The sequence below is a fragment of the Aliikangiella aequoris genome (assembly GCF_053709105.1).
This window is the reverse complement of the sequence record NZ_CM132298.1, coordinates 3600434-3715776: the sequence shown is the minus strand read 5'-3', so window position 1 is coordinate 3715776 and position 115343 is coordinate 3600434. Positions and strand designations below refer to the sequence as shown.

Sequence of the window (115343 nt, the reverse complement as noted above, 5' to 3'; positions counted from 1 at the left end):
GTATTTTAGGGGTAAGCTTTACAGTGCCATTCGGTAACTGATTGGTTTTCGTGATTCTTGGCTGCCCATCTATGTAAACTAAAGCAATAATGTCGCCAGGAAAGATTAAGTGTGGATTATCAACTTGGTCGTTAACATGCCAAATTTCTGGCCATAGCCAAGGCGACTGTAAAAAGGTTTGTGATATATCCCAAAGTGTATCCCCTGGTTGAACCACGTGAAATTCTGGATGGTTTTGTCTTAGTTCAGCCGCACTGCTAAACAGCGCAGATATCATTAAGATGCTAGACAAAAGGCCAATGGTGAGTTTTTTCATTGCGTTATCCCTTGGTATATTCTCAGGCATTATTTTCAACTGGTTAATTTATTAAGCTATATTATTGCTAGTGAACGATATAAATATTCATTTGGCAATTCAGCGTTTAAACGACAGGTTTAAAAAAAAGCCCCATTTAAACCATTTTAGCCTAAAATTTGTGTAAAAACCCAGTGTATTAACAACAAATTTTCCAGTATGATCATTAGTTTAGCAGTATTACTTATGATTTTACTAGAACTTACGTCACAGAGTTGTCAGCAACATGTCCTTATTAAAGATTTTAGAGTACCCAGATAAGCGTCTTAGAATAGAAGCAAAGCCCGTAACAGACTTTGGGGAAACGCTGCAAACGCAAATCGATAACATGTTTGAAACCATGTACGCAGCGCCGGGAATTGGTTTGGCTGCGACCCAGGTAGATATTCACAAGCAGCTATTTGTGATTGATGTATCTGAAAACAATGATAGCCCATTAGTTTTTATCAACCCAGAAATTATCGAGCTACGTGGGGTTGAAGAAATGGAAGAAGGCTGTTTGTCGTTCCCTGGGGTTTATGCCAAGGTGGAGCGGGCGGATGAGGTAACGATAAAAGCGCTCGATCGTCACGGAAAACCTTTTCAGTTAGATGCAGATGGGCTATTAGCTGTGTGTATTCAACATGAACTCGATCATACCCAAGGAAAGCTATTTGTAGATTATTTATCTAGCTTAAAGCGTGAAAGAATTCGTAAAAAACTTGAGAAAGAGCATAAAGCCCGCAATAAAATGTAACTCATTTAACCTATGGCTGGATCTAAATTGAAAATTGTATTTGCGGGTACGCCCGACTTTGCCGCTAGTGCGCTCCAAGCCCTGCTAGATGCCGGCCATCAAATTTGTGCGGTTTACTGCCAGCCAGACAGGCCCAAAGGCCGCGGTAAAAAACTCCAACCAGGGCCAGTTAAGCAGCTAGCATTAGCGCAACAAATTCCAGTTGAGCAGCCGCTAAACTTTAAGTCGCAAGAGAGTGTGGCACAGTTAGCAAGTTACCAGCCAGATCTAATGATTGTGGTGGCTTATGGATTGTTGCTTCCAGAAAGTGTATTAAAAGTGCCGCGTTTTGGTTGTATTAACATTCATGGTTCTTTGCTGCCTAGGTGGCGCGGCGCGGCGCCAATTCAACGGGCAATTGAAAGCGGTGATAATGAAACCGGCATTACCATTATGCAAATGGACAAAGGGCTAGATACTGGGGACATGTTGTTAAAACTGAGTTGCCCTATTACCGCGACAGAAACCGGCAGTAGTTTGCACGATAAACTTGCTTTGTTAGGTGGTAAAGCAATTAATCAGCTTTTGGCCGAAAAGCAACCGCCCTATTCTGGCGAGGCTCAAGATAATAACTTAGCTAATTATGCCCATAAACTATCGAAACATGAGGCTGAGATTGACTGGCAAGCTTCAGCACAAAATATTCATAGAAAGATAAGAGCATTTAACGCTTGGCCGGTTAGCTATAGTTATGTTGGAGATAAGCGAATACGTATTTGGCAAGCTGAGCTACTTGAAGTATCCACCAAAGAAATACAGCCAGGCAAAATAGTGGCCACCCAAAAACAAGGCATCGACGTCGTTTGTGGTGATCAGTGCCTAATTCGAATTACGATGCTCCAGCCTGACGGTGCAAGAGCGATGTCTGCTGCAGACTTTCTTAATTCACGCCAAGATTGGTTAATCCAAAATCCGCAGCTAGGCAGTTTAACTAGTTCGGCATCGGGTTGTCATGAGTGAGCCCCGCTTAGCAGCTGTAAACTGGCTTGTTCAGGTTGTTGGGCAAGGACAATCAATTAATCGTTTATTAGCTCAGCCAAATGAGTTAAATCCACAGCAGCGCGCGCTGGCGAAACAGCTCTTATTTGGAAGTTTGCGTTTTTATCATCAGTTGCAAACAATATTAAACAATCTGCTAGAAAAGCCGTTAAAAGCTAAAGATAATGATCTTGGTATGGTTTTAATTGTTGGCTTGTACCAAATGCGCTATTTATCCACTCCGGATCACGCGGCAATCTCTGAAGCCGTCGAGTTAGCTAAAAAAATACACAAACCTTGGGCCAAAGGCTTAATTAATGCGGTTTTAAGAAATTATCAACGAAATCAGCAAGCGTTAGGCGAAAGGCTGCAAAAGTCGCTACAATATCAATACTCTCATCCTGGTTGGATGATTAAAAAGGTGAGCCATGATTGGCCCCAAGAAGCTGAGCAAATATTTACCCAAAATAATCAGCAAGCACCCATGAGCATTCGAGTAAATACCGCTTATTATCAGCGTGATGAGTATTTAGCCGTTTTAAATGAAGCTGCAATTACGGCTCAAAAACACCCCATTGCGACCGATGGTATTGTATTAAACAAAGCCGTTGATGTTGCTCAATTACCCGGATTTACCCAAGGTAAAGTAACTGTGCAAGACTGTGCTGCGCAGTTAGCAGTTGAGTTACTAGATTTGGCGCCAAACTTAAGCGTCTTAGATGCATGTGCAGCGCCAGGAGGCAAGACTACTCATATATTACAAAGAGAGCCGACGGTCAGTTTAGTCGCGGTAGAACTTTCTGAAACGCGAGCAGAAAAAATCACTCAAACTTTGTCTAGAATGCAGCAATCTGGTCAGGTAATAACCGCTAATGTGGTCGCGACTGATACTTGGTGGGATGGGCAGCTATTTGATCGCATATTGCTAGATGTGCCCTGTACCGCTGTCGGTGTTATACGTCGCAACCCTGATATTAAAGTTCACCGTAAAGTAACCGACGTAGCACCAACCGTTGAGCTTCAGTCTGAAATATTAGCCAGCTGCTGGCGCTTACTTAAGCCGGGCGGACGGCTGGTTTATGCGACTTGCTCTATTTTTAAAGACGAAAACCAAAATCAAATTCAGCGTTTTATGCAGCAAAATGCCTGCGAACTGGTCGCAATGCCTGCGCCAATTGCGAGTCAATTAAACTCGAAAGCTGAACTTGGTTATCAAATTTTTCCAGGTGAAAATGATATGGATGGGTTTTATTTGTGTGGTTTACAAAAACCTGCATAGGCCAGATTTGGTTGTGCAATTTAGGTGATTAAAGTGTATGGTGTGTGGAATAAAAACAGGCTATAACGTCAAATGAAAATAATTATACTCGGTGCCGGACAGGTTGGTGGAACGCTAGCAATTAGTTTGGCGGGTGAAGACAATGATATTACCATTGTTGATACCAATCCTAAGAAACTGCGTGCACTGCAAGATCATCTCGATTTGCGCACAATTGTTGGTTATGGCTCGCATCCGCACATTTTGCGCCAAGCAGGTGCCGAAGATGCGGATATGATCATAGCAGTAACTAACAGCGATGAAACTAATATGATCGCGTGTCAGGTTGCCTACTCAATTTTTAATACCCCTACCAAAATTGCTCGAGTACGTAGCTCCGAGTACTTGCGCGAAAAGAAACTATTTGATTCTAAAAATTTACCGGTTGATGTGGTGATTAGTCCAGAACAGTTAGTGGTCAAGTATATTTCACGATTAGTTGAAAACCCTGGCGCATTACAAGTAGTTGATTTTGCCGATGGTTTAGTTAGGTTAGTGGCGGTTAGAGCTTATTATGGTGGACTGCTTGTTGGTAATGCATTATCCGCTTTAAAAGATCACATGCCTAATATAGAAACTCGAGTCGCTGCAATATTTCGGCGCGGTAAGGCCATTATGCCAACCGGCGACACGGTGATAGAAGCAGACGATGAAGTGTTTTTTATTGCAGCAAGTGGTCATATTCGCCGGGTTATGGCTGAGCTACAAAAAGTTGAAAACCCATATAAACGAATAATGATTGCCGGCGGCGGCAATATTGGGCGTGGCTTAGCTAAAGCACTGGAAGACAAATATCATGTAAAGTTGATTGAAGCTAACCCAAAAGTCGCTTTGTCTATTAGCGACGAATTAGAAAACACCATTGTTTTGAGCGGCGATGCCAGCAATCAAGATTTATTAATTGAAGAAAATATCGATAATATGGACGTCTTTATTGCGGTTACCAATAAAGACGAAGCCAATATTATGTCGGCAATGCTTGCCAAACGTTTAGGTGTGCATAAAACCATGGTCTTAATTAATCGAGTGGCATACACCGATTTGTTGCAAGGAAATGAAATAGACATTGCTTTGTCGCCACAACACACCACTACCAGTAGTTTACTCCGGCACATTCGGCGGGGTGATGTTGCTAATGTTTATTCACTACGTCGCGGTGCAGCCGAAGCCATGGAAGCGATTGCCCATGGTACTGAAGAAACCTCTAAGGTTGTCGGCAGAGCCATTGGTGAAATTGAGCTGCCACGGGGTACAACCATTGCAGCAATCGTCCGCGATGATAAAGTTATTATTGCCCACCACAATATTGTTATTCAATCTAATGATCATGTGATTTTATTTTTGGTCGATAAAAAATATGTGCCTCAAGTCGAGCAGTTGTTCCAAGTCGACTTAACCTTTTTTTAGTGGCTAGCTAGGCAGACTTAAATTTATGCAAAGCAAACTCATTATTCGCATTTTAGGGATCTTACTGATGATTTTCAGTACTACAATGATCCCGCCTATAATCGTTTCAATCATTTATAGTGATGGTGGCAGTGCGGCATTTTTTAGTGGCTTTTTTATTAGTATGTTCACTGGATTAATGTTGTTTTTAGCGAATAAAAAACAACGTGGCGAACTGCGTAACCGAGATGGATTCTTAGTCGTTGTATTGTTTTGGACTGTATTGAGTTTATTTGGTGCTATCCCTTTATATTTAAGTCAAATTGACAATTTTGGCATAGCTGATGCTGTTTTCGAATCGTTTTCTGGGCTAACCACAACTGGCGCGACTGTGATTTTAGGCTTAGACGAATTGCCACGCTCGGTACTTTTTTATCGCCAACAATTGCAGTGGTTAGGTGGTATGGGGATTATCGTTTTGGCGGTTGCAATTTTGCCTATGCTAGGCATTGGGGGTATGCAGCTTTATCGTGCTGAAACTCCAGGGCCGGTAAAAGACTCTAAATTAACCCCAAGAATTGCGGGCACAGCGAAAGCTCTTTGGTATATATATTTAGGCTTAACCACCGCTTGCGCACTTGCATACTGGGGCGCCGGAATGGAGCTGTTTGATGCAATTTGTCACAGTTTCTCAACTGTTGCTATCGGTGGATTCTCAACCCATGATGCGAGTATTGGATGGTTTAACAGCACACAAATTGAAATGGTTTGTACCTTGTTTATGCTTATTTCTGGGATCAATTTTTCGCTGCACTTTGCCGCAGTGCGCCGTTTGAGTATGCAGCCTTATTCCCATGACCCGGAATTTAAAGTGTATATTTCTGTAATTTTAGCAGTGACCTTAGTCTGTGCTTTAGTGTTAGTGTCGCAAGCAGGAAGCCCAATGGGCGAAGCAATCACCGATGCCCTATTTCATTCGGTTTCTATGGCCACTACAACCGGCTTTGCCACCGCACAGTTTTATACTTGGCCCGTTTTTCTGCCAGTACTACTCGTGTTTGCAAGTTTTATAGGTGGTTGTGCTGGTTCAACCGGTGGCGGTATTAAAGTGGTTAGGTTTTTGCTTCTGTTTAAACAAGGGGCAAGAGAAATCCGCAAGTTAATTCACCCCAATGCGATTTTTAAAATACGTATTGGTAGTAATGTTTTGCCAGAGAATATTATTGAAGCGGTGTGGGGATTTTTTGCGACTTATGTAGCACTATTTTTTGTCTTTATGTTGATTTTAATGGCCGATGGATTAGATCAAGTAACCGCTTTTTCTGCTGTAGCGGCCTGTATGAATAACTTAGGTCCAGGCTTAGGCCAAGTTGCGGCTAATTATTCAGAAATTAGCGACCTGTCTAAATGGGTGTTATCTATAGCAATGCTATTTGGCCGTCTTGAAATATTTACACTACTCGTTTTATTTAGCCCAGACTTTTGGCGTAGCTAATTAATGGCTAGTTTAATGTTGAGGTATTGATCATGAAAAAAATTTGGTTTATTGGGTTAATTATTTTGGGGTTTTCTCAAGTTGTTAAGGCAAACAAAATCGTGGACGAAGCAGCAACTCAATATGTACGCTTGGTGTTGGCGCTTGGGCAACATGATAAAAATTATGTTGATGCCTACTATGGCCCAGAAATTTGGCAAACTAAAGCCTCACAATCCAAAATGGAATTAGCTAATATTATTATTGCGGGCAAACTTATCCAAGATGTTGTGGCTGAGCAAAGGCGCAACCCAGATAACCAATGGAACGATTTAGAATTATTAAGATTAAGTTACTTAGACGCTCAGTTAACCGCGTTAGTTGCTCGCGCTATCATGCTAAAAGGTGAAATAAAGTATAGTTTTGCGCGCCAAGCTAAGGAGCTATTCGACACTCAACCACCAACTCGTTCGTTGCAATCCTTCAATCCAATTCTTGTAAAATTAGATGAGCTTATCCCTGGAAAGCAGCCATTAACTGAAAAATTAGCCAATTTTAATCGTCAGTTTGAAATTCCAAAAGATCGCCTAGCTAAAGTTTTTAAGGCCGCGATTGACGAGTGTCGCGTGCGGACTAAGCAAGCCATACCATTACCTGAAAAAGAAAGCTTCACTTTAGAGTATGTTCAAGATAAGCCTTGGAGTGGATATAACTGGTATCAAGGAAAAGGACATTCGCTTATTCAAGTCAATGACGAGCTGCCTATTCCTATTTCGCGTGCAGTTGATTTAGGTTGCCACGAAGGTTATCCGGGACATCACGTTTACAATAGTTTATTAGAACAAAACTTGTATCAAAAACAAGGTTGGATTGAATACTCTGTTTATCCGTTGTTTAGTCCGCAGTCTCTCATCGCAGAAGGAAGTGCCAACTATGGTATTGCCATGGCGTTTCCTGGTGATGAGAAGTTAGCTTTTGAAAAAAACGTTTTGTTTCCACTCGCAGGCATTGAGACAAAGTTAGCCGAGCAATATGCAAAGGTCACTGAACTAGTGCAACAACTCAGTTATGCGGGCAATGAAGTGGCGCGCCAATACTTAGAAAAAGAAATTGATGCGACTCAAGCACAAAAACTACTCCAAGAATATGCGCTAATGAGCGAAGCAAAAGCTAAGCAAAGGGTAAAATTTATCGAAGCTTACGGCGCTTATGTAATTAATTATAATTGGGGAAAAGATTTAGTTAAACAGTGGATAGAATCTGACCCACAATTGAACCATGAGCAACGCTGGCAAAAATTTTATCAATTATTGTCGACTCCTCGACTGCCTTCAACTTTAAACTAAGCACGCGGACAATCGAAATAATGAAATATCCAGAGCCACCCAAAACTCAATCACCATGTATTAGTCAATGCTGCTTAGACGAGCAAGATGTATGTGTTGGGTGCTTCCGGCATATTGATGAAATTACAGGATGGCACGGCGCAGATGATGAGCGCCGCCAAGCTATCTTAAAAAATTGCGCCAAACGAAAGTCTCAAAAGAATAATAATTAATACCAATCAGTTAACTTCATGAATCCCTAATTATCCCCAGTGCGCTGAGTTAGCGCCGTCAAAGATATGACTATTCGCCCTCCTCTTTTTTTAGCGACTGAAAAATTGACACGAGTAATTATGATTATTTTATGTAATTATTGTATTCAATCAATTGTTATGAACACTAAGTGAAGGCCTATTGAACCTGTGTACTGGAGTTGATCGCCCCGCCCCAGCTTTTACTCAAACATTGTCAGAAATGATAATAGCCTTTGGAGGCACTATAAAATCATATGGAAATTCGTACTATATCTTGGGAGCAAACAATCCCGTTACGTCACAGTGTACTTTGGCCAACAAAACCGCCCGAGTATTGCCAAGTAGTGGGTGATCAAGAGGCTTTACATTTCGGTGCTTTCACTAATAATGAGCTTGTTTGTGTTGCTTCTGTATATTTAAATTTAGATAAAGCTCGCTTACGTAAATTTGCGACTAAAGCTGATTTTCAAAATAAAGGAATAGGCTCTAAAATGTTAAGATATATTTTTCGCTCACTCAAAAATACTGATGCAAAGGTTTTCTGGTGTGACGCTAGGGAGTCAGCTCTACCTTTCTATCAGCGCTTTGGTATGCAGCCATATGGAGAACGTTTTTATAAAGGCGATGTTTCCTATTTAAAAATGAAAGTAGCTTTATAGTTAACTAAAAAAGGCATATAACACGCCATCAAGATGGGACTGCTAATAGCTTGCTCGGTTCTGTTTTTATTCACGTTTTAGCAAGCTTTTATTAGCCTATTATTAGGGCAATATTACTTCAAAGGAAAATCATGAAAATAATTAAAATGTTACTTGGGCTATCCTGCTTAATACTAAGTTTTAATGTAGCGTCCAAAGAAATTGAGTCGCTTCCTAAATTTGAAGCAGAAATAACAAGTTGCCTGCAAGCTTTTAGTGCAAGTAACCAATGCTTAGCAGAATTGGTAAAACAGCATTTACCCGCTGGAAACGAAGCAATAAAGCCAGTAGCCGATCAAGTAGAGCAAATATTTGTACAATGGCTTTCGAAAGAAAAGGTCGCTAACGTCTACCCTATTGAAAGAAAGGAACTCGGTGATTTCATGGTTTTAAGAAATTATATAGTTGAAGACACTACAGCATCCGTTTTGCTATTTGAAATTACTTATAGAAAAGCACTCGGAAGTTGGTATGTCTTAAAATTCAATATAAACAGTAAGCCGGAATATATATCTAGAAAGTTAGGATATTAATATCACAACCCATATGAGCTGTATTATTCGTGCTTTTTATTTGCGCTAGAAGTTGTGTAAAGTTGAGGACAAATTATTGAGTAATACAATCGCATTATTTGGAAGCTCACGGCGCAATGGCAATACAGGAAAGTTGACCGACTGGATTGCCAAAGAATTAGACTTTGAAGTAGTCGATCTCGCTAGTCTAAAAATTCTGCCATTTGATTATAGTCATAACAATAAAAACGACGATTTTGTTTCTGTAATTGAAACGATTGTTAAATTTGAGAATATTATTTTTGCTAGCCCAGTTTACTGGTACTCTGTAAGCGCTCAACTAAAAATATTTATAGACAGATTATCCGACTTACTTGACGTAGCAGAATTAAAACATCTAGGGCGGATGTTGCGCGGAAAGAATGGTTTTATCATTTGTACTTCATCAAGTGTTGAAGTCGCTGAATCTTTTGAAGCATCAATAAGGGATACGTTTGCGTACCTTGGTATGAACTATCGTGGCTGTATCCATGCTAATTGCTCAGAAGGCTATAATGAGGCTAAATATATTAGTCAGGTAGCCAACTTTAAAAGTCGAGTCAATCAAAGCTCTGCAACTTAACTAGGTCGCTTGCGCTAGTGGCTTTATTTTTTAGGTTGAAAATAGATTGGCAAAAAATTGGAAAGTACACTTAGGGGAGCGGAGGCGACACAAGAAGTTTTAAGATTAGAGCGAAATCGTCATGGGGTATGATTATTGTCTCTTCTTTGGCGTAGCGCCGCAACTCTCTAAAAATCAGCCCCACTACTTTGGTATGGGCGAATGTCTACTTGGTTGAGATATTCGCCCGACACATAATTATTTAGTACTCTTTTATCCCGTCACTAGTGGCCAAGATTAAGTGATCCGCCGCGCGCCGTGCGAATAACCCATTGGTGACCACTCCAGTGATTTGGTTGATTTCTGCTTCTAGAATCTTTGGCTGAGTAATGGCTAAATTGTGTACGTCTAAAATGACGTTGCCGTTATCTGTTTGAAAGCCATGTCGGTAAACCGGATCGCCACCTAGTTTTACTAGCTCCCTTGCTACATAACTGCGTGCCATGGGGATGACTTCTACCGGCAATGGAAACTCGCCAAGCGTTTTAACGTATTTAGACTCATCTGCGATACATACAAATTTTTGTGCTACTGCAGCAATAATCTTTTCTCGAGTTAGAGCGCCACCACCGCCCTTAATCAAATCTAAACTTTGATTGGCTTCATCTGCTCCGTCAATATAAACAGGAATATCAGCAGCTTCATTTAAATCAATAACATCAATCCCTAACGCTTTAAGTTTCACTGTGGAGGCTTCTGAACTTGAAACGGCCGCTTTAATTCGGTGCTTATGTTGGGCTAGTAAATCGATAAAACAATTTACTGTGGAACCTGTGCCAATGCCAATGATTTCGCCGTCTACAATATATTTTAAGGCGGCTTTTGCGGCGTCGATTTTGAGTTGTTGTTGGCTTTGCATAGCTTAGTTTCCAATAAATTTTTAATCACAATTAAGAGAGGGCTGATTCACTCGCAAGCTTGAAAAGTAGAAAAATTTCAACTTGTTGGTCGGCAATTATACAGCCTTTAAACATCTTCAGAAATGAAACTTTCAGAATATAAATGTGAACTGTTTAGTAAATAGCCAAAAAAATGCCATTCTCTCTTGATCCTGTCAAAAAACAGGAGTATGTTGTGTGTCCGCTTGAAAAAACTTGTTTTATTTCAGGCCAGTAAAGGAATAATAGTTAAGTTACTTACCGAAGTGTTGAAATTCGAATCGTTTAATTTTTAGTTTGTTAGCTATAAGTTAGCCATTGTTCGACTTACAAACCCTCGAAGTGCAAGCAATATGGCAAGGGACTCCTTTTAGTTTAAATAAGAATAAAAATCGCCCTCGGGCAATTTGGAGATCCAAATGAAACGTAAACCAGATATATTAGTTGTTCTGGCTGCGTTACTTGGAATCGGCATGGTTTTGTCGAGTTTTAGTAGTGTGAGTGTTGCGGAAACGCCCGTTCATGCGAATGTTCAGGTATCAGCAGTTGAGTAATTGCTTAATTTAAAGCAATGACTAAAAATTTAGCCAATTTAATTTGGCGCAGCGAAAGGCCTTCAAGCATTATTGTTTATTCGATTTGAAGGCTTCTTTTCTACTCATTCTCATTCTTCCTAATTGTGAACTTCTTCCGCTTTAATTGTGCAGTGTTTCCGTTTAATGTGTGACTTTTGAGCAGAATCTACTCTATAAACGATACCAAACCTTGTGGCGTAAATACGCCGTCTAGCGGATAGTCCCAAGCTTGTTTTGGAATGCTGGCGACTTCTTGTTGAGCAAATGCTAGTCCATAAAAGCGTGGTTTTTTGGCCGCCCCTTGGAGATGCTGCAAGCTACGATCATAAAATCCGCCGCCCATACCTAATCGGTTGCCGCTTAAATCAAAAGCGACTAATGGTGCAAAAATAATATCCAGCTTTGATACCGCAATGGCATGATTGACCGATAATGCGCTCTCCCAAATGTTAAAGCGGTTTTTAACTAACGTTTGGTCGTTAAAATAAGGCATAAACCAGAGTCTATTTGGCTTTAATGGCTTTAATTTTGGTAAAAAGCACAATTTTGCATCATTAAAGATCTGTTGAATTAGTGGCTGAGTATTAATTTCACCGTCAAAAGACAAGTAGCAGGCGATATTTTTAGCCCGTTGATAGTGGCTGTGTTGTGCAACTTGTTGGGCGAGCTGATTGGCGAGTTGCTGGTTTAATTGTGGCTTTATCGATTGCCTTACTTTTCTTATGTGGTTTCTTATTGATTGCTTTTGGGCTTCGATTGCGCTTTCCATCATTTAACCTAAGGGAATTCTGTGGTGTGCTTTAACCGTTGTCCGGTAAGTTTTAGACGTAAAATTGATAGCTATAAGATTGATAAAGACATCACCCATCTTGCCGTTTGCTGGTCTCGCCCATGAACCCGAGGGTTCAGGGGGGAATTCCGTACTTCAATCAGGCTTTCCGATACGAGCCGGACTTGCACACCATGAACTAACAAGAACTCCCAGAGATAAGATTATCGGCTCAAGGACTACAACAGCTTGGCGCACAAGACAGGCGATGGCTGCAACTATGGTAACGCCTTTTAACCTAGACTGGCTAGCTAAGATTAAATATAAAGCATTAAGCGTTTGATTTTACGAAAATTATTTTAATAATAAAGCAGCTAATTTATTAATAGTTAGAGTTCTAATTGGGCATTTTCCGCTAAAACTGTATCAATTTTATTGGTTAAAGCTTGTACTCTTTGGTTTGCGTCTTCGATTGCTTGCGAGCTGCTTGGGTCGCCGGTTTGGACTTCATAGGTCAGGTTGAGTGCTGCCATTACCGCAATACGTTCGGTGCCAACTATGCGACCACCTGCTTTTATCTCGCGCATGCGCTTATCTAAATTTCTGGCGGCTTCCTCAAGTGCTTCTACTTGATCTTCGGGGCTAGACACATGATATTCATTGCCCATTATATGCACGGTAACTGGCTTTATTTCAGACATTGATTAGCCCATATCTTTAAGTCGATTAATCATGGCTTCAATTTTAGTGCTAGCCAACTTATTCTTTTCGATCAAGCTGTCGCGGTCGCGTCGCAACTGGGAGTTTTCGGATTGTAGACTCTGGTACATTTCTAGCAGTTTAGAAATACGAGTTTCCAGTTGTGAAAGATTTGAAGTATCCATGGCAAACTATTGTTTTTTAGAATGATTTTAATATAGAGCGCATGACCTTTGCGGTCAATGGTATAATCATAAAAATGCGCAAGAATTTGCTATAAAACAGCTTTTTAGAGGATAAATCAGTGGATACGCCAATAAAACCCAGTTTTGAACTGGAATTTGACTATGAATTTGTAGAGGGCTTGTTAGCCGATATTGAATGCGAAACCAGCGCTGCGGAAGTACAATCTATCTTATGTGGTTTACTTTGTGGCGGTTATAAAACTAATAGCAACGCTTGGCTTCCCCTTGTTTCTGATGTAATTCATCACGGTGAACCACTTAGCGCAGAAGCCACTCAGGCGATGCAGCAGCTCATGGCTTGGACCGATAATGAACTTGGGCAGCAAGAAACGCTATCACCGTTATTTTTACCTGATGAAAGCTTCGCCCCTATTGATCAACTAGAAGCCTTAATTGCATGGAGCGAGGGCTTTTTGTTAGGCTTTGGTTTGCAAGTGGGTCAGCAAAAAATTGATAATCGAGAAGTGAATGAATCTTTAATGGATTTAGCTGAAATTTCTAATTTAGAGTTATCAGCCGATGACACAGAAGAATCACGTGCAGCGCTGTTTACTTTAATAGAGCATATTAAAGTTGCGGTACAATTAATTTATTGGGAAATGGTAATTAAACACCTACCTGCTGCACCAAAAGACAGTACTTTACACTAGACTGCGAGAAGCTTCGGCTGAGTTGCAGCATATTGCTTAGGATATTGAATGGGCGTTGCGAATAACACGATAATTTCGAGAGCCGAATACGCTCGACGGCGGCGCGAGTTAATGGATTTAATGGGTAATAATTCAATTGCCATTTTACCTTCAGCCACGGAAAAAATTCGCAGTCGCGATACTTACTACCCTTTTCGCCAAGATAATGACTTTTATTACCTCACCGGTTTTAACGAGCCAGAAGCCGTTTTGGTCTTGCTTCCAGGAAGGGAGCACGGAGAATATGTCATGTTTTGCCGTGAAAAAGATCCACATATGGAGTCATGGCATGGGCGTCGTGAAGGGCAAGCCGGAGTAAAGAAAAACTTTGGCTGTAATGACGCTTTTCCTATCGATGACATCAATGATATTTTGCCAGGCTTAATGGAAGGTCGAGAGCGAATTTACTACGAATTTGGCAACCATGATGACTTTGACCAAAAAATTATGGGCTGGATAAGTTCGTTTAGAGCTTTAGTAAAAAAAGGCGCTAACCCGCCAGGTGAACTCATTGATTTAAGCCATTTTTTACATGATTTGCGTTTAATAAAAAGCAAAGCAGAAATCGAGGTTATGCAAAAGGCAGCGCAGATATCGGCTTTGGCTCATAAAGCAGCTATGGGTATTTGTCGGCCTGGAATGACTGAGCAAAGGATAGAAGCAGAGCTAAAATATCAATTTGCACAACGGGGTGCGCGCTATGAGGCCTACTCTTCGATTGTTGCTGGCGGTGCCAATGCTTGTATTTTGCATTATGTAGAAAATAGTGATGTGCTTAATGATGGTGACCTTTTACTGATTGATGCCGGCGCAGAATATCAACACTATGCTGCCGATATTAGCCGTACCTTTCCCGTTAACGGGCGCTTTAGTGAAGTTCAAAAAGCGGTTTATGAAATTGTACTTAGCGCAAATTTAGCTGCGATTGATGCAGCTAAACCCGGCAATAGTTGGTCTGCTCCCCATGACGCGGCGGTGCGTGTATTAACAGAAGGCTTAATTACCCTAGGCATACTACAAGGCGATCTTGAAGAGTTACTTGAAGGTGAAGCTTACAGGCCCTTTTATATGCATAAAACTGGACATTGGATTGGCTTAGATGTGCATGATGTTGGTGATTATATGCAAGACAGAGAGCCGCGTGAATTGGCAGAAGGTATGGTACTAACAGTGGAGCCTGGGCTTTATTTTACCCCGCGAACTAAAGGCTTAAATAAAAAATATTGGGGAATTGGAGTTCGCATTGAGGACGACGTGGTAATAACCGCAAAAGGGAACCGAGTTCTCACCGACGAAGTGCCCAAAACAGTCGCAGAAATTGAGCAGCTAATGGCACACCCAATAACCTGTAACGATGAGGCAAATTAATGCAGCAATTTGATGTTAGCATTATAGGCGCCGGAGTTGTTGGTTTAACGGCCGCTATTAGCTTTGCCCAACTGGGGCTGTCGGTTGCGGTTGTTGAGCAGCACTCGAGTCAACATCCGCACAGTAATAGTTTAGACCAGCGAGCCATAGCACTGTCTGCTTCGAGTATTAAAATTTTGCAGTCTTTAGAGTTGTGGCAGCCCATTGAAGCAGCGCAAATTGCCACCCCAATTCAAAATATTCACGTTTCTGATCAAGGTCAATTTGGGTTTACCCGAATTAATGCGAATGAACATAAGGTTGCTGCGTTAGGCCAAGTTGTTACCCTAGAAACCTTAATTCCGGTGTTGTGGCGACAACTGAACCAATACGCCAATATTAGCGTTTTTTGCCCGGCTAAACTAAGCCAAATAGAAAAGCACGCGCAGGGCGCAACATTAAGCTTAACTTCGCTTGATAGTACGCCAGATATAAATATAAACACCCAGCTTGTGCTAGCTGCGGATGGTACTTTTTCAAAAGTTGCACAGTTCTGTGGTATTGCTATTGAGCGCTCGCCCTACCAACAAAGTGCAGTTATCTCTAATGTCATTTGCGAAAAGCCGCATCTAAATAGCGCTTTCGAACGGTTTACCTTGCAAGGTCCGTTAGCGATGCTACCGCTTAAATCTAATCAAATGGGCTTAGTATGGTGTCAAACTGCAGCTCAAGCGGAAGCCACTATGTCGCTCTCTGACACCCAGTTTTTAGCTAAATTACAGTCTGAGTTTGGATATCGCTTAGGAAAGCTAACCAAAGCAAGTCAGCGGGTTAGCTACCCTCTGAGTTTACATATGGCGACACGCCCTTTTGCCGACAGAGTTTTACTGTTGGGGAACGCTTGTCATACTTTGCACCCCATTGCCGGACAAGGTTTAAATTTGGCTTTACGTGATGTTGCCGGATTAAACGATTTGCTTATTGAGCTATTAATGAGTGTATCCTCAAAGCCAGGGTCTAAAATAGAATTTACTGAGCAACAGTGTCGTCATTTAACGCAAGCCTTTGCCGAAAGTAGAAGGCAAGACTGGGAGCAAACAGTCACAGCTACCGATACTTTAGTGAGACTGTTTTCGCAGGATTTTATGCCATTGGTGGTGATGCGAAATTTAGCCATGAAATGGGTAAATCGTTGTTTTTGGAGTAAGCAGTCACTAGCTAACAACGCTATGGGTTTTAGTGGCAGAAGCTCTCGCTTAGCAAGAGGTTTAGGCAATTTAACGGCGGTAAATCCAGCGCACAGGGTGAAGGTGAAAGACAATGCAAACACAATATGACATTGTCATAGTAGGCGGCGGTTTAGTTGGCTTGGCTATGGCGCTAAGCTTGCAGCAAAGCCAATTAAAAGTTGCTTTATTCGAAAAGTATCCGCTGCGCGATATTGACACATCTGACTGTTTAGGTTCATGCGAAGCAGAGCAAATTGATAATCGAGTGAGTGCGATTAACCCGGCTAATTTTAATTGGTTAGGCGGTTTAGGTGTGACCCAGCATTTGCCGTCAGAAAGAGTCAGCTATTACGATAAAATGCACGTTTGGGAAGCTGATGGTACCTCTCAAATTGAATTTGATGCGGCTGAGGTTGCACAGCCATTTTTGGGTACCATTTTAGAAAATAAAGTGCTTCGCGCTGCAATGTTAAAACAACTACAAGCGCAAGGCGATGTTGATATTATCGATAATGTCGCGATTAAGGCAATGTTGACTCATTCTAGCTATAACGAACTAGCGTTAGAAGACGGTCGCTTCACTCAGTGCCGCCTGGTTATTGGTGCAGATGGCGGTCAGTCTCAACTCAGACAGCTTGCACGGGTGCAAGTAAACCAAACAGACTATGCTCAAAGGGCGCTGGTCGCCACTGTAAAAACAGCTCATCCGCACCAGCAGACTGCATGGCAAAGGTTTACACCAAGTGGTCCGGTGGCTTTTTTGCCTTTAGTTGATCCGCATTTGTGTTCAATTGTGTGGTCACTCGACAATGCCACTTATGAAGCAATAGCCGATCAATTAAATACCGAGTTTGCTGCGTTACTAGCTCGGTTTTTTGGGGCGCGTTTAGGTGAGGTAACTTTATTGTCTAATGTTGCAAGCTTTCCTTTATCGGCCAAACATGCCCAAGATTATCTTGCCGAAAGGTTGGCGTTAATTGGTGACGCAGCACATACTATTCACCCTTTGGCGGGCCAAGGAGTTAACTTGGGCTTTCAAGATGTTGCCAGTTTGGCTAACTTAATAGCGCAGTTGAACCTAAAGCACAAAGACTTTGGGCTACGTGCTTATCTAAGACCATTTGAGCGCGAACGTAAGTTTTACAATCAGGCGACTTTACACGCAATGTCTGGGCTTAAATCTATTTATGCGGCGCAAAATTTGCCCACTACGCTGTTTAGAAACCTAGCGGTATCTCAAATAAACCGTAGTTCGAGCATCAAGTCGCTATTAATAAAACAGGCGATGGGATTCTAACTTGGTCGGTAATGATTAAAATGGTGAAAATATCTCAAGTTTGTTAAATTGGTTATGTTAAAGTGATAAAAACATTAATGAAGAGTCAAATAGGATGACCGACACTAGCAGCACCTTTCGAAACAGCTAGCGCAGCTGTTCAGGTAGTGAAAGAGGACATACCTAGTATGCGAACAGTATGCGAATAAAAACCGGTAGACAGTTTAGAAGCTATGTAATTAGCTGGTTTTTGATGATCGTCGGAATTATTTTAGTGGTGGGCTGCTACTATATTTACCACAACTTATATTACTTTCAGCTTCAATTTCTAGCGCAAAACAAAGCCCAGCAAGTCCAGGTGTTTGCGAGTTTTATTGATCAAAAAAAGCATAACCAAATTGTGCTAAATCCAACCAGCAGTGACGAGTATTTTCAGTGGTTGTCGCAAACCTTTAATCATTACTCTCGGTCGAGTGCTTCACTTAATCCTGATCATCTGTTTTCCGTAGTTAGTGATACCGATGGGTTAAAATATGGGTTTAACTCTCAAACAGCGCAACAAGATCAAATTCAACTCGCTACTCGAGATTTTACGCTGCATTTATTTGAAGTAGATGGTCAATTAAAATTTTTACATGGCAATCAGTTTTTGCGAAGAATTGAAATTGAAGCTAACAAGCAAGTTTTTCAAGCAAGCTTAAAGATAGATCGCAGTCGAAAGCCTTCGCGCACGGATCTCCTGATTAATAATCAATTAGTGTTTTCCACCCAAAATAATCGCCATTTTAAATTAGGCAATAAGCAGATTGAGTTAAGCGCAAGCAAAAACACGCCTTATCAGTTGAGTTTGAACCTTAATACCACCATGCCAGCACAATTACGTTATGTAAGCGCCGGTGAAAAGCTTTATTGGCCCGGCACCTTTTTAAGTCTTACCCACCCTATTTATGCAGAATTAAAGCAAGCTTTAAGCAGTCAGTCCATTGTTCGTAAAATCAAAAAGCAATCTGAAATAGAACGGGAAATTACTGTTGTTGTGCCTTTAGCGAGTGAGTCTAAAAAGAAAGTATTATTAGTTAGTCATATTAGCGCCCGCCAAGTCGGTGCTTTTTGGAATAGCTTTTTACAGTCGGTAATTTTTGAAATTAGCTTAATGGTTGTAGCGCTAATGCTCGCGGCAATATTTTTTGCCAGAAAAATTACCGGGCCATTAGAACAATTGAATATTGCTATCGGCCGGTTAATTTCAAATGACTTTAGTTTTAAGCTATCAACTAAAGGGTTTGGTAGTTTTAGCTTTTTAGCAGATCAGTTCAACCTCATGTTAACCCGCATTCAAACAAGCCGGAGTGAATTGATTCAACTAAACAAGTCTTATAGCCGCTTTGTCCCTCACCAATTGTTGAAGCAGCTAAGTAGTAATGGGGTTAGCGATATTGCACTGGGCGACTGTTGCGAAAGAGAAATGACAGTTTTGTTTTGTGATATCCGTGGGTTCACTACTTTGTCTGAATCAATGTCACCGCAAGCTAACTTCCGGTTTATTAACCACTATTTAAGTCAAATAGCGCCGGTGATTAATCAGCGTGGCGGAATTATTGATAAGTATTTGGGCGACGGCATTATGGCGCTGTTTCCAAATGGTGCTGAGGCAGCATTAATGGCTGCCAATGAAATGTTAGTTGCCCTTGATCAATATAACAAAAAGATGCTCGACAAAGGCTTACCGCCGATTAATGTTGGTTTAGGGCTACACTCTGGTAAGATGATGTTAGGGGCCGTTGGCACTCAGTCTAGAATGGATGCGACCGTGGTTTCAGATACGGTAAACGCAGCGGCTAGAGTAGAGTCTATGACGAAAGTCTTTGGTACCAAAATATTAATTACCGAAGAAACCAAGCGCCAACTAGAAAATTTATCCGCATTTGATCTACGCTTTATTGCCACTTGCCATATAAAAGGTAAAGCAAAAAAAGTGACTTTATATGAAGTTTATAACACTGATACTGTGTCATTAAAAAAAGAGAAAGCCGGAAACCAAAGGGGTATGATACTCGCTTGGAAAAAGTATCGTGAAGGCGACGTTGAAATGGCAGTTCAAATGTATCAGCAGCTCATAGAAAAAAGCCCAAATGACAAAGCCTTATTTGCATTAATTGAATGCTGTCAAAAAGGCCGTTTATAAGTTTTAAGTTATTCTCCTAGTGGAAAACAATCTTTAATAAAAAGGTTTAGCATGAAATTTTTACACTCAATGATCCGTACCAACTGTCCTGAAGAGTCACTTAAATTTTACCTAGAGGGATTAGGGTTATCATTAATTAAAAAGCGTGATGTTCCCAAAGGTGAGTTTACACTTTATTTTATTGGTGAAAGTGAAGATAGCCCCATGATTGAACTTACCCATAACTGGGGCGAGCGAGTCTATACCCAAGGTGATCAATTTGGTCACTTGGCCTTTGCCGTGGAAGATATTTATGCGCTGTGCGAGCATTTGCAAGAGATGGGTGTGGTCATAAACCGGCCACCACGCGATGGTCACATGGCCTTTGTAAAAGATCCTAACGGTATTTCTATTGAGCTACTCCAAAAAGGCGAAGCACTGTCGCCACAGGCCCCCTGGGATTCTATGCCAAATACCGGTAGTTGGTAGCTTTTAGCAGCACAATAGAGTTCAAACCTATCTGTTATAACCTTTTGTTGAGGTTGCTTTGCTACTTTAGAGAATAAGTTATAACAAAAAGGTCGTTGTCTGAGTTCTCATTACTAAGAGAGATCTGTATAATTCGCGGTCATTAAAATCGCTTAGGAACTTAGTGAATGAGTAAGCAAACCCCATTTTACCAATGTCATCTTCAAGCCGGCGCTAAAATCGTAGATTTTGGTGGTTGGGATATGCCGCTACATTACGGCTCACAGATGGACGAGCATCATCAAGTGCGCCAAGATGCCGGCATGTTTGACGTATCTCATATGACCACTGTAGATGTGACTGGCGCCCAGGCAAAAGCTTATTTGCAATATTTATTAGCAAACGATGTCGCCAAGTTAACCACACCAGGTAAAGCACTTTATAGTGGAATGCTAAATGAAGCCGGTGGCGTAATTGACGATCTAATTGTTTACTACATCAGCGAAACGAATTATCGCGTAGTGGTGAATGCTTCTACACGTGAAAAAGATTTAGCCTGGATGAGCCAACAAGCGACTAAGTTTGAAGTAGAAGTTGCAGAAAATAATGAATTTGCAATGCTTGCAGTGCAAGGGCCAAACGCGATTGCCAAAACAAATCAAGTATTGAGTGCCGCACAACAAGAAGCCGTGGCGGGATTAGGTGTGTTTGTAGCAGCAGATTGCGAAGGCTATTTTATCGCGCGAACTGGTTATACCGGCGAAGACGGCTACGAAATTATGCTGCCGGTATCTCAAGCGGCCGAGTTTTGGGATAAATTAGTCGCTGTAGGTGTTAAACCTTGTGGACTAGGCGCCAGAGATACTCTGCGGTTAGAAGCGGGTATGAACTTATACGGTAACGACATGGACGAAACCGTTTCTCCTTTAGAAGCCAACATGGCTTGGACTATAGCTTGGGAGCCAGCGGAGCGAGACTTTATAGGCAAACAGGCCTTATTAGCGCAAAAAGAAGCTGGCGTTAAGAACAAGTTAGTTGGTCTGGTGCTGGAAGGTAAAGGCGTTATTCGCTCGCATATGAAAGTGGTTGTTGAAGGTGTAGGTGAAGGTGAAACAACAAGTGGCACTATGTCACCTACATTAAAGAAAAGTATTGGTATGGCAAGAGTTCCCAAACAAACTGGTGACCAAGTGATGTTGGAAATTCGTGGCAAATTAGTCCCTGCTAGGGTGGTTAAGCCGAGTTTTGTTCGCAAAGGCCAAGCTTTGGTGTAAAATCTGCGCCAATAAATGATTTAGCATTTAATGATTGAGTAAATTTGAGGAATTAAGCATGAGTAATGTTCCAACCGACCTAAAATACGTTAGTTCACATGAGTGGATTCGCTTAGAAGATGACGGCAGTGTAACTGTTGGCATTACCGACCATGCCCAAGAATTACTGGGAGATGTGGTATATGTTGAATTACCTGAAATCGATAGCGAAGTTGCTTTAGAAGATGAAATTGCCGTGGTTGAATCAGTAAAAGCCGCTTCAGACATCTATGCCCCATTGTCTGGAACGATTATTGAGGTCAATGAAGCGCTTGAAGATGCACCAGAAACTGTCAACTCTTCTCCTTATGATGATGGCTGGATGTTTAAAATGAAGCCTTCTGAAGAGTCTGAAATAAATAATCTGTTAGACGCAGAAGCTTACTCTGCCGAAATTGAAGATTAATTAGCGAGTTATACCTACAACGGCTGATAAAATAGCCTTTAAAGATTAAGCCTCGGGAATATCCGGGGCTTTTTCAGTTTTTCAAGCCCCGAAAAAAGCGACCTTTTCGGTAATTTATGAGTAAAGATATGAACCAAACATTGCATCAACTATCCAACAACCAAGAGTTTATTCAGCGACATGTTGGCCCAGATGAACAAGAAACTCAGCAAATGCTAGAGTATTTGGGGTTGAATTCTCTTGATGAATTACTCGAAAAGACAGTTCCAAATAAAATTCGGTTGCCAGAAGATCTTAATATTCCTTCTGCTCGAACTGAGCAACAAGCGTTAGACGATATTGGTCGCTATGCTTCCATGAACAAAGTTTACCGTTCATTTATTGGAATGGGCTATTACCACACTAAAACGCCAACGGTTATTTTACGTAATGTATTGGAAAACCCAGGTTGGTACACCGCTTATACGCCTTACCAACCAGAAATTGCTCAAGGTCGATTAGAAGCCATTATTACTTACCAGCAAATGACCATTGATTTAACTGGTATGGAGTTAGCCAGTGCTTCTTTACTTGACGAAGCTACCGCTGCTGCAGAAGCCATGGCAATGGCTAAACGAGTGACTAAAAATAAAAAATCGAATCAGTTTTTTGTTGATGAAAATGCTTTTCCACAAACAATTGACGTCATTAAAACCCGTGCAGAGCACTATGGGTTTGAAATTATTATGGGGAATGCGCGCGAAGCAGCTAACCATGATGTGTTTGGTGCTTATGTTCAGTACACCGATAAAACCGGCGAAGTGATCGATTTACAAACAATTATTGCTGCGCTTCATGAAATGAAAGCCATTGTTGCTGTTGGTGCCGACATTATGAGCTTAGTAATGCTAAAAGCACCTGGCGAAATGGGCGCTGATATTGTACTAGGTTCGTCTCAAAGGTTTGGTGTACCCGTTGGATTTGGTGGCCCGCATGCGGCATTTTTTGCTACCCGCGATCAGTTTAAACGCGCAATTCCGGGACGAATTATTGGGGTATCTATAGACTCAAATAAACGCCAGGCTTATCGCATGGCAATGCAAACTCGAGAGCAACATATTCGCCGCGAAAAGGCCACATCTAATATTTGTACAGCGCAAGTATTGCTAGCCAACATTGCGGCTTTTTACGCGGTATATCACGGGCCTCAAGGTCTTAAGAAAATTGCCTATCGTATTCACCGCTTGGCCGGAATATTAAACCACGCCTTAGTCAATGCAGGGATAAAAGTAGTTAACCAAACTTACTTTGATACCTTAACAATAGATGCTGGCGATATGCGTGATGACATAATTGCCCGAGCAACAGAAGCTGAAATCAATTTGCGAATAGACACTAACGGTACTTTAGGATTAAGTATTGATGAGTCGACCACACCTGAAGAAATTCAATTGTTGTTTACAATTATTAGCGGAAGCAAACAAGTTTTAGATATTGAAGGATTAGATCAAGACGCGGCTAAACATGAGTCTTTCGAAAAAGGCTTATTGCGCACCACTGATTTTTTGACTCATCCAACGTTTAATACGCATCACTCTGAAACTGAAATGTTGCGATTTTTAAAGCATCTAGAGAACAAAGATTTATCTTTAACGCATGCAATGATTGCTTTGGGAAGTTGTACTATGAAGTTAAATGCAACTTCAGAAATGATACCTATCACTTGGAAAGAGTTTGGGCATATCCACCCTTTTGCACCAGAGTTTCAGACTCAAGGTTATCAAGCCCTAATTACCGAGTTAGAAAATTGGCTAGCTGAAATTACGGGTTACGATGCGGTTTCTATGCAGCCAAATTCTGGTGCGCAAGGAGAGTACGCTGGTTTATTGGCAATTAAAAAATATCACGAAAGCCGTAATGAAGGTCATAGAAATGTTTGTTTAATTCCAAGTTCTGCGCATGGTACTAACCCGGCGAGTGCGCAAATGATGAATATGAAAGTTGTTATTGTTAATTGTGATAACGAAGGCAACGTAGATTTCGAAGATCTTAAAAAGAAAGCAGAGCAAGTATCAGATAACTTATCTTGTTTAATGATTACTTATCCATCGACGCATGGCGTTTACGAAGAGCAAATTAAAGATATATGCGAGGTGATTCACCAGCATGGTGGTCAAGTGTATATGGATGGCGCCAATATGAATGCACAAGTAGGTATTACCTCTCCTGGCATAATGGGCTCAGATGTTTCTCACTTAAACCTACATAAAACATTCTCTATTCCACACGGTGGCGGTGGACCGGGTGTGGGCCCTATTGGGGTTAAGTCACACCTTGCGCCATTTTTACCTAACCATAGCGTACGTAAAATTGCTAATACCGGTGAAACTAATGGCGCTGTATCTGCAGCACCCTTTGGTAGCGGTGGCATATTACCCATATCATGGATGTATTGTGCCATGTTAGGTAACGAAGGACTGGCGCACTCCACTAAAATGGCGCTATTAAATGCTAATTATTTAACTAAAAAATTATCAGAGCACTATCCAATATTATATAAAGGCCGCAACGATAAAGTCGCTCATGAGTGTATTGTCGACTTGCGCCCGATTAAAGCTGAAACGGGTATTACCGAAGTGGATATTGCAAAACGCCTAATGGATTATGGCTTTCATGCACCAACTATGTCTTTTCCTGTTGCAGGAACTTTAATGATTGAGCCAACAGAAAGTGAGCCTTTAGTTGAAATTGAGCGCTTTGCTCATGCAATGATTTCGATTAAGCAAGAAATTGAAAAAGTGCGCAATGGTGAATGGCAAGCAGATAACAACCCATTAACGAATGCACCGCACACTCAAGTTGATTTGCTTAACTGGGATAAGCCCTATTCTATAAAAGAAGGAATTTACCCAGTGGAAGGCCAAGAAGGAAGAAAGTTTTGGCCAAGTGTTAATCGTATAGATGATGTATACGGTGACCGTAACTTAATGTGTGCTTGTCCGTCACCGGATGAGTATCGGTAGTTTGATATTATAGTACGCTATAAAAAAAGCGAGTGAATAGCTCGCTTTTTTTATTTTTAGAGAATCACTTACTGGAGAAAATTTTGCAAAATATCAATATCAACCGTAAAGAGCTAAGCGCAGAGTGGCAGCTTTTGCAAACGCAGTTTGATAGTTATGAAAAGTTCTCTTTATTAATTAAGTTATTTTCTTTCAGCGTTTTTTTGACAATGTTTTATTGGAAAATTCAATTGATTTTGTCCTTAGCTGTGCTTGCAAGTATTTGGCTGCAAGACGCCATTTGGAAAACTTATCAAGCGCGAATTGAAACGCGTTTGACTGAAATTGAAAAATCATTGAATACTCAAACGGAATTGTCAGCCTATCAATTTAATTCTGAGTTTAATGTAAACCGCCCAGGGATATTGGGCTTGTTTAAAACTTATTTCTGTCAGGCTATACGGCCGACCATTGCATTTCCCCATGCTATGTTAATCGTTTTGGTCATCGCATTTAAATTCCTTTAATGAATTTATTTTTTTATTAACACCGCATTAGTGAAGAGTCGCCAAGTGACTACTTCACTACATTTTATCTGCGGCGCAGTATTGAGCAATAAATTCCTCATGGTTGGGTATTTTGTCAGCGATACTGTCTACATTTTTACGTAAAAAATTTAGCCTTGTAGTTAAATCGTTTGGCGGCATTAAGTCGGCCAGTGCGTCGTATGATGTTGGCTTTATTCCCTGCCCTATTAAAACTTGTTGCCAGGCAACTTCGCTAAACAAATCATCTTGATACTTAGAGATTCTGCCTTTAGTTTTAAATTGTTCAATTCGGTGTTGCAAGCTATCTGGTATGTCGATTGATTGTCTGTCTATCCAAAATTGAGAGTCATTACGCTCGGTCGCTATATAATGTAAGATAATAAAATCTCGAATTCTTTCATATTCGCTATCTGCTTGGCGGTTATACTCATTAATATCAACTTGATTGATACCAGTATTTGGAAATAGTTGAACAAGTCTAACTATACTTGCTTGCACTAAATGCAAAGCGGTTGACTCTAATGGTTCTAAAAATCCAGAAGATAAGCCAATAGCCACGCAGTTCTTTTCCCAAAACTTATGTCTTTTTCCGGTGGTAAATTTTAACACTCTAGGATCGGCAAGCGCAGGCCCTTGAATGTTTTGCATTAAGGTATCGGTAGCATCTTGATCGCTGATGTAGTCGCTACAAAATACGTGACCGTTTCCTACTCTGTGTTGGAGTGGTATTTCCCACTGCCAACCCGCTTTATGCGCAATTGAGCGAGTGTAAGGTCTGATTGGCTTGGTTGTTTTACAAGGTACTGCTACCGCACTATTCATTGGTAGCCACTTTGACCAGTTGTCATACTCAATACCTAAACTATCACCTATGAGTAGAGCTCTAAATCCAGTGCAATCAATAAACAAGTCGCCACAAACTTCTTGTCCATTTTTTAGTAACACAGACTCTATAAATCCATTTTCTGAGTTTTTATTAACTTGGCTAACGATTCCTTCAATTCTTTTGACGCCTAATTTTTCACTGTAGTTTCTTAAGTAGTTTGCATAAAGCTGAGCGTCAAAATGATAAGCATATTGGAGTTCGGTAATAGGGTTGTTTGCTTGGTTCTTAAATTTTGCAAATTTATTTTCTTTAGCAAGCTTTGCATTGATTGAGTAGTCCCACAAGTTAGTTTGACTATTGCTTAATTGGTCTCGCAACCAGTAATGATGAAATTGGCTTGGCCCAATACTTGCGCCCATTTGGCCAAAAGCATGAATATAACTGCTGCCTATTTTGTCCCAGTTTTCAAATTGAATACCCAGTTTGAAGGTGCCTTGGGTTGCTTTTACAAAGTCTACTTCATCTATACCGAGCTTTTGATTAAAAAGTGAAATTGTGGGAATTGTGGCTTCACCAACCCCTAAAATTCCGATTTGTTCGGACTCTACTAAGGTTATATCTAGCTGATTACCAAAAATTTTTATTAGCATAGAAGCAGACATCCAACCCGATGCACCACCGCCAACTATGACAACCTTTTTTAAATTTTCGTTCATGAAATAGCCTGTTGTAGATAAAATTTTAGAATGATTTAGAGTTTTTTTAACTGAAGTAAAATACAGATAAAAGTCATGCTATTGGTCTAATTTATGACGACTTATTATACATAAATTTGTCGTTCTTGCACTGCTCATTCAAATTGAATGGCAAAGCGAATAGTCGCATCAATTTAAGCTTTTAAAATCAAGGCTCGCTGACTCTAAAGGGCGATATAAAGTAATAAATGAGTGATACAACGAAAATAAGCGCAGACAGGTACATTAATTTAGCCGCTTTGCTAACATATTTTACAAGTACTTCAATATCATTTACCCAAATAGTCTCACAGGCTCCATCGCCTGTGTCTGTTCGGGTTGTGCTTGTGCCCCTTTGGTTGCCATTTTCACCTTGGTAGCTAGATAACCAGCCGGTAATACGGATTTGATCGCCGATATTCAAGTCACGAATTTGATCGCGAATTTGGGCGTTGTTAGTAATAATGTGATTATTAGAAAGTTGTTCCATTTTAAAGTGCTTCCATGCTTTGTCGCTTGCAGTGTCGACATTGCAAGTGAACTGTCCATTCCAAAAATTGATTTGGTTTAGAAAAGGGTTAGTGGCAGTTTCGCTCCACACAATACATAAATCGGCGATGTTTAATTTATCGCCCCACTGTTGGTGCAAACCGTATTGGCTGTTGTGATGACGGTAAGAGACCAGCATGCCATAAATTTCATAATCATAAAGTGGTTGAACTTGGTATTGCGCACCGTCAATGCTTGCCGTAATAGGGTCCAGTTCAATTGAAGTTTGTTTAGGCGGTTGTAAAATAAGCGGGTCAATTTTTCGGTTAGGATCAAAGTCATTTCTTTGAATAAAAGAAATAATAAAGACTAAAAAGCTACCCAGCATAATTACTTTGAGCAAGTGACATACCTCAGAAAAGGCCCGAAGTTCGGGCCTTTAAATGGACTTTTAATGAGAATGTGCGCTTTTTGCTTGCTGCTGAGTTAAGCCGCGATAGATTTGTTTGGTCATTTTTTCAGTGGTAATAAAGCCCCAGCTCCACTTGTCGGTATACTTTTTCAATGGATCCAAAGCTAAAATCTCGGCTTCAGATTTACCCGAGTCAACCAGTCGTTTAACGATGGCCTTGCAATCAACTAGCATATCAACTGATGCTTGCAAATCTTTTGCCGTTGCTAAAGGTCCATGCCCTGGAATAATTTTGGTTTTAGGGTTGGCGATTGCCAAGATTTTATTCTGTGCGGCAATATATCCGTCTAGACTACCGCCGCTATCAGCGTCAATGTAGGGAAATAGGCCGTTGAAAAAGGTATCGCCAGTATGAATTACGTTAGCTTTTTTAAAGTGAATGACCGCGTCGCCGTCGGTATGGGCGTGGCTAACATGAAATAAGTGGGCTTCATCTCCATTTAAATGAAAACTCATCTCTTGCGCAAAGGTAATTACCGGTAAGGCTGATTTAGGTGCTGGTTTATTGCCTTCGCTGGTTGTAATGCCTTTATTAAGCAAATGTTTACGTAGGTTTTCATGTGCAACTATGTGAGTTCCTGCTTTACCCATGGCCGCATTATTCCCAGTGTGATCGCCGTGTACATGGGTATTAATTAAAAAGTCGACAGGCTTATCGGTGACTGATTTAATCGCTTCTTGCATTGAATCTAAAAGTGGTGGCATAGAGTCATCGATCATTACGACGCCGTCAACGCCGCTTGATAGGCCAATGTTACCGCCGGTGAAACCACCCACGCCAATTAACATATGCAAACCGGGAGTAACTTCAAGGGCTTCAAAGTAGGGCTTTTTTTGCTTTGCAACTAAGGGATTCAAACAACTGAATATTAAACTAGCAGCGAGGGTAAATTTAGCGGTTTTTCTCATTCTAGAGCTCTCCGTTGGCGATGTATTATTGTGCGCACCGCTACTACTGATTAAGCAAACTACAGCGTCGGCATAAGTATTTTAGAAATAGAAAAATACTGCATTTAAGCCAGACTTGCAATCGGCATGTTAATTGGTCGTAAGCTTCAAAGCGGGAAATCTCATGTTTCAATGTTACGCCAAATCCTGTGATTAGGCTTGGTTGTTAATTGATATTGGTGCTAAGCTAGAGACGACTTAAAGCTTAAACCTTGGCCGTAAATTGGTCCATGGCTAGCTTACTAACATTCTGATAATTAACGTTTAATTAAGGACTAATAAGATGACTATTCAAGCTAATTCTCAAGTGCCAGCGGTAGATGTAAAGGTTGTTGTTGCAGGTGAAATGCAAGATATAAATACCGGTGAACTGTTTGGTTCAGGAAAGTCGGTTTTATTTGGAGTGCCAGGCGCGTTTACACCAACTTGCTCAGAGGCCCACTTACCTGGTTATGTTGTGTTAGCTGATCAAATTAAAGCGAAAGGGGTTGAGCGCATTGTTTGTATGTCTGTAAATGATGGATTTGTAATGAAAGCTTGGGGAGCCGCTAGCAATGCGCAAGAGCTAACTATGCTAGCCGATGGCAACGCAGAGTTTACGGCGGCGTTAGATTTAGCGCTTGATGCGAGTGGCTTTGGAATGGGTAAGCGCTGTAAAAGGTTTGCGATGATTATTGATAATGGCACAATAACCCATGTGTTTGAAGAAGCGCCCAAGGAATTCGAAGTTTCTAAAGCAGAATATGTTTTAGAAAAACTTTAACGCTTAAGCGGCTTACTCTAGTTAAGATGAGCCGCTCGTTAAATTTAAACAAGTAACGGTTAATCTTAAGCGCGGCATTTAGTCAAGTCTTGATATTTGCTAAGACTTAACATTTTAATTGGAGGTTAGTGTGATTCGATTAATTGCGGTATTTTTAATGCTTAACTTACTGGTTGCCTGTGCTGGTCAACAAACAACAGCGAAACAGCGTGCGCAACTATATAGCGATTATGTCGCTAAGCATAAAATAGAGTCAGTAGAACGTATTAGCGCCTTTAAATTTCACGGATGGCGATCATTAGATAGTAATCATTTAATTATTTCGACTTCGGTATCGCGCAACTATTTGTTAACGCTACACACCAGTTGCTTTGAATTAGAGCACGCACATGGAATAGTCGTTAACAACCGTTTTGGTAGCTCGCTACAATCTGGCTTCGACTCAATATCTACGGCGGGTATGCCTCAACAAAAATGTACCATTAAATCGATTCATCCGTTAACTAAAGAGCAAGCGGATGAAGTGACCGGGTTGCGTAAAGCGCTATTAAAACAACTCAAGAAAAACCAAGAAAAATAAATTGAATTAATAAGAAGGTTGCGGCCTTAGGTCGTAACGCAATGTGTCACAACAAGGAGACAGTATGGGATTCCCTAAGTTGCACTGTAACAGTGATAAAAGTGCATTTTTAAATAGTAACCAAGCAAATGACTGTGTGATTTTAGTATCGCCGAACGCTCATTGCGAATCCTCAGCAGAAATTTCAGCTGTTATTGAAAAAGCCGCCAAGATCGATCAGCGAATTGGTAAAGAGGCTTTATTAGTGGGCGCTGAAGCTTTATCGGGAGCGCGCTTAGTTTACGCAGCAGTTGGGCCAATTGAACGTGACTATGACGACGTGAGAAACTTTGGCGATGCCGCAGCGCAAGGCGTTTTAATTGCTAAAAATGCTGGTGCTAAAAATCCCATTATCATTGTTGAAGGTGCTCCCCAAGACTCAGTATTTAAAAATGCGCTTGAGGTTGCTTATTTAAGTGCCTGCCAAGCTTTATGGCAGCCACTAGAAGCACGCCAAGCTGGGAATGAAACCGAGTTAGAGCCGGTTAATTCGATCACATTATTTGACCCAAAGGGCGAGGTTGATGTTAACTTTTTAACTGCGGTGGAGGCTGGTCGAAGACTCGCTAGAGATTTAGCCGGTACAGAGCCTGAACAATTTGCGCCTCCGGGATTTGCTGACTATTGTAAAGACGCCTTTGCTGGTACTAGTGTTACCACTGAAGTCATTGCTGATTATTCAATCATTGAAAAGGAATACCCGTTATTAGCGGCTGTGGCGCGTTGCTCTAATCAAGTAGAGCGCCATCAACCAAGAGTGGTTAATTTAACTTATCAGCCGGAAGGCCCTATTCAAAAGACGCTTTTTTTAGTGGGAAAAGCGGTTACCTATGATACTGGCGGTGCCGATGTTAAAACCGGCGGACATATGGCTGGTATGAGCCGCGATAAAGGCGGAGCTGCGGCGGTTGCTGGCTTTGTTAAAACCATCGCTGAGCTAAAACCTAAAGGTATTAAAGTGGTTGCAAGCTTAGGTGTAGTAAGAAATAGCATAGGCGCCAATGCCTTTGTTGCCGACGAAATTATTACTTCTCATGCGGGTGTTCGGGTGCGAATTGGCAATACCGATGCCGAGGGCCGACTCGTCATGGCTGATTTACTCTCGCACTCTAGAGTACAAGCCTTAAAAGAAACAGCACCAGAATTAATGACGGTTGCGACCTTAACGGGTCATGCTGCTTTAGCCGCTGGGCCTTACACTATTATGATTGAAAACGGTCCTGCTAGAGATATTCAAATGGCGAATAAGCTTGAGCAAGCGGGCGAAAGTTGGGGTGATGGGGTTGAGGTAGGCCGCTCACGACGCGAAGACTGGAACATGATAAAGCCTAGAACCGCTGCCGATGATGTTTTGTCATCTAACAATGGACCTTCGGTTTCAGTGGCTCGTGGGCACCAGTTCCCAATGGCATTTTTAGCACTATCTTCTGGGCTTGACCAACATGGCTCGCGCACCGAGAGTCCGCTGCCCTACACTCATATTGATATTGCGGGCAGTGGCGTAGAAGGAAGCGACTGGCAACATGGAAAACCTACAGGCGCTCCGTTAGTTGCTTTAGCTGCACGATATTTAAGAGCATAATTATTACGATTTAACAGGCTATGCTAGCAACTGGCCTATTTTTGTTTCCAAAAAACTGCACCGCTGCCTGTTAAAGCAGCGGTATCTTGCGGGTTTCTTAAACTGCAATTTTTAATTGAAAGGCAGCCACAACCTATACAAGTGTCTAATTCGTCGCGCAGTTGACTCAGCTGATCAATTCTTTGTTGCAGTTTATTGCGCCAGCCCGCTGACATTTTTTTCCACTCTTGTGTGCTTGGTGACTTGTTGGCTGGTAGTAACTTAAAGGCCTCGCCTATTTCATTTAGAGAAATACCTAATCGCTGTGCGGTTTTAATAATTGCGATACGCCGTAAGGTACTGCTATTAAAGCGCCTTTGATTGCCAGCATTACGGCTACTGGTAATTAATCCTTTTGACTCATAAAAATGAACCGTTTGCACGGACACGTCCGCTCGTTTAGCGATTTGCCCAACACTTAGCCCCGCCGAGATTTGATTTTTATCTGCCATTGAAAAAAGCTCTTGACCTATAGTTAACTATAGGTTTTACACTTTTTCTCAACTTAAATCAAATCAGGAAATCATTATGGCACTAGCAACAACTTATCGAGTTATTGATAATTTAAAACAGGTCAATAACTTAGAATCAACTACCGAACAACCTCAATTATTCGGTTCTGGGTTGGAAAATCAGTTTGGCTTTTGGAGTCGGTTCAGCAAAATTTTCAATGCCACTATGAGTAAAAAATAACCCAATAAATTCATTAGGAGATTACCGATGTTAGCCGCAAAATTTACCGGAATCGATCATTTCCACCTATACGTAGACGACAAACAAAAGGCCGTTAAGTGGTATCAGCAAGTGCTTGGGTTTAAGGTGGTAGACTCGTTGCAATTCTTGCTACCAAACGCCGGTCCGTTAACCATAGCAGATGAGTCAAAGACTATTCATTTAGCGCTATTTACGCGCCAAGACCAAACACCTTCAAATTCCCTAGCGCTGGCATGTGACGGTACTAGCTTTATCAATTGGATAGCACAGCTTAGGCACCATAACGTCAGCGTTAAAGTTAAAAATCATAAAGTCACTTGGTCGTTGTATTTTTGCGACCCTTTTGCGAATAGGCACGAAATTACTACGCACGATTTTGATCTAGTTAAACAATCATTAACTTTGCAAGCTAGTTAAAGTTATTCGATTTTGTTAGAGTAGCGAAAAAATTGATGGAATAGATTATGCTTACTTTGCATTGCTTTGGCCCAAATTTAAATCTCCCCGATCCAAGTCCTTTTGTACTGAAAGTTGACTGTTATTTAAGAATGGCGAATATTGATTTTCAAACCAAACCCGGCATTGCAAACTTAAAAGCCTCCCCAACAGGAAAGCTACCTTTTATTTCTGAAAAACTAGCGCAAGAGAATCGTCTTGTGAATGACTCGCAAGCAATTATCGAGCACCTTAAAGCAAACTATAATGACATTGATAGTTGGCTTAGCCAAAAACAATTAGCGCAATGTTACTTGATAACCAAGTCGCTTGATGAAAACTTTTATTTTGCTTTAGTCTACTCTCGCTGGTTAGACCCTGAAAGCTGGCCAGTTATTAAGAAGGCTTTCTTTAGGCGGTTATCGCCCTTTTTACAGTTAATTGTTCCACCATTGTATAAGCGAAAAGTTTTTAAAGATTGTTTTGCTCAAGGAATAGCGAGGCACACACCACAACAAGTGGTGGAGTTAGGAAAAAAAACCATGCAAGCTTTAGATTGTTTGTTAGGTGATAAAGAATTTATTTTGGGTGACAAGCCCTGTTCATTAGATGCGTGTGTATATGGCTTTTTAGCCGCCTGCATTCAAGTTGATTTAGACAATGAGTTCAATCGAAGCGCCCGCTCTTTTGCAAACTTAGTTAACTACTGTGAGCGTATAAGACAGCGTTATTACCAAGCTAACGATACGGTTTAAACTTTATTTATCGATTAGAATCGCGCTGCTTTTGCCACCATTTAAATTGATAAATAACATTTACAATAGAGCCGCCTACGACAACTATCGCGCCCAGTATTAATACCTGTTGTAATCGTACTGGATTGACCAATTGATTGTTAATCCAAAAAGCTAAAAGGCAGCTTATAATAATCGCGAAGCCTAAAAGGTACAAAATTATTGCGGCTTTAGGTATTTTTTGAAAGCTAATTTTCACAATTAGTCTCCGTCTACAGTACCAATAATAAATTCATTAGCGTGAGATGTAATAAGCACCTGCTCAATATTGTTACTCGTTTTTAATTGCGCGCTTTCAATAAGTCGGTAATAACAACTACGACTAAAACTAGCAAAAAGATTTCGCCTCACCTGTACGCAAGGTAAACGCTGATCTTGATAACTTGAAAAAACTATTTGTTGGGGGGATTTAAGCTCAGTCAAATTGTCACAGTTATCTATAAACTCATAAATTTTCATACCATTGTGCTGCTTTATATTGAAGTCAATAATGGTAAAAGGTTGCCACTCTACTTGTATTGCTAGCTTTTCAACGGGCGTTACTAAATAAAATTTTTCAGCTTCTTTTTTAATGATTCGTGAAAACAACAATTGCATTTTTCGCCGAGTAAATGGCGTGCCAGAATATAACCAAGTTCCGTCGGCTTTAATGACTAAATCAAGCTCACCACAATAGTCTGGGTTCCAGTTTTCAACTGGCGGTAGCGGTGAGTCACCGATTGAACGAATTAACGATTCAGGTGAGTGACTCAATTTGATTAGCCTTTTTTAATTCGATAATGATAAGGCAAAGATTCGGTTTCGGCGCTTAATAGTTGATGGTCCATGAACTCACAAAAGCTAGGAATATCTCGAGTAGTTGCAGGATCGTCGGCAATAATGTGGAGCACGTCGCCAGACTGCATTGCGCGAATATGTTTGCGAATTATCATAACCGGCTCAGGACAGCGAAGCCCCTGAGCGTCGAGTGTGGTTTGTTTAGCTTGACTTAAATTTGGCATAATTTAAATAATAGCAATTTGCACAAGTTGGTTAGTTTTTTGCGGTAAAGCTCGCTTTTTTGCCTGCATTAATGCTGGCGTCTTGGAGCGGGTCGTCTGCCCCGGCTATTGTTATTGCGATTGGTGTTTCTATTCCCCGAGTGAGGTCTAGCAGCACGAGGTTCTGCTTTAGCTGGAGGCTTTACATCGGCCAATAGTTCTGCGCTCACTTCGGCGGTCGGTAATGCAAAACCAATATACTCTTCTATTGCTGGTAGGTTAAACGCATTATCTTCGCCGGCAAAAGAAATTGCATCGCCTTCTGCTCCAGCTCTTGCGGTTCGGCCTATGCGGTGAACATAGTCTTCTGCATCGTCTGGCAAATCAAAATTGAATACATGGCTTACGCCGTCAATATGTAGCCCTCTAGCTGCTACATCGGTAGCAATCAGCACATCAATTTTACCGGCTTTTAGTTCTTCTAAAAGCCGAATCCGTTTCTTTTGCTGTACGTCACCAGTTAAAAGCCCCGCCTTAATGTCATTGCCCTTTAAGCTTAACCAAACTCGCTCTGCCTGACGCCGAGTGTTAGTAAAAATAATTGATTTGTCAGGTTTATGTTGTTGAATAAGACCCATCAGTAAAGGCAGCTTTTCATGATTTGCTGGGTAGTAAAGAAGCTGGCGCACGCGATCTGCGGTTACTTGCTCTGCTTCTACATGAATATGGGTTGGCTGATTCATATGTTCGTAAGCAAGTTCTTTGACGCGATGCGATAAAGTCGCAGAAAACAGCATGTTAAGTCTTTCGGTTGGAGGAGGCATTTTTCTAAATAAATAGCGTATGTCGTTGATAAACCCTAGATCAAACATTCTGTCAGCTTCGTCTAAAACCACGCAATCGAGAGCGTAAAAGTTGTAAACTTTTTGCTTAAAGTAATCGATTAGTCGCCCTGCCGTACCAATTAATACATCACAGCCATCTTCAATTGCTTGACGTTGCTTGTCATAATCAGCGCCACCAAAAGCGACACACATTTTTAAGTCGGTAAACTGCGCTAAGGTTTTGGCGTCTTCATAGATTTGAATGACCAACTCTCGTGTGGGAGCCATAATAAAGGCGCGCGGCTCATTTGGCTCGCGATCTTCTACTGCTGGCAAGGTTAGTAACTCATTGAGTATTGCTAGCAAAAAGGCATTAGTTTTACCGGTACCGGTTTGCGCCTGCCCTGCGACATCTTGCGAATTGAGTAATAGTGGCAGAGCTTGTGCTTGAATCGGCGTTGCATACTGAAAGCCTAAAGTGTCTAATGCTTGTAGTAATTTTGGGTGTAACCCCATGTTTTTAAAAGCGGTATTCGATAAATGAGTTACCATAAATAAGGTTTGTTCCTAATAAAATAAAATACTTTTTTGCGATCGCAGGTTGCAACTTATAGCAACAGATAGCAGAATAGACGCTAAATATTTTAACATCTTGTTTCCGCATCATACCATTTACAATGATTGCGGGCGAATAGTCATTTTTAGGAGATTACATTTCATGAGCGATAAGATAGTTCAATTGACTGATGCTACTTTTGAAGAAGAAGTTTTAAAGTCTGAATTACCTGTTTTAGTTGATTTTTGGGCAGAATGGTGTGGACCTTGCAAAATGATCGCCCCAATTTTAGACGAGCTCGCGGAAGAATATGCCGGTAAAGTGAAGATTGCTAAATTGAATATTGATGAAAACCAAAATACTGCACCGCAGTATGGCGTAAGAGGTATTCCAACCTTAATTTTAGTGAAAAATGGCGCGGTTGAAGCACAACAAGTAGGTGCAGTGAGTAAGTCTCAACTCGCAACATTTTTAGATACTAATATTTAAGCCAACAACAGCAAAATTAAATCTAAAGACGGTGTTTTTAACTAAGCACCGGCTTTTTCTGCAAAAAATTGGACAATTAATTGTTTTAGTGCTACTTTTCGATTGTCAACTCATTTCAGGGTCTCCTGACCTACGAATGATTAATTCAAATGATTAAATTCTAATTTAACTAGTTTCTAAAGACTTCACTTTAAAGACAATATTGAGTTTCGATGTAATGTTTTTATCGTTTAATAACCAAAAATTAAGTTAAATGTTTGTGTGACTTTGAATACTTTAAAATTCAGCAATAAAAATGTAAGTGAACTATAAACCCATTTAAATAGGTAAATAACTAGCGCAACTGTCACTCTTCTTAGTGAAATTGCAGATCCCTTAGTCAAACCTCCATCCCAAATAAAAAGTAACTTTATGAATCTAACCGAAATAAAACAACTCTCAGCGACTAAACTTAGCGCAATGGCCAAAGAGGCCGGGCTTGATGATGCCGCGCGTATGCGTAAACAAGATATAATTTTCGCAATTCTTAAAAACCATGCGAAAAGCGGTGAGGATATTTTTGGCGATGGTGTATTAGAAATACTCCCTGACGGTTTTGGCTTTTTGCGTAATGCCGGTTCCTCCTATTTAGCAGGGCCAGATGATATATACGTATCGCCTAGTCAAATTAGACGCTTCAGTTTGCGTACCGGTGATACCATTTCTGGCAAAATTAGGCCGCCAAAGCATGGCGAACGTTATTTCGCGTTATTAAAAATAAACGAGATCAATTTCGACAGCCCAGAAAACGCAAAAAATAAGATTTTATTCGAAAACTTAACTCCTCTGCACCCAGATCAGCGAATGGTAATGGAGCGTGGTAATGGTTCTAGTGAAGACATTACAGCCCGGGTTATTGATTTAGCTTCACCTATTGGGCGTGGCCAAAGAGCACTAGTGGTTTCCCCTCCTAAAGCGGGTAAAACTATGATGATGCAGAATATCGCTCAATCGATTACCGCGAACCATCCAGACTGTGTGCTTATTGTATTATTAATTGATGAGCGCCCGGAAGAAGTAACTGAAATGGAGCGTTCTGTAAGAGGCGAAGTTGTCGCTTCTACGTTTGATGAGCCTGCAAGTCGCCATGTTCAAGTGGCTGAAATGGTTATTGAAAAAGCTAAACGACTGGTTGAGCATAAAAAAGACGTCATTATTTTATTAGACTCTATTACTCGTTTGGCACGTGCTTATAACACGGTGATACCTTCGTCGGGTAAAGTATTAACCGGTGGTGTCGATGCCAATGCATTACAACGGCCTAAGCGATTTTTTGGTGCAGCGAGAAACATTGAAGAAGGTGGTAGTTTAACGATTATTGCTACCGCTCTGGTAGATACTGGTTCTAAGATGGATGAGGTTATCTACGAAGAGTTTAAAGGTACCGGTAATATGGAATTACATTTGGATCGTAAGATTGCCGAAAAGCGGGTTTTTCCAGCCATTAACTTTAATCGCTCAGGTACCAGAAAAGAAGACCTCCTGACTTCAACCGAAGAGCTTCAAAAAATGTGGATTTTGCGCAAAATTATTCATCCAATGCAAGAAATTGAAGCGATGGAGTTTTTAGTGGATAAATTGGCCCTAACTAAAACCAATGAAGAGTTCTTCAACTCCATGAAACGCAAATAAATCTGTTAAGTCATGCTGAATCAATCGGTAAAGTATAAAGATTTAAGAGATTTTATAGCGTATTTAGAGCAGCAAGGTGACCTTAAGCGCATCACCTTGCCTGTTGATCCTAATTTAGAAATGACCGAGATCTCTGATCGCGTGTTGCGAGCAGACGGCCCTGCCTTATTATTTGAAAACCCCATTGGATATCAAACACCAGTACTCACCAATTTGTTCGGCTCTACCCGTCGAGTTGCTGTTGCTATGGGTTGCAAAGAGGTATCTGAACTTCGTGAAGTCGGTAAATTACTGGCATTTTTAAAAGAACCAGAACCGCCTGCGGGATTCAAAGATGCTTGGGACAAAGCGCCTATTTTTAAACAAGTGCTTAATATGAATCCTAAAGTAGTCAAAAAAGCGGACTCTCAAGCGATTGTTATTGAAAAAGAAGATGTCGATTTAAGCCAAATCCCCATTCAAACTTGTTGGCCCGGAGATGCCGCGCCATTAATTACCTGGGGCTTAGTTGTTACCCGTGGACCTAACCAAAAACGCCAAAATTTAGGTATTTATCGACAGCAAGTCATTGCTAAGAATAAAGTGATTATGCGTTGGTTGTCGCATCGTGGCGGAGCACTTGATTTAAAAGCTTGGCAAGAGCAGCACCCAGGCGAACCGTTTCCGGTTAGCGTGGCATTAGGCGCTGATCCTGCAACTATTTTAGGCGCGGTTACGCCGGTTCCAGATGCATTATCTGAATATGCTTTTGCGGGCTTATTGCGCGGTGAAAAAACTCGAGTGACCAATTGCTTAATTAATGACTTACAAGTTCCTGCGAGTGCTGAATTTGTGTTAGAAGGATTTATCTATCCGAATGAGTTTGCTGATGAAGGGCCTTATGGAGACCACACAGGTTACTATAATGAAGTTGAATCGTTCCCTGTATTTACGATTGAAAAAATAACTCACCAAAAGTCGCCTATTTATCATTCTACTTATACTGGGCGTCCACCAGACGAGCCTGCGGTGTTAGGGGTGGCGTTAAATGAAGTTTTTATTCCTTTGTTGCAAAAGCAGTTTCCAGAAATAATTGACTTTTATTTACCTCCAGAAGGCTGCTCGTACCGTATGGCGGTGGTAACAATTAAAAAACAATACCCAGGGCATGCGAAACGAGTGATGATGGGAGTTTGGAGTTTTTTACGTCAGTTTATGTATACCAAATTTGTTATTGTTACCGACGACGATGTAAATGCACGAGATTGGAATGACGTGATTTGGGCTTTAACCACTCGAGTTGACCCTAGCAGAGATACCACTTTAATTGATAATACCCCAATTGATTATTTAGACTTTGCGTCGCCAGTTTCTGGGCTAGGTTCAAAAATGGGTATAGATGCAACTAATAAATGGCCTGGCGAGACCCAAAGAGAATGGGGCGTCGCAATAGAAATGGATCAGGCAACCAAAGATAAAGTAGACGAATTATGGAAAGAACTAGACCTATGAGCGGAGTCAAATTTATAACTCACAATGTAACCCAACTGACGGAACAGATTTATCGGGTAAGAATTAAACCCCTGTCGGGTGAGTTATTTGAGTTTGAAGCAGGGCAATATTTATTTTTAAGTCTTAGCGAAAATAAAAAAATTCCATTGTCTATTGCTAGTGCACCTGAAGAGCAAAACTTTATTGAGTTACATATCCGCAAAGTGGGCGAAGACACGTTAGCCAAGGAGATGTTAGATTTATTTAATGCTGGAAAAAGTTTTGAAATTGACGGGCCTCATGGTCGATGCTGCTTAAAGCCAGGTCACTTAGACGTTGTGATAATTGCCGGCGGTACAGGCTTTTCTCCAATGAAGAGCCTTATAGAAAGTGCTTTAAGTCGTGGAGACGAGCGAGAGTTTACAGTTTATTTGGGGGCGCAATCGTCTAATGAGCTTTATCAAACGGCATTAATAGAGTCTTGGCAGGTAATTAATAAGAATATTCATTATGTGCCAGTCATCGCAGACGAAGAAGTCGAGTGGCAAGGACAAGTTGGTTTTCCTCATCAAGTCGCTATCGAAAACTTAGGGGAAGAGATTAAGTCTAAAGAGTTCTTTATTTCTGGGTCTGAACCAATGGTTTTAAACGTTTATCAGGCACTACTTAGCAAAGGTGTTGATAAAAGCCATATATATTCCGACATTATTGATATTAAGCGAGATATGGGGCACGACTTATAGCTAAGATGGATTAGTCTGAACTCCATCTGACATTTTTGGCAGGGAGAGCGAAATATGATCAGTCAATCTAATTTCGGCTAAAATCTTATTGCGGACATTGGCAATACTTTATGAGACTGAGAGCATCACACTGCGGTCGTTCGGAGAATTAGATTGGACTAATAAAAGCAGTCAGTCGACGAGCCAGCTGTTCTGAATCTTTGGCTTGAGGAAAAATATAAATGGAAACTTCTGATATTAAACAAATTGGATGTTCAAAGCTTTTTCTAGGCAGTTCGTTATTCAAGTTTGTCGTTGTTTTGATTTTAAACGTGAGTGTTATTCATGCAACAGAACATGAGCCCCCTAAAGACAAAACGTATCAACCTCGAATGATAAAAGTACCTAGCGGCTCATTTCAAATGGGTTCAGATTGCTGTGAAAGGGAAGATGAATTGCCAATTCATCCAGTGACAATTAAAGCGTTTAAAATGAGTCAAACAGAAGTGACTTTCGCGATGTGGGATAGGTGCGTTACTGATGGTGTTTGTACATATAAACCAAGCGATCAAGGGTGGGGACGAGGCAATCGTCCAGTAATCAACGTAAGCTATCAACATATCACTAAGCAGTTTATACCTTGGATAAATAAAGTATCCGGACAAACTTTCCGATTACCAAGTGAAGCAGAATGGGAGTATGCTGCTAGAGCAGGGAGTACTACCAAATATGCTTGGGGCAATGAGATCGATTGTTCACAAGCACAATACGGAAGAAGTGAGCCTAATGAAGGTAATAAACTGGGTGGAGAATGCAGTAAGTCATATGATGGAACAGTCGAAGTAAAATCTTATTCACCAAATCGATTTGGATTGTACGATATGAATGGTAATGCCTGGGAGTTGGTAGAAGATTGTTACCATGAATCATATAAGGAAGCGCCGAATGACGGAAGTGCGTGGGTTAGTGGTGATTGCAAGTTCGAACGTGTCATTCGTGGCGGTGGTTGGTATACCACAAAAAACTACTTGAGATCGGCTGATCGTAATGGGTTGTCTTCGATTGATAAAAGCCAACTGATTGGATTTCGCTTAGCACAAGATATAGTTGAATAGTGTAATCAATGGGTTACCATAAAGTCGTCTTTATAATGCAGGCTTTGATCATCAGAGTCTGTATGAGAAGTTAGTTTTTACTGGCTCTATTCATCACAGAGCCGACATAACAAAAATTAAAGACGTGTCCAAAGCTGACAGTTTGCGGTTAGAAAGCAAGGAAGATAGTGGACGTATTGGTTGGCTCGATAAAGATTAGAGCTAACTCACACTGATCCTGGGGGATCCCCCAGACACTGACCCCTATTTCATGTGAACCACTAAAGGGGTTGGTAAGGCTGCATTTTAGTTAAGAACTACTGGTCTGTGTTGCATTCAATTGGACACAGTTTGGAACCGATTATTTTCAGGAGCCAATAGGCTTGGGGTGAATTCTGAGAATTACCTAGATCCCGACGGGTGACTGGTGCGAATCAATTCCGACGCCAATAGCGAGAATAAGGGTGCGTGTTCGAATGGCCGTTGGCTTACAAAGTTACTAACAAAATTTAGTGGCATTGGCTTTTAGTTGCTTCTTGACAGAGGCTGGCTAATGGGCGAGCCAAATGGATTTATCAATAGATAAATTCTGACAAACGAATCAGGTATTCCAAGAATATTTTCAGATGGGTTATGAGAAATTAACGGGAAGTTCAGTAAAGAGGGGAACATACTCCCCTCTTACTCGGTGTGCTTTCAGATTTTAGCCTGTAATCCTCGGCGGTAACTTAATAAAAAGAGCATGATTAAAGACACTAACCAGAGACTACCACCACCGGAGTCACCTGATTCGTCGTTATCATTGCCATCGTTATTGCCATCATTACTGTTATCTTGAGGTACTGAAAGTTGGATAGTCGCCGAGTTGTTTAACATCTCGGTATCGGGATCAGATAACGACTGTCCAATCACTGTAATACCGACCGTTTTGCCTTGATTTGCCGTTCCTTCAAAGTCTTGACTGAAATCGAAGGTATAGGAAACCAACGAGTTTGCATCGATTGTTCCAATCGGACAATCATTGATTTCTGTAGACGTGTGGTAAGTTCCAGTGAAACAATCACTGAGTTGCTCTCGTATGACTTCACCTGTCAGCTCAAAATGGGGAAACTGAATCGACAAACCGACATTGTGAATAGGCTCTGCAGAGCTATTGATTAGGCTTACCGTCAAACTGGTGGCGTCTGCTGCCGCCCCTACTATGAGGTCTACTGGCGCCGGGTTTGCTTTAAACAGTGAGAAAACACTCGTCTCACCATCCTGTGCGACATACAATAACCCATCATCTCTGGCCGCTATCTTAGCTGTTGATGATAACGAAAATGTTCTAGTACCATCGTTGTCTTGGCCCACGACGTAGGGAGGGGTTTGACCGGAGCGATCCACTCTATAGGGTCCTCCTTCCACAAGATGCTCACCGGCAATGCGGAGGCTGGATGATGGTTGAATGATTATATCATTGGAAGTTAAACCCCAACGCGCTTGCAATATACTAGTGTTACTTCGCACGGTGCTTTCATCCAGGTTTAGAAAATCAGCGACACCCACAGTGCTTTGGCTGGCAATGCTGTATACTGCAAAGTTTTCGAAGACCAGGTAGTTGTCGGTATTACTAACGGCGCCCTCTGATTCAATCAACAGGTATTGAAAAGTAGGATCCGCTATTATCGAACGCTCTAGTTCGAGCTCGATACCCTCGTCAGTTATAAACGAAATCAATGATGCGCTGCCATCACTAAAATCAAGGATAAATCTGTCAATTTCTCCATCATTATCATCCGTTGCAAACAAACCATCAATCGATTTAACCAACGCCTTTTGGCCATCACTCGAGTAATCCCAGATGCTTACTCCTCTATCGGCAAAGAAGCCGTCATTAGCGCCATCAAGCGACTCGACAACGACTTCAGTAGTCTGTTGTTGTAAATCCCGACGATAGATTTTCGCTTCCCATTGGTTATTGTTCCAACGTTTTCCCGAAAATATAACATAGCGCCCATCGCCACTCATGCTTAGCATCTTAGTAGTAGTGTCAGGATAGTCCATCGAATTACCGGCTTCATCAATTGACGCAACATAGTACTCCTGAGTATTAAAGTCGTATACCACTAAAGCTTGATGATTGTCTGCAGCGGTTGCCAGTGAGCTGTTCCCGGCCATAAGTATTCGAGAGCCATCATCTGAAAACTTTAATGGCGTAAACGATTGGCCTTCAGTGAGTGTAACGCTGCCATTTTCGGGTTGTGGGACAAGTAACGATGCCTCTTTGGTCTCCAAATTAAACAAATACCCATCTAAACCGTTATTGGTATCTGCCTCTACTAACGCAGCAGCGGTTCGGAGTGCGACATAACTGCCAGCCTTACCAGAGACCACAGACAAACTAGCAGTTGGGCTGCCAGGCAAGTCAATTTTCTCTAAATTGGCAGCGGATAAAGTCCCTTGAGTAAATAATAGAAATAAATAGCTTAGCGTCTTCCGCTTGTTCATAGATTCCCCATTTATTAATCTTTTTGTGAGTGAATTTGTTATTTTTCAATTATTAGACAAGATAACAGAAAAGTAGCCAGAGAAAAATAACCAGACACCCAGCTATTAGCTAATATCCTACAGAAAATCTAATTTGTGAGGGTCGGGCCTCAGCGAAGAAAGACATGGGTGATAGAAATTGCTTGCCAAGAAGTGTCACAAATCGGTGTTAGAAATAATGATTATAAATCAGTCTGATAGCTGCCGTAAGTGTCAAAACATACCAAAAAGAGCCTAATTTCATAGCTTTTTAAATCGACAAAAATACTACTGTTAATTTGCATTGAATTTTGATCAACTTATCTTAATAGATAATTAGCTTTAACAAAGCTTTACCAAGAGAACTCTGGTTCATTTATTCAATGCAAATGTGAATCACTTTTGAGCGCAAATTAACACTCCGATATACAAAGTCTTGTTGGAACGGCTTGTTAAAATGTAAACACAGCATTTCATGAATGACCAACTCTTTTTATTTTGGGTTTAGTATATGGATGTCTTTGAAACAGTAGGAATGGCAAACATCTTGAATGTCTGTTGGAGATCTCTCCACTTCGGTCGAGATGACGGGTAAATTTCGAGATTGAAGATAAATTGTGAGTGTCAGGTTTTAACGATCAAAAAGTTCACTGAACTCGACGTTGCCAACGACCACTTTATGGCAGCTTTTGCTGGTCGAATAGAAACTTGGTTATGTTCGATTATAGCACTCTGAAAATAGAGAATTGTACGATTAGGTCAAACTCTTTGTTCTATTTAGTCAGATTAAGTATGAGCTACTACAGCTAAGACCGGCTAAATAATCGGTCTTAGCTAAAGTTTATTGCTGATTTTAAAAGCTGTATTTATCGAGAATGGATTGGTAAGTGCCGTCCTGCTTTAGTTTCGCGATAGCTTGGTTAAAGGCTTCAACGGTTTCTGGTGAAACGGTTTTTTTACTAAACATTAAAGCAACGTCACCGGAGTGAATCTCAAGCGGCAGCGCCTCGATCTCATCTTGCAACCCTTTACGCTTTATTGTAAAAGCGGCCACAAAGGGATCTTCTAAAAAGCCATCGATATTGTTTTGTACTAAGTTGTAATAGTTAACTTCTGGCAAAGGTACGTTAACAAATTTATCTTTGGTTGCTGCGGCATCGCGAAGTTGCGACACTTGCTCTCCATAAACATAGTCTTCGGTGACACCAAGTTTAAAGTCAGTGTTTAACATTTGCTCCAAAGTTAAGTTAGCATATTTATCTGCCTCACCTTTACGCACGTAAAGGACAAATGACTCTGAGCGATAGTTATTAGAAAAATAAGCAAATTTTTCGCGGGCGTCTGTTTTAGAAGCACTTCCAAGTAAATCAATACTACCTTGTCGAATCGCATTAAGTAGCTTCATCCAGCTTTTTTGCTCAAACTTTAAGTCGCATCCAGCTTCATCAGCTATTGCAGTGAGTAATTCAATTTCTAGTCCTGCGACTTTATCGTCAACGGTATAAAATTGATAGGGCTCCCATGGATCCCAGCCCATCGTTAACGAACATTGCTTTGCTGGTTTATTGAGTGCGGCAACTGCTTGCTTACTAGGCGCTGGAGCCGTTTCTTTTACTGAGCTCGTTGCTTTGTCTACTTGACCTGAATTATCTGCTTGATTGCAACCACTTATAGCTAACACTATTAGTGCGATCAGGCAGAAACTAAAGGTTATCTGTCTATTCATTTCTAACCTCACTATTGTCTATCATTTTTATTGTTGCTCATTTTAAGTGTAGACTAGCTTTAAGAAATATCACCTTGTTCTTTGAGATAATTATTAGAAACAAAAAAGGCGCTCTGTTGAGCGCCTTTATATACTACTTGTGCTGAGACAGGGTTAGCTCATACAAGCCTTTAACTTTTTCATGGCATTTTTTTCTAATTGGCGAATTCGCTCTGCAGATACTTGGTATTTATCTGCTAGCTCTTGCAATGTTGCTTTATTATCACTTAGCCAACGTGCATTGAGAATCTCCTGACTACGCTCATCTAAAGTTTTCATTGCATTAAATAACCGTTGTTGGTGATGTTGCTCCCAATCTTGTTCTTCTAAAGATTGAGCCGGATCACTATTTTGCGGAGCTTCAAGATAAGCCGCTGGCGCAAAAGTACTGTCTTCGTCTGCATCATTCGGTAAGTCGAAAGCAGTATCTCTCGAGTTTAGACGGCTTTCCATGCGCCTAACTTCAATTTCAGATACACCTAAGTCATCAGCAACCGCTTTAACTTCATCATTGTTTAACCAGTTAAGGCTTTTTTTGGCGCTTCTTAAGTTAAAGAAAAGTTTACGCTGCGCTTTTGTTGTAGCGACTTTTACAATTCTCCAGTTTTTTAGTACAAACTCGTGAATTTCCGCTTTAATCCAGTGAACGGCAAAAGAAATTAGACGCACCCCAACTTCAGGATCGAAACGCTTTACCGCTTTCATTAGCCCAACATTACCCTCTTGGATAAGGTCGGCTTGGGGTAGGCCATAACCACTATAACTGCGCGCAATATGCACAACAAATCTTAAATGAGAAAGGATTAAATCTCTAACCGCGCTAAGATCGCCCTCATTTTTATAACGAGATGCTAATTGGTACTCTTGCTCTGCCGTTAAAATAGGCACAGAGTGTATTGCTGTGACGTAAGAATCAATGTTCCCCTGAGGGACTGACATTGCAATTGTCGCTAATTCTTTACTCATGTTTTGTATCCTCTCGCTTCTTAAACTTAAATATAAAAGCTCATGTCGCAAGTTATTAATTTGATTTAAAACTCCTCAAAGCCAAGTCTTTATTGGGCTAGATCTAGAGGAGGCTCTTCTAATTAGCAAATATTTTAGCACTCTTAATTGTAGAGTGCTAATATTTTATTTGTTAGTTGTATGAGTCTTAAAACCTCGAAAAGTTTCATTTATTAGACATTTTGTTACATTCAACCAAATCGACATTTAATTATTATATCGCGTTAATATTAAATTTGTTGATACTTAATTTAACTCAAATTCGATTTTATCGATAGAATAGTATTTTATTTGAGGGCAATTGTATTTTATCTGTGAGCAATTGTAGCGCTTTGCTAGTTAACGCGGTTCAATTTTTCGAATATGGCGTCCAACGCTGAGCCAAGATCCTAATAATCCTAAACTGCAGCTAATGGCTAGTAGTTGAAGGCTTTGTTTGCCGGATAAGCCCGCAATACTAAATTGGCTTTGGTATAAGCCGGCTAATTGAGCCACGGGTTCACTTAGCCAAAGCAATGAAATACTGAGTAAAATCCAACAAGTAATACCTGCAAATAGGCCATACCAAAACCCAGTATATAGAAATGGTCGACGGATAAAAGCATCGGTAGCTCCGACTAACTTAACCACTTCGATTTCTTCGCGTCGATTTTGAACTGATAAGCGGATGGTGTTTCCAACGATTAATAGGACTGCTAACGCTAAGGCTGCACCAAGAGCGGATGCAGCTTTTTCCGCTAGTTGCAAAATGGCATAGAGTTTTCTTACCCAGTCTAAGTCAAGTTGCGCAAGAGTGACTTGCGGAATGGCTTTAAACTCTGCCACTAATAATTCGGAAGCTTGTGGACTGGTATGGGTTGCTGCGGGTTGAACCACCAAAACTGGAGGCAGTGGGTTACTATCCAGCTGAGCTATAGCTTCAGCAAAGCCTGAGCGCTGTTTAAAATCAGCCAAGGCTTGCTCTTGGCTGATGACATCTACCGAAGCAACTCCGTTCGTTTGGCGAACTTTGCTAGCAACTTGTTCAATTTGTTTACTGCTTAGCTCGGTTTCTAAATACAGAGATATACGGCTTGCTCCATCCCAACTTTGGGATAAGTTTTTACCGTTATCTAGCAAAATTTGTAAACCGGCAGGTAACGCGAGAGCGATAGCTATGACTAAAATAGTCATAAAATTTGAAACTGGGCTAGATAAAATATCAAACAAGCCGCGTTTGGCTTCTATTTTATGTAGCCGAGATAGCATTTTTAGCTTAGTGCCTAAGGTTGCACCCTGAGAGATACTGGCGCCTGACATCGACTCATGACTCATAGCATGACTCCAGACTCACTATTTGGTGAATCGCCCTGATCTTCGACTAATTGGCCTTCTTTCATGACTAAGGTTCGATAGTGCATTTGTGCTATGAGGCTTAAATCATGAGAGGCGATTAATAAGCTGACGCCCACTTGGTTAAACTGTTCAAACAAGTGCATGATTTCTGCAGACAATTTAGGATCTAAGTTACCGGTTGGCTCATCAGCTAGTAATAATGGGGGTTTATTCACGACAGCGCGCGCAATTCCCACCCTTTGTTGTTCTCCGCCGGATAGCATAATCGGAGAATGCTTTTCTTTTGAAAGTAATCCGACTTTATCTAATGCAGCACGAACTCGCCTGCCTATTTCGCGATGCGGGTAGCCTGCAATCATGAGCGGTAGAGCGACATTGTCAAATACGGTACGGTCGAATAAAAGGCGGTGATCTTGAAAAATCATGCCAATGTTTCTGCGAACTGCAGGAATTTTGCGGCGGCTAGTGCGGTTTAAATTTTTATTATTTACAACAACTTGGCCGGATGTTGCTCGCTCCATTAGACAAATAAGTTTAAGTAGAGTACTTTTTCCTGCGCCTGAGTGACCCGTTAAAAAAGCCATTTCTCCATCTGCAATCTCAAAACTAACGCGTTTTAGCGCTTCCTGGCCGTTAGGGTATCGTTTAGAGACTTCAGAAAACTCAATCATTTAATGTCCTGATAAATTTATCATTTTTATTTTAATGCGCTAGCGCCTAAGCATAGTGCTAAGTTATTTAAAGCAAAATTTAACTAGGTTTTCTCAAATAGGGCGTCTATATAATCAGTTGCCACAAATTCACGCAAGTCTTGTTTTGCTTCACCTACCCCAATATAGCGAATGGGTAGTTTTAGTCGATCTGCCAGCGCAAATACTACACCGCCTTTAGCAGTGCCGTCTAATTTAGTAATGGTAACGCTGTTTAAACCTACAGATTTATTAAATTCTACTGCTTGAACTAGCGCATTTTGTCCGGTGCCTGCGTCAACAACCAACATGATCTCGTGGGGTGCTTGTGCGTCAACTTTTGCCATTACTCGTTTAACTTTCGCTAGCTCTTCCATTAAGTTACTTTTATTGTGTAGCCGCCCTGCAGTATCTGCAATAACAATATCGACCTTGCGTGCTTGCGCTGCTTGTACCGCATCAAATATTACTGAGGCGCTATCGGCTCCGGTATGTTGTGCGACTACAGGCACATTATTTCTTTCACCCCAAACCTTTAACTGTTCAACTGCGGCGGCTCTAAATGTGTCTCCGGCCGCAAGCATCACGCTTTTGCCTTGCGCCATAAATTGATGGGCGAGTTTACCGATGGTGGTGGTTTTACCAACACCATTAACGCCTACCATTAATATAACAAAGGGGGTGTCTTGTTGTGGAATAACTAATGGGCTTTGCACAGGCTCAACCACTTGCAGTAGTAGCTCTTTTAACCTCAACATCATTGCCTGGGTGTCTTTTAGCTGTTTTCGATTAGCTTTATCGGTTAAATCGTCAATAATCTTGGCGGTAGTATCAACACCGACATCTGCCATTAGCAGTAAGGTTTCGACTTCCTCTAAAACGTCTTCATCAATTTCTTTTTGGCCTAAAACTAAATTGGCTAATCCTTCGGAAAATTGTGAGCGTGTCTTAGAAAGCCCTTGCTTTAACCTTTGGAATAAGCCGGCTTTAGGCTGTGGTTCTCGCTGTGCTTCTTGCTCTGCTGTTTGAGTTATGGGCGTGGTTTGCTTAGTGACATCGGCTAAGTCACCGTCAACTGGAGGCTGATCGCTTGATAGCGGTTGCGGTTCAGGGTGAGCGAGTTGAGTCGTCTCGCTTGGCGATAAGTCTTGTATCGTTTGACTAGTTGACTCTTCTTGTTCAGTGGTTTCACTGGTTTTGTTGTCGGGTGATTTTTTATTACCAAACCAACCGAACAAGCCGCGCTTTTTACTGCTTTTGTCTGACATAAGTATGTTTAATCTATTACCGGCTAAAATCAGTCGCTATGCTACCATTTTCTACCTATTATGAGCTAGTTCTCGCTTGGGGGATTTTGCGGTGGTTGCCATAATTCAACTTTATTCCCGTCGGGGTCAATAAACCAGCCAAAACTTCCATATTCGCTACGCTCTATTGTGTCTAGAATATGGCAGCCACTGGGTTTTAATTGGGTTAACATCTCATCGAGGTTATCTACCATTAAATTAAACATAAAGTCTTTTTCGCTAGGTGAAAAATAGTCACTAGACTGCTTAAACGGGGTCCAAATATTAAATCCATTTTTTGGAATATCATTCGCAGCAAAGGTTAGCCCATAAGGGTGAGCTAGCCCCATTCCAAGCCACTTTTGGTACCATTTAGCCAGCGCTTGCGGATCGGGTGACTTAAAAAATACTCCGCCGAGTCCCAGTACTTTTGCCATTTTTCAGTCCTTTTTGCTATGTGGTTGTTTGCCTATTATGCCGAGATTTAAGCAAAATTCGAGTTTTGCTTGATGAATGATATGGCCAGTATGGGATTTTGATGCCTTATATCATCAATAATTTTGATTGATATAGTAAAAAGATTATCCTTTTTATTGTTGGAATTAGTGGTTATGCTTCATTTTTGGAGTAATGAAGTGGCTATTGAGCTGTGCGCTCAACACAATTTTAAATTTATCTAGGAACAGACTATGCCGTTTTATATTAAGCAGGGGCAAATCCCAGCGAAACGCCACACCACTTTCTATCGAGAAGACGGTGAGTTATATCGAGAAGAGCTTTTCTCTACTCATGGCTTTTCGAATATCTATTCCAATAAGTATCATCACAATATGCCAACTAAAACCATGAAAGTTGAAGCAATCAATATTGAACATGGTGAAGAGTGGCAAGACGCTCTTTTACAAAATTATAAAATTCATAGTTTTCAAGTTGATAGCGAAGGCGACTTTATAACCGCGCGTAGAAAGCAATTGTTTAACCATGATGTTGCTATGTACACTGCTAAAGTTACACAACCCAGCGATGTCTTTTATCGCAACGCTTATGCCGATGAAATTATTTTTGTGCATGAGGGGCAAGGTACCCTATTGTCGGACTACGGAAACATCACAGTGCAGCGGTGGGACTATTTAGTTATCCCAAAAGGAACGACCTACCAGCTAAAGTTTAATGACTACACTAATGTGCGTTTATTTGTTATTGAGTCGCCTACAATGGTCACTATTCCTAAGCATTTTCGCACTGCAACTGGCCAACTACTCGAAAGCGCACCTTATTGCGAAAGAGACATTCGTACACCTGAGTTACAGCCTGCGGTGGTAGAAAAAGGCGAGTTTCCTTTAATTATCAAATACGCAGATCGTTATCAAAAAAGTGTGCTGCAATGGCATCCGTTTGATTTAGTGGGTTGGGACGGAGCGTGCTATCCCTGGGCAATTAATATTCAAGAATATGCACCTAAAGTCGGCAAAATTCACTTACCACCTAGCGAGCATTTAATTTTTACCGCCAATAATTTCGTGGTGTGTAATTTCGTGCCTCGTTTATATGATTTCCACCCAAATTCTATTCCTGCGCCTTATTATCATACCAATATCGATAGTGAAGAAGTCTTATATTATGTTGATGGAGACTTTATGAGCCGTACCGGAATTGAAGCAGGCTCCATGACCTTACATAAAAAAGGTGTTCCTCATGGGCCACAGCCCGGTAAAACGGAAGGATCCTTAGGCAAAAAAGAGACTTATGAATACGCCGTGATGATCGATACCTTCAACCCCTTAAAAACCAGCAATCACTTTAAAGATTGTATGGAACCCGATTACAACCAAAGCTGGCTAGAAGATTAATATTTTTTGGAGAATTAACCGATGACACAGCAACACCCTAATAACCCGCTCAAATTGCGCGGTATTTCATTTACAGAATTTTGCTCTGCTGATACTAAATTTATGCACGATGTTTTTATGGATTTTGGATTTTCAAAATTAAAAAAGCACAAAAGCAAAGATGTTACTTACTATAACCAAAATAAAATTCACTTTTTACTAAACGCAGAAAAAAGCGGTTTTTCTGCTGAGTTTACTAAAGCTCATGGGCCAGCGATTTCATCAATGGGGTGGGTTGTAGAAGATGCAAAGTTTGCATTAGACGAAGCTGTAGCACGCGGAGCAAAGCCTGCGACAGAAAAAGATTTTGACTATCCGGCTATTTATGGCATTGGCAACAGTTTAATTTACTTCATCGATAAAAATGAAGGTGAAAATAGTATTTGGGAAACTGATTTTGAAGCATTACCCGATCCTATTGTTCAACAAGATAAAGGCTTTGTTGAAATCGATCATTTAACTAATAATGTTTACAAAGGCACTATGGAAAAATGGTCAGACTTTTATAAAAACGTTTTTGGATTTGAAGAAGTTAGATACTTTGATATTAAAGGTGTGAAAACTGCTCTAGTCTCATATGCGTTAGCAAGTCCGTGCGGCACATTCTGCATTCCTATTAATGAAGGTAAAGATGACAATAACAACCAAATTGATGAATATTTAGATATGTATGATGGTCCTGGTGTTCAGCATTTAGCATTTAGAACCACTGACTTAGTTGCTTCTTGCGATGCACTGGAAGGCTCTTACATTGAAACTTTAGATATTATACCTGAATACTATGAAACTATTTGGGATCGTGTACCTTGGGTTAAAGAAGATAAAGAGAAAATTAAGCAGCATCAAATTCTGGTTGATAGCCAAGCAGAAAATACTTACTTACTGCAAATATTCACCAAAAACTTATTTGGTCCTATCTTTATTGAAATGATTCAACGCGAAGGAGATAAAGGATTTGGAGAAGGAAACTTCCAAGCATTATTTGAATCGATTGAAAGAGATCAAGAAAAGCGTGGCGTGCTTTAATTAGAGCCATATCTGTCTAGCTAAAAAAGGGCTTTAAGCCCTTTTTTAGTGTTTGTTAATCACCGGTTCCAACACCTCGCTTTTTCATATAGCGATAAAGCAATTGATCTTCTAAACGTTGGCTTTGTTGCAATGCTTTATAAACTCCAAGTTGCTCCGCTTTGCTCCGCTGTTGACCAAGCTTTTCTTTGGCTTGTATTGTATCGATAACAATTTTAAATCCAACTACCGCTTGGCGGAGTTTTTGAGTATATTCACTTGGCATTAAGTTGTTATTTGCAAGAAGTGTTGGTTCGTAAGCCTCAACTAATTTATCCATTGCGGTCTTATTGTCATTATCATTAATTAATGTGACTTGCCCAATGCAATGAACCGCAACATAATTCCAAGTTGGTACCGCCGGCGACTTTGCATAAAAAGAAGGCGAAATATAACTATGCGGACCTTGAAAAACGACTAATACTTTTTCTCCGTCAAGTTGCTTCCAATGAGGATTTGCTCTGGCCATATGTGCATATAAAGAACCTAACTTACCTTCGTTAGCTTGTAAAACAAAAGGTAAATGAGTGGCTTCTAGCGAGGCCGAAAAGAGCGTTGCAAAAGCATTGTCTTTTATTAGCCCTTGGATAACTTCGGCCGATTCTATTTTAAAGCTACTAGGTATATACATTAACGAAACCTGATTGATATTGTGGTGGTTATTTTAACAATGATAAACCGCTCGTTAATGCAATCGAATGGCTAAAATCCAAGCGGTTCCTGTCATCAACAATAACCCAAAGCAACTCAGTAGTCCTATAACTAATGCGCGCAAGTGAGTATGAATTAACTGACCCCGCTGTTTATGTTGTTCGATTTTGTCTGCTAAAACCAAGTGACAAATCAGCATAATTATTACCGCGGCAATAAAGTTAATAGCGATATAGTAAAGCAAACTTTTAGCACCACCCAAAATAAAGTAGAGCAACATTGCTAAAGTGCTAAAACTAGTCACAACTAAAATTATCCAGCTCGTTAGCTTATATTTAAAATTATCTAAATTGCTATACAGTAGCAGTCCACCCGCTAAACAAGAGCCAAAAATTGTGGCAATTGCAATTGAAAATGGCTCGTAAACTTTAAATTCTGGTTGAGTATTTTGCAGCGTGTGGTCAACTTGAGCGCTGGGCGGTTGATAAGGGTTAGTCGTCTCTTGTGGTGATTCAAATTGTGACATAGGGTTTATCTTAAAATCGCGTTATAATCTAAGCTGCGAAAAGTTATCAAGGATTCATTATGAAACTGTTTTACACTAAGTCTTCTCCGTATGCAAACTGTGTGCGCGTCGTTATCTCTGAGCTAAACATTGCATCGCAAATTGAAATGCATGAAACACATCCGTTTAACGATGATGCAGACTTTTTACAAGCGAACCCTCTAGGTAAGGTTCCTTGTTTGTCTGAAAATGGTGAAAACATTTTAGATAGCGAAGTGATTTGCGATTTTTTAGATGCAAACTTTAGTGGTGGCACGTTATTTAATCCTGTTTATGCTGATTGGCGGTTAAAAACTTATTACTCTATGTGTTCCGGTTTAATGGATCTTTTGGTGGCAAGAAGAATGGAGCAAATGCGCGCAGATGATGGCATTCGCTCTGATTTTTGGTGGGATAGATTTAATTTGGGTATTGCTCGCACGCTTAACCAAATTGAAACCAAACTGGCTCTATTGCCGGCGGAGTTTAGTATATTACACATCAATATGATGTGCTGTTTGGCCTATCTCGATTTTAGACATTCTGATATTGACTGGCGCAATGATTACCCTCAATTAAAAGCGTTTTTTGAAACTTACTCATCTCGACCTAGCTTTTGGGATAATCCTCTATTGGCTTAATCAGAATGCAGTCAACTTGGTGATTTTATTGTTGATCTTACAGGGTTTGACTATAGTTAAGTTAATTACTTCCACTTAGGTTTGCCATTGAAACTGACGCGACAATGTATCACTCTAATTTTTGCTTGGGTTATTTTATCGACTAGTAGTATTAGTTTACTGGCTAAGTCTGGTACTACGTCAAGCATTCCATTAAATGAGCTTAAAGCGCTTACCGAAGCCTATTATCAAATTAAAACCCAATATGTTAAAGAAGTCGACGACAGCGTGCTGTTACAGGCGGCTATTCAAGGTATGGTAAGTAGTCTCGATAGCCATTCACGTTTTTTACCGGCTGATGAATTTGAACAATTTAATCGCGATAATTCGGGAGAATATGCCGGCGTGGGGTTAAGTTTTAATGATCATGAGTATGGATTACAGGTAAACCAGGTTATTTCCAATAGTCCTGCCGCTCGGCAAGGAATAACACCGGGGATGTTGGTTACTCACATAAACCAAACAGCGGTAATTTATTTATCGGCTAATGAAGCGTTAACGATGCTTAAAGGCAAAGTTGGCACTCGGTTAGAGTTGACTGTTACTGCGCCTCATTTTGCTCAACCTAAAGAAATTAAACTGCGCCGAGAAATCCTGCTGCTACCGAGTATTGTGAGCCATCAATTATCTAACGCCACCGCCTATATTCAAATACAACAATTTACAATGAATACGGCTCGCGAGTTTAAGCAAGCACTCGCTACGCTTAATAAGGCCTCAAAAATAGAACGTTTAATTATTGATTTACGGGATAATCCCGGCGGCGATCTTGAAGTATCAATTGAGCTGTCGGACTTATTTATTAAGTCCGGTAATCTATTAATTTCAGTTGGTCGGACGCCTGATGCAAATCAAACTTATAGAGCGACTGCTAAAGCGCCTTTTGCTCACTATAATACAGTAATTATGATAAATGCCGGGTCTGCCTCAGCCAGCGAGGTTTTTGCGGGAGCCCTTAAAGATCATGGAAAAGCGTTAATTTTAGGTGAAAAGTCCTATGGTAAAGGGTCGATACAGTCGGTCGTGTCGTTAACCGCTGACTCCGGCATGAAGTTTACCACGGCCGAGTATTTCTCTCCTTCAGGGGCGAGAATTCAAGATTTAGGCATTACACCTGATGTGATTAGCGCCACAAGTAACTTAAAAAATCCTTCAAAAGTCACATTGCTAGATGATCTCGAAATTCTTCAAGCTTATAATCTACTTAATACGCCCCAATAATAGCGAGATCAGTTGTTGAATTTTTTTTGCCGTGTCATTCTAAGTTTTGTTGTGTTTGGCTTTGTTAGTCATTTGGCCAATGCTATGGCTCCGTTAGCTAATCCCTTAGGGCTACCCGAGTATTTACAAAGTAAAAATTTAGCAGATTTATTACCTCAATTTGACTCCCGCAAACACGATTTGCCTAAAATTGCCATTGTGGTTGATGATTTGGGAGTGAACTCGGCTGTTGCACAGCGGTTACTCGCTATAAAACCAACCTTAACTGCTGCAATATTGCCACACACCCCCCATGCTAAAGCGATAGCTGAAACGGCCAATGCGAATGGTCATCAGGTTATAATGCATTTGCCTATGGAAGCATTTTCACGCCCAGACTTACTTGGCCCGGGCGCACTCTATAATGCGATGGATAAAAATAATTTGCAGTCTACAATGTTAGATAGTGGAAGCAGTATCCCGCATTTAGTTGGGTTTAATAATCATATGGGCAGTATGCTCACCGAAAACGAGCAAGCTATGCGCTGGGTTATGCAAAAAGCGAAGCAGCTCGGATGGTTCTTTTTAGACTCTAAAACGAGCCAAGAGTCCATAGCTCAAGAGGTTGCACAGCAGCTAGGCATTCCAAGTATTGGGAGAGATATATTTTTAGACCACCACACTGCCAAGCAAAAGCCTCAGCTTGCTGAAATTATTCAACAACGTTTTGAACGAGCGCTTAAAATCGCTGATAAAAACGGTCAAGTGGTTATTATTTGCCACCCCTACCCACAAACCGTTGATTTTCTGACCGATCAGTTAGGCTTATATAGCCAACAATATCAGTTGGTTAAACTCAGCGACCTAATTACTGAGCAAAGCCAAAAGCTGTCTATTGAAACAAGCTTAAGTCTTGGCGATTAATTTTTTCGCCACACCAGTAATTGGTTGTTTGCTGGCATAGCAAAGTCACCTTCTAAACTTAATTTTGCCTTATTGGCTAATAAATTCACGGCTTCAAAATCACGAATTCCACTGTAGCTGTGTTGTGATTTTAACCACTGATCAAACTGTAAGTTGCTGTTACTGGTGTAGTCACCTTGGTACTTGAAAGGTCCGTAAACTATTAACAAGCCGTTTTGTTCGAGAATCGTATTGATGTGTTGAAATAATGCAACCACACCCTCCCATGGCATAATATGTAAGGTGTTAGCGCTAAATACCGCATTAAAAGATTGTGTTGGCCAGTCAGCTAATACGTCAAAGTGAAACGGCGCGATTAAATTGTCAAGCTTCACACTTTCTATCCAGGAATTTATCCATGGGTGATTTTCAACTAGATCGCTAGTATGCCAAGTCACATTGGGTAGCTGTTCGGCAAAAAATGCGGCATGTTGTCCAGTGCCACTACCAATTTCTAAAACTGACTGTGGTTGCTCCAGCAGCTTCTTAAGCTGTGCTAAAATCGGTTGTTTATTGCGCTCGCAGGCTTCGGAAATCGGTCTTTTGTTAATCCGTTGATCACTTGTTCGGTTCATTCATTTCACTCATTAGAGTGCTAGTGTTAGGTAAATAAGACTATAGCCACACTTACTAAAGAAGTCATGGTTAGTCTTTGCTAATTCTAGCATTTATCTCTTAATGAAAAGCTGAGCTTTTATATGCCCCTATAATAATTGGGTGCAATTGATTAGAATAGTCGCCGAATTAAAACTATTTTAAGCAATAAACAAGGATTAAAGATGCCCTTAACGTTAGGCAAATGGCTTATTTTCATTAGTATTTTCATCTCACTAAGTGTCTCTGCGAAAGTGGAGTATTTAATCAATATTAATCAGCCCGAGCATCATTTAGCTGATGTTAGTATGACTATCCCTAAGGGTGAAACTCAGTTAAATGTGTTTTTACCCACTTGGAGAACGGGAAATTACTTAATTATTAATCAAGCTAACGGTATTCGTGATTTTAAAGCCTATGGTGACGGTGGCAGCGAATTAAGTTGGACTAGAATAGATAAAAGCCATTGGCAAATAGCTAACCCAAGTGGCGAAAAAGTTAATTTAACTTATCAAGTTTACGCCAACGAGCTGGCGCGGCGATCTCGGCATATCGATAGTACACACGCGTATTTAGATGCCACTGCAGTGTTAATGTATGAAAAGACGATGATGCAAAAAGTGCATCTCGTCAAATTAAAAGTTCCGCAAGGGTGGAAAAGTTTTTCTGGCATGACGGCTATTGGGGCGCATGAGTTTGTGGCACAGTCTTATCATCAACTTGCTTCTTCTCCAATAGAAACCGGAATTAATCAACTATTTGAATTTGATTCTCAGGGCAAACACTACCAATTAGTTATTTGGGGTGAAGGCAATTACAATGCACAGAAAATGGCCGATGACTTGCAAAAGCTCGTGAGTCAGTCGCAAACAATTTGGTCGGGTTATCCTTATCAAAAATATGTGTTTATTGTACATGCCACTTCCGGAGCGTCGGGTGCGACAGAACATTTAAACTCTACCGTTATTCAAAGGCACCGTTTATCTTTTGCCCCTAGAAAGGATTATTTAAAATTTTTACGGACGGCTTCTCATGAACTTATTCATACTTGGAATGTTAAAGCTTATCGACCTAGCGAGTTAGTTCCCTATAATTATCAAAGCGAAAACTACACCGAACTTTTTTGGGTTGCTGAAGGCTCGACAAGCTATTTTCAAGATAGACTTTTATTAACGGCAAAGCTCCAAACGGTCAAAGAATTTTTAGACAAGCTAGCGCTTCGCATCCATGATTTTGAGCGCCGCCCTGGAGCAAAGGTGCAGTCTATTGCTGATGCCAGCTTTGAAAAGTGGATCGCTCAAGGTGGTGATTTTGCAGAAAATCATAGCGTTAATATTTACTCGGAGGGCTATATGACTTCCTGGTTGCTTGATTTTCAAATGCTTAAAGACACTCAGAATAAAGTCAGTTATAGAGATATTCACAAGGCATTGTATGATGAACTAAGTGCGAAAGCTGACAGTTACAAGCAGTACTTAGCGATTGGATTTAATCAGCAAGATATTTTGTCGCTAGCTAAAAAGTTAACTAAAAAAGATTATTCAAGCTGGTGGAAAAAGTACGTACTTCAGCCCGCGCAACCAGACTTTGAAAGCTTATTGGAGCGAGTAGGTATTCAATTTGCAGAACTAAAACCTTCCGATTATAAACCTTGGGCTGGGTTTGAACTAAAAGACTACCGTGGCTTTTTAAGCCTAAAACGAGTCGAGCGCAATGGGCCTGCTTGGCAAGCGGGATTGACTATCAATGATCAAATTGTTGCCCTTAATGGATTAAAAGTAACGCCTAAAAACTGGGACGAAATTCTCGAGAAGTATCAAGCCGGAAACAGTGTGAAGTTAACTATTTTTCGTAATGATATGTTAGCACAAAAAACATTGGAGCTAGCATCGCTACCTAAGACTGAGCGCAAATTAGAACTAGTTAAAAATCCTAGCGAAAGTCAAAAGCAAGCTTTTAAAGCTTGGCTTGGAATTGAGTTTCCGCTAGAAAGCGTATCGGCTAAGTAAATTTAAACGCCAGTTTTTCACTAAAAATTGAGGCTAACACTCGATGGTATTAAAGCTTATTTCGCTTTTAAAAACATTAGTTTAGCCTCTAATTTCGCTAGGTTGTATATACATGACAGGTGAAAATATCCTTATAAATTAATAAGTTATGCTTGTTTTTTGTTTTTTGGTCTGTCACAATCCGCGTCATGAAAACAATTAATTTAATCCAAAACACACAATTTCATCACCATCATCATTGGAGTGGCGGTGCTTTTGTGATTGCGTGATTATTTAATTTACACCTTTTTATAAAGCCCCGTTTACCCAGTAACCGGGGCTTTTTTTTGGCTGCGGTTTTTGCAAGCAGAATTATCGAATTGAAAATTTTAAAATGAGGAATACCAAATGACTTTAAAGCTAGTATTACCAAAAGGCCGAATTAACACTAAAGTGCTGCAGTTATTATCGGACTGCGGAATTGATTTAATTGGCGATGAGCGCAATTACCGTCCGCAAGCATTTGGCTTTGATTTAGAAGTTAAACTTTTGAAAAGCCAAAACATCCCTACGCTGGTTGAAATGGGGCAGCACGATATTGGATTTGCTGGAATCGACTGGATTGAAGAGCGCCAATGCAATGTCGAAATATTAAAAAACCTTGGTTTCGACCCAGTTAAAATTGTGACTTGCATTCCGGAGGATTGGGATTGGCAGGAAATGCAAAAGCGACCTTTAATTGTTGCCTCTGAATACAAGCAGATAGCAAAAAACTATTTAGATAAACTGGGTTTAGACTATCAACTGTTGCGCTCTTATGGTGCGACAGAAGTGTTTCCGCCAGAAGATGCCGATATGATTATTGATAATACTTCAACCGGCACGACTATCCGCGCAAATCGGCTTAAAATTGTTGATACGGTAATGACAAGTTCTACTCAGTTTATCGCTAATGCGCAAACCCTTCAAGACCCTGCAAAACGACAAGATATTGAAGACTTATTAACCTTAATGCAAGGCGTACTTAATGGTCGAGAGCGAGTTTTGTTGGAAATGAATTGTAGTAATGAGCAAATTAATTCGATTGTAGAGCTTCTACCAGCCATGCGCTTTCCAACCGTTTCTCGGCTTTATCAAGATAAAGGATTTGCAGTAAAGGCTGCAGTTCAAAAAAGTGAAATTAGGACTTTAATTCCACAACTTATCGCTGCTGGCGCAACAGATATTCTTGAAACGCCGATTCGTAAAGCGCTTTAGTCAGTCGACGAGAATAGAGGATAAAGAGATGAATCAATGGCTTAAACTAGACTTTAATGAGCGCAGTGATTACCCAAGTCAGTTGGCCCTAGACACGGCTAACGCGAGCGAGTTGTGGGCTTATCCAGAGCGCGCCGAGTTAGAAGCAATCTTAGCTGAAATTAATCAGCTAAAAGCAAGCCAAGTATTAGCGACTAATGGCGGAGATGAAGCCATCATGTTGTTGATGCGTATTATTAAAGAAACTGCCCGGTTGATTTTGCCACTGCCCGCTTTTTCTCAATATACCTGGGGATTAGAAAGTTGGAATTTAAAAGCAACCCAGGTCGCAGCTAAAGCGGATTTAAACATTGATGTAGAAGCGAATATAGAGGCAAATAATTGCCAACAAGGCGCAGTAACTATTATAACAAGCCCAAACAACCCCACCGGAGAGCAGCTAAGCCAGCGAGATATTGAGCGAATAATAAAGGCGTCTAAGCAAAATGGCGGGTGGGTTTTTCTCGATGAAGCCTACATTGAGTTTTCAGAGGCTGGCTCGGATGCTAAGCGGCTGTTAAACCAGTTTGATAATTTAGTCATACTAAGGACCTTATCCAAGGCTTATGGATTAGCGGGTATTCGGCTAGGCTACTTGCTCGGTGAGAAGAGCCTAATTAGTTTGTTTAAACAGCGCTGTATGCCGTTTAATATTCCGCAACCCAGTTTGCAAATAGCTAACGCGGCACTTACTGCTGAAAATCGTAAAGAAGTTATCGCTTACTGCCGTGCTATTAGAAAAAATCGAGAAGCATTATGTGAGTGGTTACGCCAACATAAAATTAAATTTGTTGAGTCCCAAGCTAACTTTGTACTTTTGCAATTGCCTCCTCTACAAGCTGCGGCAGTAAAGTCATTTTTAAATAAAAACCAAGTATTGGTGCGTTCATTTAGTGAAGAGTCGTTAAGCCACTGTTTGCGAATCACCCTCCCTTATCAGATCGATCGCTTAATTGAGTTGCTAAAGCAAGCCCTTACCCCAGGCTTAATTTGTTTTGATATGGATGGCGTGTTGATAGACACCTCGAATAGTTACGACACTTGTGTGCTAGAAACTGTTGCAACATTTACCGATAAAGCGGTTACTCGCGACGAGGTTTTTGAGTTAAGAAATAGTGGTGGATTTAACAACGATTGGGTCCTTGCGCAAGCCTTGCTTGCGAGTAAAGGTGTTTCAATTGACTTAGCGCAAGTAACAGAGACTTTTCAAAAACTTTATTTAGGTGAAAATAATAATGGCTTAGCCGCTAACGAAACAGCGCTAATTAATTCAACTTTAGTGACAAGTCTACTGTGCAAACAGCAAACTCAGTTTGCGGTAGTTACCGGAAGACCACGTACTGAAGCGGCTATTGGTCAAGCGTTAGTTGGCTTGAGTGAGCTTCCCTGTATCAGTCTTGATGATGTTGACTTACCTAAACCCTCACCAGAAGGAATTAATAAACTACAATGTCAGTACTCAAATTTAAGCTGGATGTGCGGCGACAATCCAGACGACATGCAAGCCGCCAACGCTTCGAATTCACTCGCCATTGGTATTGGTGTAGAAAACGCCGAAGCGCTATACCAAGCCGGAGCAGATATTGTTCTGGAGAATATTAATCAACTAGAGGAATGGTTATGTCCACTCAATTAACATCAATTAAAATTGCGCGAAAAACCAAAGAAACTCAAATTGATCTTGAATTGAATATTGCTGGAAGTCAAAGAGTTGATATTAATACGGGAATTGGTTTTTTTGATCATATGTTAGAGCAGCTAGCAAATCACGCTCGTTGGGATATGCGTTTGTCGGTTAAAGGTGATCTTTATGTTGACGATCATCACACAGTTGAAGATGTTGCAATTTGTATTGGTGAAGCATTACAGCAAAGTTGGCGCGCATTACCAAATATGCAACGTTATGGGCAGCGTTTATTGCCAATGGATGAAGCGTTAATTTTAGCTGCAGTAGATGTCAGTGGACGCGGAATTTATGTTGGAGACTTGGCGTTCACACGCGAAAATATTGGTGGTGTTAGTACCGAAATGTTCGAACATTTTTTTAGAACTTTAGCGACCAGTGCCGCTATGACTTTGCATATAAAGCCGGAGTACTTTCGTAATAATCATCACTTAGTTGAAGGTTGTTTTAAAGCAGTGGCTTACGCCTTGCGTGAAGCTTTTTCCCCAGCACAAGGCGACAATACGACCAAGGGTGTATTGTAGCCAATTAGGTAGAACTAATGATGAAAAAAGTAATTATTGTTAATACTCGAGCAGGTAATTTATATAGCTTAACGGCCGCCATTGAAAGGCTCGGGTTTGAAGTTAGTATTTTAGATCAACCTAATAATGAAGTTGTTGATGCGATAGTAATTCCTGGTCAAGGGCGATTTGGCACGGTTATTAAAAATCTAACTGCTTCTGGCTGGGAAGCCTACCTGACTCAGGCGCATCAAAACAATATTCCCATGCTAGGCATTTGTGTTGGTATGCAAGTATTTTTCGAAGCCAGCGAAGAAGATCCCGAGGTAAAAGGTTTGGCTTGGTTTAAAGGTTGTGCACGTAAGCTTGCTTTTCCTAAAAAGCCAATGGTTGGCTGGGCTAAATTAAGCTCGCCACAATGGCCACAAGCGATAGTTTATTTTGTTAATAGTTTCGCTGTTAAGCAGAGCGATTATTCCATTGCTGAAACTTATTATGGTGAGTCATTTTGTGCAGCAGTGCGCTTAGGTAGCTTTACCGGCGTGCAATTTCATCCTGAAAAATCATCACAAGCAGGGTTACAAATCATTCGGGAGAGCCTAATGGGTGATCGTGAACAAGCGGCACTAAAACTCAGTGAAGCGGTCTTAAGTGGAAGTAACAAATGAACTATCAAATAGACAGTAAAAATGAATTAATGCCCAGAATCATTGTTTGCTTAGATGTGGATAAAGGGCGAGTTGTTAAAGGCACTAACTTTAAACAATTAAGAGATATGGGTGACCCTGTGGAGCTTGCGTTGGCATACGAACAGCAAGGCGCTGATGAACTAGTTTTTTTGGATATATCTGCCAGTAATGAAAACCGCCCAACGGCACTTAAATTGGTCAATCAAATCGCAAAAAATTTATCGATTCCATTTACTGTTGGTGGAGGGTTAAAAAAGCTTGAAGATGTTAAAGCCTTTTTAGATGCTGGCGCAGATAAAGTTGCTTTAAATACAACTGCAATATTGCAGCCAGATATTATTAATCAAACCGCCTTAGCCTACGGCAGTCAATGTGTGGTGGTCGCAATTGATGTCAACCAAGAGGCAGACTCAAGTTTAGGTGTGTATATCAATGGTGGTCGTAAACGGGTCAGTAATCAATTTTTTGATTGGTGTAAAGAGGTAGCGGAGCGCGGAGCCGGAGAGATTTTATTAACAGCCATGCATAAAGACGGTACTGGCAGTGGTTTTGATACTAAGCTTACCCAACAAGTAAGTGACTTAGTATCTTGCCAAGTCATTGCTTCTGGCGGTGCGAAAAATCAACAACATTATCTAGAAGCGTTTCAAAATGGGGCTGATGCTTGCCTTGCTGCTGGTATGTTTCACTCAGGTGAATACCAAGTCGCCCAAGTAAAAGATTACTTGTTAAAAAATGGTTTAAAAATTCGAAGTTAATCAATAGTTATGTCGTTTGGCTAAAAGCAGCCTCGTAACTAAAACGTATCAATAAGTTTAGGAAATTAAAATGTTAATACCATCAATCGATTTAATGGGCGGTAAAGCGGTTCAGTTAAAGCAAGGCAAAGAGAAAGTACTTGAGCGAAGCGATGTATTTGAATTGCTAGAAGAGTTTTCTGTGTATGGTGAAGTGGCAATTATTGATCTTGATGCTGCGCTCGGCCAAGGTGATAATCAGGCGCTCATTTTTGAATTATTAAAACGCAGGGCTTGTCGAGTTGGCGGTGGCATACGTGATCTTGAAACAGCTCAAAGTTATATTAAAGCTGGTGCAAGTAAAATTATTTTAGGAACGAGTTGTCGTAGCGATTGGGTAAAAAAAATAGCCAAAGAAAATTTAATTTTTGCTATTGATGCCAAGGGAGACTATTGGTCTACTCAAGGTTGGACTAATACAGAAAGCAAAAAAGTTATTGACTTGATTCCAGAGCTTGCAAAAAATTGTAGTGAATTTTTATATACACAAGTTGAAAAAGAAGGTCTTTTACAAGGCCTCGATCGTGAAAGAATTAGCCAAGTTGTGAAAGCTTCTCCGGTTACTGTTACGGTTGCAGGCGGAATTACCAGTCTTGAAGATATTCAGTGGTTTACTCAACTTGGTGCCAATGGCCAAATAGGAATGTCAATTTATACCGGTAAACTTGATTTAGTTGATTGCTTTTTAACCCAAGTCGATTTTAATAAACTAGAGTTAATACCAACCGTTGTACAAGATGTAGATACGCAAAAAGTTTTAATGCTGGCCTACTCAACCAAAGAGTCGCTGACCAACGCTTTGCAGCAACGTAAAGGTATTTATTGGAGTAGAAGTCGCAATAGGCTTTGGGAAAAAGGGCTAACCAGTGGCAATCAACAAATATTGGTCCAAGCTGACGTTGATTGTGACGGCGACAGTCTTTTATTTCGAGTAAAGCAGACTAATAATGCGTGCCACTTTGATCGATATAGTTGCTTTGCGTCGCAAAAAAATGAGTTTAGTTTAGCTAAGCTAAGCCAGCTGCTTACTTCTAGAAAGCAACACTTGCCAGAAAATTCATTTACTACAAAGTTATTTCAGTCGGCTGAGTTTCGTGCTGAAAAAATACAAGAAGAAGCATTAGAGCTTATTGAAGCACAAAGCGTTGAGGAGACTCGATGGGAAGCCGCAGACTTGATCTTTTTTGCGCTAACCGACGCGCTAGCAAAAGGTGTCGCACTAGAAGACATTAGTAATGAACTAAGGAGTCGCTTTAATGATAACTAAAGCACAAGATTGGCAGCGCCCTAAGTTAGGCCAGCAACCAGAAATTGCTACTGCGGTTAGTGAAATGCTGCGTGCAATAGAGTTACAAGGTGAGTCAGAAGTTGACCGCTTAGCTTTAAAATTTGATCAACTGGCCCCAACAAAAATTTCATTGCTGGAATTTAACCAATATGACCTAGATCCTAAACTAAAACAGGCTATTTTATTAGCCGCCGAACGGATTGAAAAATTTGCTCGGTTTCAAAAAGCATCGCTACAGTCTACCGAGTTTAGTGATGAGTTTGGGCGGTATGGACAAAACGTATCTAGTTTAGAAAATATTGGTGCTTATATTCCGGCAGGGCGCTTTCCATTAATATCGACCGCATTAATGACGCTCATTCCAGCCAAGGTTGCTGGCTGCCAAAAACGCATTGCCTGCTCTCCTTCTAATGATCCCGCTATTTTGGCTGCGGCGTCGTTAGCTGGGGCAACTGAGTTTTGGCAAATCGGTGGCGTGCAAGCCATTGGCGCATTAACTTTTGGCTATAAAAGTATTGCGCCTGTTGATCTTATTGTTGGGCCCGGCAATGCTTGGGTTGCGGAAGCCAAAAAGCAAGTACAGTATAAGCTAAAAATAGACGGCTTAGCCGGTCCGAGCGAGTTATTAGCCCTGTGTGATGCAAACCAACCTATCGACTGGATTACGCTCGATGCGTTAGCCCAAGCAGAACACGATCCTATGGCGTGCTCAATTATTGTGAGTGATAGTAAGAGCTGGTTAGTAAAATTATTGGCTTATATAGAGGCAGCACCAGAATCAAAAGCATTATTAGACAATCAACAGATTGCTTTGGTTTATGCCGAGTCGCCGCGCGAGTTAATCCAATTCAGTGAAGCTTATGCGCCAGAGCACTTAATGTTGTGCCATGAAAAAATAACCGCTGCCGCATTAACTCAATATGGCTCTTTGTTTATTGGGGCTAATAGTGCAGTGGCTCTAGGTGATTATATTAGTGGTCCTAATCACACCTTACCCACCTTAGGATATGCCCGTCAAAATGGCGGCCTTAGTGTAAATAGCTTTTTAAAAGTAACGACTTTTCAAGAGCTTAATGAAGTGGGTAGAAAGCAGCTTTCACAAGCTGCTAGTCATATAGCGAAAGCCGAAGGACTTAGCTTTCACCAGCAGAGTTTGCAGGTGCGGTTTTAGTTTTTCCTAAGCGTGCGAAATAAAGTATAACCGAGGTTAACAAGCCAACCGAAAAGATGACGAGTGTGACTGGTATAGAAAAATAATACCAAACCCAACCGGCTTCTAGCCATCCTTCGGCCTTAACCACACTTGCCATAAATATTGGATAGGCATTTAGTAATAATGAGACTATCGATGTTGCGATTAGCGGCGTCCAAGTTTTCATATTTTAACTCTCTTTTAGGTAATAATAAGCTAAAGTGAACTATAGTGATTTATAACCTTTTTATCGCGATATGATTCTAAAGTATTAGCCAGCGCACCCTTGAGTATTAACGTTAGGTGCCATAAAACAAGCAATTATTGCTCGATCTTTCGCTAAATAGCGCATTCTTTGGTAGTCTAAGTGAATTAAAGTTGCCGTAAAGCGAGCTTAAAAGCTGCGCTCTAGTTCCCAATTTAATCAGATGGTTAGGCTAAAATAGTCACTTATACGAGTGGTAATAAGCCATCCAAGGAAGCCTATTTTTGCGCGAGTAGATTGTATAGGTGGTAGTTTTAATTTTGAGTTAGCGTAACTATAGGAGAGTCACTATGTTAGCAAGAGTTTTTTGGGCTGGTTTAATGTGGTGCTGCCTGAGTGGTTGCACTGCTGATAAGGCTGAGCCGTTAGACCTGCAAAAGCACATTAACTCTGGTGAGGCTGACTTACATTTAAAACCAAACCAAGAGCTTATAATCAACCCAAGTGCCTACATTAAATCACCCTTAAGAGTTAATTTGGGCCGTAAAAGTCGAGAGTCGGCTAAATTTAATTTTTTTAGCAATCAAGTTCAAAAGAGTATCGAGTTCACCCAAGCCGGTAAATATTCTTTAACGGTAAGTTCGCAACCAGCGGTAGGACAAGCGCCGAATACTTTAAGTCTGCCCGTTGTGGTGATCGTTAATTAAGCAATTAAGCTAGTTTCATAGCGTTGTTGAAGTGTGAAACACCAAACTAAGTTATACCAATCACAAGAAGGTTTATTATGCGTCAGTTAGTAAAAATTTTGAGTGTGAGCGCGCTCGTATTAATTCCAGCCATTTACTTCGGGTTGCCGGAAAATAACCTACAAAATTGTGGCGCTAATTTTGATGCGACTCATCGGCAACTTATTAATAGCTTGTCTGCTGAAACCAAAACAAGGCTTTTTTCTGAGCGCAGCGTGACCGAAGCAGACATTTGCCAAATGCCATTGGCCAGCCTAGAAAAATCTTTAAATCGTTTAGTCCAACCTAAGCCCGACCACCCTGGTGAAGCATACGCTTTTCGATATATGCAACAGCTGAGCGAAAACAAACAACTCAATGTTAAAAACTGGCAAGCAGCGCGAGATTTTGTAAACCAAGCCAAGCTCCGTCAAGCGAATGGCGCAGGGTTAAACTCAACTTCTTGGGAAAGTATTGGGCCGGGTAATATTGGCGGACGAATTCGTTCACTTGCATTTGACCCAGACAATAGTGATCGAATTTATGTGGGTTCTGTTTCTGGCGGTGTTTGGGTTACCGAGAACGCTGGTGCTAGTTGGCAACCAACCGATGACTTTATGGCCAACTTGTCTGTTTCGACACTAAAGTTTGATCCTAACAATAGTGCTGTGATTTATGCTGGTACAGGTGAAGGCACTTTTAATAGTGATAATGTTCGAGGGCTAGGAATATTTAAATCGGTTGATAAGGGCGTATCGTGGCAAGGCTTAAGTGCGACCCAAAATGTGCGCGACTTTTATTGGGTCAACCGTTTAACTATGTTAAACGACTCATCAAAGGTTATTGCCGCGACTCACACCGGGATTTGGACATCATTAGATGCTGGAGAGTCATGGACCAGGCAACATGTTGGACGCACCAATGATGTTGATGTTCATCCAAGCGATAACAATAAGCTTATCGCCGGTGCTTGGGGAAGTGCTTACTATAGTGTTGACGCTGGCGCTACATGGACCCAATCGACAGGACTTGCTGATTTAGGTTCGGAAAGAATTGAGGTGGCTTATGCTCGCTCAAATCCAGATATTGTTTATGCTTCGGTTGAGCAAAATTCGGGTGAAGTATGGAAAAGTGTCGATGGTGGTCAGTCTTATACGTTGATTAATACGGGCACAAGCTATTTAGGCTCGCAAGGTTGGTATGATAACGCTTTGTGGGTTGATCCCACTAACCCCGATCATATTATCGTTGGCGGTATTGATTTATATCGCTCTGAAGATGGTGGCGCGAATTTAAGTCGAATTAGTATTTGGTGGCAAGCGCCTAACTCCCCCCATGCAGATCATCACTTCATTTTAGAACACCCTGACTACAACGGTGTGGATAACCAGCGGGTTTATTTTGCTAATGACGGTGGGGTTTACTTCGCTGAAGATATTAGCGTGGCAAGTGGTACCAACGGTTGGCAAGAGCTCAACAATGAATTAGCGATTACTCAGTTTTATGGCATGGGCGTCGCACCGGATAATACCGTTGTTGGTGGCACCCAAGACAACGGCACTTTGGTCTATAAAGGAGATAGTGAAGGTTGGACCGACACTTTTGGTGGCGATGGCGGCTTTTCGGCAGCAGATCCTACCGACTCTAATTATTTATACGGTGAGTATGTTTATTTGCAAATTCATCGTAGTACTAACGGTGGCGTATCGTCTAGTTATATTTATGGCAATGGGATGGACTCCGACGGTGCTAATTTTATTGCGCCTTTTATTCTTGATCCAAACGAACCTAACCGAATGCTAGGTGGAGCTCGTCAACTTTGGGTTAGCGACAATGTTAAAGATGCCAGTCCTAACTGGGTAAGCAAAAAATCAGCAATTACAGGAAATTCAGCGATAAGTGCAATTGCCGTGGCTCCGGGTGATAGCAATGTTATTTATGTAGGACATAACGACGGCTCAATTTTTAAAACCACCAATGGACTCGACGCCTCTCCGGTTTGGACCAGTATAGTTACTTCGGTCATGCCAGATCGCTATGTCATGCGAATTGCTATCGATCCGATTAACACAGATACTTTATATGTTTCTTTCAGCGGATATGAAGATAACAACTTATGGAAATCTACCGATGCGGGGGTTACATTTAATCTCTCAGTTGGTACATCGCCAAATCAAATTCCCCCAGCGCCCATAAGAACCATTGCGATACACCCGACTAAAAATAACCAAGTTTATGTAGGAACAGAAGTGGGCATTTTTACTTCTAGTGATGGTGGTGCGAGTTGGGACTTTAACAATAATGGACCAGCTAATGTTTCGGTTGATGAGTTGGTATGGAGTGGAACAGATACGCTTTATGCAGCAACTCATGGTCGCGGTATTTTTAAGGCAGATGTTAACGGAGATGTTCCAAACTCTTTAAATTTTACCACTCAAGTCGACACGGCACGTGACGCAACAATAACCTCGAATACAGAAACCATTACGGGAATAACTCAAGAGGTTGATATTAGTGTGGTGGCTGGTGAGTACTCGTTAGGCTGCGATAATAGTTTTACGAGCGTAGCAGGCAAAGCGAATGAAGGCGATACGGTATGTGTGCGACATACGTCTTCGGCAGATTATTATCAAACAACTCAAACTCAGCTAACCGTTGGCGCATCAACCTTCACTTTTGAAAGCCGTACCGAAGCCGATACGCTGCCTGATGATGTAATATTTACTTCGCTCGACAATGTTGAACTCGATTCGGTGAATACCTCGGAAATAGTGACAATATTAGGTATTACTAACCAGGTAGAAATTAGCATTACTCAAGGCGAATACTCTAAAGGCTGTCAGGAAAATAATTTTACCAATGTTACTGGTAGTATTGCATTAGGGGAAACTGTTTGTGTTAGACAAACTGCTTCGTCAGAGCATAGTACAAGTAAAACCACGACGTTAACTTTAGGTAGTTTAAACGTAAACTTTACTACCACCACCCTACCAGATACTACGCCAGACGAATTTAGCTTTAATGGCCAAACCGATATTGCTATTTCTACATCAATTACGTCTAATAGTATTGTACTAAGTGGCTTTGAAGTCGCCATTCCAGTGAGCGTGACCAATGGCGAATACTCTATAGGTTGTGATCCGAATAGTTTTACTTCACAAGCAGGCGAAGTGTCACCACAAGACACTATCTGTGTAAGGCATACTTCTTCAGATAACTATGTTACTCAAACCACCACAACGCTCGATGTTAATGGAGTTAGTGGCGATTTTGTTAGCACTACGTCACCTGATAGAACGCCAGATGACTTTGCTTTTACCGCAGTTACTGGTGCAGAATTATCGACTCAAATAACCTCTAATAGTGTCACCATTAATGGCGTAGCTGAACCAGTTGCCATAAGTGTGAGTGGCGGAGAGTTTTCAATTGGCTGTGGCGCAACTTTTACCAGTGTTGCCACAAACATTAGCAATGGTCAAAGCGTTTGCTTAAGACACACCAGCGCCGCAACGAATAGTGCTTCAGTTACTACCAGCTTAACGGTAGGAACCGAAACGCGTCAATTCAGTTCAACCACTAAAGCGGCACCACCGAGCTCCTCAGGTGGTGGCGGTGCGTTATCGCTATTGTTTTTATTGGTTTTGGCAGGCTCACTGGGTTATAAAGGTGTAAAGCAGCGAATAATTTTTAAATGAAAAGTATGTTAATACCAGAAAATTTAAAAGAGTTTGTTAACCTAACTAACGAGTTAGATGGCCAGCCTTGCTTGAGAATGTGTACGCCATTAGCTAGCGCCACAATTGTGTTGCAGGGCGCGCAAGTTTTGTCGTTTGCTCCTAAAGGAAAGCAAAATCTTTTATGGTTAAGCGATAAAGCAGTAACTAATGGTAGCCAAGCTATACGCGGTGGCGCGCCTATTTGTTGGCCTTGGTTTGGAGCGCATTCACAAAATCCGCAACTTCCGCAGCATGGGTTTGCACGTATTAGTCAGTTTCAATTAGAGTCGGTGAGTTATCAGCAACAAGCGCTTAAAGTTTCGCTGAGTTTAGTTGATAGCGCAGCGACTAGAGCGTTTTTCGATTATCGGTTTAAGCTAACTGTTGAGATTACCATGACAGATAGTTTAACGATTAGTTTGGTGACTGAAAATAACGATGAAGAAGCTTTTCATATAAGCGAGGCAATTCATTCTTATTTTAATGTTGGTGATATTCATCAAACCGAATTAGTCGGCCTGCAAGGTTTGGCTTATTTTGACCAATTAAGGCAGCTTAATTTACAGGAGCAAGCGCCTTTGCTTAGCTTTGATCAAGAAATTGACCGAATTTATTTATTGCCCCAAGAGCAATTAATAGTTAAAACGCCACTTCACACCATTAGTGTTCATCAGCGTGCGAGCAACGCTTGTGTGGTATGGAACCCTTGGAAAGAAAAAGCGAAACGGATGACTGATTTTGGAGACGCCGAGTATCTAAAAATGCTTTGTGTTGAATCTGCCAATATTAAGCCCCCTATTCTCATTCAGCCTGGCTCTCAGCACCGTTTAACTCAAATGATTGAGTTAAACGAGTTGTCACTTTAAGCCAATGAACTTACACCACTTAATAATAAAAAGGTCTTTATGCGCACTCTAGTCTTGTTAGTTTTGTTATTCACTAGTCTTCCTGGGTTAACGAAAGATGCCAAGCAACAGTTTTTTGCTCACTTGCAAAGCTTGTGTGGAAAAACGCTTCACGGGCATTCAACTTTTCCCGCTGATCCTCAAGATAGTTTTGCAAATAAACTGTTAGTTTTAAATTTTGCTGACTGCAAGGCGAATGTTATTAAAGTGCCTTTTGCGGTTGCTGCTGATACTTCTCGCACTTGGGTCATTCGTTATATTGATAATGAATTGAGTTTAAAGCACGACCATAGGCATGCAGATGGTAGCCCACACGACCTAACAATGTATGGTGGAATAGCGACTTCCGATGGTACTCAGTTTCAGCAAAGCTTTCCTGCAGATAAGGAGACTCGAGCGATGCTTCCAGAAGCAACCACAAACATTTGGCAAATTAGTATTAATCCTGATTCGGGCGAAGTGACTTATTATTTAACCCGCCATGGTAAGCCTCGCTTCAAAGCCGTTTTTAAAGTCGTTGATTAAGCTTTAAAATTATTCTCTATCAACTTTTTAATAAACTCAATTTGCGTATTTTTAGCTTCTTGCTTAGTAATATCTTTGGCATAACAAAGAAAAATATCGCGGTCGATAATTGGCGAGTCTTGAATAATTGATAGACCTTTTTTACGTTTAGCAAGGGACGCTGGTAACAAGGCGACTCCACCAAACTCTAAAGCGTAGTCTATTGCCATTTGCCAATTGGCCGCTTGAAAAATTGGGCTAGAAACATTCGGCAGTAACTGCGCTTGAATTTCTTTAAAAGTAATGCCCAGATCAATGGTGACTAAGTTTTTCTCGTTTATACCATCAAAGCTAAGTGCTGGATCGTTTGAATAAAACGCGAGCTGCATAGTAAAGGCTTTACTGAGTACTAATTCGTCAATTTTGGGTTGGTCATATAAAAAACCAACATCCAGAGTTTTTTCCATTAAGCGGCGTGCAATAATATTGCTATCAATTGATTGAATATCTAATTGCAGCTTTGGAAACTCTCTAAAGAGTCTATTGGGTAAACAAGCAAGTTTTGAACTCCAAATGGAGTCAGGAGCTGCACAAGTTAAGTCTTGAAAGTCCTGTGGGATCCGAATGTCTTGAGTGGTTCTTGCCCAAAGCTCAACCATTTGAGTGGCGTATGGCAAGAGCTTTTCGCCCTGCTTAGTAAGCTGAATGTTGTTTCTAAAGCGTTCAAATAAAGCTAAACCTAAGGTGTCTTCTAATAACTTAACTCGAGCACTTATTGCAGACTGAGTAAGGTATAGGTTTTCCGCTGCTTTGCCAAAATGACGAGTTTTTTCGATTTCTAGAAATGTTCTAAGTAAATTAATATCGATATTTAACACAATAGTTCACGCTGCCGAGAATTTTGTGTTTATTCTACGAAGTCTAAAAGCGTTTAACCAGTGTTAATTGAGAGATGGTTTAAATAACGCTTCTCAAAAAGCGAGAAGCGTCTCCAACAAGGTGCGTGGATTAAAACGAGTGAATAAAGCCTTGGTTTAATCGAGGCTTTCTAATGTTTGATAGCCTTGCTCTGTGAGTTCGTCATTAACACAGCTAAGCAAGTAGTCAGCTAGGTCTTCGTCAGCTACTTGGTCTTCTTGGGCATATTCTTCGCATTGCAACTTAATTTCTTGAATCAATTCTGCAGGCGCTTCAGGCTTTGGATCGTTCGCAAGAGCGCTACAGGATAAGATTAAAGCAGCAATTAAAAGTAGTCGTTTCATTAATTTAACCTCTGTGGAGTTTCGACAGGCGCAAAATAACATCAAATTATTTAACTAGACTAACAAAACCTTTTTATCTTGAAGATGAGTTTAACTGATGGATTTGGTTTGTTGTGGTTTGTTGTGGTTTGTTGAGAATGGTTTGTAGGCGCTAGCTCTAACCGATTTGAGCGTGTTCTTAGCCAAAGATTGCGCCTAAACCAGCTACTATCGATAGACTTCTGTTCATAAGGTGCGATTCTGGCTGGCTTAGGCCGCGTTTTAGGGGACTAATCAAATGGTTTAAAACTGATTCACTGCGCCACATGACCTGTCTTTGGGGAAACGAAGTTAATAAAAATAAATGAAAAATTTCATTCGACGAGTTAGGTTTTCCGCTATGCCTATCCTTTGCCTAATTCCTCACCCAAGAAGAGTGTCTGTATAAGTAGTTGTTGTCAGTGTTTTTTGATTTAATTGTCGTACGTCTCATTAAATACAAAGTTGACATCAAGACTGGCCTAAGTTCAGTATCTAATAATTAAACAGGCTGTAGTCAAACGTTTGTTTGAGCCTTTATAAGATTTATTGTATTCAATCAGCAGTTAACTTTTAATCATAAAACGTAGGTTTTTTGTGAAAAGCTTTTTAATGTGTATTTTATTTTCCTTAATTCTATCAGGATGTGCTTCTTTTAAGAGTCTAATCCCAGTAGGCTACAGTGGAGAAAAAGTTACTATTTCAGATACTTTTTCGAATCATGAGGGTTCTAGCGCACACTTCTATGTTGTGAATAAGGTTAATGGGTAAGATATTGAAGATAGTGGCTATAGAACTAGCGTTATGAACCATGGACGCGGTTTCAATATGACTCCTTTGATGGTCTCCCGAGAAATCGCTGCAATAGAACAAATTATTACGATTGCTGGTTTTGTCCAGTTTGCAACTGATGGTCAAGCTTTGTTTATGGATGATCTATTGGTCTCGGGTAATATAAAATTTTCACCGCAAGCAAATGAGAGTTATAGAGTTAAAGATAAGCTAGATAAAACAGGTTCTAGTGTTTGGATAGAAAACTCTAAAGGCGAAATAGTTGGTAAAGTTATTAAAACTTAAGCTAAAAAAACTAACAAACCACTTAACTCGTTACTGCTAACAGTTTGCTTGCTTCCACTTAGGCTCACATTTTAGTAACCTAATATCGGCCGCTTATTGGCGCGTTAAATTTAAATAGTCGTAATTTGGAATAAGTACTTATTAAAGCCGTTTTGTATAACGAATTGAAACTCACTTAGCCAAAAATTGTTAAGGTAGGTATTCTAAATAGATAAAAATGAATAAGGTATTATTGTTAGCGGTAATTTATATTGGTATTTAAGGCTGAATTTCATTGCAAGCTATAAGTAAGATAATAATTGATTTAACATCAGATAAATCATTCCAAAAGACCTTATCTACCTTAATGGAGTCTGGTACTAAGCAAGAAAAACACAAGCTACTAATTGCACTGCTAAAGATCAATTAGAAGGATTCTTAAGGCATCGGCATCGGCATTGGGCTCAGTGGACTGTTAATGCCACTAAATTAAGCTTGAAGCAAAGAGCAAATACGTAGCAAAGAAACTAACAAGAGTTTGTAGAATATTATTAAAGACATGCTCATATTAATTACTGAAATAGGCATTAAATTTATGAAAAAAATCAGCATCTTACTAGTTATCATCATCATTGCATCTACCGCCTTCTATTGGGAGGTAGATTTTCAATCATCAGATAACTCTGTGCATGTCGATAGTAAGTCGAGTGAGAAATTAGTTAAAGATGTGATTACAAAAAAAACATTAAAGCATAAAAAATTAATAGAAGTCGATTCTTATACTGAAGAGTTAACTGAAATTAAATACTCAGCTCCTGGTCTTGCCGAAAGATTCAATAACAGCTATGACTTGTATAGTCTCGCTTTAGAATTATATGACTTAGCGAACAGTGGTGATATAGAAGCGCAGTATTATTTAGCCTACGCTATAGGTTATTGTAATGATCCTCAAATACCTTACACTCACATTGACTCGACTTTAAGCCGAGAATTACATGAATGGATACGTACTAGGTGCGTCGGATTTATCAATCAAGACATAGAGCATTTAGGCGATCCCAAGGACTGGATTGAGCTTTCTGCAAAAGGAAAGTACCCTCCAGCAATAGTGGGGAACTTATTTAGGTACGAAGAATTAGAACGATCTTCGGCCGTACTTAATGATATACAATTAGCATTAAGTAGTAAAAAAGGCGAAGTAATGATAAATATAGGAGGTTTGGCTAGTCGAGAAACAAGTAGAATAACTCAAGAAGCCTGGTATTTCCTCGCATGTGATTATGGTTGGGATTGTTCTGGACAGTCAAAAGAATTATGGCGACTGCAGGTAGGTGTTGATTGCTCTTTACAAGCTTTGGCAGGTCAAGTGTGCGAATCAGATGTTGATTATATTACATATACTAAATCACAATATACAACTGAAGAAGTTGAACAGATCATGACTAAAGTTGAATTTTTAAGAAATGTTATTGAGTCAGACAGAATTAACGAGTTAACTTTTGAACAGATAGTTGATTAGAGCATGATTATTGTGTTGAAAGAATATTTGACCAGAACCTTCAATAGAAGACGTAAGCTGCGGAGCCTTAATTGAGAAAATCCTTAGGGCTAAGAGTATGAGTTGAATTGCAATTAGCAGCTTGTTGTTTATTTTCACTTTCAGCATATTTGGAAGATGATGGAGTATCTGCAATATTGGGTAGTATCGTTAAAGTCTTGGATTGTGAAAATAAGATTGCCACGGGTGAGCTATTTCACATTGTTTTTGTCAGGCAAATATATAGGCACTACTCAGGTTTAGTATCTAGCAGAGGCAAATGAATTGACTTTCTTTAACTGCTCAATGCAATGCATGGTAGCATTGACTCAGTTAAGTGAGACTGAGCAGTCTGTGATTTTGAATTATTTTGGTATTGTTCATTCAACATGAGTAATCGCTAAAGTGCTTGAGAATTTAAAAAAAACTGAAGTAGACAAAAAAGAAAGGACCCCAGAACTATTTCCAAAACTAGCTCAAGACTAAATTGACGGTAAAGCGAGTTTTATTTAGCTATTTATGGGTATCAGGTTAGATAGGTTTTTACTTTGACTTGCAAGCGCAATCTAATAATTGATTTAGCTTCAGCGATTGAGTATTACCTTAACTCTTAAGATAGCTCAAAATGGCCATGATATTTCATTAGAATAATGTGAATTAAAGAACGGCCAGCTTGCGAACAATGTTACCGGTAATAGCCAATACCTCAACATTGTTTGTCTAAACTGCACAGAACAGCGCTTTGAACTTCTGCTGAGGTAATGTAGTATTAGGTGGCAATAAAAATGGATGTTCTAGTGCTTTTCTAAATAAAATAGATGGACTAGTGTTTAGTTGAAATGAATGATTGCTTAGCTTAGCGGTGAAAATGATAGTGATACAATTATACTAGATGAAACTACTTATCATGATTCGTTACCTATTAATACACGGTTATTGTTTATACACTAGGCTTCTATTTCGCAAGCGATTGAGCGCTATAAAAATTAATCTATGTCTAAGGATTTTTAATTGAAAACTTATTTATTGTGTATCTTGTTTATTGTTATTGTTACTGGCTGTAAAACGAATACTATTACTATGCCTGCAGGAAATGGCAAGATAGAAGTAATTAAAAGAGGAATCGATTTTGAAATATCAGTCGAAGACGGACCATCTTCAAAAATCACAAAGTATTTTCCTAATGGATTTTGTGGTTTAGGGTTCGATACCAAGTTCACAAAAGTAAACTTAGAAAGTGAATGGAACCCTTACTCAAGGATTTCATTTCTAAACTCAGATAGTAGCAAGCGATACGATTTATTATTTTATTATAATCGTTCCACATTAAAGTTAGATTCATTAATTAAGCATAGTGATGATGTTTCCGCGGAACCTCTTGATGTTTCCTTTGACTTGAATGAGAAAATGAAAGTTATGATTTACGTTAATAAAACGAAAGTTGGAATTTCTGTTGAAGTTGCGTGGAGAATCGAGAATATCTATACTTTTGTGCTTCCTGCGGAGAAAACTGTCGAATTTCATTTTTCGGAAGCAGATATTGACTTTATTCCTACTAAAGTTTCATTTTTGGGAGTGTCCTCAAGCTCTTTGATTGAAAACATTATCTTTAGGACTGATTGTTAGTAACACCCTGAATTTGATGTTTGATTGAGTGACGCGTTACATGAGAAATCGCAAATCTAGAATGTGCATCAATTAGTGAAGTTGAAACCATGCAAGAAAAACAAAAAAACACTGGGCAAAAATTGTTGTGTTAACTTTTGGATGCATGGGAAGGTAAAAACTCTCGCAGAGGCGCAGGTGTTTTGCACTTGCGTTTAATGTTAGGTGCGTTGCATCATCGGTGTCTAATATTGCTTTCTTCGAATTAGCGGTCTAGTTAAATACTCTTAAATATAGCCTTATCTCTCAGTAAATACCGTGACACAGGCAACCCTAAAAAAGACCTTTTCAAACGATTAATCTTATTAATCGATACGATAAATTTTATTTGCTTCAAAATATTCTATTAACAGCTAATATTCGCGAAACAGGCAGCCTAATTTAAAATCGAATTAGTGTTGAATCTTTTACTTTGTATATACAACGACTCAAAGAGGAATGAATATGCAAACACGAGAATATTGGTTATCCAAGCGCTTTGCTGATTTTCGACGTTATCCATACGGTTTTTCCCGCTCTGGTGACTTTACTATCAGACAAAGTCAATTGTTAGAGCAAAATGGCGTGTTTATTCAGGCATTATTAAATGGCGAAGTAAGCAATCCAACCAGCGATGATCAGGAATTACTTCAAGCGTTACTTAACTCTCAAAAAGAGTACAGCGAAATTGCCAGTATTTGGATTAAGTATCGTCAAATTAATCATATAAAAATATCTGTCTCAGCGAGCGCTAGAGAGGCGGCATCTGATGAAGATGAAGAACTAGCGGTAGATATTGAAGATTGGGACGATTAAGCGATAGACGCTCCTTTGAGTCATGCTTATAGATACTTAAAGGAGCTTGTTTTATTCTAAATCGTTGGGTTAGCCTCCTTTAAAACGAAGAGCCTGGCGTTTGTAAAAATTCTAATTCTTCTTCACTAGACTCTCGTCCTAAAATCGCATTACGGTGAGGGTATCGTCCAAATTGTTGGATAATTTTATAGTGCTTAAGTTCGTACTCATAGTTATCTTGTAGGCCCGGTTGCGCAAATACCTTTAAAGCCAGTTGGTGTACCGCCTCTGATTCTGAGTGCATTAACGGCATATAGATGAACTTGCGTTGGTTAGTGGGTAGTTGCAGATCATCGCCACAATGAATGGCTTCTTGTGCAAGGGTGACTGCAAGTGAGTCAAATTTAAATGCTTGCGGTTGATCGCGAAACATATTGCGTGAAAACTGATCAAGCAGAATTATTTCTGCTAAGCGCCCTGGCGCTGAATTACGCCACTCAAAAAGTTCGCATCGAGTCGCTTGCCAGTAGGTTGAGAGAAATTTTTCGGTAATTTTTTTATCAAAATCAGGATCTTTTCGAAACCATTGCTTTGGTTCGCTTTGCTCAAACCAAAACTCAAGAACTTGCTTATAACTAATCTTAATGCCTGATTTTGCGGCACTGGTTGAATCTGGTAAAGCCATAAACTAATCCTTCTTAAGTATTACTGGTTGGAACATTATTGGCCAACAGCCAATCCATAACTAAAGCTTCCTATAATTTCATCATTAGAATTTTTAATAAAAGTGTTTTCCCATGTGGTGTTTATAATTTTTCCGTTTGTTGCTTGTATGTGATTTAAGTAGGCGTTAAAGGGTTTGGTTTGGCCGCGAATTACTTGTTCTAAGACTAATCGCATTTCAGTTTTTTGGTTGCTAGGAATAAAGTGGTTAATCCAGCTTTTGCCGATAACTTGTGGAGTGTAACTGTCGATCAGTTTCATTCCTTGCTGATTGATAAAGGCGATTTCTGAGCGTCTATTTAAAATTAACGCAATTCCAGTGACATGATCAAGTTGTGACAATGCTTGGCGAAGTTTTTGATAAGTTGGTTGCGGCTTCTCAATAATATCTGCATAGCTGTCTTCAAGTTTGCTGTGGAGTTGATGAAGGACGTATTCTTGCATTGCTGCGTAATTTTCAAATGGTTGTTGCATAGAACTATCCTAGGTGATGCAGTGTATAACTTGGCTATACAACTTCAAGTGTTTATTGGTGTAAAAAGTACTTAACCAAAGAGAGTAATCATTCCCAACTACTCTGTCAATTAGTCTTAAGTTATAAGCAAACTTTCCGAGTAATTTAGTTTTTAGGCTTTTTCCTATCAAATAATAAAAGCAAAGGAGGCAGCATAAAAAAGTCGACGATTAAAGCAAATATTAAGGTGACCGCCATTAATATTCCAATGGTTGCAGATGTATTCATCGCTGAAAAAGCAAGCACCAAGAAACCGGCAGCAAGTACGGTTGTTGTGGTGACTAAAGCAGCGCCAACGCGCTGAAATGCGAGTTGAACGGATTCTTGGGTCGAGTGGCCGGAGCGCCTTGCGAGAATATATTTATGTAAAAAATGCACTGTGTCATCCACAACGATACCCAAGGTGGCACAAGCAACAATAGAAAGCGAAATATCGACGTAACCAAAGGTTGCCCCCCATAAACCATAGGCCATAGCGGCGGGAATTAAATTAGGTACTAAACTCAGTAAGCCATATTTAAGCGACTTTAATACCAACATTAGTATAATTGAAATACCTATCAGCGCTAACAAAGTTCCTTGCAGCAACCCAACAATATTCCGCTGGGCTATGTGAGCAAACACCACGCCAAGTCCGGTAGCCGGTTGTGCTTTTATTGCCGGTGCATTTTGACTTAGCCAAAGTTGCGCTTGCTGATCGAGGGCGAGCAGTTGATCGGAACCTAAGTTAGTAACCGCCACAGTAAAGCGAGTGGCATTTTTGTGAATTGTGACTTGATTGTTGAGTCCCAAGCCTAATGGCAAGCCCAGTTCATAAAATAATAAATACTGTGCTGCCAGTTGGCTTGATGTAGGAATTTCAAATGCCTCTGGACTTTGGTTGTGCATTACCTGATTTAAATCCTTCATTAACTGGCTAAATGAACTAACGTTGACGACCTTGGGGTTTTGTCTAAACCATGTTTCAAACTGCTCTAATTGGTGTAAATACTCAGGCGCAAAAATCCCCTCTTTTAAGTTTGATTCAAAGGAATACTCAAGCGAGTTAATGCCAGTTAAATAGCCATCAATATCCTTGACAAGCTGCACAATTTCAAAGCTATCATCGAAATACTTGGCCCAATTGTCGGAGAGTTTATTATTATTGATAAAAGTGCATAAAAGTATGGTAAGCAAGCTAGTGGCTATAAGGTAATAATGTCGACCACGGATAATATGCTGCGCCAAATTTGCCATAGTTTGAGACTGTGTCATTGAGCGAGGTTTGCTTTTGGGTAATATTAAAATTAAACAAGGTAAAACAAAAAGGCTCATTAGCAACGCAATTACTACGCCAAAGGCTACCATATTTCCTAGTGCTTGATAGGGTGGTGAAGCGCTTAAATTAAGGCTTAAAAAACCTACAATGGTAGTAAAGCTTGTAATAAGCACTGGCATAAGATTGATTTCTAAACTTTTTAATATTGCTTGTTGCCGAGTTAGTTTAGTTGCTAGCTGCTGCTGATAAGTTACTAAAATATGCACGCTATCAGCCACCATAATAGAAAGTAGAATGCTTGGTGCAAAACCGGCAATTGGGGTCAGTTCTGGCGACACCCAGCCAAAGAACCCGAAGGTCATGACCAAGCAGCTAGAAATTAAAATAAATATAGCACTCGTACTGCTGCTACAGCGAAGAAATAAAAGTAAGCCCACAAAGATCAGGAGATAGCTGATAGGAAGTAACAATTTAATATCGTTTTCTACCGCTTCAGCTAAACTTGCATTAAAAGCCGTTGAGCCGCCATTTCTAATCGTAAACTTGGGATAGACTAGACGAAATTCATCTCTTATCGCACGCATTTGCTCAGTGATTTTAAGTGATGCGTTGGCGTCGCTTTCTGGCAAATTAAGCGTAATTGAGACAACGGCTAACTTTAAATCAGGGGTAATTAAATTGCCTATTAATCGCTTTTGTTTGATAGCAATATTTTTAATTTCATGTACGCTGGTTTGGTTTAACTCTTGCTCATTGTCGATTAATGGAAAACTTTCAATCTCATCATTCAATCCACGTGTTACAGTGAAATTCACGATTGATGTGACCCTATTCGCGTACATTACTTGCCAAGCCGCTTGTGTTAGCTGCTGCATTAACTGTAAGCCTTCTACCGTGAACAAATCACCTTGTTGCACATTGACGACAAAAGTAGCGTTGTTTGACTTGACGTAATTGTCTTCGAATTTTTCAAATGCTTGTAGCTGTGGATTGCTCTTGCTTAAATAAACACGAAAGTCATTACTTATCGTTAAGTTCTGCAAACCAAGCCCGAGTAAAATTAAACTGAGTGTTGCAGTAAAAATAATGTATTTAGGATGTTTTAAAAGACGTTCAAATAATGGCGTGATGAATGAGTGCATAAGCGTTACATTATTTTTAATAGTGTTGTGATACTAACTGAAATAAGGTTTAATTTATATCTTGGTTTTTGAAAGCAGCAAACCGTTGGCAATTTAACTTTTCAATTTTAGGCGAAAGTGATGGATAAACAACAAGCAATTGATGCGGCCGTTTTTAATCGACTGTTGCGTCACTTAGATGATAATAAAGACGTACAAAATATTGATCTAATGATTTTGGCAGATTTTTGTCGAAACTGTTTAGCCAAATGGATGGTGAGTGCCGCTCAGGAAGAAGGCGTCACTATGGATTACGAGCAAGCGCGCGAAAAAGTCTATGGCATGCCCTATGCAGAGTGGAAAGAGAAATTTCAGACGCGCGCAAGCGATGCTCAAATGGCTGCATTTGAAGCTAGAAAAAAACGCCAATAGGAGCTGCCCAATGGCAACTAAACTGACCTGGTATTTTGACTTTATTTCACCGTTTGCTTACTTGCAGCTGAGCCAATTAGAGCGCCTTCCTGCAGACTGTGAACTTACATTAAAGCCTGTCTTATTAGCAGGATTGCTCAACCATTGGCAAAATACTGGGCCGGCTGAAGTGGCGCCTAAACGACTTTTTACATACCAACACTGTATTTGGATGGCAGCTAAAATGGGGGTTGATTATAAAATGCCACCAAGCCATCCATTTAATTCGCTGCTACCCTTAAGAATTGCCGTTGCTAATCAGGCGAGTCTAGCGGTTGTAAAAACTATATTTGAAGCGATTTGGAAGTACGGCTATGCACCGCAAAGCGAGTCGTTTATAAACTCTGTTGAAACAGCATTAAATATTCAAGATATTACCACGCAGGCAAATCAAAGCTGGGTAAAAGATGCCCTGAAAGAAAATACTCAACAGGCTATTCAAAATGAGGTGTTTGGCGTTCCAACGTTTAATGTTAACAATAAAAATATCCCGGAAACTGCAAATTTAACTAATTTTTGGGGAGTTGATGCCTTTGATATGTTGTTAGATTTTTTGAATTCACCGAGTAAGGTAGTCACTCCAGAGTTGTTACGCGCAAACCAGTTGCCCATTGGTGCACAGCGCAAGAAATAAATCGCAATCTAACTATAACGATATTGAGGTCATTATGCCGCAACAGGATTTGTCTAAATCAACTGATAATTTTCAAAATACACAACAGCTCATTCATGAGCAGGTTGTTCCACAGCGCGCATTACCCAATTTGCAAGCGCCTCAACAAGCAGTTAGTCCGGCGCAGGCTAATGAGTATCAATCGGCTGGGGTATTAATGCGCCGTTTAGCCGATACCATGACTCAATGGAGAAAGCAGTTGCCTGCGGATGAAGAGCCAGCGATTTTGGCTGTTTTATATGGTGGAATACAAATCACGGTAGAAAGGCTCGCGCAAGAGAGCTTTCACGGGATCCGCATTGAAGGTCAAATGAACGGAAGCCCCTGCATGCTATTAGCACATCAGTCGACTGTTCAACTGCTTTGTTTTGTAAAAAAAGTAGAACCTAAACAAGTGAAACGACGCATCGGGTTTATTATTGATGGTGAAGAGGAAGAAGTTTAAAAACTAAATAGTTTATTAATATTCACTGTTATAAGAAGTCTTTTATCTGCCTAGCAATATTAGTTTTCTCGACTATACTCAGAGCAAATAAGGTTGTTTTTGCAATTTTCAAAAGCAGTATTTGCGAAATATAGAGGTGAGTATGGCTGAGGTAAAGCAGTGCTACGGTCCGCGTCAATTGATAAGGTCATGTCATGAATGTGGACATCAATTTATTATTGGCCAAACCGCATGTCAGTATTGCCACCCAGAACTTCAGTCATATGAGTATGTAACCCAAACCGCTAAAAAGCCTACAGGCAAAATTTTGGTTGCCAGAATGGTGGTGTTTATTAGTATATTTAGTGGCTTAGCTTTGTTTTTATGGGGAAGTTAGAGCGCTCAAATACTAGAGCTAATGCTAGAGCGCTCTCAATCTCAATTTTACGGTGTAATTTTTTAAATTTTTATTGGTTAACTCTACCTATTGTTCACTATCGGGAACAAATACATAGCCAATTCCCCAAACGGTTTGTAAATAGCGTGGTTTAGCCGGATCTTCTTCAATCATTCTTCTTAGTCGAGAAACTTGCACATCTATACTGCGTTCTAGGGCACTATAGTCTCGGCCGCGCGCTAAGTTCATTAGTTTGTCTCTTGAAAGTGGCTGTCTTGGATTAGTAACTAAAGATTTTAAAACCGCGAACTCGCCACTGGTTAAGGTTAATTGCTTGCCGTTTTGAGTCATTTCTCGGGTTGCTAAGTTTAGTTTAAATTCACCAAACTCAATAATTTTCTCTTCACCGCTAGGTGCGCCAGGCAGCTCGGTAGTATTTCGGCGTAATACCGCTTTGACACGAGCGAGCAGTTCTCTAGGGTTAAATGGCTTTGCGAGGTAATCATCTGCGCCGAGTTCAAGACCAATAATACGATCAACATCATCTCCTTTGGCGGTTAACATGATGATAGGTATTGGGTTGTCATTGCCGCGCAAGCGTTTGCAAATAGATAGCCCATCTTCACCAGGAAGCATTAAATCGAGCACCATCAAATGGTAGTTTTCACGCTCTAAAAAGCGATCCATTTGCTCTGCGTCTGCTGCAGCCTTAACGATATATCCTTGTTCTTTAAAATAACGCTCTAATAAACTACGTAAACGCAGGTCGTCATCGACAACCAATATTTTTTGCGTTTCTTCACTCATTTTCCCCTCCAGGTATCGCTTGTCTGCCTAATGCTTCGGTGTAAATTTAGGTTAGCTTGATGCTTTGGGTTATTTTTAACTATTAACGTATTGAAAGGCAAAGCTTTTTACTCACTAATTGTTACAGAGTATAACTTTTGCTTAAAAGTTTAAAGCTGCAATAGCTCATATTTAAGTGACTTGATGCAGAATAAACTCGAATAACTACTGAATTTCCCGTTGATTTGTTTATAATCGCCCTTCTATTTTAATGAAGGCCGCAATAAGGGCTTCTAGTCTAATTAACAATCAAAAAATGATTACACGGTTGTTGGTTGAATATTAAGAAGTATCAAATTCAAAAGGTGAGTCTGGATTCCATATGCTAAATATCGCTCAAAAAATCGCTCAAGAATTAAATGTAAAGCAAACCCAAGTTGAGGCTGCCATTCAATTGATGGATGAAGGCTCCAGTGTTCCTTTTATATCTCGATATAGAAAGGAAGCGACTGGTGGGTTAGATGATTCACAATTGCGTGATTTAGAAGAGCGGTTAGGCTATTTGAGAGAACTTGATGATCGCCGCCAAGTTATTTTAAAGAGCATTGAAGAGCAAGATAAGTTAACTGCCGAATTAAAGGTGAGTATTTTAGAGGCGGAAACTAAGAGCCATTTAGAAGATCTTTATTTACCATACAAGCCTAAGCGCCGTACCAAAGCACAAATTGCGCGCGAAGCAGGCTTACAACCACTCGCCGACTTGCTTATAAATGATCCCAATCAAGATCCAGAAACAAGTGCACAAGCTTACATAGATGCAGATAAAGGGGTGGCTGACAGCAAAGCAGCGTTAGATGGTGCTAAGCAAATATTAATGGAGAATTTCGCCGAAAATGCCGCATTATTAGCCGAAATCCGTCAATATTTGCAAGCCAATGCATTCGTTAGAGCAACCGTTATTGCCGGTAAAGAAGATGAAGGTCACAAGTTTAGAGATTACTTTGAATACTCAGAAAAACTCGACAAGATCCCGTCGCACCGTGCGCTAGCTCTTTTCCGAGGCAGAAATGAAGGCATTTTAACTTTGGAGCTAGTTGTCGATGAAGCGCTTCTAAAAGATGCAAAAGCCAGCAATCATGCCCAATACTTAATTGCTAAGCATGCTCAAATTAAAGCCGAAGGTCGCGCCGCAGATACATGGTTACAAACGGTGGTGTTATGGACGTGGCGAGTTAAATTGCACAATTTCTTTGAGACGGAGCTACTTGGTAAGTTAAGAGAAAGCGCAGAAGCCAGCGCAATTGGTGTATTTGCGAGTAATTTACGTGATTTGTTAATGGCGGCTCCAGCCGGAAAGTACGCCACAATGGGACTTGATCCAGGTTTAAGAACCGGAGTTAAAGCTGTAGTGGTGGACGACACTGGAAAGCTGCTAACTCAATCTACAATATTCCCCCATGCCCCACAAAACCAATGGGACCAATCTGTTGCGAAACTAGCAACTATGTGTGAACTGCACAAAGTAAAATTAGTGAGTATTGGCAACGGCACGGCCTCTCGGGAAACCGATAAGCTGGTTGCTGAAGTGATGAAAAAACATCCTAAGCTTGGACTGCAAAAGATTGTTGTAAACGAAGCCGGCGCGTCGGTTTATTCAGCCTCTAAGTTAGCCTCGGAAGAGTTTCCAGATCTTGATGTAAGCTATCGAGGATCGGTTTCTATTGCTCGCCGTCTTCAAGATCCACTCGCCGAGTTAGTTAAAATTGAACCCAAAGCAATTGGTGTAGGACAGTACCAGCACGATGTAAGCCAAAGTCAGCTAAGCAAATCGCTGGCAAGCGTGGTTGAAGATTGTGTAAATAAAGTCGGTGTCGATCTCAACACGGCGTCGGCACCTTTGCTGACCTATGTTTCTGGACTAAACAAGACGTTAGCGCAAAATATTATCCGCTATAGAGAACAACATGGTCGATTTAGTAATCGCTCAGAGATTACCAAGGTTGAGCGTTTAGGGCCAAAAGCCTTTGAACAAGCCGCAGGCTTTTTACGAATTACCGATGGAGATACCCCGCTTGATCGCTCAGGTGTTCACCCTGAAACCTACCCTATTGTAGAAAAAATGCTGAGTCAGTTAGGTGTTTCTATTGATAATTTAATGGGCAATAAAGATCTATTAAGAAATGTGGTAGCTGCAGATTATGTTGAAGATAAGTTTGGGTTACCAACTATCACTGATATTTTAAGTGAGTTAGACAAGCCTGGTAGAGATCCGCGGGGAGACTTTAAAGCGGCTAAATTTAAAGAAGGTGTTGAAAAAATTGCCGATCTGGCACCAGGCATGGCGCTAGAAGGTAGCGTTACGAATGTCACCGATTTTGGTGCGTTTGTTGATATTGGGGTTCACCAAGACGGCTTAGTACATATTTCGGTTATGAGTGACCGCTTTATATCTAACCCGAGAGAAGTGGTTAAGACAGGCGATATTGTTAAAGTTCATGTGATCGAAGTAGATGCAAAACGAAAGCGAATTAGCTTATCAATGGTCGGACCAAAGCCAGAAAGTCAACAAGGTGAATCACCTAAAAGAAATCATTCTACCCGAGCTAATCAGACTAAAAGGCACCAAGCTGCCGCAAAACCAACCAACTCTGCGTTTGGAATGGCTTTGGCCGATGCCCTAAAAACTAAAAAATAGCTACTAAAAATTCAGTTTTGAGATATTTGGTTGCGTTAGAGTGTAAATATATGTTGCAAGCAACATATCAGTTTGTTATAAATACTCAACGCTAGCGAATACAAGAAGCTCACAAAAGTGAGACCTGCAGACTGGAAACTTTATAAGCCTCATATTTGAGGCTTTTTTATTGCCCTTAGTTTTTATCAAATATTCTTATACTTCAATTATTGTTGTGATTGAAACAATAGCTTGCCACGCCACTCATTATGCCTATGGCAATACTCTGCCAATTAGTTTCGTCTTATCGAATAAAACCGATGATGGCTTTTTAACTGAATTATTTTCTGATAGTCTCTTGGCACATTTGATTTTTTAGAGCTAAAGCATGTTTGAGACCCGTGGTTTTAACCTTTTTATGGCATTTGTTTGTTATCAACTTTTAGTGACCGCCTATTATTTTCAATATGTTGAAGGTATGGACCCTTGTCCTTTATGCATTTTTCAACGCATAGGCGTGTTAATGGTCGGGGTTTGGTTTTTAATCAAAGGATTGCATCAACCTAAATTGGGAAGTGGCTGGAATTTATTTTACGGCATTATGGGCTTACTGAGCGCAATATGTGGTGGTATCGTTTCAGCTAAACATGTCTACTTGCAAAGCTTACCTGAAGGCGAAGTGCCCGCTTGTGGACCCGCTTTAGACTATTTAGTCGATATGCTGCCTATAAGTGAAGTGATTAGTACGGTTTTGGCCGGTGATGGTGAATGCGCTAAAGTGAGCTGGAGTCTATTAGGGCTTTCCATGCCAGCTTGGGTATTAGTATTCTTTGTTGCGGTTGCTGGTTTAATGAGCTTAAGCATTTGGCGTTATTTAAAACCACAGCGTCGCCTGTTTTAAGTTAATTTTGCATTAAATAATCGTCTAAAGTGACTAGCACTGCTCGCTAAAGGGGCAGTTCTATTTGCTCATCATGTGGGTCGTCATCCAATTTTTCGCTGCTTGATATAGGCAAAAATAGACTAAATCGACACCCTTTGCCGAGCTGCGATTCAACCGTAAGCTTACCGCCGAGTTGCTCACAAATAATAAAATAAGAAACCGATAACCCAAGTCCCGTTCCAACTTTTTCGGCTTTGGTTGTGAAAAATGGCTCAAACACACGCTTGCGAGTGTCTTCACTCATTCCAGGTCCGTTATCAATTATTTCAACACAGGCCATGTTTCCGTCTTTGCGAACAATTAATTCAATCATAGGAATAAATTGTTCATCTTCTATGGTGGCTAATGCTTGCGCAGCGTTAATTAATAAGTTTAAAAAAACTTGTTCAAGCTGATTTTTTTGAGCGATTACCGAGACTTTATCGAGAGTGTAGTTTTTACGTATTTCAATTTTACGAAAATCAAATTGTTTAAGTTGGTTATAATCTTTTGCCGATAGCCTAACCGCTGCATCGAGAGTGTCTGCAATATTTATAGGGCTTGATTTATGATTTGCGGGTTTAGCAAAGCTTAACATATCGCCAACAATGCGAGCGGCACGCTCGCCCGACTTTAAAATACCTTCTAAAAAATCGCCTATTCGTTGCTGGCTTAAATAAGCTTGCAAGGCTTCTAAGTCAATATTGTTGTTTTTAGCCACCTGCTGATTACGCGGTAAGTCTCTTGAAAGCCGGCGTTTAATATTTTGAGTGCTTTGGATAATCGCGCCAAGTGGATTATTAATTTCATGCGCCATACCTGCCGCAAGACCGCCAAGTGAGAGCATTTTTTCTGTTTGAACTAAAGTTTCGTCAATTTTGGTGCGCTCGGTTATATCGTCTATTCGAATAACTTCGCCTTGCTCTTCTTCTCTTAGGGTAAAAATAGGGTAAATCATTACTTCTAATGTTCGTTGCTCATGATTGATTTGAGTTTTAAATTGAAACCAAACATTGTTTGTGATGAGATCTTTGTTTTTTAAATGCTGAGAAATTTGTAAATTAAGTTCCGGGAAAAGGTTTGATAGCTTTTCGCCAATGGCCATTTTAGCAGGCACATTGGTCATTTTTTCAGCTTCAATGTTCCACTGCATAACACGGTATTTGTCATCAACGGCAATAATACCCGAGGGCATTGAGTCAATAAGCTTCTCTAAGTAATTTTGAATCGAGTTAGCATATCGCTCGGCCATGGCTCGGCTACGCTTTTGCTTTTGAATTTCACTAGAGTGTTGGGCAATTTTTAACTCTAGCATATTACGAGTCTTTTCTAAGGCTTCGCGAGACTCGTCGATTTCCTTTTCTATTTCTAAACGATGTGAAATATCTGACACAAATTCGATGTAGTGAGGCTTCTCTAGCCAGCTTGCGGTGCGAGCTCGGCATTCGACCGGGATAATTTTTCCGTTTTTAGCGCGATAGCTGGTTTGGTAAGTCACAGACTTTCCCCTGTGCATTAAATCCACTAACTGTGGATGACGATGTAAATAGCATTCAATATCAATATCAAATGTTGATAGTTGCTTAGCTTCTTTTTTAGAGTAACCTAAGGCGTCTAGCGCTTTCTGGTTGGCCTCTACGATTTGGCCATCGAACGAAACTAGAAATATCATATCGACCGCTTGGTCGATTAATAGCCGAAAATCTTGTTTAGTTTCATCCCAGCGCTGGGCCTGTCTAGACTCCCAGCTGAGTAAGTAAAATGCGGGGTATGCAACTATCGCTAGCGTTAAACAAGCAACACCTAGCTCTAGGGCAGCCTCTCTCCAGTTATATTCGCCGTTGATCCAATAGTTAATACTTAAAGCACTAACGACTGGAAGGAGTGCAGTTATTACGATTAAGGAGGCAGTGAACCCGCGAATAGTCCAATAGCGAGCAAAGTGGCTTCTATTTTTTATCGTGTTATTTTTATTTGAATCCATGATTAATAGCCTAGTTTATTAGGACATCGCAATGTTGAATCTTTTTTTTATCAGCGTGTTACTGTTGCCTTAAACTTAAGCCATCAAGCTAAAGTAGTTTTAACATTGTGTTTAGCGAGTACTCTATATTCAAATATAGGTGGTTTTATTTTTGAATACAATCTTGGTTTGGTCTAACCCTTGGATTAAAGCGTGACTAAATTACAATCTTTGAAAAAAATTTTGAACTCGGCAGTTAATATGGTAAAAACATAGAGTGTCTTTCGTCAATAAAAGGAGCCTGGCAAACATGTCAGAATTAATAGCAGAAAAAACGAATGACGATTTCTGTAAGACTAGTGCTGTAAGCAATTGGTTAGCTGAGAGAAGCGAAATGCTTATTCAGTATTTTAGGTTGTCTGGTGCAAGAGACAGTCTAGAATTGCCAGAATCTGAACAAATTACTCAGTTTTGTGACTTACTCATCGATTATGTATCGGCTGGTCATTTTGAAGTTTATCAGCAAATAGTTAATGCCTGTGAGGTTAATGGTACCGACAGCATTCAATTGCTAAGCAAGCTTTATCCTGAAATTTCTGAAACTACCGATGAAGTGGTTAGCTTTAATGATAAATATGCGAAGTTTTCCGCAGATGCTAACTTAAGCGAGCTGGATAAAGACTTATCTAAGCTTGGCGAAGCTATCGCCAAACGCATCGAACTAGAAGATAATTTAATTGATACCTTACGCACCAAGCATTAGACTGCAAGGCAATTAATAACCAGTTTGTTGGCTTACCCTGTTTTGCCATTTAATATTTTATAAGGAATACTGTTGCATGATTAGAGTAATCATTGAGCGTCAAATTAAAGACGGCTGCTTTCAAGATTATCTTGATATGATTAGACGAGCACGAAAAGAAGCAACGGCGATTGACGGATTTATTGCAGGCGAGCTGCTGCAAGAAAAGTCGAACAAGAGCCATGCTTATATTATTTCTAGTTGGGAGAACTATAGTGCTTGGGAAGCTTGGGTTAATTCTGAAGAGCGCAGCAAAGTTCTTGCGGATATGCGCCCTATGCTAGCTGCCGATGAGCGAGTCATTGTGTTAGAAAGCAGTCAATTACTACAGTAATAAAGTAAAGCTGGCGCACTATTCGCCGGGTTAAAAATACTTAAAAAAGCGAGTGAAGTTTTCTAGTTTCACTCGCTTTTTTATTAATTACTCTTTTTCTTCACATACAGCACTAAACTATGATCAATAAGTTCATAGCCGTGTTTTTCGGCAATTTCGTGTTGTAGCTCTTCTATTGCTTTGCTAACAAATTCAATGACTTTTCCGCTGTCTACGCACACCATATGATCATGATGCTCATCTCCGCTTAGCTCAAACACTGCGTGCCCATCTTCAAAGTTATGTCTTGCCACTAAGCCTGCCGACTCAAACTGAGTGAGTACGCGGTAAACCGTTGCTAAGCCAACATCTTCACCATTTTCTAAAAGTAGCTTATAAACATCTTCTGCACTAAGGTGTTTTTGGTCGGCATTTTCAAGTAAGTTTAAAATTTTTAAACGCGGTAAGGTAACTTTTAAGCCTGCATCTTTTAATTGTTGGTTGTTCAAATTTGGCTCCCTAGTGAATGACTCAATATTTTTTTGAGTTTTAATGGAATTAAATGACTTTAAAATGGACTATAAAACACATTATATTCTTTTTTTAAGGCATTTTGCACAAATTCATATAGAATACGCCCTAGTTTGGCATTTCTTACTGAATTGCTCGAGTGTAATAGATGCTCATTCTCTTGTTTAAACAGGATTTTATATGCTTAAAAAATTATCATTGTTGTTAGTACTTCTGCTTACAGCTTGCGTATACCGGTTAGATGTTCAGCAAGGTAATATTCTTGCGCAAAAAGATATTGATAAACTGCGCCCTGGTCTAACTAAAAACCAAGTCGTTTTTGTTTTAGGCTCGCCTGTCCTTCAAGATACCTTTGCCGATAATAAATGGGTGTATTTGTATACCTATAATAATGCTCGCCTGAATCAATTAACCAAGAAAAAGCTAGAGTTGGATTTTGTCGACGATAAATTGGTTGCCGTTAAAGGGGATTATGATCTGCCGGCTAGCTTTCAGCAAGCTAGCGAAGAAGCGGAAACCGGTTCAAATAACAACCAATAAAAATATTGGCGTTAAGTTTAGTCACCGGTTTTTGGCGTTTGCTTAAAGGCTGGTGATTGACGCTTGTACAAATTAAGCATGGTTAGTTTTAAGTGGCTATCGGGCACTTTATGCTGATTAACTAGCCGGATAGATTGCGCTGAAATGTTGATTTGTTTCTGATAGCGGCGGCATAAACGGCACATGATTAAGTGAAGCTTTAACTTCATTCGCTTTAAGCCTGTAATAGGCGTATCAATGTTATGTGAAAGTTGCTCAGCCACTTGCTTACATGTTGGCATCATTAGCACTCTCCTGTTTCTTGAAAATGACTGATTACTTGTAATACCTTATCTCTGCCACGGTGCAATAAGACCCGTAAATTAGACGGGCTTACGTCTAAAATGTTACAAATTTCGTCCATTGATAGCCCGCTCGCGTCTCTTAAGCGTAACGCTGCTTTTTGGTTTTCTGGAAGTTGGCTTAGGCTTTTAGTGATGCAATTCTTTAATTCTTGGCTAGCTAAAATAGCTTCAGGGGAGTCGCCGTCCCACTGTGCACTAGGATTTGCCCAATGTGCGTTGCTATCAAAGCGCTGATCGCTGTTCCAGTTATCTTGCATTGATTCAAGCGAAACTGAACGTTTTTCTTTGCGTAATCTTGTTTTTGCTTCATTTGCGACAATTCGCAGTAACCAGCTTTTAAGTGAAGAGCGACCTTCAAATTTAGGTAGTGCTTTTAAAGCCGACATCCAAGCTTCTTGGATTACTTCGTCTGCAATACTACTTCCAGTTATTGACTGTGCAATTGAATACATAAGCGGGTAGTAACTTGCAAAAAGAGACTCAAAGACTTTCTCGTTGCCAGCAAGTAACTGTTTGACTATTTCTTGATCGCTTTGTTGCACTCACTTGCTCCGCTTTTTTATTAGTCTGGCAGAATTCTATTTCTTCGAAATTGTTTGGAAAGGCTTTAAAATGACAATGTGTAGCAAGCTACACATTGTCATTAAGCAATTGAATTAATTTACTTAATTTAATTGCAGAGGCAGATCAGGCGTCTTAGCCCGAAACCAAAGCATACCAGAGTGATCGAAGGGTTCAAGTAAAAATTACGACTTATTGAGTGCGATTAGGTATTGCCCAAGACTCACCAAAACCAGCTGAACTTTCACTGTAAAGAATTTGGTCGTTAGGGGTAAACGCTAAGTCGTAGATTATTGCGCCCACTGGTTTACTCACATCGCGGGTGGTTGCTCGCCACTGTTTAAGGCGTTCTCCAGTTTCAATCTGCCAAAGATTAATTTTTCGGCTTGGGGCCCCTGTCGCGACATATTGTTGATTATGCGAAAAACGTGCAGCGGTTATTACGTATTCGCGTGGCTTGAGTTTAAGCTGACTAAGCAAAGCCCCAGTGCTTAAATCCCAAATAAATGCGTTTGCTTTCGTTCCAGCAGTAAAAGCTTTACTGCCATCGCTAGACAACTTTAAAGTTGTCACCCGCGAGTCGTGTTCAAATAGCCGTTTTGGCTTGCCTGTTTTAGTATTCCATAAAACCGCACGATAGTCGTTTCCTCCGGTAAATGCCCATAAACCATTTGCTGAGAGGTCAACATCGGCAATTGCTTCGGCGCGATGTCCGGTAAACTCCAGACGGCGGCCAGTGGTCATATCTAGGTGAATCGCTAGGCCGGACTCTAAACCAAGTAAAACATAGCGCCCTAAATTTGAAATCGCGACAGCGCGGATAGCTGCCGGTGCTTTCCAGTAACCATAGCTTTGGCCGCTGGTGGTATTCCAAATAATAAAGGTATCTTCACTGGCGGTGATAGCGCGGAGACCGTCTGGCGATAAATTTACCGCTGTGATTGCTTTTTCTGGGTCATCGTTATGTCGCCATAGAAACTTAAGTTGATTATTGTTTAGGTCCCAATAGGCTGCACCAAAGTTGACGGATGCAATAACCGCATGGGAAGCGTCGTTCGATATTGCAGCATCAAAAATGCCCTGCGCTGCGTGTTGGTGGGCCGCAATTGATTCAGGTTGGGGTTGGCAGGCAGAAAGTATGATTAAACTGCAAACTACTAGTATTTTCTTTAGCTGTACGTAGTGTATCATTTAGCTGCTTTTTCCATGATTTAGTTAAGCGCTTGATGTTATTAGTAGTTAGAGTATAGACTGCGCAATCATTTTGGGAAAATTTCAATAAATAAACTTAATAAAATAAAGAGGCTAGTCTCGTGAAAAGATATTTAACAGCGATGTCAGTCGCGGTTTTACTTACTGCGTGTCAGCAAGGCAGCGATGCAACTGATAGCAAATCTGACCAAAAAACCAGTGATTCAAAACAAGCAACAGTAATAGCTGATAAAGATAAAATGTCTTATGCCATTGGTATGAGCATGGCGTCAAATGTGACTCAGCTTAATAATGACTTTAAATCGGTTGGCATTAACTCAGACGCAGTTAAGCAAGGCTTTTTAGAAACTTTAGCGGGTAACTCGGCCATGACTGAAGAGCAGTTAGGCCAAGAAATGCAAATCTTCCAACAAAAAATGCGGGTAGCTCAGCAAGCAAAGATGCAAGAAATGCAAGCGACTCAAGCTGCTGAAAACCAAGCTTACTTTGCTAAACTAGATGAGTCTGGGGAGTATACTAAAACTGAGTCTGGCTTATACTACAAAGTGCTAACCCCTGCACCAGAAGGCGCAGCAAAACCAGCACCAACTGATATGGTTAAAGTCCATTACGTTGGTACTTTTACTGACGGAAAAGAGTTTGATAGCTCAAAAGAGCCTTTCCAGTTTTCGCTTCAAGGTGGAGTAATTGACGGCTGGCTAGAAGGCGTTAAATTGATGTCTGTGGGTAGTAAGTATCAATTTGTTATACCGCCAGAGCTAGGTTATGGAAGTAATCAGCGTGGCCCTATACCTGGAAACTCAATCTTGTTATTTGACGTTGAGTTGTTAGAAATAGTTAGCAAAGAAGCACCAGAAGAAGCTAAGTAATTCTTCCAAATCCTAAAAACCTCTCTTTATTGAGAGGTTTTTTTTGCCTGTAATTTGGTGTAGTTTTAAATTAGCGGGTTAACAGGAGGACGAAAAGTTGCAAATCTATACCTCGTTTGAAGAGTTTTGGCCTTATTATTTAGCCGAGCACCGTAAAAAGAAAAGTCGCTTGTTGCACTATTTTGGAACGCTTGCATCTTGTGTAATGTTAATCGGGGCAATAATTACTCAGGCTTGGCATTTACTACCTGTGGTTTTGATCGTCGGCTATTTACCTGCTTGGGTTGGCCACTTTTTTATTGAAAAGAATCGTCCGGCGACTTTTAAGCACCCGCTGTGGTCGTTACGTGGTGACTTTAGAATGTTAAAGTTGGCACTTTTGGGGCAGCTTGAACAGCAATTGGCGTCGTTAGATTAAGGTTTATCGCCCTAAGTATTTTGCGTAAAACATAGGGCGACTTATGCGGCTCTCCTATTGGAGCGCGGTGATTATGCAATTATACCTTGGCAGAGGAAGGCTCAATGGTTTCAGTTTGTCTTTTAACCAACTCGTCTACGTAGGCTTCTTTGATTAACGATTGTTCTATAAATACAGTTTTGCGTTTGGGTTTCAGCTGACTATAAATAACGCCGCCAAGTATCAACAATACAGCAAAAGACTGCATATTGTTTAAGCTTTCGTCTAAAAGCAACCAGCCAAAAAACAAAGTGCCTAATGGCAGCAAGTTCATCCAAAGCCCTACTTGGCTTGCGGGCATAGCGCGTAAAGAGGAGTTATATAGAATAAACGCAATAACATTAACTCCCCAAGCTAAAAACAAGATTGAGAAGAGCACCTCTGCAGAAACCTGTTGAGGCAGCCCTTGATTAAATAAAAGCGCAAGAGGCAAGAAAAATAACGTGCCAAAAAACGCTTGCATACTGGTTAAAAACAGCGGCGAGTAGCGCTCGCTTAATTTTCGGGCCAATATGCTGTAACCCGTGGCAAAGCCAATAGCGATAAACTCTAAACCATTGCCTAGTAAGTGGTTACTCCCTTGCTGAGTGCTGTCTCCTGTCACTGATAGCAATATTGCGCCAATCACTGCGAGTAATCCGCCGATGACCATTCGCCGATTGATCACTTCATTTAAAAAATAAAAACCAGCAATAGTGACCATAAAAGGGTGGAGTGCGGTAATCATTCCCGCTTCTGAAGCGCTAGTGTAGGTTAATGCCAAGCCTTCAAACACAAAGTATAAGCATGGTTCACACAAGACAAGGCCAAGTAACAGCCAGCCATCACCAGGCTGAAAGTTATCTTTTTCGTGACGCACTTTAGGCATAAAAAACATTAATACCGCGACCGCCAACAACATTCTTAAAAATACCGTGGGAAAAGGCCCAAGTTCTGAGACTGCAATTTTCATAGCAATAAACGAGGCGGCCCAAATTAAGACTGCCGCAATGACTTGGCTTATAGCGATTGTTTGGCGAGATGCTTGCATTACTCTACCCTGTGCAATTTGTGTACAATAAGCGCTGAAGTCTACTGGTTTAAATAAACTCTACAATCGAAATATTTTACTGCTTCGGATTAGTTTTTTTTATCTGAAATTTAACTTTTCGTGTAGCGCTGCTGTTTGCACCAAAATGGCGCACAAAAAAGATGTATTTGCACCAAAATAATACATTTTATTGGCTGGCAGCGTCTATAATGCAGGGTAACGCACAAAAATAAGCATTTATAAAGTTGGCATTACAATTGCAGTTGCGAACTCAGTTATAATTATTAATGCTTTAAAAAACTACTTTTTGAGGAAAAAACCATGGCTAATAACGACATCATTAAGATGATCGAAGATAACGACATTGCTTTTGTCGATTTACGCTTTACCGATACCAAAGGAAAGGAGCAGCACGTAACGCTACCTTCGCATTGTATCGATGAAGACTTTATGGAAGAAGGTAAAATGTTTGACGGTTCGTCTATTGCTGGTTGGAAAGGCATAAATGAATCAGACATGGTGTTAATGCCAGATGCAGATACTGCAATGATTGACCCGTTTTGTGAAGATGCAACGCTTAATCTACGCTGTGATATTTTAGAGCCTGCAACTATGCAAGGCTATGATCGTGACCCTCGTTCTGTTGCACGACGTGCTGAAGCTTATCTAAAGTCTACTGGTATTGCTGATACTGCTTTCTTTGGTCCTGAGCCTGAGTTCTTCTTGTTTGATGATGTACGTTTTAGTATTGATATGAAAGGTGCAACTTATCAAATAGATTCAAACGAAGCTTCTTGGAACTCAGAGCGTCGTTATGAAGGCGGTAATATGGGGCATCGTCCGCGCGTTAAAGGCGGTTATTTCCCTGTTCCTCCAGTTGACTCGTCACAAGATATTCGTTCACAAATGTGTTTAGTGTTAGAAGAGTTAGGTATTCGCACTGAAGCTCACCACCATGAAGTAGCCACGGCTAACCAAAATGAATTAGCGACTCGCTTTAATACTTTGGTTAAGAAAGCTGATGAAACTCAAGTAATGAAATATGTGATTCATAATGTTGCTCATGCTTATGGCAAAACTGCGACCTTTATGCCAAAACCTGTTGTTGGTGACAATGGTAGTGGTATGCACGTTCATCAGTCTTTAGCTAAAGATGGCGTGAATATCTTTGCCGGCAATAAATATGGCGGTTTGTCTGAAGATGCCTTGTTCTATATTGGCGGAATCATTAAACATGCTCGCGCTTTAAATGCGATTACTAATCCTTCTACAAACTCTTATAAGCGATTAGTTCCCGGCTACGAAGCGCCAGTCATGTTAGCCTATTCAGCTAAAAACCGAAGTGCATCAATTCGAATTCCTCATGTACCTAGTGAAAAAGGCCGTCGAATTGAAGTTCGCTTCCCTGACCCAATGGCAAATCCTTATTTAGCTTTTGCAGCAATGATGATGGCGGGTCTTGACGGTATTCAAAACAAAATACATCCTGGCGATGCAATGGATAAAGACTTATATGACCTGCCTGCAGAAGAAGCTGCCGAAATTCCAACTGTGGCGACTTGTTTAGAGTCTGCTCTTGATGCACTTGATAAAGATCGTGAGTTCTTAACTCGTGGTGGCGTATTTAGTGATGACTATATTGACTCTTACATTAAACTTAAGCGTGAAGATGTTGCATATTTAAACATGACAACTCACCCAGTTGAGTTTGATATGTACTACAGCCTTTAAGTTTTGGCTAGTTAAACTAAAACCCAGCTTTATCGCTGGGTTTTTTTTGTTTAAAAATAGGCTAAGTACCGCTGGTTAAATCATTAGAATAATTTTGTATTTTTTAGCGATTAACGTACACTGAGAGAAATAGACTACCTGAAAATTAAGAGGTTCTAATATGAAACTATTTTTAATGCTGTTGATGAGTGTGTTTGTCTGCGTGACCGGCATTGCTGCAGAGGAGAAAAAGAAGTTTTATAAATGGGTCGATAAAAACGGTAATGTTCATTACTCAGATCAACCTCAAAATGGTGCTAAAGAAATAAAAATTGAAAAAGTACCCACGGTGAAAATTAAAAGTAGCGGAAACCCCCTTGCTGCTATGCCGACTGACGAGCCTGCTTCAAATGCAACTAGTGGCGGTGCTGCAAGCAGTGCTATTCCTTATGACGAATATACTTTGTTAGAGCCAGAAAACAATGCAGTAATCAGAAATAATGCTGGAGCAATAACCTTAACCGCAAACTTAGAGCCGAGTTTACAAAGTGGGCATCAAATTCAGTTTATTTTAGACGGCTCGCCTGCTGGTGAAGCGACTAGCGCCATGAGCTTAACATTAGAGAACATTGGTTATGGCGAGCATTTAGTCGGTTTTGTTGTGTTAGATGAAAACCAAAAGCAAGTAGTTTCAAGTAAAATGAACCAGTTCACTTTGCTTAACTTTATTAACCCAAAAATAAAGGCTCAGCAAAAGCTGAATATTAATAATAACTAGGCTAATCTAGTCAAAAAACTGCTAAGGTGTCTATTGCAACTTAGCAGGGTCTTTAATTAAATTATTATTTTTGTAACTTTCTCCTTCCTAATCCATATTATGTCTAAACGATACTGTTTATGACTGACTTTGAACAACTATATAGCCGTTATGCGGACGATATTTTTCGATTTGCCTTGTTTTTGAGCGGTAGAACCAGTGACGCAGAAGATATTACTGCGGAAACTTTTATACGTGCAATGACCGGCAAGGCGCCGCTGAAAAGCAATACGGTAAAAGGCTACCTATTAACAATAGCTAGAAACTTGTATTTAGAGCAATTGCGTCAACAAAAGCGTCTAACTGCGTTACCACAAGCAGAAGGCTCACAGTCGAGTAACGGTGAAAGCTTGTTCGAACAACGCCAAGAAATAAAAAATTTATATTTGTTTTTGCAGAGTGTCTCGGAAACCGAGCGTAGTGCTTTATTGTTGAGGATTGATGGATTGGCTTACGCCGAAATATCTCAAATACTTAGAATATCAATTGCTAGTGCCAAAGTTAGTGTTCACAGAGTGCGTTTAAAGTTGGCTCGTTGGAGAGCAAACCAATGCGACTAGTGATTATTCGATGGAGAATAAGATGACAGAAGTTTCGCGAAATATTGTGCTCGATTTATTGCCGGTTTATTTAGCTGGCGAAGCAAGTACAGAAACCCAAGATTTAATTAATGCCTTTGCACGGTCAGATGCAGAAATTGCTCGCTTAATTGAGTCTGATTCAGAGCTTTTTTTAACTAAGTCAATTAATTTGCCTTGTTCGAGTGACCTTTCCATAACAACGTTGCAAAAAATACGTCGTGAATTTAAACGTCGTATGGTGTTAGTGGCAGTATTTACCCTCTTGGTATTAATGCTGCCTCTAATCGCAATGCAATTTACCAATGAGGTTAATTGGAGTGCAGCAGACTTTCTTGTTATGGGAGGTTTGTTAATGTTGGCAGGGTTAAGTTATGTTTTTCTTTTAAGCTTTGCGCAGCATTGGAGCTACCGTTTAGCTGCAGCATTGTGTGCATTAGCGAGCCTACTTCTTATTTGGGTTAATTTAGCCGTTGGCATTATAGGTGCAGCGAATAACCCACTAAATCTGTTGTTTGCTGGCGTGATATTAGTTGTGCTTGTCAGTGTTTTAAATGCAAAACGAAACCATGGAATTTTAGTCAAGGGAATGTATACCGCTGCAACACTTCAAATGATTATTCCGATACTTGTTTTGACTTTGGGTGACGAGCAGTTAGTGCTAGACCAGCAAGGTTTCACTTCGATGATGGTTTGTGGGATTTTAGCCGCAATGTTTGTAGTTTCTGGGGTTTTGTTTGACCGAAATAAACAAGCTTGTTCATAAGTGCTAAGTATCGTTTTGTTAGCGGTGTCGCAATATAAAATGTTATAACAGGATAAAATAGTTGGCAGAGTTGTTTATCAATTTCAATTCTGATTTCAATCCCTTGAGTTGCCCGCTACCCAAAAGTAGCGGGCATTTTTTTAGTCTTTTTTAAGACTTTCACTTTCTAACTTGTGTTCCAAGTAGTGAATGTTAGTTCCACCTTGTTGGAATTTTGGATCGGCCATTATGCGACGCTGTAGCTCAATATTGGTTTTAATTCCGTCAATAATAACTTCATCAAGTGCCATTTGCATTCTTGCCATGGCGACTTCACGAGTTTCACCATAAGTAATCAGTTTACCTATCATTGAATCGTAAAATGGCGGCACTTTATAGCCAGAATAAATGTGAGAATCCCATCTTACTCCTGGTCCACCGGGCGCGTGGTAGCGAGTAATTGTACCTGGAGATGGCATAAAAGTTTCAGGATCTTCTGCGTTTATTCGACACTCTATAGAGTGTCCGCGTAGCTTTATATCTTCTTGTTTAAAAGATAATGGCTGTCCTTCTGCGACTCTTAATTGTTCCTTAATAATATCAACGCCACTAACCATTTCAGACACAGGGTGTTCAACCTGTACGCGAGTATTCATTTCAATAAAGTAAAACTCACCTTTCTCATATAAAAACTCGAAAGTTCCTGCTCCACGATAGCCAATTTCTTTACAAGCCTGAACACATCTTTCGCCTATAAAGCGTCGCTTTTCTTCGGTAATTCCTGGTGCTGGGGCTTCTTCTACTACTTTTTGGTGGCGACGTTGCATTGAGCAGTCACGTTCACCTAAGTAAATGGCGTTGCCGTGATTATCAGCCATAATTTGAATTTCGACGTGGCGTGGTGTTTCTAAAAACTTTTCCATATACACCATGTCATTATTGAAAGCCGCTTTAGCTTCGGCTTTAGTCATAGCTATCGACTTTAATAAGTCTTCTTCTTTATGCACCACCCGCATGCCTCGACCACCGCCGCCGCCAGACGCTTTGATAATAACTGGGTAAGCGATACGTTTCGCCATAGCTAGGCATTCTTTGTCGTTGTCTCCTAGTGGTCCATCGGAACCTGGTACACAAGGAACACCGGCGCGTTTCATTGCAGCAATCGCAGAAACTTTGTCACCCATAAGTCTTATGCTTTCTGAGTGAGGTCCAATGAAAGTAAAGCCACTTCGCTCTACTTGCTCTGCAAAGTCAGCATTTTCGGCTAAAAATCCGTAACCGGGGTGAATTGCTACGGCATCAGTCACTTCAGCGGCAGCAATAATCGCCGGAATATTTAAATAGCTTTCCATTGGAGATGCAGGGCCTATGCAAACAGACTCATCGGCCAACTTAACGTGCATTAAATTTTCGTCGGCAGTGGAATGAACCGCTACCGTTTTAATACCTAACTCGCGGCAAGCTCTTAATATTCTAAGTGCTATTTCACCACGATTGGCAATCACAACTTTATCTAGCATTTTATTTTCCAGAATTCTTTGATTAATTCTTCAGACAGCTTAGCTGCCTAGTTCAATTGAAAATTCAATCAAGTGCTATTCGATAATGAATAGTGGCTCGTCAAACTCAACTGGCTCGCCATCTTCAATTAAAATGGCTTTAATTGTGCCGCTTGCATCGGCCTCTATCTGGTTCATCATCTTCATTGCTTCAACAATACATAAAGTATCGCCAGCTTTTACACTGTCACCAACTTCAACGAAAGACTTAGCACCTGGTGAAGGAGAGCGGTAGAAAGTGCCCACCATAGGTGACTTTACTTGATGACCAGCAGGCTGTGCTGGGGCTGCAGCGGGCGCTTCAGCAGCGGCTACTGGAGCAGCCGCTGGGGCTGGCGCAGGAGCAGCGGCATATTGCATTGGTGCTGCCGCCATTGGTGCTGTAGCGCGACTAATTCTGACTGACTCTTCGCCTTCTTTTATTTCAATTTCGGCAACGCCAGACTCTTCTAACAATTCGATTAATTTTTTTACTTTTCGAATATCCATAATAACTACACCTTTAAAAATACAATTTAAAATTTAGAATGATAAAAACGATTATTGATCTTTTAATTTTTGAATGACCACTTGCGCCGCCATAAAATAACTTTGCTCACCAAATCCTGCGATTACGCCTTGCGCAATATCACTAAAATAAGAGTGATGTCTAAATGCTTCGCGTGCATGTGGGTTTGATAAATGAATTTCTATAAATGGAACTTGTACTGCCAGTAGGGCATCTCTAATTGCGACGCTGGTATGAGTAAAGGCTGCCGGATTGATGATGATATAGTTAACATCTTGGCTCGAAGCTTGAACTTTATCGACAATTTCATGCTCTGCATTGGACTGAAAAAAATCACACTGCATACCCTCAGCTTGAAACTGCTGAGTCATTTTAGACTGTATGTCGGCTAACCCAGATGAGCCGTAAATTGTTGGTTCGCGTGAACCTAACAAATTTAAGTTGGGCCCATTGATCACAAGAACTTTCATTTTTTTCCGCTTTGCGACACTGATTTAGAGTTTTATGACGCAAAAATACGCCAATTTCTTAAAACATGCAAGAAAAGTTCTATAAAGAATTACTTTTTTGAGATACAAGTCGATCTGGTTGTTTTTTAGGCAAGATTCGCGCCTATTTTTCAAATGTTGAATTTTAGGCGCATTTTTTAGGATTTTAGCGTAATTTGGCTGTATTAAATTAGTTAAGTTTTTATCCGCAGCAAGAAGATTTAGGCTTTGGTGATAATTTAGCTTTGATCTGTTTGTACCAGTTGCGAGCCATTAATCCAGCTAATAAGAGTGCAAGTATGATTGAAAGAGTTGATTCATGCATTTGGTGATGTTGCGCGGCAAGCTGATGATAGGTTAATTGAAATTGTTGAATAAGCCAGTCACTTAAATAGCCTAAGCTTATACTTGCCGACAAAATACTAAAAAGATACACCGCAAGTGTCTTATTCCCCATTTCTTGTCTTATCATTCCCATGGTGGAAAGGTTTGTAGCGGGTCCTGCGAGTAAAAATACTAACACCGCTCCGGGCGATACCCCAACCGCTAGAAAGCCCGCAGCAATGGGAGTAGAAGCGGTCGCGCAGATGTACATAGGGATTCCGATTAACGCCATTACGAGCATAGCAATAAAGCCACTTCCCCACTGAGTTAAAAAGTCTGTAGGAACCCAAGTTTTTATTGCGGCGGCGAGCAATAAGCCTAATATTAACCAAAAAGTAATGTCTTCTAATAGCTTGCCGCTTGCAAACTCAATTGAGTTAGTAATTTTTTTGCTTAGCGGTAAGCGAGCTGCGCGAGGTTCATCGTTGTCGCAACAAGATTGCTCGGATTGTGAGTTGTTGCTACTGCTATTCTCTTCTTTGACAAATAATTTCACTAAAATGCCGGTATAAATTGCGCTAAAAATAGCGGCAATTGGGCGCATAATCGCGAAAAATGGTCCTAAAAGAGCATAAGATACTGAAACCGAGTCAACGCCGGTTTCTGGTGTAGCAACTAAAAATGATACGGTTGCCGGTTTAGAAGCGCCTGAGCGCCTTAGTCCAATCGCAGCCGGAATGACCCCGCAAGAGCATAACGGTAAGGGAGCACCTATAATAGCCGCTTTAATAATGGCACTTAATGAGCGGTTGCCTAGCTGTTGTTTTAATAAGCTCATAGGAACTATCCACTGCATAAAACCTGCAATCAATAAACCTAAAATTAGCCAGGGAGCAGACTCAATAAACAATTCGGTAAAATGTTTGATAAATTCCATTGGATTAAATACCTAGTCTAATGTTGAAAAAACTCTGGATCGTCTAGCGAGCTTAAAATGGTGCAGTTTTGGGCGCTTTCTGGGCCGCCACAACAAGCCTTATGGAGACTCAATAACGCCATTTTCATTTTTTCCAAATCATTTATTTTTTGTTCTAACTCACCAATTTTGTCACGCGTGTAGCTCTGTACTTCAGCGCAAGTATGAGTATCTTTGTTAGCCCTTAAACTCAGTAAATGTTTAATTTCTTTTAACGAAAAACCGATTTTTTTGGCATGTAAAATGAAAAAAAGGCGCTGTTTGTCTGCTGCGGTATATTGCCGATAACCATTGCTATCACGCTTAGACGGAACTAATAGCTGATTAGCTTCATAAAAGCGCAAAGTTTCAATGCTAACCTGAGCAAGTTTTGCCAGTTGGCCAATTTTTAAATGATTTGTTTGCATAACCAGAGTATAAACCCTAAAGCTTACTTTAGGGTCAATAGTTAGATGATTCTTTTTTTACTGTGGTTGGATAGAATTTATCCGACCACAATAAAATTAACTGATTAAACTCTGCTATGTGACTATTTTGTTGCGTTAAATTAGCTAAATTTTGGCTAGCAAAGCGGTTAAATACGTCGCTAGAGTTAGCTTTAAAGTTGGTTGTTGAGGTTTTTTGGCGTGCACGGTATGCCTTAACTAACTGCTTTTGATGACGTTGTTCTAATCTTAACTCTTTGTGTAACAGCCATTGTCTTATAGAAGCTTTAAGTCGCGATGAATGGTTTTGCTTTAGCCAATCAATGTTGCGCCATTGGCGTATTTTGTGAATTTTGCGCTTTATTGGCCGCGACTCTCGGCAAATCAAAGTGAGCTCGGCGCAAGAGGCTGGTTGCTTTATAAATTGAGCTAGCCAAATAGTAAATAGTAGCTCGTTAACATTTAGACCGGCTTGGTTTTGTAGGTTAAGTAACAAGTCTTTCGCCCGCTTATTCGAATAAAACCAGCAGGATTGACGCCAAAAGCACTCAGCGGTAATTGCGATTTCGTTGGCGTTACTCATTAGACTTGGCTTACCTATTTATTGTTCTAAGTAGTCAATGGCCATATTGGCTAGTACTTCTACACCTAACTTTAAGCCAGACTCATCGATATAAAAGTCTGGGGTATGGTGCGCAGCGGCTTTTTCAGCGGGTACGTCTAAAGGCTTGCCGCCTAAGAAGAAGAAAAATCCTGGTACTTCTTGGGCAAAAAATGAAAAATCTTCGGCACCAGTAATCGCATCAATTAAAATCACTTTATTTTCGCCTGCGTGACGTTGCAAGCTAGGTAGCATTGCATTGACTAACTTGGGCGTATTATAGGTTATAGGGTAACTTGACGACATAGGTAGATCAATTTCTACACTAGCCCCCATGCTTTCGGCAATTCCGTTTGCAATTTTGTGGACTTTTTGGTGAATTTCTTGACGCATATTTTCATCTAAAGCGCGAATAGTCCCTAACATTTCAACTTCTTCTGGAATGATATTGGATCTGACTCCACCGTGAATACTTCCAATCGTTACCACGGCAGCATTTTTAGTCAGCTTAACTTGGCGAGACACGATAGTTTGGAGCGCGTTAACTATTTGACTAGAAACTACAATCGGATCGACTCCATCCCAAGGCGCTGAACCATGGGTTTGCTTACCTTTTACTTTTATTCGAAAGTCATCAACACTCGCAAGAATTCCACCTGGGCGATAACCGATAACACCGACTGGAGTTTGTGATGAAATATGTAATCCAAATATTGCATCGACAGTTGGTGACTTTAATGCGCCTTGCTTTACCATTAGTTCTGCACCACCTTCTTCGCCTTCTGGGACACCTTCTTCTGCAGGCTGAAAAATAAATTTAACGCTACCAGCGAGCTGATCTTTATGTTTGGCTAAGACTTCTGCTACGCCCATTAAAATAGCAACATGGGTGTCATGTCCGCAGGCGTGCATTACCCCTACTTGTTGGCCGTTGTACTGGGTTGTTTGTTTAGAAGCAAATGCTAAATCGACTCTTTCAGTTACCGGTAGTGCATCCATATCTGCTCTTAATGCAACGACTTTTCCAGGAAGCTTACCCTTTAATAGTCCGATAACTCCGGTGTGAGCAACGCCCGTTTGTACTTCAATGCCGAGCGACTTTAAGTGGTCAGCAACCATGGCTGCGGTTTTAAATTCTCGATTAGAAAGTTCGGGGTATTGATGAATATGACGCCGCCACTGAATCACTTTTTTCTCTACTTGCTGAATCGAGAGAGCTAGACTTTTGGCTTCGTCTGCGGTTGTCGTAAAGTTAACTGTAACCGCGAAAAATATAATTAATAAAACTTGAAGGCAGAGACGTCGCATAAAACTATTTTCCATTTAATTGTATTTATGTCAGCATACTGCTTTCAATGGTGAGTCTCAAGTATTTGATTTATGTCTAATTCTATTCAGTTGCCGGTAATACTGACACACTCAAAGCGTTTAATTTTGCGCCAAATGTTAGAGCCAGATTGTGCCCGCGTTCAAGCTTATCGCGCCAATCCAAAAGTAGCGAGATATCAAGGGTGGACACCCCAAACAGTGGATGAAGTTGTCCAACACGCGCAGGCTATGCAAAAGCGGCAAACTTTGACTCAGGGTTTTTGCTACCAAATTGTCTTAGAGCAAAGAGAAGCCCCCGGTCAGTTAGTGGGTGATATGGCGTTTACTTTAGATACCGATACAGGCAAAACGGTTGAATTAGGCATTGCAATTGATTGTGACTTTCAAAAACAAGGGTTTGCCCTTGAAGCCATGCGAGCACTGATTAGTTATTTATTTAATGAATTAAACATGCACCGAATTCACGTGTGTATCGACCCTAACAATCAACCATCGATTCAATTGTGTCAACGTGCCGGGCTGCGCTTGGAAGGGCATTTAAAGCAGAGCAGTTGGTTTAAAGGTGAGTGGGTAGACGATCTGTTAATGGGCATATTGCAATCAGAATGGAAAGCAGACATCTTGTAATCAAACAACTTTTATTCAGATGGTTTGGGTGCTGTTATAAGTCAGCTACAAATTTAACTCTATCGCAAAAACATTGTACTTCTCAGGATTAATGTTTTGTTGTGCTTGTTGGGTTGGTGATGATGATTTTGCGGTTATTGTAAGAGGAAAAATTGGCGGTGCAAGTGCCAGTTTCTTTTCAAAAAGATTAAGCAGCTGTTGGCGCTGCTTTTTGTCTAACTCGCCTAGCTGTTCAAGAATGCAAACAATGAAACTGACTTGAAACCAATGCCAGCGCTTTTGTGATTCGCAAACGCTGCTTAAGTTGAGTGTTGAATCGAATTCGCTATGCAGGGAGCTTGCAAGCCAGTAGTTAACCGACGTTATCGAATCTTTCGATTGTTTGATACATAGTGCACGGCATAATCCATAGCTAATTTCTAAGCCTTGAATTAAATTGAGGCGGTGCTTAGTTAAATTAATTAACTCAGTTTCATTCACTAGGCTAGCCGCCAATTTATCTAGTTGATCAACCGGGATAGACTTTTTATCGTTTTGATAAAGCTCACACAGACTTGCGAGTATCTTGGCATTTTGCACAAGCTGTTCTGAAGTTGTGCATAATGGAGATAAATTGGGTTTAAAAACGGCCGGATTAATTTCCAGGCGCAAGGCTTGCAGAGCGAGCTCTAATTCAACTTGAGCTTGTTTAAAGTGCATATTAATTGCTTCCGCTGCATGCTCAAGACTTTTTGAAAAGCTAATAGGAAAACAATCTAATTGAGTTTGTTTTGGCAGTTGAATGAGTTCAGATAAAAGTCGCTGCTGCTGCGGGGTTATCAGGTTTTTATATTGGCTTGAGCTGCAAAAGAAAGGCACACTTTGGGAACTGAATCCGCGATTTAACTCGAATAAGCTCGTATCTGGGTTAAACAATGAACGCCATAAGCTCTGCAAAATTGGGTTTACATAATAAGCGGCTCGCCCGCTAAAAGTAACCTGGGCAGAACAGCTTAAATACTCCGCAAAAAGTGTATTTTGTAAAGCATCAAAATAAAAATAGTCTTGCTCGGTAAGATACAATCCACCGTGGAGCTCATCTAACATTGAGGCATTAATACTGTTATCAACATCTAGGCGAATTTGCTCAAGTAGGTGAGTTGAGTCTAGTGGTGATAGTTTCGCCTGTTCAGTCAGTAGTTGCTTAAACTCAAATAAATCTGCCGGACTACAAGGCGCTTGGCTAACCCAACATTTTGTCATTAATTGTTTTCTTCGGTAGCCGCTCGCTGGCAGCATACTTGATTGCGACCTTTTTGCTTAGCGCGATATAAAGCTTGATCGGCGCGCGCAAAAACAGCTTTAGGTGTATCACTATTTTCAAATTCGGCTATACCAAATGACATTGCCGTTGAAAAGGTTTCGCCGTTGGCTTCGAACTCCAATGCTTTAATGCCAAGACGCAGTTTGTTCATGGCCTTTGTGGCATGTACTAGGGATGTTTCGGGTAATAAAATAATAAATTCTTCGCCGCCGTAACGGGCTATAAAGTCTGACTCTCGTAATTCTTTTTGAATAAACAGTGCCACGGTTTTTAATACTTGATCGCCTGCTTGGTGCCCATAAGTATCGTTCGTTTGCTTAAACAGATCGATATCTGCCATGACCATACTGAGTGGGTTTCGGTAACGACGCCAGCGATTGTACTCTTGAGTTAAGCGGTCGTTATACATGTAGCGATTAGGAAGCTGAGTTAATTGATCGGTTTGCGCTCTTAGGCGTTGTTCAGCAAACTCATCTTTTAAGCGTGATGACTCATCTTTGGTCGCTTTGAGTTGTTCTTGTAGGCTTTCGATATCACTATTGAGTTTTTCTTGATTGCTTAACTGAGCTTGGTAAAAATGATTAACTTGCATAATAGTCGCGTCGAGCTTACTGTAAAGGTGCTCTCTAAACTGCCCTATATCAGTTGACTCTTCTGCGTGCTTGCGAATGTCCTGGACATTACTTGCAAGGGTTGAGTTAAGCATTTGACTATCTTGACTCACTTGATTGCCATAATTAATGGTATTAAAAATAAAGCCATTGACCTGATCTATTCGTTTATCTAATGACTTTAAAAAGCGTTCTAGCTGTTGGTGTTCATGATTAGCAATATTAATAAATGCGCTTGTAAGCAGTTCTAATATTTCCGCTAGCTCACTCACCGAGTCAAGGGCACTTATTTTTTCTTGTAATAAGTCAGCTACTTCACGGTAATGCTCGACCGATGAGAGCTGCTCAATCAGCTGTTTTAGTGACGCTATTAAGGTCTCAGGAATTTCTTGTTGTTCAGGCGCAGGCGCCGCATTGATATTGGCTGAGTGCTGAGAATTTTGCGACGATTCTTTCTTGCCAAATAAGGCTTTCCAAAATGAGGTTTTAGCTGGTTTATCGGGTTGTACTTGCGCACTTGATGGTAGGCTTTGGAAATACTCTTGAATAATTTTAACCACTTGTTGAGTGATGTTTATGGCTTCTTCTGAATGCAAAGTAATTGGTGCGCTTGATAAAGCTTGTTTGAATTGGTCTGGTAATTGATGTTTAGCGATAACTTCCGCAATGCTTTGTGATTCTTGTTTGACTTCGATGTTACCTGAGCTAAGGTTTTGGGAAGGCGATTCTTCTATTTCTAAAAGCAATTTGCTAATGGCGTCTATGTGCTGTTTAACTTGGGTAACTGGCTTATTTGATTTGACAGATTTGCGTAAGGCTTTTAGTTCATCATCTAAGTTATTAGTAAGTCCCATACCAATAAAACTTAATCGCGATAGACTACGCATTAGTTCTTTTTTGTCACTTGTTAAAAGTTTTAATTGTTCATTTGACATCGTTTAGTAAAACCCTTGTACCCAAAAATTTTTAGTACTTAATGTTGCCAGATTATTACTTAGCGTAGAACAACGGAATCTATGCATTTGCTTTGTTAAAGCAGTTAAATTAATAATTAATTTATCAACTTTTCTGGTATTGATTTTAATGGTTGTAGTTTTTCCGGTATTTCAATTTCCATCATGATAGGTAAGTGATCAGAAACCCCAAAATCAATCACTTCACTATTAATAATTTTTAAATTTTCACTGACCCAAATTTGGTCATAATGATGCTTTGGTTTCCAGCGAGGAAAAGTCGGTTGTAATGGGTTACCCCCTTTTACTTTTAATCCTTGCTTGGCGAACTCTTGTGCTGCTTGTTCGTGGGTACAGTTTAAATCACCCATGATCACAAAGTAAGGGTAATCTTTAAGCATTTCACTAATATAGCTTAATTGACGCTTTCTTGCTTGATCACTTAAGGCTAAGTGGACCGATAATACCAGTAATTGTTCGCTACCGGCATTTAAACTAACTTGTAATGCACCACGGCCTTTAATTCTGCCGGGTAGCCTGTGGCGAACAATTTGCTGTGCTGGGTGTTTGGTGAGTAGGCCATTAGAGTGAGCTGCAAATCGGCCGATGCGTCTATTTTGTTGATGATGCCAGTGCGGAAAACCGCCTTTATCAGCAAGGTAAGCAATTTGGTTAACATAGTGAGTTCTTAGGCTGCCAGCGTCAACTTCTTGTAAAGCCACAATGTCGAATTTTGCTAGCCAGTGGGCAACTTCTGAGAGGTGGTTCTGGCGCTGCGTGTCAGGAAGAATGTGACGCCAACTTTGAGTGACATAGTCTCTATAGCTATGGCTGCCAATACCAACTTGCACATTATAGCTAAGCAGCTTTAAGCGATTGTCGCAAAGCTCGTTCGCGTGAGCGTTAAGATGATTTGTATTGCCTCTATGTGCCATTGACGCCAGTTAGAACACTATTGGTTAAGTAAGTAGTTGATTATTTTGACAAGACGCTGCGGCGATTGAGCCATATTCGCATCGACTTTATATCTCTCTCTTATAATAATAGTCGGAACTTGAGAAATGGAAAATAATTCTGCGCGTTTTCTTGCTTCTTTTTCTGCTTCCCACAGTGCAGCTTCGTTGATTCGAGGTAATTGTTCAAGGTTTAAGCTCGTTTTCAACCACGCTAAACTACTTTGGTAGGTGGCAAACACTTGGCAGTCGTCTAAGCATTGTTGGTAGATTTCTAGTTCACTTGGTACCGCTATTTGGGTCGCAAGTTGCGCCATTAAAGGCTGTAGGTAGGCTTGCGGGCGCCAGTCAACCTGCGCAGTTAAAGGAATGCGTATTAATGACAGCTGTGGATTCATAGCAAGGTATTCTGCTATCGCGGTTTCTGCGTCTAAACAAGGCTGACAGCCATACCAATAATAAACTTCAATATCGGCAATTTGTTTTAATGCGCCTAGATCTTGGGCTTTTGGTTCAATTGATACGGTTAATACTTGGTAATCTTGCCCGGCGATAAAGTTTTCAACGGTTTGGGCTTTAAGGGCTAAGTTAATGCAGCACCCTAAGCAGAGGAAAATTAGAATAATGGCCAATTTAAGTCGAGTAAGCATAGATATTCACTGAGTTATGGTTAAAAAAGCATTAGGTTAACTTTATGGTTTGAATTTTTTGTTCATTTAATCACAAAAAAAGCGGCTTAAAAGCCGCTTTTGGTAGTAAATCACTTTACTGAAATCAAAGATGATTGAGTATTACGGGCTTAGTGTAATCCAACCATGTAATAAGCAAGTGCTTCAATTTGTTTATCACTCATTTTAGAAACTGTATTACGCATTATAGCGTTAGTATCATTATTGCGGCTGCCATCTCTAAACGCCATTAATTGAGCTTTAACATATTCAGGGTGTTGTCCACCTACACTAGGAAAACCTGCTGCGGCCATGCCATTGCCATCTGCTCCGTGACAAGCCATACAGGCAGGAATTGCTCTGTCTGCATCGCCATTACGGTATAGGCTGCGGCCTAGTTCTAAGTACTCTGTTGGAACCGCAGCGTATTGAACTTCTTGTTGAGCATAAAAAGCGGCAATGTCTTGCATATCAGTTTCTGATAAGTTGGCGGCCATTGGAGCCATCATGGCGTTTTCGCGAGCGCCAGATTTAAAGTCTTGAAGTTGTTTAACAATATAAGCTTCGCTTTGACCAGCTAACTTAGGGTTTATGGCAATTGCACTATTACCGTCAGCACCATGGCAAGCCACACAAGTTGCTGATTTTTCTTTGCCTTTTGCTGCGTCTCCAGCAACAACATTTCCAGCAAACATCACCGCTAACAATAAGCCTATTGTTTTATTCATTGTTTTACCTATATCAAATCAAAAGTTAACTGAGTGTGATTGAAACGTCCTATGACTAATTTATTTTGCTTAGTCCTTGCGAGTTCTTAGTTGCAAACCCTATACTAGTCAGCTATCCAATCAGAATGCGTGAATTATAGGCAAAGCTAACTAAAAAAGCCACAGCTCATGAATAATACTAACAACAATCCTTTTAGAAATGCTCGCTACCTTATGGGAGCAGCAAAATTATCCCAACTTCCGCCGGACGAAGGCGTTGAGGTTGCGTTAGCTGGTCGCTCCAATGCTGGTAAGTCTACAGCGTTAAATGCCATTACTGAGCAAAAAAGCTTGGCTAAAACCAGTAAAACTCCGGGTCGCACGCAACTGATCAATCTTTTTCGTTTAGACGATGAACGGCGTTTGACCGATTTACCAGGATATGGGTTTGCCAAAGTCTCTAAGAGTGTTAAAGAGCAATGGCAAACGACCTTGAGCCATTACTTGCAAAAACGCAAATGCTTACAAGCCTTAGTGGTTTTTATGGATATTCGGCACCCACTAAAGGAAACAGACAAGCAAATTATTCAATGGGCGGTCAGTGCTGATATCCCTATTCACGTGGTTTTAAGTAAGGCTGACAAACTTAAGTCAGGCGCACGCAAAGCGGCCTTACTCGCGACAGATAAACTACTTGCGAGAATTTCACCAAATATAACCAGTCAAGTGATGTCAGCAACCAATAAAATTGGAGTTGAAGACTTAATTGAAAAGTTAAAAACTTGGTATGGCTATATAGACGAAGCCGCTACCATAGAAGAATTAACTGCTCAGCAGGCAAGCCCTAAGCCAAGCAATTAGATTGAATGATAAGGAGCTATTGCATTGCAAGAAGCGATTGAAGCACTACAAGCGGCTGCAATTCCGCAAACAACACCACTTGAGTTACCTGATCACGACTTATTGGTAGAAATAGAAGAAGAAATTCTGTTACCCATTCCATTTGAGTTCAAACAATTTTTGCTGCAGGTTAGCAACTTAGTGATTGGCAGTTTAGAGCCGGTAACTGCATCTGATCCACAAGCGCATACTCATCTCCCTGAAGTGACCGCAGAAGCATGGGCGTTAGGAATTGAAAGAGACTTAATTCCCATCTGTCACCACGGCGATGATTATTATTGTGTTACTCAGTCTGGTGAAGTTCAATTGTGGCGATTTGCCGAGCAATGCGAGCAGGAGTGGGAAGATGTATGGGAATGGGCGTTAGACGTTTGGCTACAAGGCTAAAGCCTATCAGCGCCTAACACAAGTAGCCTTCAATCTATAGAAGGGGCAAGTCGCTATCACTCTTGAA

120 protein-coding genes and 1 other RNA gene (2 of these 121 running past the window's edge) are annotated in these 115343 nt (G+C 40.5%); 71 read left to right on the top strand and 50 right to left on the bottom strand.

Features of this window, described 5'->3' with window-relative positions; all coding sequences use genetic code 11:
• On the bottom strand, positions 1–316 hold the start of the coding sequence (locus ACUR5C_RS16145) for a LysM peptidoglycan-binding domain-containing protein (protein WP_454466219.1). It extends 782 nt beyond the left edge of the window; 316 of the gene's 1098 nt are visible here — the first part of the coding sequence; the start codon lies at positions 314–316; its stop codon lies off the left edge, out of view.
• 265 nt (positions 317–581) lie between these two features.
• Here ACUR5C_RS16145 and def point away from each other — a divergent pair, with 265 nt between their 5' ends.
• The 10 genes from def to ACUR5C_RS16095 all read left to right on the top strand — a co-directional run bounded on the left by def (position 582) and on the right by ACUR5C_RS16095 (position 9697).
• Positions 582–1091: a peptide deformylase gene (gene def, locus ACUR5C_RS16140; RefSeq protein ID WP_454466218.1), complete on the top strand. Its 510-nt coding sequence runs from the start codon at positions 582–584 to the stop codon at positions 1089–1091.
• A 27-nt stretch (positions 1092–1118) separates the two neighbouring features.
• Positions 1119–2090, top strand: a complete 972-nt coding sequence (gene fmt, locus ACUR5C_RS16135; RefSeq protein WP_454466217.1) for a methionyl-tRNA formyltransferase — start codon at positions 1119–1121, stop codon at positions 2088–2090.
• Positions 2083–3387 carry a 16S rRNA (cytosine(967)-C(5))-methyltransferase RsmB gene (rsmB, locus tag ACUR5C_RS16130; RefSeq protein ID WP_454466216.1) on the top strand — a complete coding sequence of 435 codons (1305 nt, stop codon included), beginning with the start codon at positions 2083–2085 and terminating at the stop codon, positions 3385–3387. The genes fmt and rsmB overlap by 8 nt, the downstream gene beginning before the upstream one ends.
• A gap of 72 nt (positions 3388–3459) precedes the next feature.
• Positions 3460–4833, top strand: coding sequence for a Trk system potassium transporter TrkA (gene trkA, locus ACUR5C_RS16125; RefSeq protein WP_454466215.1), 1374 nt, complete (start codon positions 3460–3462; stop codon positions 4831–4833).
• A 25-nt stretch (positions 4834–4858) separates the two neighbouring features.
• Positions 4859–6307 carry a TrkH family potassium uptake protein gene (locus tag ACUR5C_RS16120; protein WP_454466214.1) on the top strand — a complete coding sequence of 483 codons (1449 nt, stop codon included), beginning with the start codon at positions 4859–4861 and terminating at the stop codon, positions 6305–6307.
• Positions 6308–6339: 32 nt separating this feature from the next.
• On the top strand, positions 6340–7632 hold the full coding sequence (locus ACUR5C_RS16115; RefSeq protein WP_454466213.1) for a hypothetical protein: 1293 nt from the start codon (positions 6340–6342) through the stop codon (positions 7630–7632).
• Between the two features lie 20 nt (positions 7633–7652).
• Complete coding sequence (locus ACUR5C_RS16110; protein ID WP_454466212.1) at positions 7653–7844, top strand: DUF1289 domain-containing protein; 192 nt, start codon at positions 7653–7655, stop codon at positions 7842–7844.
• 275 nt (positions 7845–8119) lie between these two features.
• On the top strand, positions 8120–8524 hold the full coding sequence (locus tag ACUR5C_RS16105; protein WP_454466211.1) for a GNAT family N-acetyltransferase: 405 nt from the start codon (positions 8120–8122) through the stop codon (positions 8522–8524).
• A gap of 131 nt (positions 8525–8655) precedes the next feature.
• A complete protein-coding gene (locus ACUR5C_RS16100) occupies positions 8656–9096 on the top strand; it encodes a hypothetical protein (protein ID WP_454466210.1) in 441 nt (146 codons plus the stop codon).
• 76 nt (positions 9097–9172) lie between these two features.
• Positions 9173–9697, top strand: coding sequence for a flavodoxin family protein (locus tag ACUR5C_RS16095; protein ID WP_454466209.1), 525 nt, complete (start codon positions 9173–9175; stop codon positions 9695–9697).
• Between the two features lie 241 nt (positions 9698–9938).
• On the opposite strand, the gene rpiA is transcribed toward ACUR5C_RS16095, so the two are convergent.
• Positions 9939–10595 (bottom strand): ribose-5-phosphate isomerase RpiA, encoded by a 657-nt coding sequence (gene rpiA / locus ACUR5C_RS16090; RefSeq protein WP_454466208.1) that lies wholly within the window; start codon positions 10593–10595, stop codon positions 9939–9941.
• A gap of 438 nt (positions 10596–11033) precedes the next feature.
• Here rpiA and ACUR5C_RS16085 point away from each other — a divergent pair, with 438 nt between their 5' ends.
• The gene (locus tag ACUR5C_RS16085; protein WP_454466207.1) at positions 11034–11168 is read left to right on the top strand and encodes a hypothetical protein; all 135 of its coding nucleotides are present in this window, start codon (positions 11034–11036) and stop codon (positions 11166–11168) included.
• A gap of 187 nt (positions 11169–11355) precedes the next feature.
• Here the strand turns inward: ACUR5C_RS16085 and ACUR5C_RS16080 are convergent, their stop codons facing one another.
• From ACUR5C_RS16080 to zapB, 4 genes are all read right to left on the bottom strand, one after another.
• Positions 11356–11958 (bottom strand): 5-formyltetrahydrofolate cyclo-ligase, encoded by a 603-nt coding sequence (locus ACUR5C_RS16080; protein WP_454466206.1) that lies wholly within the window; start codon positions 11956–11958, stop codon positions 11356–11358.
• An 88-nt stretch (positions 11959–12046) separates the two neighbouring features.
• A non-coding RNA gene (ssrS, locus tag ACUR5C_RS16075) (6S RNA) lies at positions 12047–12229 on the bottom strand.
• Positions 12230–12347: 118 nt separating this feature from the next.
• On the bottom strand, positions 12348–12659 hold the full coding sequence (locus ACUR5C_RS16070) for a cell division protein ZapA (RefSeq protein WP_454466205.1): 312 nt from the start codon (positions 12657–12659) through the stop codon (positions 12348–12350).
• A 3-nt stretch (positions 12660–12662) separates the two neighbouring features.
• Complete coding sequence (gene zapB / locus ACUR5C_RS16065) at positions 12663–12842, bottom strand: cell division protein ZapB (protein ID WP_454466204.1); 180 nt, start codon at positions 12840–12842, stop codon at positions 12663–12665.
• Between the two features lie 119 nt (positions 12843–12961).
• Between zapB and ACUR5C_RS16060 the strand changes: the two genes are divergently transcribed.
• The 10 genes from ACUR5C_RS16060 (at position 12962) to ACUR5C_RS16015 (ending at position 25302) form a co-directional block, all read left to right on the top strand.
• Positions 12962–13552 (top strand): UPF0149 family protein, encoded by a 591-nt coding sequence (locus ACUR5C_RS16060; protein ID WP_454466203.1) that lies wholly within the window; start codon positions 12962–12964, stop codon positions 13550–13552.
• A 48-nt stretch (positions 13553–13600) separates the two neighbouring features.
• Positions 13601–14959 (top strand): Xaa-Pro aminopeptidase, encoded by a 1359-nt coding sequence (gene pepP, locus ACUR5C_RS16055; RefSeq protein ID WP_454466202.1) that lies wholly within the window; start codon positions 13601–13603, stop codon positions 14957–14959.
• Positions 14959–16275 (top strand): 2-octaprenyl-6-methoxyphenyl hydroxylase, encoded by a 1317-nt coding sequence (gene ubiH / locus ACUR5C_RS16050; protein ID WP_454466201.1) that lies wholly within the window; start codon positions 14959–14961, stop codon positions 16273–16275. The genes pepP and ubiH overlap by 1 nt, the downstream gene beginning before the upstream one ends.
• Positions 16259–17464 (top strand): UbiH/UbiF/VisC/COQ6 family ubiquinone biosynthesis hydroxylase, encoded by a 1206-nt coding sequence (locus ACUR5C_RS16045; protein ID WP_454466200.1) that lies wholly within the window; start codon positions 16259–16261, stop codon positions 17462–17464. The genes ubiH and ACUR5C_RS16045 overlap by 17 nt, the downstream gene beginning before the upstream one ends.
• Before the next feature lie 178 nt (positions 17465–17642).
• Positions 17643–19628 (top strand): adenylate/guanylate cyclase domain-containing protein, encoded by a 1986-nt coding sequence (locus ACUR5C_RS16040; RefSeq protein WP_454466199.1) that lies wholly within the window; start codon positions 17643–17645, stop codon positions 19626–19628.
• Between the two features lie 51 nt (positions 19629–19679).
• A complete protein-coding gene (locus tag ACUR5C_RS16035) occupies positions 19680–20096 on the top strand; it encodes a VOC family protein (protein WP_454466198.1) in 417 nt (138 codons plus the stop codon).
• 167 nt (positions 20097–20263) lie between these two features.
• Entirely contained in the window at positions 20264–21349 is a 1086-nt protein-coding gene (gcvT, locus tag ACUR5C_RS16030; protein WP_454466197.1) for a glycine cleavage system aminomethyltransferase GcvT, read from the top strand.
• A gap of 58 nt (positions 21350–21407) precedes the next feature.
• Positions 21408–21794: a glycine cleavage system protein GcvH gene (gene gcvH, locus ACUR5C_RS16025; RefSeq protein WP_454466196.1), complete on the top strand. Its 387-nt coding sequence runs from the start codon at positions 21408–21410 to the stop codon at positions 21792–21794.
• Between the two features lie 128 nt (positions 21795–21922).
• Positions 21923–24796 (top strand): aminomethyl-transferring glycine dehydrogenase, encoded by a 2874-nt coding sequence (gene gcvP / locus ACUR5C_RS16020; protein WP_454466195.1) that lies wholly within the window; start codon positions 21923–21925, stop codon positions 24794–24796.
• A gap of 83 nt (positions 24797–24879) precedes the next feature.
• Positions 24880–25302: a hypothetical protein gene (locus ACUR5C_RS16015; RefSeq protein ID WP_454466194.1), complete on the top strand. Its 423-nt coding sequence runs from the start codon at positions 24880–24882 to the stop codon at positions 25300–25302.
• Positions 25303–25359: 57 nt separating this feature from the next.
• On the opposite strand, the gene ACUR5C_RS16010 is transcribed toward ACUR5C_RS16015, so the two are convergent.
• The 3 genes from ACUR5C_RS16010 to ACUR5C_RS16000 form a co-directional block, all read right to left on the bottom strand.
• Positions 25360–26865 carry a tryptophan halogenase family protein gene (locus tag ACUR5C_RS16010; protein WP_454466193.1) on the bottom strand — a complete coding sequence of 502 codons (1506 nt, stop codon included), beginning with the start codon at positions 26863–26865 and terminating at the stop codon, positions 25360–25362.
• Positions 26866–27052: 187 nt separating this feature from the next.
• Positions 27053–27775 (bottom strand): hypothetical protein, encoded by a 723-nt coding sequence (locus tag ACUR5C_RS16005; RefSeq protein WP_454466192.1) that lies wholly within the window; start codon positions 27773–27775, stop codon positions 27053–27055.
• A gap of 48 nt (positions 27776–27823) precedes the next feature.
• Entirely contained in the window at positions 27824–28753 is a 930-nt protein-coding gene (locus tag ACUR5C_RS16000) for an MBL fold metallo-hydrolase (RefSeq protein WP_454466191.1), read from the bottom strand.
• A 322-nt stretch (positions 28754–29075) separates the two neighbouring features.
• On the opposite strand from ACUR5C_RS16000, the gene ACUR5C_RS15995 reads away from it, so the two are divergent.
• The 3 genes from ACUR5C_RS15995 to ACUR5C_RS15985 all read left to right on the top strand — a co-directional run bounded on the left by ACUR5C_RS15995 (position 29076) and on the right by ACUR5C_RS15985 (position 31756).
• A complete protein-coding gene (locus ACUR5C_RS15995; RefSeq protein ID WP_454466190.1) occupies positions 29076–29555 on the top strand; it encodes a peroxiredoxin in 480 nt (159 codons plus the stop codon).
• A 130-nt stretch (positions 29556–29685) separates the two neighbouring features.
• Complete coding sequence (locus ACUR5C_RS15990; protein WP_454466189.1) at positions 29686–30135, top strand: DUF6491 family protein; 450 nt, start codon at positions 29686–29688, stop codon at positions 30133–30135.
• Between the two features lie 64 nt (positions 30136–30199).
• Positions 30200–31756: a M17 family metallopeptidase gene (locus tag ACUR5C_RS15985; protein ID WP_454466188.1), complete on the top strand. Its 1557-nt coding sequence runs from the start codon at positions 30200–30202 to the stop codon at positions 31754–31756.
• A 35-nt stretch (positions 31757–31791) separates the two neighbouring features.
• On the opposite strand, the gene soxR is transcribed toward ACUR5C_RS15985, so the two are convergent.
• Positions 31792–32247, bottom strand: coding sequence for a redox-sensitive transcriptional activator SoxR (gene soxR / locus ACUR5C_RS15980; RefSeq protein ID WP_454466187.1), 456 nt, complete (start codon positions 32245–32247; stop codon positions 31792–31794).
• 76 nt (positions 32248–32323) lie between these two features.
• Here soxR and ACUR5C_RS15975 point away from each other — a divergent pair, with 76 nt between their 5' ends.
• Genes ACUR5C_RS15975 through ACUR5C_RS15965 form a run of 3 tightly spaced genes read left to right on the top strand, consistent with a single transcriptional unit; the run spans position 32324 to position 33699 of the window.
• Positions 32324–32488, top strand: a complete 165-nt coding sequence (locus ACUR5C_RS15975) for a hypothetical protein (protein ID WP_454466186.1) — start codon at positions 32324–32326, stop codon at positions 32486–32488.
• A 27-nt stretch (positions 32489–32515) separates the two neighbouring features.
• The gene (locus ACUR5C_RS15970) at positions 32516–32926 is read left to right on the top strand and encodes a VOC family protein (RefSeq protein WP_454466185.1); all 411 of its coding nucleotides are present in this window, start codon (positions 32516–32518) and stop codon (positions 32924–32926) included.
• A gap of 47 nt (positions 32927–32973) precedes the next feature.
• Complete coding sequence (locus ACUR5C_RS15965; protein ID WP_454466184.1) at positions 32974–33699, top strand: glutathione S-transferase family protein; 726 nt, start codon at positions 32974–32976, stop codon at positions 33697–33699.
• Between the two features lie 7 nt (positions 33700–33706).
• Here the strand turns inward: ACUR5C_RS15965 and ACUR5C_RS15960 are convergent, their stop codons facing one another.
• The 4 genes from ACUR5C_RS15960 to rhlB all read right to left on the bottom strand — a co-directional run bounded on the left by ACUR5C_RS15960 (position 33707) and on the right by rhlB (position 36094).
• A complete protein-coding gene (locus tag ACUR5C_RS15960; RefSeq protein WP_454466183.1) occupies positions 33707–33937 on the bottom strand; it encodes a hypothetical protein in 231 nt (76 codons plus the stop codon).
• 2 nt (positions 33938–33939) lie between these two features.
• On the bottom strand, positions 33940–34491 hold the full coding sequence (locus ACUR5C_RS15955; protein ID WP_454466182.1) for a DUF1285 domain-containing protein: 552 nt from the start codon (positions 34489–34491) through the stop codon (positions 33940–33942).
• A 5-nt stretch (positions 34492–34496) separates the two neighbouring features.
• Entirely contained in the window at positions 34497–34739 is a 243-nt protein-coding gene (gene tusA / locus ACUR5C_RS15950) for a sulfurtransferase TusA (protein WP_454466181.1), read from the bottom strand.
• A 68-nt stretch (positions 34740–34807) separates the two neighbouring features.
• Complete coding sequence (gene rhlB / locus ACUR5C_RS15945; protein ID WP_454466180.1) at positions 34808–36094, bottom strand: ATP-dependent RNA helicase RhlB; 1287 nt, start codon at positions 36092–36094, stop codon at positions 34808–34810.
• A gap of 166 nt (positions 36095–36260) precedes the next feature.
• Here rhlB and trxA point away from each other — a divergent pair, with 166 nt between their 5' ends.
• The 5 genes from trxA to ACUR5C_RS15920 all read left to right on the top strand — a co-directional run bounded on the left by trxA (position 36261) and on the right by ACUR5C_RS15920 (position 41565).
• Positions 36261–36587 (top strand): thioredoxin TrxA, encoded by a 327-nt coding sequence (gene trxA, locus ACUR5C_RS15940; RefSeq protein ID WP_454466179.1) that lies wholly within the window; start codon positions 36261–36263, stop codon positions 36585–36587.
• Positions 36588–36998: 411 nt separating this feature from the next.
• Positions 36999–38258 (top strand): transcription termination factor Rho, encoded by a 1260-nt coding sequence (gene rho / locus ACUR5C_RS15935; protein WP_454466178.1) that lies wholly within the window; start codon positions 36999–37001, stop codon positions 38256–38258.
• 12 nt (positions 38259–38270) lie between these two features.
• Positions 38271–39749: a 4-hydroxy-3-polyprenylbenzoate decarboxylase gene (gene ubiD / locus ACUR5C_RS15930; protein ID WP_454466177.1), complete on the top strand. Its 1479-nt coding sequence runs from the start codon at positions 38271–38273 to the stop codon at positions 39747–39749.
• Entirely contained in the window at positions 39728–40471 is a 744-nt protein-coding gene (locus ACUR5C_RS15925; RefSeq protein WP_454466176.1) for an FAD-binding oxidoreductase, read from the top strand. Before ubiD ends, ACUR5C_RS15925 begins: the two co-directional genes overlap by 22 nt.
• A gap of 221 nt (positions 40472–40692) precedes the next feature.
• On the top strand, positions 40693–41565 hold the full coding sequence (locus ACUR5C_RS15920) for a formylglycine-generating enzyme family protein (protein ID WP_454466175.1): 873 nt from the start codon (positions 40693–40695) through the stop codon (positions 41563–41565).
• 675 nt (positions 41566–42240) lie between these two features.
• On the opposite strand, the gene ACUR5C_RS15915 is transcribed toward ACUR5C_RS15920, so the two are convergent.
• The 7 genes from ACUR5C_RS15915 to ACUR5C_RS15885 all read right to left on the bottom strand — a co-directional run bounded on the left by ACUR5C_RS15915 (position 42241) and on the right by ACUR5C_RS15885 (position 50569).
• Positions 42241–44034: a hypothetical protein gene (locus ACUR5C_RS15915; protein WP_454466174.1), complete on the bottom strand. Its 1794-nt coding sequence runs from the start codon at positions 44032–44034 to the stop codon at positions 42241–42243.
• A gap of 871 nt (positions 44035–44905) precedes the next feature.
• Complete coding sequence (locus ACUR5C_RS15910; RefSeq protein WP_454466173.1) at positions 44906–45778, bottom strand: substrate-binding periplasmic protein; 873 nt, start codon at positions 45776–45778, stop codon at positions 44906–44908.
• A 153-nt stretch (positions 45779–45931) separates the two neighbouring features.
• Entirely contained in the window at positions 45932–46783 is an 852-nt protein-coding gene (gene rpoH, locus ACUR5C_RS15905) for an RNA polymerase sigma factor RpoH (RefSeq protein ID WP_454466172.1), read from the bottom strand.
• Between the two features lie 378 nt (positions 46784–47161).
• Complete coding sequence (gene ftsX / locus ACUR5C_RS15900; RefSeq protein WP_454466171.1) at positions 47162–48136, bottom strand: permease-like cell division protein FtsX; 975 nt, start codon at positions 48134–48136, stop codon at positions 47162–47164.
• Positions 48133–48828, bottom strand: coding sequence for a cell division ATP-binding protein FtsE (gene ftsE, locus ACUR5C_RS15895; RefSeq protein ID WP_454466170.1), 696 nt, complete (start codon positions 48826–48828; stop codon positions 48133–48135). Before ftsE ends, ftsX begins: the two co-directional genes overlap by 4 nt.
• A gap of 83 nt (positions 48829–48911) precedes the next feature.
• Positions 48912–50114 carry a signal recognition particle-docking protein FtsY gene (gene ftsY, locus ACUR5C_RS15890; RefSeq protein WP_454466169.1) on the bottom strand — a complete coding sequence of 401 codons (1203 nt, stop codon included), beginning with the start codon at positions 50112–50114 and terminating at the stop codon, positions 48912–48914.
• A gap of 65 nt (positions 50115–50179) precedes the next feature.
• A complete protein-coding gene (locus ACUR5C_RS15885; protein WP_454466168.1) occupies positions 50180–50569 on the bottom strand; it encodes a VOC family protein in 390 nt (129 codons plus the stop codon).
• A 252-nt stretch (positions 50570–50821) separates the two neighbouring features.
• On the opposite strand from ACUR5C_RS15885, the gene ACUR5C_RS15880 reads away from it, so the two are divergent.
• Both ACUR5C_RS15880 and hppD read left to right on the top strand, forming a co-directional pair.
• Positions 50822–51982 carry a homogentisate 1,2-dioxygenase gene (locus ACUR5C_RS15880; protein ID WP_454466167.1) on the top strand — a complete coding sequence of 387 codons (1161 nt, stop codon included), beginning with the start codon at positions 50822–50824 and terminating at the stop codon, positions 51980–51982.
• A 21-nt stretch (positions 51983–52003) separates the two neighbouring features.
• Positions 52004–53047 (top strand): 4-hydroxyphenylpyruvate dioxygenase, encoded by a 1044-nt coding sequence (hppD, locus tag ACUR5C_RS15875; protein ID WP_454466166.1) that lies wholly within the window; start codon positions 52004–52006, stop codon positions 53045–53047.
• 55 nt (positions 53048–53102) lie between these two features.
• Here the strand turns inward: hppD and ACUR5C_RS15870 are convergent, their stop codons facing one another.
• Positions 53103–53717 (bottom strand): FMN-binding negative transcriptional regulator, encoded by a 615-nt coding sequence (locus tag ACUR5C_RS15870; RefSeq protein WP_454466165.1) that lies wholly within the window; start codon positions 53715–53717, stop codon positions 53103–53105.
• 54 nt (positions 53718–53771) lie between these two features.
• The gene (locus tag ACUR5C_RS15865) at positions 53772–54263 is read right to left on the bottom strand and encodes a hypothetical protein (protein WP_454466164.1); all 492 of its coding nucleotides are present in this window, start codon (positions 54261–54263) and stop codon (positions 53772–53774) included.
• A 59-nt stretch (positions 54264–54322) separates the two neighbouring features.
• On the opposite strand from ACUR5C_RS15865, the gene ACUR5C_RS15860 reads away from it, so the two are divergent.
• The 3 genes from ACUR5C_RS15860 (at position 54323) to ACUR5C_RS15850 (ending at position 57085) form a co-directional block, all read left to right on the top strand.
• A complete protein-coding gene (locus ACUR5C_RS15860) occupies positions 54323–54922 on the top strand; it encodes a glutathione S-transferase N-terminal domain-containing protein (protein WP_454466163.1) in 600 nt (199 codons plus the stop codon).
• 87 nt (positions 54923–55009) lie between these two features.
• Positions 55010–56182 (top strand): S41 family peptidase, encoded by a 1173-nt coding sequence (locus ACUR5C_RS15855; RefSeq protein WP_454466162.1) that lies wholly within the window; start codon positions 55010–55012, stop codon positions 56180–56182.
• A 15-nt stretch (positions 56183–56197) separates the two neighbouring features.
• Positions 56198–57085: a divergent polysaccharide deacetylase family protein gene (locus ACUR5C_RS15850; RefSeq protein WP_454466161.1), complete on the top strand. Its 888-nt coding sequence runs from the start codon at positions 56198–56200 to the stop codon at positions 57083–57085.
• On the opposite strand, the gene ACUR5C_RS15845 is transcribed toward ACUR5C_RS15850, so the two are convergent.
• Positions 57082–57699 (bottom strand): DUF938 domain-containing protein, encoded by a 618-nt coding sequence (locus tag ACUR5C_RS15845; protein ID WP_454466160.1) that lies wholly within the window; start codon positions 57697–57699, stop codon positions 57082–57084. The genes ACUR5C_RS15850 and ACUR5C_RS15845 overlap by 4 nt on opposite strands.
• 204 nt (positions 57700–57903) lie before the next feature.
• Between ACUR5C_RS15845 and ACUR5C_RS15840 the strand changes: the two genes are divergently transcribed.
• The 8 genes from ACUR5C_RS15840 (at position 57904) to hisD (ending at position 67134) form a co-directional block, all read left to right on the top strand.
• Positions 57904–59727, top strand: a complete 1824-nt coding sequence (locus ACUR5C_RS15840; RefSeq protein WP_454466159.1) for a M61 family metallopeptidase — start codon at positions 57904–57906, stop codon at positions 59725–59727.
• Positions 59728–60114: 387 nt separating this feature from the next.
• Entirely contained in the window at positions 60115–60963 is an 849-nt protein-coding gene (gene hisG / locus ACUR5C_RS15835; RefSeq protein WP_454466158.1) for an ATP phosphoribosyltransferase, read from the top strand.
• A gap of 28 nt (positions 60964–60991) precedes the next feature.
• Positions 60992–62638, top strand: coding sequence for an aminotransferase class I/II-fold pyridoxal phosphate-dependent enzyme (locus ACUR5C_RS15830; RefSeq protein ID WP_454466157.1), 1647 nt, complete (start codon positions 60992–60994; stop codon positions 62636–62638).
• Positions 62623–63210, top strand: a complete 588-nt coding sequence (gene hisB / locus ACUR5C_RS15825) for an imidazoleglycerol-phosphate dehydratase HisB (protein WP_454466156.1) — start codon at positions 62623–62625, stop codon at positions 63208–63210. The genes ACUR5C_RS15830 and hisB overlap by 16 nt, the downstream gene beginning before the upstream one ends.
• Positions 63211–63227: 17 nt before the next feature.
• On the top strand, positions 63228–63857 hold the full coding sequence (gene hisH / locus ACUR5C_RS15820; RefSeq protein WP_454466155.1) for an imidazole glycerol phosphate synthase subunit HisH: 630 nt from the start codon (positions 63228–63230) through the stop codon (positions 63855–63857).
• Positions 63854–64636 carry an imidazole glycerol phosphate synthase subunit HisF gene (hisF, locus tag ACUR5C_RS15815; protein ID WP_454466154.1) on the top strand — a complete coding sequence of 261 codons (783 nt, stop codon included), beginning with the start codon at positions 63854–63856 and terminating at the stop codon, positions 64634–64636. The genes hisH and hisF overlap by 4 nt, the downstream gene beginning before the upstream one ends.
• 70 nt (positions 64637–64706) lie before the next feature.
• The gene (hisE, locus tag ACUR5C_RS15810) at positions 64707–65942 is read left to right on the top strand and encodes a phosphoribosyl-ATP diphosphatase (RefSeq protein ID WP_454466153.1); all 1236 of its coding nucleotides are present in this window, start codon (positions 64707–64709) and stop codon (positions 65940–65942) included.
• Positions 65932–67134 carry a histidinol dehydrogenase gene (gene hisD, locus ACUR5C_RS15805; protein WP_454466152.1) on the top strand — a complete coding sequence of 401 codons (1203 nt, stop codon included), beginning with the start codon at positions 65932–65934 and terminating at the stop codon, positions 67132–67134. Before hisE ends, hisD begins: the two co-directional genes overlap by 11 nt.
• Here hisD and ACUR5C_RS15800 read toward each other — a convergent pair.
• Positions 67097–67342, bottom strand: a complete 246-nt coding sequence (locus ACUR5C_RS15800) for a hypothetical protein (RefSeq protein WP_454466151.1) — start codon at positions 67340–67342, stop codon at positions 67097–67099. The genes hisD and ACUR5C_RS15800 overlap by 38 nt on opposite strands.
• Positions 67343–67710: 368 nt before the next feature.
• Here ACUR5C_RS15800 and ACUR5C_RS15795 point away from each other — a divergent pair, with 368 nt between their 5' ends.
• From ACUR5C_RS15795 to ACUR5C_RS15780, 4 genes are all read left to right on the top strand, one after another.
• On the top strand, positions 67711–68067 hold the full coding sequence (locus ACUR5C_RS15795) for a hypothetical protein (protein ID WP_454466150.1): 357 nt from the start codon (positions 67711–67713) through the stop codon (positions 68065–68067).
• Between the two features lie 77 nt (positions 68068–68144).
• Positions 68145–71780, top strand: a complete 3636-nt coding sequence (locus ACUR5C_RS15790; protein WP_454466149.1) for a hypothetical protein — start codon at positions 68145–68147, stop codon at positions 71778–71780.
• Complete coding sequence (locus ACUR5C_RS15785; RefSeq protein ID WP_454466148.1) at positions 71777–72667, top strand: D-hexose-6-phosphate mutarotase; 891 nt, start codon at positions 71777–71779, stop codon at positions 72665–72667. Before ACUR5C_RS15790 ends, ACUR5C_RS15785 begins: the two co-directional genes overlap by 4 nt.
• 39 nt (positions 72668–72706) lie before the next feature.
• Positions 72707–73231, top strand: a complete 525-nt coding sequence (locus tag ACUR5C_RS15780; RefSeq protein ID WP_454466147.1) for a hypothetical protein — start codon at positions 72707–72709, stop codon at positions 73229–73231.
• Here ACUR5C_RS15780 and ACUR5C_RS15775 read toward each other — a convergent pair.
• Positions 73228–74088: a LysR family transcriptional regulator gene (locus tag ACUR5C_RS15775; RefSeq protein WP_454466146.1), complete on the bottom strand. Its 861-nt coding sequence runs from the start codon at positions 74086–74088 to the stop codon at positions 73228–73230. The two genes, ACUR5C_RS15780 and ACUR5C_RS15775, sit on opposite strands and share 4 nt — an antisense overlap.
• Positions 74089–74244: 156 nt before the next feature.
• On the bottom strand, positions 74245–74472 hold the full coding sequence (locus tag ACUR5C_RS15770) for a hypothetical protein (RefSeq protein ID WP_454466145.1): 228 nt from the start codon (positions 74470–74472) through the stop codon (positions 74245–74247).
• 846 nt (positions 74473–75318) lie between these two features.
• Between ACUR5C_RS15770 and ACUR5C_RS15765 the strand changes: the two genes are divergently transcribed.
• The 4 genes from ACUR5C_RS15765 to maoP all read left to right on the top strand — a co-directional run bounded on the left by ACUR5C_RS15765 (position 75319) and on the right by maoP (position 79543).
• A complete protein-coding gene (locus ACUR5C_RS15765; RefSeq protein ID WP_454466144.1) occupies positions 75319–75567 on the top strand; it encodes a hypothetical protein in 249 nt (82 codons plus the stop codon).
• A 664-nt stretch (positions 75568–76231) separates the two neighbouring features.
• A complete protein-coding gene (locus tag ACUR5C_RS15760) occupies positions 76232–77065 on the top strand; it encodes a hypothetical protein (protein WP_454466143.1) in 834 nt (277 codons plus the stop codon).
• Between the two features lie 1029 nt (positions 77066–78094).
• Positions 78095–78709 (top strand): hypothetical protein, encoded by a 615-nt coding sequence (locus ACUR5C_RS15755; RefSeq protein ID WP_454466142.1) that lies wholly within the window; start codon positions 78095–78097, stop codon positions 78707–78709.
• 483 nt (positions 78710–79192) lie between these two features.
• On the top strand, positions 79193–79543 hold the full coding sequence (gene maoP / locus ACUR5C_RS15750) for a DUF413 domain-containing protein (protein ID WP_454466141.1): 351 nt from the start codon (positions 79193–79195) through the stop codon (positions 79541–79543).
• 79 nt (positions 79544–79622) lie between these two features.
• Here the strand turns inward: maoP and ACUR5C_RS15745 are convergent, their stop codons facing one another.
• From ACUR5C_RS15745 to ACUR5C_RS15735, 3 genes are all read right to left on the bottom strand, one after another.
• Positions 79623–80207 (bottom strand): DUF924 family protein, encoded by a 585-nt coding sequence (locus ACUR5C_RS15745; RefSeq protein ID WP_454466140.1) that lies wholly within the window; start codon positions 80205–80207, stop codon positions 79623–79625.
• A 35-nt stretch (positions 80208–80242) separates the two neighbouring features.
• Positions 80243–80719 (bottom strand): hypothetical protein, encoded by a 477-nt coding sequence (locus ACUR5C_RS15740; protein ID WP_454466139.1) that lies wholly within the window; start codon positions 80717–80719, stop codon positions 80243–80245.
• 145 nt (positions 80720–80864) lie between these two features.
• On the bottom strand, positions 80865–83159 hold the full coding sequence (locus ACUR5C_RS15735; RefSeq protein WP_454466138.1) for an efflux RND transporter permease subunit: 2295 nt from the start codon (positions 83157–83159) through the stop codon (positions 80865–80867).
• 120 nt (positions 83160–83279) lie between these two features.
• Here ACUR5C_RS15735 and ACUR5C_RS15730 point away from each other — a divergent pair, with 120 nt between their 5' ends.
• The 4 genes from ACUR5C_RS15730 (at position 83280) to ACUR5C_RS15715 (ending at position 85103) form a co-directional block, all read left to right on the top strand.
• Positions 83280–83570: a DUF1244 domain-containing protein gene (locus tag ACUR5C_RS15730; protein ID WP_454466137.1), complete on the top strand. Its 291-nt coding sequence runs from the start codon at positions 83280–83282 to the stop codon at positions 83568–83570.
• Between the two features lie 10 nt (positions 83571–83580).
• Positions 83581–84243, top strand: a complete 663-nt coding sequence (locus tag ACUR5C_RS15725; protein WP_454466136.1) for a 2-hydroxychromene-2-carboxylate isomerase — start codon at positions 83581–83583, stop codon at positions 84241–84243.
• Positions 84224–84727: a hypothetical protein gene (locus ACUR5C_RS15720; RefSeq protein ID WP_454466135.1), complete on the top strand. Its 504-nt coding sequence runs from the start codon at positions 84224–84226 to the stop codon at positions 84725–84727. Before ACUR5C_RS15725 ends, ACUR5C_RS15720 begins: the two co-directional genes overlap by 20 nt.
• Before the next feature lie 142 nt (positions 84728–84869).
• A complete protein-coding gene (locus ACUR5C_RS15715; RefSeq protein ID WP_454466134.1) occupies positions 84870–85103 on the top strand; it encodes a hypothetical protein in 234 nt (77 codons plus the stop codon).
• Positions 85104–85190: 87 nt separating this feature from the next.
• On the opposite strand, the gene ompR is transcribed toward ACUR5C_RS15715, so the two are convergent.
• On the bottom strand, positions 85191–85910 hold the full coding sequence (gene ompR / locus ACUR5C_RS15710; protein ID WP_454466133.1) for an osmolarity response regulator transcription factor OmpR: 720 nt from the start codon (positions 85908–85910) through the stop codon (positions 85191–85193).
• A 361-nt stretch (positions 85911–86271) separates the two neighbouring features.
• Between ompR and ACUR5C_RS15705 the strand changes: the two genes are divergently transcribed.
• Both ACUR5C_RS15705 and ACUR5C_RS15700 read left to right on the top strand, forming a co-directional pair.
• Positions 86272–88584 (top strand): Tex family protein, encoded by a 2313-nt coding sequence (locus tag ACUR5C_RS15705; protein ID WP_454466132.1) that lies wholly within the window; start codon positions 86272–86274, stop codon positions 88582–88584.
• A gap of 367 nt (positions 88585–88951) precedes the next feature.
• Positions 88952–89464 (top strand): disulfide bond formation protein B, encoded by a 513-nt coding sequence (locus tag ACUR5C_RS15700; RefSeq protein ID WP_454466130.1) that lies wholly within the window; start codon positions 88952–88954, stop codon positions 89462–89464.
• A 46-nt stretch (positions 89465–89510) separates the two neighbouring features.
• Here ACUR5C_RS15700 and ACUR5C_RS15695 read toward each other — a convergent pair whose 3' ends face one another.
• Positions 89511–91469, bottom strand: a complete 1959-nt coding sequence (locus ACUR5C_RS15695; RefSeq protein ID WP_454466129.1) for a PAS domain-containing sensor histidine kinase — start codon at positions 91467–91469, stop codon at positions 89511–89513.
• A 289-nt stretch (positions 91470–91758) separates the two neighbouring features.
• Between ACUR5C_RS15695 and rsd the strand changes: the two genes are divergently transcribed.
• Together rsd and ACUR5C_RS15685 are read left to right on the top strand one after the other, a co-directional pair.
• On the top strand, positions 91759–92211 hold the full coding sequence (gene rsd / locus ACUR5C_RS15690) for a sigma D regulator (RefSeq protein WP_454466128.1): 453 nt from the start codon (positions 91759–91761) through the stop codon (positions 92209–92211).
• Positions 92212–92287: 76 nt separating this feature from the next.
• A complete protein-coding gene (locus ACUR5C_RS15685; RefSeq protein WP_454466127.1) occupies positions 92288–92584 on the top strand; it encodes an antibiotic biosynthesis monooxygenase family protein in 297 nt (98 codons plus the stop codon).
• Positions 92585–92667: 83 nt separating this feature from the next.
• Here ACUR5C_RS15685 and fur read toward each other — a convergent pair whose 3' ends face one another.
• The gene (gene fur / locus ACUR5C_RS15680; protein ID WP_454466126.1) at positions 92668–93072 is read right to left on the bottom strand and encodes a ferric iron uptake transcriptional regulator; all 405 of its coding nucleotides are present in this window, start codon (positions 93070–93072) and stop codon (positions 92668–92670) included.
• A gap of 202 nt (positions 93073–93274) precedes the next feature.
• Here fur and ACUR5C_RS15675 point away from each other — a divergent pair, with 202 nt between their 5' ends.
• A complete protein-coding gene (locus tag ACUR5C_RS15675; RefSeq protein ID WP_454466125.1) occupies positions 93275–93634 on the top strand; it encodes an outer membrane protein assembly factor BamE in 360 nt (119 codons plus the stop codon).
• A 17-nt stretch (positions 93635–93651) separates the two neighbouring features.
• Here ACUR5C_RS15675 and ACUR5C_RS15670 read toward each other — a convergent pair whose 3' ends face one another.
• The 3 genes from ACUR5C_RS15670 to ACUR5C_RS15660 form a co-directional block, all read right to left on the bottom strand.
• Entirely contained in the window at positions 93652–93918 is a 267-nt protein-coding gene (locus ACUR5C_RS15670) for an anti-sigma factor family protein (RefSeq protein ID WP_454466124.1), read from the bottom strand.
• Positions 93918–94520 carry an RNA polymerase sigma factor gene (locus tag ACUR5C_RS15665; protein ID WP_454466123.1) on the bottom strand — a complete coding sequence of 201 codons (603 nt, stop codon included), beginning with the start codon at positions 94518–94520 and terminating at the stop codon, positions 93918–93920. The genes ACUR5C_RS15670 and ACUR5C_RS15665 overlap by 1 nt, the downstream gene beginning before the upstream one ends.
• Positions 94521–94731: 211 nt before the next feature.
• The gene (locus tag ACUR5C_RS15660) at positions 94732–95730 is read right to left on the bottom strand and encodes a WD40 repeat domain-containing protein (protein ID WP_454466122.1); all 999 of its coding nucleotides are present in this window, start codon (positions 95728–95730) and stop codon (positions 94732–94734) included.
• A gap of 122 nt (positions 95731–95852) precedes the next feature.
• Here ACUR5C_RS15660 and ACUR5C_RS15655 point away from each other — a divergent pair, with 122 nt between their 5' ends.
• Both ACUR5C_RS15655 and ACUR5C_RS15650 read left to right on the top strand, forming a co-directional pair.
• A complete protein-coding gene (locus tag ACUR5C_RS15655; protein ID WP_454466121.1) occupies positions 95853–96620 on the top strand; it encodes an FKBP-type peptidyl-prolyl cis-trans isomerase in 768 nt (255 codons plus the stop codon).
• A gap of 97 nt (positions 96621–96717) precedes the next feature.
• A complete protein-coding gene (locus tag ACUR5C_RS15650) occupies positions 96718–97038 on the top strand; it encodes an Mpo1-like protein (protein WP_454466120.1) in 321 nt (106 codons plus the stop codon).
• 79 nt (positions 97039–97117) lie between these two features.
• Here ACUR5C_RS15650 and ACUR5C_RS15645 read toward each other — a convergent pair whose 3' ends face one another.
• Positions 97118–98107, bottom strand: a complete 990-nt coding sequence (locus ACUR5C_RS15645) for a DMT family transporter (protein WP_454466119.1) — start codon at positions 98105–98107, stop codon at positions 97118–97120.
• 321 nt (positions 98108–98428) lie between these two features.
• On the opposite strand from ACUR5C_RS15645, the gene glnA reads away from it, so the two are divergent.
• The 4 genes from glnA to ACUR5C_RS15625 all read left to right on the top strand — a co-directional run bounded on the left by glnA (position 98429) and on the right by ACUR5C_RS15625 (position 101978).
• Positions 98429–99838, top strand: coding sequence for a glutamate--ammonia ligase (gene glnA, locus ACUR5C_RS15640; protein WP_454466118.1), 1410 nt, complete (start codon positions 98429–98431; stop codon positions 99836–99838).
• Between the two features lie 160 nt (positions 99839–99998).
• Positions 99999–100595: a DUF4124 domain-containing protein gene (locus tag ACUR5C_RS15635; RefSeq protein ID WP_454466117.1), complete on the top strand. Its 597-nt coding sequence runs from the start codon at positions 99999–100001 to the stop codon at positions 100593–100595.
• A 119-nt stretch (positions 100596–100714) separates the two neighbouring features.
• On the top strand, positions 100715–101194 hold the full coding sequence (locus ACUR5C_RS15630) for an RNA polymerase sigma factor (protein WP_454466116.1): 480 nt from the start codon (positions 100715–100717) through the stop codon (positions 101192–101194).
• A gap of 22 nt (positions 101195–101216) precedes the next feature.
• Positions 101217–101978, top strand: a complete 762-nt coding sequence (locus tag ACUR5C_RS15625) for a hypothetical protein (RefSeq protein WP_454466115.1) — start codon at positions 101217–101219, stop codon at positions 101976–101978.
• 140 nt (positions 101979–102118) lie between these two features.
• Here ACUR5C_RS15625 and accC read toward each other — a convergent pair whose 3' ends face one another.
• From accC to ACUR5C_RS15590, 7 genes are all read right to left on the bottom strand, one after another.
• Positions 102119–103477, bottom strand: coding sequence for an acetyl-CoA carboxylase biotin carboxylase subunit (accC, locus tag ACUR5C_RS15620; RefSeq protein WP_454466114.1), 1359 nt, complete (start codon positions 103475–103477; stop codon positions 102119–102121).
• Positions 103478–103552: 75 nt separating this feature from the next.
• Positions 103553–104005 (bottom strand): acetyl-CoA carboxylase biotin carboxyl carrier protein, encoded by a 453-nt coding sequence (gene accB / locus ACUR5C_RS15615; RefSeq protein ID WP_454466113.1) that lies wholly within the window; start codon positions 104003–104005, stop codon positions 103553–103555.
• 51 nt (positions 104006–104056) lie between these two features.
• Positions 104057–104494 carry a type II 3-dehydroquinate dehydratase gene (gene aroQ, locus ACUR5C_RS15610; RefSeq protein ID WP_454466112.1) on the bottom strand — a complete coding sequence of 146 codons (438 nt, stop codon included), beginning with the start codon at positions 104492–104494 and terminating at the stop codon, positions 104057–104059.
• 220 nt (positions 104495–104714) lie between these two features.
• Positions 104715–105773, bottom strand: a complete 1059-nt coding sequence (locus ACUR5C_RS15605) for an SO_0444 family Cu/Zn efflux transporter (RefSeq protein ID WP_454466111.1) — start codon at positions 105771–105773, stop codon at positions 104715–104717.
• 17 nt (positions 105774–105790) lie between these two features.
• Positions 105791–106219 (bottom strand): Zn(2+)-responsive transcriptional regulator, encoded by a 429-nt coding sequence (zntR, locus tag ACUR5C_RS15600; RefSeq protein ID WP_454466110.1) that lies wholly within the window; start codon positions 106217–106219, stop codon positions 105791–105793.
• Positions 106220–106253: 34 nt separating this feature from the next.
• Positions 106254–106820 (bottom strand): DUF2390 domain-containing protein, encoded by a 567-nt coding sequence (locus tag ACUR5C_RS15595; protein ID WP_454466109.1) that lies wholly within the window; start codon positions 106818–106820, stop codon positions 106254–106256.
• Between the two features lie 18 nt (positions 106821–106838).
• Entirely contained in the window at positions 106839–108146 is a 1308-nt protein-coding gene (locus ACUR5C_RS15590; protein WP_454466108.1) for an amidohydrolase, read from the bottom strand.
• 72 nt (positions 108147–108218) lie between these two features.
• On the opposite strand from ACUR5C_RS15590, the gene ACUR5C_RS15585 reads away from it, so the two are divergent.
• Positions 108219–108794, top strand: a complete 576-nt coding sequence (locus ACUR5C_RS15585; protein ID WP_454466107.1) for a GNAT family N-acetyltransferase — start codon at positions 108219–108221, stop codon at positions 108792–108794.
• Between the two features lie 45 nt (positions 108795–108839).
• On the opposite strand, the gene ACUR5C_RS15580 is transcribed toward ACUR5C_RS15585, so the two are convergent.
• From ACUR5C_RS15580 to ACUR5C_RS15560, 5 genes are all read right to left on the bottom strand, one after another.
• Positions 108840–110036: a hypothetical protein gene (locus ACUR5C_RS15580; protein ID WP_454466106.1), complete on the bottom strand. Its 1197-nt coding sequence runs from the start codon at positions 110034–110036 to the stop codon at positions 108840–108842.
• Positions 110036–111643 (bottom strand): GGDEF domain-containing protein, encoded by a 1608-nt coding sequence (locus ACUR5C_RS15575; protein ID WP_454466105.1) that lies wholly within the window; start codon positions 111641–111643, stop codon positions 110036–110038. Before ACUR5C_RS15575 ends, ACUR5C_RS15580 begins: the two co-directional genes overlap by 1 nt.
• A gap of 116 nt (positions 111644–111759) precedes the next feature.
• Positions 111760–112596 carry an endonuclease/exonuclease/phosphatase family protein gene (locus tag ACUR5C_RS15570; RefSeq protein ID WP_454466104.1) on the bottom strand — a complete coding sequence of 279 codons (837 nt, stop codon included), beginning with the start codon at positions 112594–112596 and terminating at the stop codon, positions 111760–111762.
• Positions 112597–112613: 17 nt separating this feature from the next.
• Entirely contained in the window at positions 112614–113264 is a 651-nt protein-coding gene (locus tag ACUR5C_RS15565) for a thioredoxin domain-containing protein (RefSeq protein ID WP_454466103.1), read from the bottom strand.
• Positions 113265–113413: 149 nt separating this feature from the next.
• On the bottom strand, positions 113414–114010 hold the full coding sequence (locus ACUR5C_RS15560) for a c-type cytochrome (protein WP_454466102.1): 597 nt from the start codon (positions 114008–114010) through the stop codon (positions 113414–113416).
• A 168-nt stretch (positions 114011–114178) separates the two neighbouring features.
• Here ACUR5C_RS15560 and yihA point away from each other — a divergent pair, with 168 nt between their 5' ends.
• The gene (gene yihA, locus ACUR5C_RS15555) at positions 114179–114850 is read left to right on the top strand and encodes a ribosome biogenesis GTP-binding protein YihA/YsxC (RefSeq protein WP_454466101.1); all 672 of its coding nucleotides are present in this window, start codon (positions 114179–114181) and stop codon (positions 114848–114850) included.
• A 24-nt stretch (positions 114851–114874) separates the two neighbouring features.
• Positions 114875–115276, top strand: a complete 402-nt coding sequence (locus tag ACUR5C_RS15550; RefSeq protein ID WP_454466100.1) for an SMI1/KNR4 family protein — start codon at positions 114875–114877, stop codon at positions 115274–115276.
• Positions 115277–115332: 56 nt separating this feature from the next.
• Here ACUR5C_RS15550 and ACUR5C_RS15545 read toward each other — a convergent pair whose 3' ends face one another.
• Positions 115333–115343: the end of a histidine phosphatase family protein gene (locus tag ACUR5C_RS15545; RefSeq protein ID WP_454466099.1), read on the bottom strand. 1198 nt of this gene lie beyond the right edge of the window; only the last 11 of its 1209 coding nucleotides appear in the window; its start codon lies off the right edge, out of view; its stop codon occupies positions 115333–115335.

Bases quoted from the DNA above. Each gene is read 5' to 3' on its own strand.
- hisG (WP_454466158.1), top strand. From the start codon at position 60,115: ATGACTTTAAAGCTAGTATTACCAAAAGGCCGAATTAACACTAAAGTG.
- ACUR5C_RS16080 (WP_454466206.1), bottom strand. From the start codon at position 11,958: ATGGAAAGCGCAATCGAAGCCCAAAAGCAATCAATAAGAAACCACATA.
- ACUR5C_RS16120 (WP_454466214.1), top strand. From the start codon at position 4,859: ATGCAAAGCAAACTCATTATTCGCATTTTAGGGATCTTACTGATGATT.
- rsd (WP_454466128.1), top strand. From the start codon at position 91,759: ATGTCAGAATTAATAGCAGAAAAAACGAATGACGATTTCTGTAAGACT.
- ACUR5C_RS15570 (WP_454466104.1), bottom strand. From the start codon at position 112,596: ATGGCACATAGAGGCAATACAAATCATCTTAACGCTCACGCGAACGAG.
- soxR (WP_454466187.1), bottom strand. From the start codon at position 32,247: ATGGCAGATAAAAATCAAATCTCGGCGGGGCTAAGTGTTGGGCAAATC.
- ACUR5C_RS15870 (WP_454466165.1), bottom strand. From the start codon at position 53,717: ATGTATATACCTAGTAGCTTTAAAATAGAATCGGCCGAAGTTATCCAA.
- tusA (WP_454466181.1), bottom strand. From the start codon at position 34,739: ATGCCAAATTTAAGTCAAGCTAAACAAACCACACTCGACGCTCAGGGG.
- ACUR5C_RS15560 (WP_454466102.1), bottom strand. From the start codon at position 114,010: ATGAATAAAACAATAGGCTTATTGTTAGCGGTGATGTTTGCTGGAAAT.
- ACUR5C_RS16070 (WP_454466205.1), bottom strand. From the start codon at position 12,659: ATGTCTGAAATAAAGCCAGTTACCGTGCATATAATGGGCAATGAATAT.
- ACUR5C_RS15910 (WP_454466173.1), bottom strand. From the start codon at position 45,778: ATGAATAGACAGATAACCTTTAGTTTCTGCCTGATCGCACTAATAGTG.
- ACUR5C_RS15845 (WP_454466160.1), bottom strand. From the start codon at position 57,699: ATGAACCGAACAAGTGATCAACGGATTAACAAAAGACCGATTTCCGAA.
- ACUR5C_RS16000 (WP_454466191.1), bottom strand. From the start codon at position 28,753: ATGAGAAAAACCGCTAAATTTACCCTCGCTGCTAGTTTAATATTCAGT.
- ACUR5C_RS15765 (WP_454466144.1), top strand. From the start codon at position 75,319: ATGACTCCTTTGATGGTCTCCCGAGAAATCGCTGCAATAGAACAAATT.
- ACUR5C_RS15885 (WP_454466168.1), bottom strand. From the start codon at position 50,569: ATGGCAAAAGTACTGGGACTCGGCGGAGTATTTTTTAAGTCACCCGAT.
- ACUR5C_RS15705 (WP_454466132.1), top strand. From the start codon at position 86,272: ATGCTAAATATCGCTCAAAAAATCGCTCAAGAATTAAATGTAAAGCAA.
- ACUR5C_RS15780 (WP_454466147.1), top strand. From the start codon at position 72,707: ATGCGCACTCTAGTCTTGTTAGTTTTGTTATTCACTAGTCTTCCTGGG.
- ACUR5C_RS15730 (WP_454466137.1), top strand. From the start codon at position 83,280: ATGGATAAACAACAAGCAATTGATGCGGCCGTTTTTAATCGACTGTTG.
- glnA (WP_454466118.1), top strand. From the start codon at position 98,429: ATGGCTAATAACGACATCATTAAGATGATCGAAGATAACGACATTGCT.
- ftsX (WP_454466171.1), bottom strand. From the start codon at position 48,136: ATGAGTCATGAGTCGATGTCAGGCGCCAGTATCTCTCAGGGTGCAACC.
- accB (WP_454466113.1), bottom strand. From the start codon at position 104,005: ATGGATATTCGAAAAGTAAAAAAATTAATCGAATTGTTAGAAGAGTCT.
- ACUR5C_RS15995 (WP_454466190.1), top strand. From the start codon at position 29,076: ATGACTATTCAAGCTAATTCTCAAGTGCCAGCGGTAGATGTAAAGGTT.
- ACUR5C_RS16040 (WP_454466199.1), top strand. From the start codon at position 17,643: ATGCGAATAAAAACCGGTAGACAGTTTAGAAGCTATGTAATTAGCTGG.
- ACUR5C_RS16105 (WP_454466211.1), top strand. From the start codon at position 8,120: ATGGAAATTCGTACTATATCTTGGGAGCAAACAATCCCGTTACGTCAC.
- ACUR5C_RS15925 (WP_454466176.1), top strand. From the start codon at position 39,728: ATGGAAAGAACTAGACCTATGAGCGGAGTCAAATTTATAACTCACAAT.
- ACUR5C_RS16085 (WP_454466207.1), top strand. From the start codon at position 11,034: ATGAAACGTAAACCAGATATATTAGTTGTTCTGGCTGCGTTACTTGGA.
- ACUR5C_RS16115 (WP_454466213.1), top strand. From the start codon at position 6,340: ATGAAAAAAATTTGGTTTATTGGGTTAATTATTTTGGGGTTTTCTCAA.
- ACUR5C_RS15700 (WP_454466130.1), top strand. From the start codon at position 88,952: ATGTTTGAGACCCGTGGTTTTAACCTTTTTATGGCATTTGTTTGTTAT.
- hisE (WP_454466153.1), top strand. From the start codon at position 64,707: ATGTTAATACCATCAATCGATTTAATGGGCGGTAAAGCGGTTCAGTTA.
- ACUR5C_RS15660 (WP_454466122.1), bottom strand. From the start codon at position 95,730: ATGATACACTACGTACAGCTAAAGAAAATACTAGTAGTTTGCAGTTTA.
- ACUR5C_RS15790 (WP_454466149.1), top strand. From the start codon at position 68,145: ATGCGTCAGTTAGTAAAAATTTTGAGTGTGAGCGCGCTCGTATTAATT.
- ACUR5C_RS15795 (WP_454466150.1), top strand. From the start codon at position 67,711: ATGTTAGCAAGAGTTTTTTGGGCTGGTTTAATGTGGTGCTGCCTGAGT.
- ftsE (WP_454466170.1), bottom strand. From the start codon at position 48,828: ATGATTGAGTTTTCTGAAGTCTCTAAACGATACCCTAACGGCCAGGAA.
- ubiH (WP_454466201.1), top strand. From the start codon at position 14,959: ATGCAGCAATTTGATGTTAGCATTATAGGCGCCGGAGTTGTTGGTTTA.
- ACUR5C_RS16035 (WP_454466198.1), top strand. From the start codon at position 19,680: ATGAAATTTTTACACTCAATGATCCGTACCAACTGTCCTGAAGAGTCA.
- ACUR5C_RS15800 (WP_454466151.1), bottom strand. From the start codon at position 67,342: ATGAAAACTTGGACGCCGCTAATCGCAACATCGATAGTCTCATTATTA.
- ACUR5C_RS15630 (WP_454466116.1), top strand. From the start codon at position 100,715: ATGACTGACTTTGAACAACTATATAGCCGTTATGCGGACGATATTTTT.
- ACUR5C_RS15685 (WP_454466127.1), top strand. From the start codon at position 92,288: ATGATTAGAGTAATCATTGAGCGTCAAATTAAAGACGGCTGCTTTCAA.
- ACUR5C_RS15575 (WP_454466105.1), bottom strand. From the start codon at position 111,643: ATGTCAAATGAACAATTAAAACTTTTAACAAGTGACAAAAAAGAACTA.
- ACUR5C_RS15635 (WP_454466117.1), top strand. From the start codon at position 99,999: ATGAAACTATTTTTAATGCTGTTGATGAGTGTGTTTGTCTGCGTGACC.
- ftsY (WP_454466169.1), bottom strand. From the start codon at position 50,114: ATGTCAGACAAAAGCAGTAAAAAGCGCGGCTTGTTCGGTTGGTTTGGT.
- hisF (WP_454466154.1), top strand. From the start codon at position 63,854: ATGAACTATCAAATAGACAGTAAAAATGAATTAATGCCCAGAATCATT.
- pepP (WP_454466202.1), top strand. From the start codon at position 13,601: ATGGGCGTTGCGAATAACACGATAATTTCGAGAGCCGAATACGCTCGA.
- ACUR5C_RS16100 (WP_454466210.1), top strand. From the start codon at position 8,656: ATGAAAATAATTAAAATGTTACTTGGGCTATCCTGCTTAATACTAAGT.
- gcvH (WP_454466196.1), top strand. From the start codon at position 21,408: ATGAGTAATGTTCCAACCGACCTAAAATACGTTAGTTCACATGAGTGG.
- ACUR5C_RS15830 (WP_454466157.1), top strand. From the start codon at position 60,992: ATGAATCAATGGCTTAAACTAGACTTTAATGAGCGCAGTGATTACCCA.
- ACUR5C_RS15725 (WP_454466136.1), top strand. From the start codon at position 83,581: ATGGCAACTAAACTGACCTGGTATTTTGACTTTATTTCACCGTTTGCT.
- rho (WP_454466178.1), top strand. From the start codon at position 36,999: ATGAATCTAACCGAAATAAAACAACTCTCAGCGACTAAACTTAGCGCA.
- ACUR5C_RS15985 (WP_454466188.1), top strand. From the start codon at position 30,200: ATGGGATTCCCTAAGTTGCACTGTAACAGTGATAAAAGTGCATTTTTA.
- gcvT (WP_454466197.1), top strand. From the start codon at position 20,264: ATGAGTAAGCAAACCCCATTTTACCAATGTCATCTTCAAGCCGGCGCT.
- ACUR5C_RS15920 (WP_454466175.1), top strand. From the start codon at position 40,693: ATGGAAACTTCTGATATTAAACAAATTGGATGTTCAAAGCTTTTTCTA.
- rpiA (WP_454466208.1), bottom strand. From the start codon at position 10,595: ATGCAAAGCCAACAACAACTCAAAATCGACGCCGCAAAAGCCGCCTTA.
- ACUR5C_RS15625 (WP_454466115.1), top strand. From the start codon at position 101,217: ATGACAGAAGTTTCGCGAAATATTGTGCTCGATTTATTGCCGGTTTAT.
- ACUR5C_RS15670 (WP_454466124.1), bottom strand. From the start codon at position 93,918: ATGATGCCAACATGTAAGCAAGTGGCTGAGCAACTTTCACATAACATT.
- hisD (WP_454466152.1), top strand. From the start codon at position 65,932: ATGATAACTAAAGCACAAGATTGGCAGCGCCCTAAGTTAGGCCAGCAA.
- trxA (WP_454466179.1), top strand. From the start codon at position 36,261: ATGAGCGATAAGATAGTTCAATTGACTGATGCTACTTTTGAAGAAGAA.
- ACUR5C_RS15840 (WP_454466159.1), top strand. From the start codon at position 57,904: ATGCCCTTAACGTTAGGCAAATGGCTTATTTTCATTAGTATTTTCATC.
- zntR (WP_454466110.1), bottom strand. From the start codon at position 106,219: ATGCAAACAAATCATTTAAAAATTGGCCAACTGGCAAAACTTGCTCAG.
- ubiD (WP_454466177.1), top strand. From the start codon at position 38,271: ATGCTGAATCAATCGGTAAAGTATAAAGATTTAAGAGATTTTATAGCG.
- ACUR5C_RS15565 (WP_454466103.1), bottom strand. From the start codon at position 113,264: ATGCTTACTCGACTTAAATTGGCCATTATTCTAATTTTCCTCTGCTTA.
- ACUR5C_RS16110 (WP_454466212.1), top strand. From the start codon at position 7,653: ATGAAATATCCAGAGCCACCCAAAACTCAATCACCATGTATTAGTCAA.
- ACUR5C_RS15860 (WP_454466163.1), top strand. From the start codon at position 54,323: ATGAAACTGTTTTACACTAAGTCTTCTCCGTATGCAAACTGTGTGCGC.
- yihA (WP_454466101.1), top strand. From the start codon at position 114,179: ATGAATAATACTAACAACAATCCTTTTAGAAATGCTCGCTACCTTATG.
- aroQ (WP_454466112.1), bottom strand. From the start codon at position 104,494: ATGAAAGTTCTTGTGATCAATGGGCCCAACTTAAATTTGTTAGGTTCA.
- ACUR5C_RS15740 (WP_454466139.1), bottom strand. From the start codon at position 80,719: ATGCAACAACCATTTGAAAATTACGCAGCAATGCAAGAATACGTCCTT.
- accC (WP_454466114.1), bottom strand. From the start codon at position 103,477: ATGCTAGATAAAGTTGTGATTGCCAATCGTGGTGAAATAGCACTTAGA.
- rsmB (WP_454466216.1), top strand. From the start codon at position 2,083: ATGAGTGAGCCCCGCTTAGCAGCTGTAAACTGGCTTGTTCAGGTTGTT.
- ACUR5C_RS15605 (WP_454466111.1), bottom strand. From the start codon at position 105,773: ATGGAATTTATCAAACATTTTACCGAATTGTTTATTGAGTCTGCTCCC.
- ACUR5C_RS15915 (WP_454466174.1), bottom strand. From the start codon at position 44,034: ATGAACAAGCGGAAGACGCTAAGCTATTTATTTCTATTATTTACTCAA.
- ACUR5C_RS15745 (WP_454466140.1), bottom strand. From the start codon at position 80,207: ATGGCTTTACCAGATTCAACCAGTGCCGCAAAATCAGGCATTAAGATT.
- zapB (WP_454466204.1), bottom strand. From the start codon at position 12,842: ATGGATACTTCAAATCTTTCACAACTGGAAACTCGTATTTCTAAACTG.
- ACUR5C_RS15590 (WP_454466108.1), bottom strand. From the start codon at position 108,146: ATGCGACGTCTCTGCCTTCAAGTTTTATTAATTATATTTTTCGCGGTT.
- ACUR5C_RS16010 (WP_454466193.1), bottom strand. From the start codon at position 26,865: ATGAACGAAAATTTAAAAAAGGTTGTCATAGTTGGCGGTGGTGCATCG.
- ACUR5C_RS15715 (WP_454466134.1), top strand. From the start codon at position 84,870: ATGGCTGAGGTAAAGCAGTGCTACGGTCCGCGTCAATTGATAAGGTCA.
- ACUR5C_RS15865 (WP_454466164.1), bottom strand. From the start codon at position 54,263: ATGTCACAATTTGAATCACCACAAGAGACGACTAACCCTTATCAACCG.
- rpoH (WP_454466172.1), bottom strand. From the start codon at position 46,783: ATGAGTAAAGAATTAGCGACAATTGCAATGTCAGTCCCTCAGGGGAAC.
- ACUR5C_RS15975 (WP_454466186.1), top strand. From the start codon at position 32,324: ATGGCACTAGCAACAACTTATCGAGTTATTGATAATTTAAAACAGGTC.
- ompR (WP_454466133.1), bottom strand. From the start codon at position 85,910: ATGAGTGAAGAAACGCAAAAAATATTGGTTGTCGATGACGACCTGCGT.
- hisB (WP_454466156.1), top strand. From the start codon at position 62,623: ATGTCCACTCAATTAACATCAATTAAAATTGCGCGAAAAACCAAAGAA.
- ACUR5C_RS15770 (WP_454466145.1), bottom strand. From the start codon at position 74,472: ATGAAACGACTACTTTTAATTGCTGCTTTAATCTTATCCTGTAGCGCT.
- ACUR5C_RS15735 (WP_454466138.1), bottom strand. From the start codon at position 83,159: ATGCACTCATTCATCACGCCATTATTTGAACGTCTTTTAAAACATCCT.
- ACUR5C_RS15675 (WP_454466125.1), top strand. From the start codon at position 93,275: ATGCTTAAAAAATTATCATTGTTGTTAGTACTTCTGCTTACAGCTTGC.
- ACUR5C_RS15580 (WP_454466106.1), bottom strand. From the start codon at position 110,036: ATGACAAAATGTTGGGTTAGCCAAGCGCCTTGTAGTCCGGCAGATTTA.
- maoP (WP_454466141.1), top strand. From the start codon at position 79,193: ATGCAAACACGAGAATATTGGTTATCCAAGCGCTTTGCTGATTTTCGA.
- ACUR5C_RS15645 (WP_454466119.1), bottom strand. From the start codon at position 98,107: ATGCAAGCATCTCGCCAAACAATCGCTATAAGCCAAGTCATTGCGGCA.
- ACUR5C_RS15785 (WP_454466148.1), top strand. From the start codon at position 71,777: ATGAAAAGTATGTTAATACCAGAAAATTTAAAAGAGTTTGTTAACCTA.
- hppD (WP_454466166.1), top strand. From the start codon at position 52,004: ATGACACAGCAACACCCTAATAACCCGCTCAAATTGCGCGGTATTTCA.
- ACUR5C_RS15965 (WP_454466184.1), top strand. From the start codon at position 32,974: ATGCTTACTTTGCATTGCTTTGGCCCAAATTTAAATCTCCCCGATCCA.
- ACUR5C_RS15970 (WP_454466185.1), top strand. From the start codon at position 32,516: ATGTTAGCCGCAAAATTTACCGGAATCGATCATTTCCACCTATACGTA.
- rhlB (WP_454466180.1), bottom strand. From the start codon at position 36,094: ATGGTAACTCATTTATCGAATACCGCTTTTAAAAACATGGGGTTACAC.
- trkA (WP_454466215.1), top strand. From the start codon at position 3,460: ATGAAAATAATTATACTCGGTGCCGGACAGGTTGGTGGAACGCTAGCA.
- gcvP (WP_454466195.1), top strand. From the start codon at position 21,923: ATGAACCAAACATTGCATCAACTATCCAACAACCAAGAGTTTATTCAG.
- def (WP_454466218.1), top strand. From the start codon at position 582: ATGTCCTTATTAAAGATTTTAGAGTACCCAGATAAGCGTCTTAGAATA.
- ACUR5C_RS15880 (WP_454466167.1), top strand. From the start codon at position 50,822: ATGCCGTTTTATATTAAGCAGGGGCAAATCCCAGCGAAACGCCACACC.
- ACUR5C_RS15595 (WP_454466109.1), bottom strand. From the start codon at position 106,820: ATGAGTAACGCCAACGAAATCGCAATTACCGCTGAGTGCTTTTGGCGT.
- ACUR5C_RS15695 (WP_454466129.1), bottom strand. From the start codon at position 91,469: ATGGATTCAAATAAAAATAACACGATAAAAAATAGAAGCCACTTTGCT.
- ACUR5C_RS16045 (WP_454466200.1), top strand. From the start codon at position 16,259: ATGCAAACACAATATGACATTGTCATAGTAGGCGGCGGTTTAGTTGGC.
- hisH (WP_454466155.1), top strand. From the start codon at position 63,228: ATGATGAAAAAAGTAATTATTGTTAATACTCGAGCAGGTAATTTATAT.
- ACUR5C_RS15585 (WP_454466107.1), top strand. From the start codon at position 108,219: ATGTCTAATTCTATTCAGTTGCCGGTAATACTGACACACTCAAAGCGT.